103 protein-coding genes and 1 pseudogene (2 of these 104 cut by a window edge) are annotated in these 115,343 nt (G+C 48.9%); 53 read left to right on the top strand and 51 right to left on the bottom strand.

The features are described from left to right. From LVQ76_RS03720 to LVQ76_RS03675, 10 genes are all read left to right on the top strand, one after another. On the top strand, window positions 1-374 hold the 3' portion of the coding sequence (locus LVQ76_RS03720; RefSeq protein ID WP_232863506.1) for a mandelate racemase/muconate lactonizing enzyme family protein. Its footprint begins 781 nt before the window's first position; 374 of the gene's 1,155 nt are visible here — the last part of the coding sequence; its start codon lies off the left edge, out of view; it ends in the stop codon at window positions 372-374. Between the two features lie 16 nt (window positions 375-390). Then, window positions 391-1,341: an aldo/keto reductase gene (locus LVQ76_RS03715; RefSeq protein WP_232863505.1), complete on the top strand. Its 951-nt coding sequence runs from the start codon at window positions 391-393 to the stop codon at window positions 1,339-1,341. Beyond that, window positions 1,338-2,201, top strand: a complete 864-nt coding sequence (locus LVQ76_RS03710) for an amidohydrolase family protein (RefSeq protein WP_232921018.1) — start codon at window positions 1,338-1,340, stop codon at window positions 2,199-2,201. The genes LVQ76_RS03715 and LVQ76_RS03710 overlap by 4 nt, the downstream gene beginning before the upstream one ends. A gap of 72 nt (window positions 2,202-2,273) precedes the next feature. After that, window positions 2,274-3,578, top strand: coding sequence for an MFS transporter (locus LVQ76_RS03705; protein ID WP_232863503.1), 1,305 nt, complete (start codon window positions 2,274-2,276; stop codon window positions 3,576-3,578). Between the two features lie 84 nt (window positions 3,579-3,662). Beyond that, window positions 3,663-4,832, top strand: a complete 1,170-nt coding sequence (gene fucO, locus LVQ76_RS03700) for a lactaldehyde reductase (protein ID WP_232921017.1) — start codon at window positions 3,663-3,665, stop codon at window positions 4,830-4,832. Window positions 4,833-4,848: 16 nt separating this feature from the next. Then, a complete protein-coding gene (locus LVQ76_RS03695) occupies window positions 4,849-5,766 on the top strand; it encodes a dihydrodipicolinate synthase family protein (protein WP_232921016.1) in 918 nt (305 codons plus the stop codon). Between the two features lie 4 nt (window positions 5,767-5,770). Further along, the gene (locus tag LVQ76_RS03690; protein WP_232903407.1) at window positions 5,771-6,103 is read left to right on the top strand and encodes an L-rhamnose mutarotase; all 333 of its coding nucleotides are present in this window, start codon (window positions 5,771-5,773) and stop codon (window positions 6,101-6,103) included. A gap of 106 nt (window positions 6,104-6,209) precedes the next feature. Beyond that, window positions 6,210-7,724, top strand: a complete 1,515-nt coding sequence (locus LVQ76_RS03685) for a carbohydrate porin (RefSeq protein WP_232921165.1) — start codon at window positions 6,210-6,212, stop codon at window positions 7,722-7,724. Window positions 7,725-7,949: 225 nt separating this feature from the next. Then, entirely contained in the window at window positions 7,950-9,080 is a 1,131-nt protein-coding gene (locus tag LVQ76_RS03680; protein ID WP_232921015.1) for a Gfo/Idh/MocA family protein, read from the top strand. Beyond that, a complete protein-coding gene (locus LVQ76_RS03675) occupies window positions 9,077-9,976 on the top strand; it encodes a sugar phosphate isomerase/epimerase family protein (RefSeq protein WP_232921014.1) in 900 nt (299 codons plus the stop codon). The genes LVQ76_RS03680 and LVQ76_RS03675 overlap by 4 nt, the downstream gene beginning before the upstream one ends. 186 nt (window positions 9,977-10,162) lie before the next feature. Here the strand turns inward: LVQ76_RS03675 and LVQ76_RS03670 are convergent, their stop codons facing one another. The 3 genes from LVQ76_RS03670 to LVQ76_RS03660 form a co-directional block, all read right to left on the bottom strand. After that, window positions 10,163-11,251 carry an FUSC family protein gene (locus LVQ76_RS03670; protein ID WP_232921012.1) on the bottom strand — a complete coding sequence of 363 codons (1,089 nt, stop codon included), beginning with the start codon at window positions 11,249-11,251 and terminating at the stop codon, window positions 10,163-10,165. A gap of 159 nt (window positions 11,252-11,410) precedes the next feature. Further along, window positions 11,411-12,322 (bottom strand): LysR family transcriptional regulator, encoded by a 912-nt coding sequence (locus LVQ76_RS03665; protein WP_232921010.1) that lies wholly within the window; start codon window positions 12,320-12,322, stop codon window positions 11,411-11,413. A gap of 92 nt (window positions 12,323-12,414) precedes the next feature. After that, window positions 12,415-12,618: a hypothetical protein gene (locus tag LVQ76_RS03660; protein ID WP_232921009.1), complete on the bottom strand. Its 204-nt coding sequence runs from the start codon at window positions 12,616-12,618 to the stop codon at window positions 12,415-12,417. A gap of 559 nt (window positions 12,619-13,177) precedes the next feature. Here LVQ76_RS03660 and paoA point away from each other — a divergent pair. The 4 genes from paoA to LVQ76_RS03640 all read left to right on the top strand — a co-directional run bounded on the left by paoA (window position 13,178) and on the right by LVQ76_RS03640 (window position 17,411). Then, entirely contained in the window at window positions 13,178-13,801 is a 624-nt protein-coding gene (gene paoA, locus LVQ76_RS03655; protein WP_233337891.1) for an aldehyde dehydrogenase iron-sulfur subunit PaoA, read from the top strand. Further along, window positions 13,798-14,748, top strand: a complete 951-nt coding sequence (locus tag LVQ76_RS03650; RefSeq protein WP_232921008.1) for an FAD binding domain-containing protein — start codon at window positions 13,798-13,800, stop codon at window positions 14,746-14,748. The genes paoA and LVQ76_RS03650 overlap by 4 nt, the downstream gene beginning before the upstream one ends. A gap of 4 nt (window positions 14,749-14,752) precedes the next feature. Beyond that, a complete protein-coding gene (gene paoC / locus LVQ76_RS03645; RefSeq protein ID WP_232921007.1) occupies window positions 14,753-16,951 on the top strand; it encodes an aldehyde oxidoreductase molybdenum-binding subunit PaoC in 2,199 nt (732 codons plus the stop codon). A 211-nt stretch (window positions 16,952-17,162) separates the two neighbouring features. Further along, window positions 17,163-17,411: an ElaB/YgaM/YqjD family protein gene (locus tag LVQ76_RS03640; protein ID WP_064511796.1), complete on the top strand. Its 249-nt coding sequence runs from the start codon at window positions 17,163-17,165 to the stop codon at window positions 17,409-17,411. A gap of 59 nt (window positions 17,412-17,470) precedes the next feature. On the opposite strand, the gene nlpA is transcribed toward LVQ76_RS03640, so the two are convergent. The 8 genes from nlpA to arnB all read right to left on the bottom strand — a co-directional run bounded on the left by nlpA (window position 17,471) and on the right by arnB (window position 25,763). Continuing rightward, complete coding sequence (gene nlpA / locus LVQ76_RS03635; RefSeq protein ID WP_232921006.1) at window positions 17,471-18,286, bottom strand: lipoprotein NlpA; 816 nt, start codon at window positions 18,284-18,286, stop codon at window positions 17,471-17,473. Window positions 18,287-18,400: 114 nt separating this feature from the next. Then, window positions 18,401-18,781, bottom strand: a complete 381-nt coding sequence (gene arnF, locus LVQ76_RS03630) for a 4-amino-4-deoxy-L-arabinose-phosphoundecaprenol flippase subunit ArnF (RefSeq protein WP_232921005.1) — start codon at window positions 18,779-18,781, stop codon at window positions 18,401-18,403. After that, complete coding sequence (gene arnE, locus LVQ76_RS03625; RefSeq protein WP_232903399.1) at window positions 18,781-19,104, bottom strand: 4-amino-4-deoxy-L-arabinose-phosphoundecaprenol flippase subunit ArnE; 324 nt, start codon at window positions 19,102-19,104, stop codon at window positions 18,781-18,783. The genes arnF and arnE overlap by 1 nt, the downstream gene beginning before the upstream one ends. Next, on the bottom strand, window positions 19,101-20,762 hold the full coding sequence (gene arnT / locus LVQ76_RS03620; RefSeq protein ID WP_232921004.1) for a lipid IV(A) 4-amino-4-deoxy-L-arabinosyltransferase: 1,662 nt from the start codon (window positions 20,760-20,762) through the stop codon (window positions 19,101-19,103). The genes arnE and arnT overlap by 4 nt, the downstream gene beginning before the upstream one ends. Window positions 20,763-20,766: 4 nt before the next feature. Beyond that, window positions 20,767-21,663, bottom strand: coding sequence for a 4-deoxy-4-formamido-L-arabinose-phosphoundecaprenol deformylase (arnD, locus tag LVQ76_RS03615; protein WP_232921003.1), 897 nt, complete (start codon window positions 21,661-21,663; stop codon window positions 20,767-20,769). Then, window positions 21,660-23,642 carry a bifunctional UDP-4-amino-4-deoxy-L-arabinose formyltransferase/UDP-glucuronic acid oxidase ArnA gene (gene arnA, locus LVQ76_RS03610; protein WP_232921002.1) on the bottom strand — a complete coding sequence of 661 codons (1,983 nt, stop codon included), beginning with the start codon at window positions 23,640-23,642 and terminating at the stop codon, window positions 21,660-21,662. Before arnA ends, arnD begins: the two co-directional genes overlap by 4 nt. Next, window positions 23,639-24,622 carry an undecaprenyl-phosphate 4-deoxy-4-formamido-L-arabinose transferase gene (gene arnC / locus LVQ76_RS03605; RefSeq protein ID WP_232863486.1) on the bottom strand — a complete coding sequence of 328 codons (984 nt, stop codon included), beginning with the start codon at window positions 24,620-24,622 and terminating at the stop codon, window positions 23,639-23,641. Before arnC ends, arnA begins: the two co-directional genes overlap by 4 nt. Before the next feature lies 1 nt (window position 24,623). Then, window positions 24,624-25,763 carry a UDP-4-amino-4-deoxy-L-arabinose aminotransferase gene (gene arnB / locus LVQ76_RS03600; RefSeq protein ID WP_232921001.1) on the bottom strand — a complete coding sequence of 380 codons (1,140 nt, stop codon included), beginning with the start codon at window positions 25,761-25,763 and terminating at the stop codon, window positions 24,624-24,626. Between the two features lie 441 nt (window positions 25,764-26,204). On the opposite strand from arnB, the gene LVQ76_RS03595 reads away from it, so the two are divergent. Beyond that, window positions 26,205-27,824: a phosphoethanolamine transferase gene (locus LVQ76_RS03595; protein WP_232921000.1), complete on the top strand. Its 1,620-nt coding sequence runs from the start codon at window positions 26,205-26,207 to the stop codon at window positions 27,822-27,824. Between the two features lie 106 nt (window positions 27,825-27,930). Here LVQ76_RS03595 and LVQ76_RS03590 read toward each other — a convergent pair whose 3' ends face one another. From LVQ76_RS03590 to LVQ76_RS03570, 5 genes are all read right to left on the bottom strand, one after another. Then, window positions 27,931-28,968 carry an ABC transporter ATP-binding protein gene (locus LVQ76_RS03590; RefSeq protein ID WP_232920999.1) on the bottom strand — a complete coding sequence of 346 codons (1,038 nt, stop codon included), beginning with the start codon at window positions 28,966-28,968 and terminating at the stop codon, window positions 27,931-27,933. Window position 28,969: 1 nt separating this feature from the next. Next, window positions 28,970-30,472, bottom strand: coding sequence for an ABC transporter permease (locus tag LVQ76_RS03585; protein WP_370640067.1), 1,503 nt, complete (start codon window positions 30,470-30,472; stop codon window positions 28,970-28,972). A 98-nt stretch (window positions 30,473-30,570) separates the two neighbouring features. Then, a complete protein-coding gene (locus LVQ76_RS03580) occupies window positions 30,571-31,587 on the bottom strand; it encodes an iron ABC transporter substrate-binding protein (RefSeq protein WP_232903392.1) in 1,017 nt (338 codons plus the stop codon). Window positions 31,588-31,851: 264 nt separating this feature from the next. Continuing rightward, complete coding sequence (locus LVQ76_RS03575; protein ID WP_154148909.1) at window positions 31,852-32,091, bottom strand: DUF2164 domain-containing protein; 240 nt, start codon at window positions 32,089-32,091, stop codon at window positions 31,852-31,854. Window positions 32,092-32,146: 55 nt separating this feature from the next. Continuing rightward, complete coding sequence (locus LVQ76_RS03570) at window positions 32,147-32,704, bottom strand: helix-turn-helix domain-containing protein (protein ID WP_232920997.1); 558 nt, start codon at window positions 32,702-32,704, stop codon at window positions 32,147-32,149. A gap of 726 nt (window positions 32,705-33,430) precedes the next feature. On the opposite strand from LVQ76_RS03570, the gene LVQ76_RS03565 reads away from it, so the two are divergent. Genes LVQ76_RS03565 through LVQ76_RS03495 form a run of 15 tightly spaced genes read left to right on the top strand, consistent with a single transcriptional unit; the run spans window position 33,431 to window position 49,482 of the window. After that, window positions 33,431-35,881: a beta-glucosidase gene (locus LVQ76_RS03565; RefSeq protein ID WP_232920996.1), complete on the top strand. Its 2,451-nt coding sequence runs from the start codon at window positions 33,431-33,433 to the stop codon at window positions 35,879-35,881. A gap of 53 nt (window positions 35,882-35,934) precedes the next feature. Then, window positions 35,935-36,723 carry a type II secretion system protein GspC gene (gspC, locus tag LVQ76_RS03560; RefSeq protein ID WP_232920995.1) on the top strand — a complete coding sequence of 263 codons (789 nt, stop codon included), beginning with the start codon at window positions 35,935-35,937 and terminating at the stop codon, window positions 36,721-36,723. A gap of 8 nt (window positions 36,724-36,731) precedes the next feature. After that, entirely contained in the window at window positions 36,732-38,693 is a 1,962-nt protein-coding gene (gene gspD, locus LVQ76_RS03555; RefSeq protein ID WP_370640060.1) for a type II secretion system secretin GspD, read from the top strand. Then, entirely contained in the window at window positions 38,686-40,164 is a 1,479-nt protein-coding gene (gspE, locus tag LVQ76_RS03550) for a type II secretion system ATPase GspE (protein ID WP_232920994.1), read from the top strand. Before gspD ends, gspE begins: the two co-directional genes overlap by 8 nt. 2 nt (window positions 40,165-40,166) lie before the next feature. Next, window positions 40,167-41,387, top strand: a complete 1,221-nt coding sequence (gene gspF, locus LVQ76_RS03545) for a type II secretion system inner membrane protein GspF (RefSeq protein ID WP_232920993.1) — start codon at window positions 40,167-40,169, stop codon at window positions 41,385-41,387. Window positions 41,388-41,399: 12 nt separating this feature from the next. After that, the gene (gene gspG, locus LVQ76_RS03540; RefSeq protein WP_154148895.1) at window positions 41,400-41,834 is read left to right on the top strand and encodes a type II secretion system major pseudopilin GspG; all 435 of its coding nucleotides are present in this window, start codon (window positions 41,400-41,402) and stop codon (window positions 41,832-41,834) included. Next, window positions 41,834-42,349 (top strand): type II secretion system minor pseudopilin GspH, encoded by a 516-nt coding sequence (gene gspH, locus LVQ76_RS03535; RefSeq protein WP_232920992.1) that lies wholly within the window; start codon window positions 41,834-41,836, stop codon window positions 42,347-42,349. Before gspG ends, gspH begins: the two co-directional genes overlap by 1 nt. Further along, window positions 42,346-42,708, top strand: a complete 363-nt coding sequence (gene gspI, locus LVQ76_RS03530) for a type II secretion system minor pseudopilin GspI (RefSeq protein WP_232863476.1) — start codon at window positions 42,346-42,348, stop codon at window positions 42,706-42,708. Before gspH ends, gspI begins: the two co-directional genes overlap by 4 nt. After that, complete coding sequence (gene gspJ / locus LVQ76_RS03525) at window positions 42,705-43,316, top strand: type II secretion system minor pseudopilin GspJ (RefSeq protein WP_232920991.1); 612 nt, start codon at window positions 42,705-42,707, stop codon at window positions 43,314-43,316. The genes gspI and gspJ overlap by 4 nt, the downstream gene beginning before the upstream one ends. Then, window positions 43,313-44,290, top strand: coding sequence for a type II secretion system minor pseudopilin GspK (gspK, locus tag LVQ76_RS03520; RefSeq protein ID WP_232920990.1), 978 nt, complete (start codon window positions 43,313-43,315; stop codon window positions 44,288-44,290). Before gspJ ends, gspK begins: the two co-directional genes overlap by 4 nt. After that, window positions 44,287-45,735 (top strand): type II secretion system protein GspL, encoded by a 1,449-nt coding sequence (gene gspL / locus LVQ76_RS03515; protein WP_232920989.1) that lies wholly within the window; start codon window positions 44,287-44,289, stop codon window positions 45,733-45,735. Before gspK ends, gspL begins: the two co-directional genes overlap by 4 nt. Beyond that, complete coding sequence (locus LVQ76_RS03510) at window positions 45,732-46,472, top strand: type II secretion system protein N (protein ID WP_232920988.1); 741 nt, start codon at window positions 45,732-45,734, stop codon at window positions 46,470-46,472. Before gspL ends, LVQ76_RS03510 begins: the two co-directional genes overlap by 4 nt. 24 nt (window positions 46,473-46,496) lie before the next feature. Further along, window positions 46,497-48,074 carry an ExeA family protein gene (locus LVQ76_RS03505; RefSeq protein ID WP_232920987.1) on the top strand — a complete coding sequence of 526 codons (1,578 nt, stop codon included), beginning with the start codon at window positions 46,497-46,499 and terminating at the stop codon, window positions 48,072-48,074. Next, entirely contained in the window at window positions 48,071-48,646 is a 576-nt protein-coding gene (locus LVQ76_RS03500; protein WP_232920986.1) for a general secretion pathway protein GspB, read from the top strand. Before LVQ76_RS03505 ends, LVQ76_RS03500 begins: the two co-directional genes overlap by 4 nt. Window positions 48,647-48,651: 5 nt before the next feature. Next, a complete protein-coding gene (locus LVQ76_RS03495; protein WP_232920985.1) occupies window positions 48,652-49,482 on the top strand; it encodes a prepilin peptidase in 831 nt (276 codons plus the stop codon). A gap of 18 nt (window positions 49,483-49,500) precedes the next feature. On the opposite strand, the gene LVQ76_RS03490 is transcribed toward LVQ76_RS03495, so the two are convergent. The 5 genes from LVQ76_RS03490 to LVQ76_RS03470 all read right to left on the bottom strand — a co-directional run bounded on the left by LVQ76_RS03490 (window position 49,501) and on the right by LVQ76_RS03470 (window position 55,704). Beyond that, window positions 49,501-50,397 (bottom strand): transporter substrate-binding domain-containing protein, encoded by an 897-nt coding sequence (locus LVQ76_RS03490; RefSeq protein ID WP_232920984.1) that lies wholly within the window; start codon window positions 50,395-50,397, stop codon window positions 49,501-49,503. Between the two features lie 270 nt (window positions 50,398-50,667). Further along, window positions 50,668-51,870 carry a cytochrome c gene (locus LVQ76_RS03485; protein WP_232920983.1) on the bottom strand — a complete coding sequence of 401 codons (1,203 nt, stop codon included), beginning with the start codon at window positions 51,868-51,870 and terminating at the stop codon, window positions 50,668-50,670. A gap of 6 nt (window positions 51,871-51,876) precedes the next feature. Continuing rightward, on the bottom strand, window positions 51,877-53,769 hold the full coding sequence (locus LVQ76_RS03480) for an NAD(P)/FAD-dependent oxidoreductase (protein ID WP_232920982.1): 1,893 nt from the start codon (window positions 53,767-53,769) through the stop codon (window positions 51,877-51,879). A 12-nt stretch (window positions 53,770-53,781) separates the two neighbouring features. Then, the gene (locus tag LVQ76_RS03475; RefSeq protein WP_232863465.1) at window positions 53,782-54,258 is read right to left on the bottom strand and encodes an ester cyclase; all 477 of its coding nucleotides are present in this window, start codon (window positions 54,256-54,258) and stop codon (window positions 53,782-53,784) included. A 15-nt stretch (window positions 54,259-54,273) separates the two neighbouring features. Then, entirely contained in the window at window positions 54,274-55,704 is a 1,431-nt protein-coding gene (locus LVQ76_RS03470) for a gamma-aminobutyraldehyde dehydrogenase (RefSeq protein WP_232863464.1), read from the bottom strand. Between the two features lie 279 nt (window positions 55,705-55,983). Here LVQ76_RS03470 and LVQ76_RS03465 point away from each other — a divergent pair, with 279 nt between their 5' ends. Together LVQ76_RS03465 and LVQ76_RS03460 are read left to right on the top strand one after the other, a co-directional pair. Beyond that, window positions 55,984-56,709: a FadR/GntR family transcriptional regulator gene (locus tag LVQ76_RS03465; RefSeq protein ID WP_232920981.1), complete on the top strand. Its 726-nt coding sequence runs from the start codon at window positions 55,984-55,986 to the stop codon at window positions 56,707-56,709. Window positions 56,710-56,733: 24 nt separating this feature from the next. Next, the gene (locus LVQ76_RS03460; protein ID WP_232920980.1) at window positions 56,734-57,429 is read left to right on the top strand and encodes a cache domain-containing protein; all 696 of its coding nucleotides are present in this window, start codon (window positions 56,734-56,736) and stop codon (window positions 57,427-57,429) included. A gap of 51 nt (window positions 57,430-57,480) precedes the next feature. Here LVQ76_RS03460 and LVQ76_RS03455 read toward each other — a convergent pair whose 3' ends face one another. From LVQ76_RS03455 to puuE, 3 genes are all read right to left on the bottom strand, one after another. Beyond that, window positions 57,481-58,959: an APC family permease gene (locus tag LVQ76_RS03455; RefSeq protein ID WP_232920979.1), complete on the bottom strand. Its 1,479-nt coding sequence runs from the start codon at window positions 58,957-58,959 to the stop codon at window positions 57,481-57,483. 230 nt (window positions 58,960-59,189) lie between these two features. Next, complete coding sequence (locus LVQ76_RS03450) at window positions 59,190-60,638, bottom strand: NAD-dependent succinate-semialdehyde dehydrogenase (protein ID WP_232903921.1); 1,449 nt, start codon at window positions 60,636-60,638, stop codon at window positions 59,190-59,192. An 11-nt stretch (window positions 60,639-60,649) separates the two neighbouring features. Then, window positions 60,650-61,915: a 4-aminobutyrate transaminase gene (puuE, locus tag LVQ76_RS03445; RefSeq protein ID WP_232920977.1), complete on the bottom strand. Its 1,266-nt coding sequence runs from the start codon at window positions 61,913-61,915 to the stop codon at window positions 60,650-60,652. Window positions 61,916-62,025: 110 nt separating this feature from the next. Between puuE and pdxR the strand changes: the two genes are divergently transcribed. Further along, a complete protein-coding gene (gene pdxR / locus LVQ76_RS03440; protein WP_232920976.1) occupies window positions 62,026-63,507 on the top strand; it encodes a MocR-like pyridoxine biosynthesis transcription factor PdxR in 1,482 nt (493 codons plus the stop codon). On the opposite strand, the gene LVQ76_RS03435 is transcribed toward pdxR, so the two are convergent. The 5 genes from LVQ76_RS03435 to LVQ76_RS03415 all read right to left on the bottom strand — a co-directional run bounded on the left by LVQ76_RS03435 (window position 63,504) and on the right by LVQ76_RS03415 (window position 69,030). Next, the gene (locus LVQ76_RS03435; RefSeq protein WP_232863458.1) at window positions 63,504-64,604 is read right to left on the bottom strand and encodes a type 1 fimbrial protein; all 1,101 of its coding nucleotides are present in this window, start codon (window positions 64,602-64,604) and stop codon (window positions 63,504-63,506) included. The genes pdxR and LVQ76_RS03435 overlap by 4 nt on opposite strands. 14 nt (window positions 64,605-64,618) lie before the next feature. Beyond that, window positions 64,619-65,161, bottom strand: coding sequence for a fimbrial protein (locus LVQ76_RS03430; protein WP_232920975.1), 543 nt, complete (start codon window positions 65,159-65,161; stop codon window positions 64,619-64,621). Then, window positions 65,145-67,679 carry a fimbria/pilus outer membrane usher protein gene (locus LVQ76_RS03425; RefSeq protein WP_232920974.1) on the bottom strand — a complete coding sequence of 845 codons (2,535 nt, stop codon included), beginning with the start codon at window positions 67,677-67,679 and terminating at the stop codon, window positions 65,145-65,147. The genes LVQ76_RS03430 and LVQ76_RS03425 overlap by 17 nt, the downstream gene beginning before the upstream one ends. Before the next feature lie 49 nt (window positions 67,680-67,728). Continuing rightward, complete coding sequence (locus tag LVQ76_RS03420) at window positions 67,729-68,418, bottom strand: fimbria/pilus periplasmic chaperone (protein WP_232863455.1); 690 nt, start codon at window positions 68,416-68,418, stop codon at window positions 67,729-67,731. A gap of 66 nt (window positions 68,419-68,484) precedes the next feature. Beyond that, on the bottom strand, window positions 68,485-69,030 hold the full coding sequence (locus LVQ76_RS03415; protein ID WP_232863454.1) for a fimbrial protein: 546 nt from the start codon (window positions 69,028-69,030) through the stop codon (window positions 68,485-68,487). A gap of 381 nt (window positions 69,031-69,411) precedes the next feature. Here LVQ76_RS03415 and LVQ76_RS03410 point away from each other — a divergent pair, with 381 nt between their 5' ends. The 4 genes from LVQ76_RS03410 to LVQ76_RS03400 all read left to right on the top strand — a co-directional run bounded on the left by LVQ76_RS03410 (window position 69,412) and on the right by LVQ76_RS03400 (window position 72,822). After that, window positions 69,412-70,053 carry a helix-turn-helix domain-containing protein gene (locus LVQ76_RS03410; protein WP_232863453.1) on the top strand — a complete coding sequence of 214 codons (642 nt, stop codon included), beginning with the start codon at window positions 69,412-69,414 and terminating at the stop codon, window positions 70,051-70,053. 428 nt (window positions 70,054-70,481) lie between these two features. Beyond that, the gene (locus tag LVQ76_RS22370; protein WP_370640059.1) at window positions 70,482-70,733 is read left to right on the top strand and encodes a LuxR C-terminal-related transcriptional regulator; all 252 of its coding nucleotides are present in this window, start codon (window positions 70,482-70,484) and stop codon (window positions 70,731-70,733) included. Window positions 70,734-71,019: 286 nt separating this feature from the next. Beyond that, window positions 71,020-71,667 carry a metal-binding protein ZinT gene (gene zinT, locus LVQ76_RS03405; RefSeq protein ID WP_232920973.1) on the top strand — a complete coding sequence of 216 codons (648 nt, stop codon included), beginning with the start codon at window positions 71,020-71,022 and terminating at the stop codon, window positions 71,665-71,667. 231 nt (window positions 71,668-71,898) lie between these two features. After that, window positions 71,899-72,822 carry a dihydrodipicolinate synthase family protein gene (locus LVQ76_RS03400; protein WP_232920971.1) on the top strand — a complete coding sequence of 308 codons (924 nt, stop codon included), beginning with the start codon at window positions 71,899-71,901 and terminating at the stop codon, window positions 72,820-72,822. Window positions 72,823-72,898: 76 nt separating this feature from the next. On the opposite strand, the gene LVQ76_RS03395 is transcribed toward LVQ76_RS03400, so the two are convergent. Together LVQ76_RS03395 and LVQ76_RS03390 are read right to left on the bottom strand one after the other, a co-directional pair. Continuing rightward, window positions 72,899-73,612: an exonuclease domain-containing protein gene (locus LVQ76_RS03395; RefSeq protein WP_232920970.1), complete on the bottom strand. Its 714-nt coding sequence runs from the start codon at window positions 73,610-73,612 to the stop codon at window positions 72,899-72,901. A 2-nt stretch (window positions 73,613-73,614) separates the two neighbouring features. Then, window positions 73,615-75,480, bottom strand: coding sequence for a putative nucleotidyltransferase substrate binding domain-containing protein (locus tag LVQ76_RS03390; protein ID WP_232863446.1), 1,866 nt, complete (start codon window positions 75,478-75,480; stop codon window positions 73,615-73,617). Window positions 75,481-75,774: 294 nt separating this feature from the next. Here LVQ76_RS03390 and LVQ76_RS03385 point away from each other — a divergent pair, with 294 nt between their 5' ends. The 5 genes from LVQ76_RS03385 to LVQ76_RS03365 all read left to right on the top strand — a co-directional run bounded on the left by LVQ76_RS03385 (window position 75,775) and on the right by LVQ76_RS03365 (window position 83,003). After that, window positions 75,775-76,269 (top strand): SH3 domain-containing protein, encoded by a 495-nt coding sequence (locus LVQ76_RS03385; protein ID WP_151995711.1) that lies wholly within the window; start codon window positions 75,775-75,777, stop codon window positions 76,267-76,269. 59 nt (window positions 76,270-76,328) lie between these two features. Next, window positions 76,329-77,279, top strand: coding sequence for a hypothetical protein (locus tag LVQ76_RS03380; protein ID WP_232903358.1), 951 nt, complete (start codon window positions 76,329-76,331; stop codon window positions 77,277-77,279). Window positions 77,280-77,319: 40 nt separating this feature from the next. After that, on the top strand, window positions 77,320-78,705 hold the full coding sequence (locus LVQ76_RS03375; RefSeq protein ID WP_232920969.1) for a serine/threonine protein kinase: 1,386 nt from the start codon (window positions 77,320-77,322) through the stop codon (window positions 78,703-78,705). Window positions 78,706-78,841: 136 nt separating this feature from the next. Then, window positions 78,842-80,554, top strand: a complete 1,713-nt coding sequence (locus LVQ76_RS03370; RefSeq protein WP_232920968.1) for an alpha,alpha-trehalase — start codon at window positions 78,842-78,844, stop codon at window positions 80,552-80,554. A 271-nt stretch (window positions 80,555-80,825) separates the two neighbouring features. Continuing rightward, entirely contained in the window at window positions 80,826-83,003 is a 2,178-nt protein-coding gene (locus LVQ76_RS03365) for a TonB-dependent siderophore receptor (protein WP_232920967.1), read from the top strand. A gap of 82 nt (window positions 83,004-83,085) precedes the next feature. Here the strand turns inward: LVQ76_RS03365 and LVQ76_RS03360 are convergent, their stop codons facing one another. The 4 genes from LVQ76_RS03360 to ebgR all read right to left on the bottom strand — a co-directional run bounded on the left by LVQ76_RS03360 (window position 83,086) and on the right by ebgR (window position 89,370). After that, window positions 83,086-84,585, bottom strand: a complete 1,500-nt coding sequence (locus LVQ76_RS03360; RefSeq protein ID WP_232903355.1) for an amino acid permease — start codon at window positions 84,583-84,585, stop codon at window positions 83,086-83,088. 92 nt (window positions 84,586-84,677) lie between these two features. Next, window positions 84,678-85,130 carry a beta-galactosidase subunit beta gene (locus tag LVQ76_RS03355; RefSeq protein WP_232863440.1) on the bottom strand — a complete coding sequence of 151 codons (453 nt, stop codon included), beginning with the start codon at window positions 85,128-85,130 and terminating at the stop codon, window positions 84,678-84,680. Between the two features lie 13 nt (window positions 85,131-85,143). Then, on the bottom strand, window positions 85,144-88,215 hold the full coding sequence (ebgA, locus tag LVQ76_RS03350; RefSeq protein ID WP_232920966.1) for a beta-galactosidase subunit alpha: 3,072 nt from the start codon (window positions 88,213-88,215) through the stop codon (window positions 85,144-85,146). Between the two features lie 171 nt (window positions 88,216-88,386). Next, window positions 88,387-89,370, bottom strand: coding sequence for a transcriptional regulator EbgR (ebgR, locus tag LVQ76_RS03345; protein WP_232920965.1), 984 nt, complete (start codon window positions 89,368-89,370; stop codon window positions 88,387-88,389). A gap of 212 nt (window positions 89,371-89,582) precedes the next feature. Here ebgR and ygjJ point away from each other — a divergent pair, with 212 nt between their 5' ends. After that, window positions 89,583-90,623, top strand: coding sequence for a protein YgjJ (ygjJ, locus tag LVQ76_RS03340; RefSeq protein ID WP_370640066.1), 1,041 nt, complete (start codon window positions 89,583-89,585; stop codon window positions 90,621-90,623). 9 nt (window positions 90,624-90,632) lie between these two features. Next, window positions 90,633-93,002 carry an alpha-glucosidase gene (gene ygjK, locus LVQ76_RS03335; RefSeq protein ID WP_255680986.1) on the top strand — a complete coding sequence of 790 codons (2,370 nt, stop codon included), beginning with the start codon at window positions 90,633-90,635 and terminating at the stop codon, window positions 93,000-93,002. A gap of 176 nt (window positions 93,003-93,178) precedes the next feature. On the opposite strand, the gene LVQ76_RS03330 is transcribed toward ygjK, so the two are convergent. Beyond that, a complete protein-coding gene (locus LVQ76_RS03330) occupies window positions 93,179-93,430 on the bottom strand; it encodes a GlsB/YeaQ/YmgE family stress response membrane protein (protein WP_034455252.1) in 252 nt (83 codons plus the stop codon). 233 nt (window positions 93,431-93,663) lie between these two features. Here LVQ76_RS03330 and ycgR point away from each other — a divergent pair, with 233 nt between their 5' ends. Next, window positions 93,664-94,395, top strand: a complete 732-nt coding sequence (gene ycgR, locus LVQ76_RS03325; protein ID WP_232903351.1) for a flagellar brake protein YcgR — start codon at window positions 93,664-93,666, stop codon at window positions 94,393-94,395. A gap of 106 nt (window positions 94,396-94,501) precedes the next feature. Here the strand turns inward: ycgR and emtA are convergent, their stop codons facing one another. Then, on the bottom strand, window positions 94,502-95,110 hold the full coding sequence (gene emtA, locus LVQ76_RS03320; protein ID WP_232920963.1) for a membrane-bound lytic murein transglycosylase EmtA: 609 nt from the start codon (window positions 95,108-95,110) through the stop codon (window positions 94,502-94,504). Between the two features lie 134 nt (window positions 95,111-95,244). On the opposite strand from emtA, the gene ldcA reads away from it, so the two are divergent. Together ldcA and LVQ76_RS03310 are read left to right on the top strand one after the other, a co-directional pair. After that, window positions 95,245-96,156: a muramoyltetrapeptide carboxypeptidase gene (gene ldcA / locus LVQ76_RS03315; RefSeq protein WP_232920961.1), complete on the top strand. Its 912-nt coding sequence runs from the start codon at window positions 95,245-95,247 to the stop codon at window positions 96,154-96,156. 100 nt (window positions 96,157-96,256) lie between these two features. After that, the gene (locus LVQ76_RS03310; RefSeq protein WP_232920959.1) at window positions 96,257-97,987 is read left to right on the top strand and encodes a potassium/proton antiporter; all 1,731 of its coding nucleotides are present in this window, start codon (window positions 96,257-96,259) and stop codon (window positions 97,985-97,987) included. Here LVQ76_RS03310 and LVQ76_RS22435 read toward each other — a convergent pair. From LVQ76_RS22435 to LVQ76_RS03300, 3 genes and pseudogenes are all read right to left on the bottom strand, one after another. Then, window positions 97,922-98,107: pseudogene (locus LVQ76_RS22435) on the bottom strand (hypothetical protein); the annotation flags it as partial. The gene LVQ76_RS03310 and the pseudogene LVQ76_RS22435 sit on opposite strands and share 66 nt — an antisense overlap. Further along, window positions 98,065-99,138: a catabolic alanine racemase DadX gene (gene dadX, locus LVQ76_RS03305; RefSeq protein ID WP_232863432.1), complete on the bottom strand. Its 1,074-nt coding sequence runs from the start codon at window positions 99,136-99,138 to the stop codon at window positions 98,065-98,067. The gene dadX and the pseudogene LVQ76_RS22435, both read right to left, overlap by 43 nt. Before the next feature lie 20 nt (window positions 99,139-99,158). After that, complete coding sequence (locus LVQ76_RS03300; protein ID WP_232920958.1) at window positions 99,159-100,457, bottom strand: D-amino acid dehydrogenase; 1,299 nt, start codon at window positions 100,455-100,457, stop codon at window positions 99,159-99,161. A gap of 326 nt (window positions 100,458-100,783) precedes the next feature. Between LVQ76_RS03300 and LVQ76_RS03295 the strand changes: the two genes are divergently transcribed. Beyond that, a complete protein-coding gene (locus tag LVQ76_RS03295) occupies window positions 100,784-102,319 on the top strand; it encodes a SpoVR family protein (RefSeq protein ID WP_064546553.1) in 1,536 nt (511 codons plus the stop codon). 64 nt (window positions 102,320-102,383) lie between these two features. Here LVQ76_RS03295 and fadR read toward each other — a convergent pair whose 3' ends face one another. Next, the gene (gene fadR, locus LVQ76_RS03290; RefSeq protein WP_232863430.1) at window positions 102,384-103,103 is read right to left on the bottom strand and encodes a fatty acid metabolism transcriptional regulator FadR; all 720 of its coding nucleotides are present in this window, start codon (window positions 103,101-103,103) and stop codon (window positions 102,384-102,386) included. Between the two features lie 298 nt (window positions 103,104-103,401). On the opposite strand from fadR, the gene nhaB reads away from it, so the two are divergent. Both nhaB and dsbB read left to right on the top strand, forming a co-directional pair. Beyond that, window positions 103,402-104,967: a Na(+)/H(+) antiporter NhaB gene (nhaB, locus tag LVQ76_RS03285; RefSeq protein ID WP_232863429.1), complete on the top strand. Its 1,566-nt coding sequence runs from the start codon at window positions 103,402-103,404 to the stop codon at window positions 104,965-104,967. A 144-nt stretch (window positions 104,968-105,111) separates the two neighbouring features. Then, window positions 105,112-105,642 (top strand): disulfide bond formation protein DsbB, encoded by a 531-nt coding sequence (dsbB, locus tag LVQ76_RS03280; RefSeq protein ID WP_232920957.1) that lies wholly within the window; start codon window positions 105,112-105,114, stop codon window positions 105,640-105,642. Between the two features lie 48 nt (window positions 105,643-105,690). On the opposite strand, the gene LVQ76_RS03275 is transcribed toward dsbB, so the two are convergent. From LVQ76_RS03275 to LVQ76_RS03250, 6 genes are all read right to left on the bottom strand, one after another. Continuing rightward, entirely contained in the window at window positions 105,691-105,927 is a 237-nt protein-coding gene (locus tag LVQ76_RS03275; protein ID WP_151994539.1) for a putative hemolysin, read from the bottom strand. 71 nt (window positions 105,928-105,998) lie between these two features. Then, entirely contained in the window at window positions 105,999-106,175 is a 177-nt protein-coding gene (ymcF, locus tag LVQ76_RS22430; protein ID WP_134183199.1) for a cold shock small protein YmcF, read from the bottom strand. A 95-nt stretch (window positions 106,176-106,270) separates the two neighbouring features. Next, entirely contained in the window at window positions 106,271-106,717 is a 447-nt protein-coding gene (gene ycgN, locus LVQ76_RS03265; protein WP_232920956.1) for a cysteine cluster protein YcgN, read from the bottom strand. A 90-nt stretch (window positions 106,718-106,807) separates the two neighbouring features. Beyond that, on the bottom strand, window positions 106,808-107,467 hold the full coding sequence (locus tag LVQ76_RS03260) for a fumarylacetoacetate hydrolase family protein (protein WP_232920955.1): 660 nt from the start codon (window positions 107,465-107,467) through the stop codon (window positions 106,808-106,810). Between the two features lie 78 nt (window positions 107,468-107,545). Then, on the bottom strand, window positions 107,546-108,613 hold the full coding sequence (locus tag LVQ76_RS03255) for a lytic murein transglycosylase (protein WP_232920954.1): 1,068 nt from the start codon (window positions 108,611-108,613) through the stop codon (window positions 107,546-107,548). Between the two features lie 75 nt (window positions 108,614-108,688). Beyond that, on the bottom strand, window positions 108,689-108,964 hold the full coding sequence (locus tag LVQ76_RS03250) for a YcgL domain-containing protein (protein WP_232920953.1): 276 nt from the start codon (window positions 108,962-108,964) through the stop codon (window positions 108,689-108,691). A 126-nt stretch (window positions 108,965-109,090) separates the two neighbouring features. On the opposite strand from LVQ76_RS03250, the gene minC reads away from it, so the two are divergent. From minC to minE, 3 genes are read left to right on the top strand one after another with little or no spacing between them, the layout of a single operon-like run. Beyond that, window positions 109,091-109,798, top strand: coding sequence for a septum site-determining protein MinC (minC, locus tag LVQ76_RS03245; protein WP_232920951.1), 708 nt, complete (start codon window positions 109,091-109,093; stop codon window positions 109,796-109,798). Window positions 109,799-109,822: 24 nt separating this feature from the next. Beyond that, complete coding sequence (gene minD / locus LVQ76_RS03240) at window positions 109,823-110,635, top strand: septum site-determining protein MinD (protein WP_064511844.1); 813 nt, start codon at window positions 109,823-109,825, stop codon at window positions 110,633-110,635. 3 nt (window positions 110,636-110,638) lie between these two features. After that, a complete protein-coding gene (gene minE, locus LVQ76_RS03235; RefSeq protein ID WP_232920950.1) occupies window positions 110,639-110,917 on the top strand; it encodes a cell division topological specificity factor MinE in 279 nt (92 codons plus the stop codon). Between the two features lie 159 nt (window positions 110,918-111,076). On the opposite strand, the gene rnd is transcribed toward minE, so the two are convergent. The 4 genes from rnd to tsaB form a co-directional block, all read right to left on the bottom strand. Beyond that, window positions 111,077-112,186, bottom strand: coding sequence for a ribonuclease D (gene rnd, locus LVQ76_RS03230; RefSeq protein WP_232921162.1), 1,110 nt, complete (start codon window positions 112,184-112,186; stop codon window positions 111,077-111,079). An 83-nt stretch (window positions 112,187-112,269) separates the two neighbouring features. Next, window positions 112,270-113,955 (bottom strand): long-chain-fatty-acid--CoA ligase FadD, encoded by a 1,686-nt coding sequence (fadD, locus tag LVQ76_RS03225; protein WP_154148806.1) that lies wholly within the window; start codon window positions 113,953-113,955, stop codon window positions 112,270-112,272. 203 nt (window positions 113,956-114,158) lie between these two features. Next, complete coding sequence (locus LVQ76_RS03220; RefSeq protein ID WP_232920949.1) at window positions 114,159-114,761, bottom strand: Slp family lipoprotein; 603 nt, start codon at window positions 114,759-114,761, stop codon at window positions 114,159-114,161. A 45-nt stretch (window positions 114,762-114,806) separates the two neighbouring features. After that, window positions 114,807-115,343, bottom strand: partial view of a tRNA (adenosine(37)-N6)-threonylcarbamoyltransferase complex dimerization subunit type 1 TsaB gene (tsaB, locus tag LVQ76_RS03215; RefSeq protein ID WP_232863422.1) — the 3' portion only. It continues 159 nt past the right edge of the window; only the last 537 of its 696 coding nucleotides appear in the window; the start codon falls outside the window, past its right edge; its stop codon occupies window positions 114,807-114,809.

Here is a 115,343-nt window from a genome sequence, read left to right as displayed (position 1 = left end):
TCTTGCAGGCGGGCATGTGTTGGGGAATAAGCCATTTCCTGCGCGTAGCAAACCTTGCTCATGCTTTCAGTTTACCGGTAAGCCCCGTTGGCTATAACGCAAACCCTGTTGCGCACGCTGCAGCGGCTGTTCCCAACCATATGAGCTGTGAAATTCAAGATCTCAGTTTCCCTCTGGGCTTGCACGTCGACCAGCGCATCGAAAATGGCGGGATCATGTTGGGCAACACGCCAGGGCTTGGCATCACGTTTGATGAAACCACGCTTGCACAACAATTGAATGAAGGTAGCTGGACGCTTCCGCAAGGGCCTCATGTTCGTCCAGAACGTGCCGGGCTGCGCTTGTCCCTCAGGGCTGCGCAAAATAATGAATGAAAAAGGAACAGGAAAAATGAAAACAGTAGCTTTAGGGCGCACAGGCATTCAGGTTCCCGTACTGGCAATGGGTGCTGCCTCACTTGGCAGTATTTATCACCCGGTATCACAACAACAAGCTAATGATACGGTAGCCACAGCACTAGAACACGGCGTTAACTATTTCGACGTCGCACCTTATTACGGTTTAACCAAAGCAGAAACCGCATTGGGTGGCGCATTGAAGGGCGTCCCACGCGCAAGTTATACCCTCGCAACCAAAGTAGGTCGCTATGGCGACAGCCAATGGGATTTCTCCCGCGAAGCCACTTTGCGCAGCATTGATGAAAGTCTCGCTCGCCTGGGTGCTGATTACATCGACGTTATTCAGTGTCATGACATCGAATACGGTGATTTGCACCAGTTAGTTGAAGAAGCACTCCCGACGCTTCGTGAACTCCAACAAAGTGGCGTAGTACGGCATGTTGGCATCACTGGCTACGACCTTGCACTGCTTGAAAAACTGGCCGTGGAGCAGAAAGTCGATACCGTCATGGCCTACTGTACCTGGACGTTACAGGACCGCCGGTTAGGCGATGTTGCCAGGCGATTAAACCAGGCCGGGATCGGTGTGTTGAATGCCTCCCCACTTTCGATGGGATTACTCACTCGCGGCGGCGCGCCAGCCTGGCACCCGGCACACGAAGATATACAGAATGCCTGCCGTGCCGTCTCTGCGTTGTGCGATCGTGAAGGCGTGAATATTTCCCAGGTCGCATTGCAGTTTGCACTGACCACGGCGGCTGAACAAGGTATTGCCACTACCGTTATCGGCACCGCCAGCAAAGCAAACATGCTTGATAACGTGCGCTGGTGTGAACAACCGCTGGATGCCGCGTTGCTGCAAAAAATTGATGAGCTGATCGCACCCGTTCTCAATATTGGCTGGGATGTGCTGCCAGGCAATGGGGGAAAGGCCCAAAAATGACGCTAATAGACAGCCACCTGCATCTGTGGGACCCACGTATTCTGCACTACGGCTGGCTTAGTGATGTTCCGGCGCTCAACCATCCACATTTGCCGGAAGATTTAGCCGCAGAAGGTACGGCCCCGAATGCCGCCATTGTGGTACAGGCAGAGTGCACAGCGGATCAGGCGCTGGCTGAGGTGAACTGGATTAACGAACGGGCAGAACATTCGCCTTTTCAAATTGCCGGTATCGTGGCCTGGGCACCGCTAGAAAATGGAGAGGCGGTAATACCGCTGCTACGCCAGTTACGCACCCTGCCGCGCGTAGTCGGTATTCGTCGCTCGCTTCAAAATGAACCTGATGCATTGTTTTACGATGCCCATTACCGCGCAGGTTTGCTGGCAGCCGCTCAGGAAGGTTTTGTTCTCGATTTATGTGTCCGTGCACATCAATTACCGGCGGTGCATCATCTGTTGAGTTGGCTGTCTGCGCACCAACCGAATGCCAGGGTAGTGCTGGACCATATGGGGAAACCAGGGATTATCAACAATGCCTGGCAAGAATGGCAAGACGCGTTCGCGCAACTGGCTGAGTTCCCTTCCCTGTGCTGCAAGATTTCCGGGCTACCTACCGAGGCGGACTGGCAAACATGGGACGATGAACAACTCGCTCCGTGGATCCATCACGCGATTAACAGCTTTGGGGCTCATCGCTGCTTATTTGGGGGGGACTGGCCAGTGGTCAATTTAGCCGGGGGGTATTCTCGCTGGAAACAATGTGTCGAAAAGGCCATCGCCAATCTGCATGCCCGCGACAAACACGCCATTATGGGTGGGAATGCTCGTAATATTTATTTATCAGATTCAGGAGGGGAATGACAAATAAGGAACAAGGTCTGGATGTCGTTTATTTCGCAGTACCCTACTGAAAAAATAATTGAGGAAATAAGCATGTCTGATAATAGTAATGCACTGCACCCTACAAATGCAGGCGGTAAGTTTATAGATAAGGCATCAGAAAATACACTGCACGTAACCGGGAGAAGAAAGCGGATACTTCTTGCTTCATTGTTTACTAACTTCTTCGTATTACTGGCTCTCTATTGCGGTGTTATTTCTGTTTTATTACCTAACCATATAGCGCAGATCGATCCGGCAAATAAAGCCAATAACCTGGCGATTGTCATGACCTCGGCGCTGTTATTTACCATTTTTGCTCAACCAATTGCAGGCGCCTTATCCGACCGTTGCCGTTCAACCTGGGGGCGGCGTGCACCGTGGATTGTCGGAGGAGCTCTAATTGGCGGCCTGGCAATTTTTGGGATTTCAATGACCACCACCGTTGCCGGTATCGCCGTGTTTTGGCTTATGGCAGCCGTTTCGCTTAACTGTATGAACGGGCCCCTCGCCACCGTAGTCGCAGACCGCTTCTTACCGGAAAACCGTGGTATTGCTTCTGGGTTTGTGGGGGCTGGCTCAACAGCTGGCGGTACGGTCGGTATTATTGTCGCCGGTTATCTGGCATATAACCTGCAACTCGGTTACCTGGTGTTTGGTCTTGCGATCATCGCCTGTTGTGTAGCGTTTGTCCTGATAAACCGCGAGCCCTCTACCCGCGCACTTGAAGTTGAACCATTCAAATGGGGCACCTTCTTCAAAAGTTTCTGGGTAAGCCCACGCCAATATCCTGATTTTGGATGGGCGTTCTTAGGCCGCTTCGCCATGTTCCTGGGATATCAAGGGGTTGTAACCTATCAGCTGTATATTCTTCAGGACTACATTGGTTTAAGTGTTAAAGACTCTAACTATGCCATCGGGACTATTTCGGTTATTACCCTGGTGACATTACTGTTCTCCGGTCTGGTGTCGGGCTATCTTTCAGATAAGTATCAGCGCCGTAAAATTTTTGTTTTTGCCTCCAGTATTCTGATGGCAATTGGCCTGATGGTCCCGCTATTCGTGCCGACGCTCAACGGTATGTATTATTATGCGGCTATTCTGGGTCTTGGTTACGGTGCTTATACCTCTATTGATATGGCACTGATGACCCAAGTATTACCCGGTGGTGGAAAACAAGCAGGCAAAGACATGGGTATTTTGACCATTGCCACTGTGTTACCGCAATCTTTCAGTCCAATATTATCCGCATGGTTATTATCAACATTTAATAATGACTATTCGACTCTTTTTATTGCCGCAATCATCTTTGTTTTTGCATCATCATTTTTTGTATTACCGATAAAATCAGTTAAATAAAAAATGTTTTAATTGCAGGCAAGGTCACACTTATTAATAGGTGCGAGCGCCTTCGCCTGCGCTTAACGACAAGGAGCAGTAATAATGTCACAACGAATGATATTAAATGAAACATCCTGGTTCGGGCGTGGAAGTCGCAATCAGCTGATTGCAGAAATTGAGCGTCGTGGATTTAAAAAAGCGTTGGTCGTCACTGATTCAGGGCTGGTGAAATGCGGGATCGTCGGGAAGATCACCGAGTTACTCGATAATGCCGATAAAGCCTGGTCACTTTATGATGGCGTCGTCCCTAACCCGGGAATTAACGTGGTGAAACATGGCGTTGAGGCTTTCCGCCAATGCGATGCCGATTATCTGATTGCCATCGGCGGCGGTTCACCACAAGACACCAGCAAAGCGATTGGCATCATTATTAACAATCCTGAATTTGCAGACGTTCGCAGTCTGGAAGGATTCACACCCACCACCAAACCCTGCGTGCCAATTATCGCCATCCCCACCACGGCGGGCACTGCGGCAGAAGTTACAATCAATTACGTGATAACCGACGAAGAAAAGCAGCGTAAATTTGTCTGTATTGACCCACACGATATTCCCCAGGTTGCCATTGTTGATGCCGACTTAATGGATGCCATGCCCGCGCCGCTAAAAGCCGCAACCGGAATTGATGCACTCACCCACGCAATCGAAGGCTATATCACCCTGGGAGCATGGGCGCTAACAGACGCACTCCATCTAAAAGCGATTGAGCTTATCGCGCAATCGCTGCGTCAATCCGTTGCAGGACAGCCCGAAGCGGTAGAACAAATGGCTCTCGCGCAATACATAGCCGGAATGGGTTTCTCGAATGTTGGGTTAGGACTGGTTCACGGTATGGCTCACCCGCTTGGTGCCTTTTACAACACGCCTCACGGCGTCGCGAATGCGGTTCTGCTGCCCTGGATAATGGAATGGAATGCTGATTTTACCGGTGAAAAATACCGTGATATCGCGCGAGTGATGAGTGTTGAGCACGCCAGTACGTTACCGTTGGCTGAGGTTCGCCAAGCTGCGGTAAATGCCGTCTGGCAGTTAAATAAAGATGTGGATATCCCGGCATCTCTGCGCGAGGTGGGCGTGAAAGAAAAAGATATTTTGACACTCTCACAAGCAGCGCTGGACGATATTTGTACCAGTGGCAACCCACGTGCGGTCACGCTTGAGGCGATAGTCTCGCTTTACCAACAAGCATTCCATGGACCACGTATTCAATAACCTGCTGGAGAAAATCATGAGTCAGCCTCGTTTTAGTGGTGTCATTCCCCCGGTTCCCACTCTGTTTAATGAACAGGGTGAATTTGATAGCGTTGCACAAGCGATACTCATTGAGCATTTGCTGTCATCGCCAGTCGATGGCCTGTTTTTCCTCGGCAGCGCCGGAGAATTCGCCCATATGTCGGAAGCCCAGCGCACGCAAGTTGCTGAGTTTTGCGTACGCCAGGTGGCCGGCAGAAAACCCGTATTGATCGGTATCGCTTACTGTGGCACGCAACAAACGATTGATGCCGGTCTGCATGCCCAGCAAATTGGTGCGAGTGGCGCTGTGGTGGTTAACCCATGGTACAACCCGCTCAGTGAAGCGAACCTGCTAAACCACTACAAAACGATCGCCAATGCACTTGAATTGCCGATTATTCTCTACAACTTCCCTGCGCTGACCGGGCAACCGCTTCCTGTTAACGTGATCCGCGAACTGGCGTTGAGCTGTCCCAACATTGTCGGCCTTAAAGATACCGTCGATACCTTATCGCATATCCGCGAGACGATTCATGCAGTGAAACCGCACCGCCCTGACTTCGCCATTTTCGCCGGTTATGACGAGTACCTGCTAGGCACCTTGATTCTTGGGGGTGACGGTTGTATCCCGGCTAGCGCGAACTTTGCACCCCAACTCACCTGCGGAATTCTTGACGCGTTCCGTAAACAAGATTTCTCGCGAGCAGTTGAATTGCAGCAGTCGCTTTCCTGGATACCGCCTCTTTATAGTATGGATTTGCCATTCTATAACGCAGTGAAATATGCCTTGCAGTTAATTGGGCTAGATATACCTGTGCATTCACTGCCTCCGGCATCCCCATTAACAGAAGAAATGAAAATTGAAATAAAAAATATTCTGCTACGTGCAGGAGTTATTAATAATAAGGAATAGGCCCATGAGTAAATTACGCCGTTTCGGCTGTGTTGTTCAGGTCAGGCCTGAGAAGCTGGAATATTATAAAGCGTTACATGCTAACCCGTGGCCTGAAGTCAATGCCATGATTAAAGAATGTAACTTACGTAACTTCTCTATTTATTATAAAAATGGATTACTGTTCAGTTATCTTGAATATATGGGTGACGATTACGAAGCCGATCAGAAAAAGATGTCTGCACACCTGAAAACTCAAGAGTGGTGGCAAGAAACTGGCCCCTGCCAGAAGCCGCTAGATGGAGAGCCAGAAGGAACTCTATGGGTTGAGATGGAAGAAATATATCACCTCGATTAACTGAAAAATAAAATAAATAAACCCTGCTCTTGCGCCATTTAACTGGCGCAGGGCTTTTCATTACCTTTTTTATATCTGACAAACGATTGACGAGAATAATATGAAAATGACTTCTGCTGCACTTATAGGCTGCGGGCTTATAAATATATTATCGATTCCTCATGTCATTGCCGCCCCTGGATTAACCATTGAAGAACGCCTTAATCAATTAGAATTACGACTGCAAAAGGCAGAATCCCGAGCCACTATTGCCGAGCAAAAGAATGAAAAATTACAGGCTCAAATACAACACAGCGAACAACAAGCTCAACAGGCGCAAAAAACGACGCAGGATTTAGAAAAACGCACCAAACATATTGAGAAAGTCACCCCGGATGACAATGGTTATTTCGAACTTCATGGCTACGCGCGTTCAGGAATGATGACAACACAAAATGCCCGTCACGCCCAGGGTGGCCCTTATTTGACCCCTGCAGGGCAAACGGGTGGCGCGGTCGGGCGTCTTGGTAATGAACCAGATACCTACGTCGAAGTTTATCTGGAGAAAAAACAACGCCTTGATAACGGCGCAACAACACGCTTTATGACGATGATCGCCGATCAGCAAAAGAGTTATAACGACTGGACAGCAGACTCCAGCACTTTAAACGTCAGCCAGGTGTTCGCGGAAATTGCCTCCTTGCCAAGTTTTACCGGTATTTTTAAAGACACTACGTTATGGGCTGGTAAACGAGTGGATCGTGATAATTTTGAAATCCCATGGCTTGATTCAAAATTTATCGCACTAAATGGTACGGGTGGCGGTATTTACGACATCAAGTGGAGTGACGACATCCACAGTAATTTTTCATTTATTGGTCGTAGTTTTGGTGACGTAGACATCGTAAATAATGACGTTCAGAACTATATCCTGACGGCAAATAACTACGTTGGCCCAGTGCAGTTATATGTCAGTGGAATGAAAGCTAAAGATAATGATGAACGACAAATCCCGAACGGAATAAAAGTCTTTAATGCGGCAGACCAGGGTTACACCACATTGCTGGGCTACAAAACCGATAGCTTCTATGGCCTGACTAAAGGTGAATCACGCAGTGCTATTTCCTGGGGGCAAGGACTGGGTGCCGAAGTTAAAAATATCGGTACAGACCCTGCATTACTATCGGATGCGAAAACGCTGCGCCTGGCAAGCTACGGTATCGTGAATCTTGCCAAAGACTGGGATTTTGCCCCTTCTGTACTGGCGCAGCATAGTAGCGATCGTTACGTAAAAAATGATGACTACCGCTGGATCACCCTTAATGGTCGCTTAATGCAAAATATCACCGAAAACTTTGTATTAGGATACGAAGCCTCCTGGCAATATATGGATTTAGACCCGAATGGTTATCTTGATTACCAGAAAGTCCACGGTAACTTTTACAAGCTGACCTTTGCCCCAACCTTCCGCGCTGACAATATTTCGCCATTCTTCAGCCGTCCTGAATTGCGCTTCTTCGCAACCTGGATGAACTGGGATAAATCGCTGGATAATTACAGCCCGCACGATACGCTCGGCGAGAAAGACTTTACTGCCGGTGGCGAGTGGAGTTTCGGGATTCAAATGGAAACCTTCTTTTAACAGTAATCTTGCGGCCTCTGGTAATCAGAGGCTGTTTTATTCCCCCCCGCTAGCCCTTTGCAAAATATTCGCACCATAAACTGGTGTATTTATGAACTGACTCACATAACCATTGCCCTGAGATTTGCATCCATGTTGTGGAGAATTCCACCTATGACACTATTTGGCACTGCAGTCTAAAGTGAATCCATCTCTCTCAACTTCACCGCGATTACTGAGGGTTCTATGGATACTTTATTACGTCAATTAGAGCACGCCACGCGACCCGTTCTTCCAAAACGACCGGATTATAAAATCGGGATTATTGGTGCCGGTTTTATTGTTGAACATTGCCACCTGGTGGCATACCAAAAAGCGGGTTTCACAACATACGCCATTACCTCCAGAGAACAGACACATTGTGATCGGCTCGCTGAGTTGTTTGGTATCGAAAAGGTTTATACCACCTGGCAGGAGATGGTCTGCGATCCGCAAATCGAGATTGTAGATATTGCCGTTCCACCCCATGTGCAACTCGAGATTGTGCGCTTTATTTGTGGGCCAGATTCTCCAGCCAAACACATCAAAGGGATTCTTTGCCAAAAACCTCTCGCAATGTCTTTGGAAGATGGACAAGAGATTGTCCGACTTAGTGAAAAAAGTGGCATCCCTGTCGCGGTAAATTCGAATATGCGCTATGACCCGTCGATACGCGCATTGAAATACATTATTGAGAATCAACTGATTGGTACCCCGGTAATTGCCAGTATTGATATGCGTGCAATTCCTGACTGGCAGATCTTTTTACAGCAATATAAAAAGCTTGAGCTGTATGCCATGGCTATCCACCACATTGATGCTTTCCGGTTTTTATTTGGCGACCCTGTAAAAGTCACCGCAGTATGCCGGACTGACCCACGCACTTCATTTGAACATACCGATGGGATCACCCAATACACCTTCCAGTACGCGAACGGCCTGATTGCAACAAGCCTTGATGATGTGTGGGCGTGGCCAGGTGAGCCATGTGCCAAAAATAATTACATCAACTGGCGCGTTGAAGGAACGGCAGGTCTTACCGAAGGCGATTTTGGCTGGCATCGCCGCGAACCGGAATATTGTGGCAGCACATTGAAACTGGCCTCGCACGATTATCCAGGGCAATGGATATCACCCCAATGGGAAAAGCAATGGTTCCCTGATGCCTTCATCGGCACCATGGCAAATTTAATGTGCGCCATTGAAGATCATGTTCCACCACAAATTAGTGCAAAAGATAATCTCAAGACCCTGGCTTGCATTGAAGCAAGCTATGTCTCTATTCAGGAAGAACGAACTGTCTATCTCAACGAAATATTACCGGAGAATACACAATGATTAACGTTGGCATATTTACAGGTTATTACCCCTACACCCTGAGTGAGACTATCCATAAAATTAAGCAGGCGGGTATGGGCTGTGTGCAATTAGACCTTGAGTTTACTGATGTTGATTTACGGCGCGGGCATATTACTCCGGCAAAAGCACATCAGGTACGCGATGCTTTTCGCCGCGCTTCGCTGCCTATCGTAGCTATTTCGTCCTATACCAACTTAGTCCACCCTGACTTGCAAAAACGTGCAGAAAATATTGCCGCAGTGAAGGAAATCCTCGCCCACGCACGTGACTTTGGCACCCCTTATGTGATCAGTGAAACGGGCACCTACAACACAGACAGCGATTGGCTTTACGATCCAAAAAACAGCACAGAAGAGGCTTATCAGGAATTTAAAGCCATCGCCAAAGAGTTAGCGACTTTTGCTTATGAGCACAACGCTGTGTTCCTGGTCGAAAACTACGTCAATAATATCATCGGCTCTGTTAGCCAGGTCGCCCGGTTAATGCGCGAAGTTGACCATCCAGGTTTAGGCCTGGCGCTGGACCCAACCAACTATTTTGATGATAAAAATATCGACGCTATTGATGAAACCCTCTATAGCATTTTTGATGTGCTGGAAAGCAAAATCAAAATTGCCCATGCCAAAGACTGCATACGTACCGATGCGGTTGCCGAAAAGTTTGGCGGCGGCGCAGCTGAACATAACAGCTTCCGTGGCGCAGGTTCGGTGGAATTGCCAGCCGCCGGATTAGGCTCGCTGAATTACCCACTCTATGTAGAACTGTTAGCGCAAAAATACCCGAATATTCCGCTGATCATCGAACATGTTGATGAGCATGATATTTCCCGAGCTAAAAGCTTTGTGGACGAGGTTTTAATGATGGCAGGTGGCTAAGCTTTTTCCCGGAGGCCTGTTTAAAGGCCTCCTATTTGGAGCAAAAATATTGAGGTATGAAAATAATCTGCACCCTACCTAAATCACTTTCTTGCATATATGAAAACCCCATCCCACAGTGCCAGGTATCAAAACGAGCCTGGTGTCTGAAATGATTCTACTGAGCTTTGGTTCACCCCAGATGTATTAACCTCTCTGCGCTGTTAAAGCATGAGTGATTAAAGTTGATAGTTTTTCAAGCTTGAGAGCAAGTTGAAGGCTCAACCAGACATACCCGTGGATAGCATTTTCAACGACCTCATCCCCCGGATGGGCTACTAACAACTCATGCAATTCTTTCGTTATATCAGTTAAACGCTCACTATTTGCCACCGCGGGTGATGGATTTCCCTCATGCAGAGCCATGGCCAGTGTTTGCAACGTTTTCTGAGTCATCTGCTGCACTTGTGCAAGAGTGCGCGAATTCAGAATAAGAAAGCGGCTGCTGCGCGAGGCCCAATGAGCATTAGACTGTAATACTTGCGTAGCGATCATATCTCGGGCAATGGACTGAATCTCGTTTAGAAGCTCTTTAGATATTCCAGCCTCTCGACTTGCCGGCATAATCAGGTTGCGCATATTCACCACATTCCCGAGTATTCGTGAGTCCAGTTTCGTCAGGTTTGGCCGACTCAGAACATTCCAGGAGAAGCCCGTAGCATTTATTTTCGAAAAATCAGTCAAAAAATTCGCTAACTGGATACGCCAGTGAATAAAGGCCCGTTGCGGGTAGATACTGGTAAAAAGCATTGCCAGAATACAGCCAAGGATAATATTTGTACTACGCCATAATGCAGTTTGAAAATCACCAGCCGGAGCACTACTTACTACCGCCATTGTGATACCAATAAGCAAGGCGGCATATGGACGCTTACTCATTGTTAAATAACCACATATAAATAGTGCACAACCGCACCATGCCATCATTAAAGGCAATGAGTACATTTCAATATGCAAGGCGATGATACCCAATATCGCACCAGTTAACGTACCTGCCATACGTTCAAATGCGCGAGGAATAACATTCCCCCAAAAGCTTATTGGCCCCATAACCACCACGAGTGTAATAAGTGGCCAGGAATGGTCTGGTAAATTCGCCATCCTGATTATCAGGAATGTCAATACGAACGCTACAGCGATGCGGATGCCATGTATTATGCGGTAATTGTGATGAATATATAATTCCCGAGGGCCTATCGGCCTGTCACGATGCACCGAAAAAATAGATTTCTTCATTCACTCTTTACTCTGGATAAACAGTACCATGGCAATAAAAATTGACATGCACACTCGATCACCCTGTGTTTAAGCTATTTCTTTGAATTCCATAGATTGAACGATACCTGTCGAATGCAAGACAGATACCGTTTTATTTATATATACTAAGCGATTTCTTTATTCATCAGACATTATTTCAGCCTGTGCTGCGGCGACATTATTAATAAACTTTTTCACAATTGGCGAGCGCTCATGTACCCGGCTGACTAACGCCAATGGAATATAAGCTCCCTCTTCCGTGATATCATAAAATGCAACACCGGATGATGAGTGACTCATGGCTTTCATTGATGAGGGAACAATCGAGACTCCAACGCCTGCAGAAACCAGATTAATAATGGATGATAATTGTGGTGCAGTTTGCTTCACCGTTGGGACACAACCTGCTTTTTCAAACAACGCAACGATTGTGTCGTGCAGGTGCACACTGTAATCTCGCGGACACAGAATCATCTCTTCATTTGCCAACTGATTCAATGTGATATGACTTTGCGCGATATACGGATGTTGCTCAGGCAACACAATTGCCAAAGGCTCCTGGAGAATTAAATGAAGCTCCAGCAGTTCACTATAAAGATGGTCAGTACGGACAAAAGCCACATCAATAGCGCCATTTTCTACGGCTTTAATGAGATTATCGGTGTGCGCCTCATCTAATTGCAGGCTGACGTTTTTGTAATCGCTTTTAAATTTTTTAATACTACGCGTGACCACGGAATTAAATGACGAAGATGAAGTAAAACCAACTTTAAGCACCCCAAGTTCGCCACGCGAAGCGAGAAGTGCTGATGATTTTGCTTCTTCTACCAAACCCGGCAACACTTTTACCGCATCATAAAATGCGGTTCCCGCGGAGGTTAATTCAACGCCTCGGGCGATGCGATGAAACAATTTGGTACCAATTTCATTTTCCAGATCTCGTATTTGTATACTGAGAGGCGGTTGGCCAATACCCAGCACTTCTGCTGCATAGGTAAAGCTTTTGGCATCGGCAACGGCCAGAAAATAACGAATATGTCTTAACTCCATTCGCATGCCTATTAAATCAATATTAATTAAAGCGGATTAGATTCTTAAAGATTCTATTGCAACCAGATGATGACCGTATATCTGAAACAAAATTATAGATGGCTCGTAGGTATATATTTAACCCAACACTCTTCGTGCTTATCGGTAGTAGGTTCTTTTTTGTAAACACGATAACCAATTGAAAATGCCCATTCTAATGCGGAATTATAATCATCAAATGTCGATAACTGTTTATCTTCTACACGAACGACAATATTTCCTTCACTATTTTTTTCCACGAATGCATTTTTAATCATGAAAATTAACCTCGTTACATCTGCGTAATATAGTTAAAACCGCGTATTTATCACACCGGAAGGCGATGAGCTGAATATATATATCCCCCTATCCTCAAGCAATGATATGGCGCATAGCTTTGGTATATATATTTTATATGGATGGTATGATTTTGATACAGATCATGAATGTTCATTTGTTGTGATTCGGTGAATGTGGTGAGCATTTTATGTTAATCACCTTTCACTTCAGCATTAAGCAATGGCAGCCACACTATATCTGTGTCCGCACAACATGCATGTCATCTCTGGCAGAGTATGCGGTTAGTTATGGATACGCCGCTTGTTACCCCTCTTTGCTGCATTCAGGAATAATCCCAACGCCTGCGCCGTCTATGATTAATAGTTCGTTATAAAAATTTTAGCATCGCAGAGACTTCCATTTTCCTGGTTCAATCTTTCGAACACTGGAGGCGGTATGAGCAACCATGACCATGAAGCGAATAAAAGGCACTTGTATAGTGCAAGCAGCAACAGCAGCGGCAATCACTACCTTAATATTGAATATTATGGCTTTCGCCTGACAAGACGGGAGCTTCTCAAAGTCGGTGTTGTGTCGGCCGCAACCGTGGCGATGACGCCATCTCACGCTTTTGGGTCGAGCGCGAAGTCCACCACTCCCCCGCCTGAATTGGCGCGCGTAACATTAAATGTTAACGGCGAATCCCACCAACTGGACGTTGATACGCGAACCACACTGTTGGACGCGCTGCGCGAAAACCTGCATCTTACCGGGACCAAAAAAGGGTGCGACCACGGCCAGTGTGGCGCATGTACAGTGATCGTCGACGGTCGACGGATAAACGCCTGCCTGACCCTTGCCGTGATGCAGCAGGATGCCGAAATCACCACCATTGAAGGTCTCGGTAAACCGGATAACTTGCACCCTATGCAGGCCGCTTTCATCAAGCATGACGGTTTTCAATGTGGGTACTGCACACCTGGGCAAATTTGCTCCTCCGTTATGGTCCTAAAAGAGCTCGAAATGGGCATTCCAAGCCACGTCACCTCCGATTTGAATTCACCTCCTCAGGCCACCGCCGACGAAATACGTGAACGCATGAGCGGCAACATCTGCCGCTGCGGTGCTTATTCCAACATTCTTGCGGCCATTGAAGATGTGGCAGGGGGGCAAAAATCATGAAAGCTTTTACTTTTGAGCGAGTGAAAACCCCGGCTGAAGCGGCTACGAGCGCCCAACGTAATCCTGGTGCCAAATTTATTGCCGGGGGAACGAATCTTCTTGATTTGATGAAGCTTGAAATAGAGACACCAACCCATCTGATTGACGTGAACGCTCTTATGCTGAACAAAATTGAGTCAACGGACGAGGGTGACCTGCGCATTGGCGCGCTGGTGCGCAATACAGATCTCGCGGCAGATACGCGTATTCGTCGCGACTATGCGGTACTTTCCCGAGCGCTGCTCGCGGGAGCATCAGGCCAGTTGCGCAATCAGGCAACCACTGCTGGTAATTTGCTCCAACGCACGCGTTGCCCCTACTTTTATGATACCAATCAACCTTGTAATAAGCGGCTTCCCGGCAGTGGATGTGCCGCTCTTGAGGGTTTTAGCCGCCAGCATGCGGTGGTCGGGACCAGCCGAGCCTGTATCGCAACCCATCCCAGCGATATGGCCGTCGCCATGCGCCTGCTCGATGCTGCGGTCGAGACGGTCAGTCCCAACGGACAGGTACGCAAAATCCCATTGGCAGATTTCTATCGCGCACCGGGTAACACACCGCATCTGGAAACAGCACTCACTTCAGGTGAACTGATCACTGCCGTTACCTTGCCTCCACCTCTGGGCGGCACACATATCTATCGCAAAGTTCGAGACCGCGCCTCCTACGCCTTTGCTCTGGTTTCGGTTGCCGCCATTGTGCAGCCCGATGGCACCGGACGTGTAGCTCTTGGTGGTGTTGCGCACAAACCGTGGCGGCTTGAAGAAGCTGATCAACTGTTGAGCAATGGTAGCCAAAAGGTTTATGAGCGGCTATTCGCCGATGCGCACCTTACTCCTGAAAACGAGTTCAAACTGATACTGGCGCAGCGCACGCTCGCCTCGGTATTAATGCAAGCACGGGGATAAACCAATGAAATTTGATACTCCGGCAAAAGATAATCCAATCGACCAGCTCAACGTTGTGGGGCAGCCCCATGATCGTATTGATGGCCACCTGAAAACGACCGGCACTGCTCACTATGCCTACGAATGGCATAACGAAGCAGCCAATGTGGCATATGGCTATGTGGTGGGCTCCGCCATTGCTAAAGGGCATATCAACTCAATTGATTTAGAAGCTGCCCGCGCAGCCCCTGGCGTGATTACTATTGTGACTGTGGATAATGCAGGCCCGCTTGGAAAAGGTGAAAAAAACCCGGCAAAGCTACTCGCAGGCCCGACGATTGAACACTATCACCAGGCCATTGCCGTTGTGGTCGCAGAAACCTTCGAGCAAGCTCGTGCGGCGTCAGAACTGATTAAAGTCGATTACCGCCGCGAACAGGGTGTATACAATCTTGCCGAGGAAAAACCCGCCGTCACCACCGCATCTGAAGAAGAGCCGGACAAATCAACCGGTGATTTTGCCAGTGCTTTCGCCGCTTCTGCGGTGCAGTTTGATGCCACCTACACCACCCCAGACCAAAGCCACATGGCGATGGAACCACACGCCTCTATGGCTGCGTGGGATGGAAATAAGCTTACCTTATGGACCTCCAATCAGATGATTGACTGGTGTCGTAGTGACCTGGCTAAAACTCTGAAACTCCCCAAAGAAGATATAAGGGTTTATTCACCCTATATTGGCGGTGGTTTTGGCGGGAAGCTGTTCCTGCGTAGCGATGCGCTGCTGGCAGCACTTGGTGCTCGCGCAGCAAAACGCCCCGTCAAAATTGCTTTGCAAAGACCCTTGATTCCCAATAACACCACTCATCGCCCGGCAACTATTCAGCATATTCAAATCGGTACGGATAAAACCGGGCGGATTAGCGCAATCTCACATGAGAGTTGGTCCGGTAATCTTGCTGGAGGCCCATCGGAAACAGCCGTTCAGCAAAGTGAGTTGTTATACGCAGGTGCCAACCGCCATACCGGGCTGCGTCTGGCCAAACTTGACCTGCCAGAAGGCAATGCCATGCGTGCGCCAGGAGAAGCGCCGGGATTAATGGCGCTGGAAATCGCTATTGATGAGGTGGCCGCCAAAGCGGGGATCGACCCGGTTGAGTTTCGCATTCTCAACGATACCCAGGTTGACCCTGCCAATCCTGAGCGATTTTTTTCGCGCCGCCAGTTGGTTGAATGCCTGCGTACCGGAGCCGACCGCTTTGGCTGGAAGCAGCGCAAAGCTCAGCCTGCGCAAGTCCGCGATGGGCACTGGCTTGTCGGCATGGGTGTTGCGGCAGGCTTTCGTAACAACCTGGTGATGAAATCGGGCGCACGCGTTCATCTTGATGCACAGGGTATCGTCACCGTTGAAACCGATATGACGGATATCGGCACCGGCAGTTACACCATCATTGCCCAGACAGCAGCTGAAATGTTGGGCGTACCGCTAGAAAAAGTCGTGGTGCGGTTGGGGGATTCCGATTTCCCGGTTTCGGCAGGCTCAGGTGGCCAATGGGGTGCCAATAGTTCAACGGCCGGGGTTTATGCCGCCTGTGTGAAGTTGCGCGAGGCCGTGGCAAACAAACTGGGCTTTGACCCGCAACAGGCAGTGTTTGGTAATGAACAAATACGCCAGGGTGACCGCTCAACCCCTCTTAAGGAGGCCGCCGCAACGGGGATAATAACGGTTGAGGATGACATTGAATTTGGTGAGCTCGAAAAGAAATTCCAGCAATCCACTTTTGCAGCACATTTCGTTGAAGTCGGAGTGGATATTGCAACCGGTGAAACGCGCGTTCGCCGAATGTTAGCAGTGTGCGCTGCTGGCCGAATTCTTAACCCTAAAACAGCCCGCAGCCAGGTTATTGGTGCGATGACCATGGGGATCGGGGCCGCGCTAATGGAGGAGTTAGCCGTCGATACCAGGTTAGGCTATTTCGTTAACCACGACCTTGCAGGCTATGAAGTACCGGTACATGCCGATATCCCCGTGCAGGAGGTGATTTTCCTCGACGATACCGATCCTGTCTCCTCACCCATGAAAGCCAAAGGTGTCGGTGAACTGGGGTTGTGTGGCGTGAGCGCTGCCATCGCCAATGCCGTCTATAACGCGACAGGAGTGCGGGTGAGAGATTATCCCGTTACGCTCGATAAGATCCTGAAAGGGCTGCCCGAGTTAATTTGATACGCTTTTTCTGTCTCTGAAAACAGGCAACTGCGAGAAGGAGCAGTTGCCTGTTTTCCTGCCATTTAGACTAATCACCGCTAACGCTATGCCGGGATAAAACGCCCACTTAGCGAGATTTTCTCACATTGTCTGAATTCTCGGTTTAAAACATTTCTCTCCGGTTCTCTCAACTACACTTAGTTGCGCAATTAAATCTAAGGAGCTCAGTATGTTTGACAAAACAACAGACAAACTCAACGAAGCAGCAGGCACTGCCAGGGAGTTATATGGCAGACATACCAATAACCCTGATGATGAATTTAAGGGTGCGGCCAGAAAGTATGCGTCGCAAGCCAGTTACGCAGTAAGAGATGCAACAGATAATGTGCGGGATCAGGTGTCAACCAACCCTATTGCCGGTTTAGCGATTGCCGCGGCGGTTGGTGTGGTATTTGGCTTCTTGCTGGGTCGTAAATAACAAAATGGGCTGTTAGCAACAGCCCATCAATCTACTCGTTTTTGCAATGACTTCAGTGATTACCAGCCAGGAACAGCCCCACCATTAAAGATTTTTTCGGCCGCTTTCGCCACCTCTGGTGACTGATAAGATTGCAGGAACTCTTTCACATTTTCCGCATCTTTGTTGTCTTCACGTGCAACCAGGATGTTCACATATGGCGAGTTTTTATCTTCGATAAAGACGCTATCATGCACCGGCGACAAGCCTGTTTGCTGGATGTAAGTCGTACTAATAATCGCCACATCAACTTTCGCATCGTCCAACACTCGCGGTAACTGTGCTCCTTCAAGCTCCATAATATTCAGATGGCGCGGGTTTTCAGTAATATCCAACGCGGTCGGCAGCAGTCCTTTACCCTCTTTCAGAGTGATAAGCTTTTCTTTTTGCAGCAGCAGAAGAGCACGCCCCAGATTGGTTGGGTCATTCGGGATTGCAACCGTGGCACCGTCTTGTAATTGATCTACCGTCTTAATTTTTTTCGAATAACCGGCCATCGGAAACACGAAGGTATTACCCACCGCCACTAACTTGTAGTTATGTGCTTTGTTGTCTTGCTCGAGGAATGGGCGATGCTGGAAAACGTTAGCATCTAACTCTGCATGGTTGGTGGAGTCATTTGGTAGCAATGAACCGCTAAACCCGACCAACTCCACTTCCAGGCCATACTTCTCTTTAGCGACTTTTTTCGCGACTTCCGCCACATCCTGCTCTGCGCCGTTAATCACACCAACTTTAATATGTTTCGCATTACTGCTTTGTTGGTCACAGCCCGCCAGCATCAAACCTGCCAGCAAGACAGCCCCAATCCGTAAGTGAGGTATTGTCAATCGCATACTTTTTTCCTTAAAAAATAACTGCCAATGTGTAATGAAACGACTATAGCAGGATGCCTGTTGTGGTTTATAAAACCAAAAAGGTATCAGTTAGAAGAAAACAGCATATCGGGATTAACGATTTTTTTCTGGCAGACAAACCAACAACAATCCGATGAAAATCACGCTCACGCCGACAAGTTTGCCCATACTGAAACTCTCGCCCAGCCACGGAACCCAGATGGCCGCAGCCCACACCAGAACATAACTTAGACTCAGTAGCGGGTAAGCTTTACTCAGCGCTATTTGCCGCAATGCAAAAAACCAACAGGCCATTGAAAAGACATAGGCAAGTAACCCGGCGATTAATGCTTGTGCGCCAGGTGTTGCACTCATAAAAGCGGCAAGCAGTTCGTCGTGCTTTTCAACCGATGGCAGTGCCACCATCGCCCATTTCATGATGAGCTGCGCGCAACTGACTAACAGCACGCTCATCAATGCCCAGAAGTAGCCCATCAGGCAGCCCCTCCCAGAATGGAGATCCCGACGATAATCAACAAAATGCCCAACCAATGCCGAAGCGAAACAACCTCATGCCAGATAAAACGCGCGGCAAGGGTGATAAAGATGAAATTCAGGCTTAGCATCGGATAGGCCACGCTGACGGGAATGCGCTGTAATACCAGCAACCACAGCAGCATAGCGCAACCGAGTAACGTAACGCTTAATGCCAGCCAGCCGGATAAGTGGCGACGACCAGGTCGCCAGGTGGCCTGTTTTTGGCAAAGCTGGCCTCCACAACTCAATAGGCTGGCCAGCACAATCAGCAAATAACTCATGGCGTTTGTTCGTAGAAGAAGAGAACGAAGCGCCCTTTGCGATAGAGTTGGTCTGGCGCTGGTACATCATTATCTTCTGGCACTTTATTTTTCGACAGCAACATAACCAAAGAAACATTCCCGTCTTTACGGTGAGTTGCCAGCCAGTGGGCAAAGTCTTCGCGAGAGACAAAGTTATCTTTGGCATCAGCGAAGTTTGTCAGGCCGTAGTTCAGCTCACCTGGTTTTGCATACATCGTAATGTCATCACGCTTTAGCTCCCAGGCAATACCGGCACCCACGCCAACACTATCGGCAAGAATATAGCGGCTGCTCTCCAGTTCCGGGCGTACCACATCGATAAAGGGCTGCGGAAGTTTAGAATCGATAACTTTGTCTGGAACAACCCCGCCAACCAGCAGTGCCAGGCCAAGCGGACACAGCGCGGCCCACTGCCAGAGTTTCGCGTGGTTGCGCGTGGTGAAATACCCTACCAGCGTCCAAACCAGAAAAGCGATGCTGGCCTGGATTACTTTGAGTACTTCATTGCTGGCATAGACCGGATGTTTCGCAAGCCCCCATGGTGCCAGCACCAGCAGGATAACCAACGTACAAATCCCACCAAAAACAGTGTTGATCCAACCATTCACTTTTAAAGTTTTTGATGACGCAGCCAGTTGTGTCGCATGGCGTGCCAGCAAGATGGCCAGCGGTGCGAAGCACGGCAGAATATAGGTGGGCAGCTTGCCTTTCGCGATACTGAAAAACAGCAGCGGCATGACCACCCAACCCAGGACATAAAGCGTTCCGCTCTCTATTTTGCGCTCTTGCCAGCCACGCTTTAGCGCGCCAGGCAACAAAGCAACCCACGGCAAACATCCGGCAATCAGGAACGGGATGTAATACCAGAATGGCGCTTTATGCTGCGCATCTTTCTCAGCAAAGCGTTGGATATGCTCAACCCAGAAGAAATAGTGCCAGAAAGTTGGCTCCGCTTTAGCGGTAGCCAGTGCCCATGGCAAGGTAATGGCAATCGCGCTCAATACTGCAAGTGGCCCAAACAACAGCACCTCTTTCCAGCGTTTTTGTGCAATCACCCACGGCAACACACCTAATACTGGGACCGCCAGCGCCAGAAAACCTTTTGTCATGACTCCCATGCCGCAAACGAGGCCAAGGAACAAATAGCCCCCTGCTTTTGCCACCGTCGTTTGCGCATTTGCCGCCCACCAGAAACTGCACATAGCAGCCACCAGCCAGAGTGTGATCATCGGGTCGAGGACGGCGTAAGTGCCGACACCATAAACCAGCAGACAGGTGAGGAAAATCACGCCGGACATAACCGCCGTGGTTTTATCGCGCCATAAACGAAATGCCAGCCAGGTGACTAACAATGCGCTAATCGTGATAGAAAACACCGAGCCAAAACGTACCGCAAAGTTGTTATGGCCGAAGATCAGTTGGCTGAGGTTATTGATCCAGTATCCAGCAACAGGTTTTTCAAAATAACGCACATCCAGAAAATGCGGGACAATCCAGTTCCCCGCTGCCAGCATTTCACGGCTGATTTCAGCATAGCGGGTTTCATCCGGTTGCCAGAGCGCGCGAAACTCAATGGGAAGCAGGTAAAGCAGAGCAAAACCCAGTAACAGAACTAGCGAATACTTTGCTGATTTCATCTGTTTAACGCTCGATTAATTGTTGGCTTCCTAACCAGCCTTCTCGGCCAGCAATAACACCACGCACCACTTTGCCCGACGGCAGCGTGGACAAATCCTCCGGCAACAGTTCGCTTAATGGGCAGAACTGAATCCCTTCAAGGGCGGCCATGGTGAGCAATTCGCTAAAGTCTTTACGCATCACAATACCTTCCACTTCGGCGTGGATGGTGTACACCGGCGTGCCAGCGTCTTGTTTGATGCGGTCGAGAATAAAACCGTTGTAGCCTTCACGGCTGACGCCATCACCAATCACTTCATCCCAGGTTGGGAGCGTCACCGGGATTTGCACTGTCCCAAAGCTGCCGTCGGGTAAAAGTGGCCGAAATGGCGTGGTGCCGCGACAGTCGCTGTTGTAGCTAAAACCAAACCGCTCTTTTGCCCGCACCACGAGCTGATCGGCGCGCCAGCCCGCGACAGCGGAACACGTCACTGGCTGCTGGATAATCTGACTCAACGCATCCAACCCAAGCTGAATTTGCTTCTCGAGTTGCGCGGTATCCCAGACACCCGCCCAGGTTTGCCAGGCAAAGTGATCCCAGGCGTGCAGGCCGACTTCATGGTGATCGGCTGCCGCCGCAATAATATCTGCATTACCTGCGCCGATTTTACGACCCGGCCACGCCGTACCCGCCAGCAGAATATCCCAACCGTAGAGCGATGCTGCTTTTGAGCGCAGCATCTTCCACAGAAATTGCGGTTTCACCAGCCGCCATAAATGGCGGCCCATGTTATCCGGGCCAACGCTGAAGAAAAATGTGGCCTGAATACCGTGCAAACTTAAGATCTCAAGAAGATGCGCAACCCCCTGTTGGGTGCCTCGCCATGTATCTACATCAATGCGCAGGCCAACTTTTCTCATGCCTGAGGTTCCGTCAGTTCAACTGTTTTAAGGAAGAAATCCAGGGTCTCATCAATGGTTTGTTCCATCTCAACCGTTGGTTTCCAGTTTATTAAGCGATGAGCATTGCGGATGCTCGGCTTGCGATGCTCCACATCCTGATAACCTTTACCGTAATAAGTGCTGCTTTCCACTTCGCGGAAACCGGCAAACGGCGGGAAATGGCTACGTAATGGGTGTTTTTCAAAGCTTTCCAGCAGCATTTTCGCCAGTTCTTTAATGCTCGCTTCGTTATCCGGGTTGCCGATGTTGATGATTTGCCCATCACAGTTGCTGTTTTTGTTCTCGATAATGCGGAACAACGCTTCGATGCCGTCGCTGATATCAGTAAAGCAGCGTTTTTGTTTACCACCATCAATCAGCTTAATCGGCGAACCTTCTACCAGGTTAAGAATCAATTGAGTAATTGCGCGCGAGCTACCGATACGTGCGGCATTAAGGTTATCCAGGCGCGGCCCCATCCAGTTAAACGGACGGAATAACGTGAAGCGCAAGCCCTCTTTTTCTCCATATGCCCAGATAACGCGGTCAAGAAGTTGTTTTGAAACCGAGTAAATCCAGCGCTGTTTATTGATAGGCCCAACAATCAGGTTCGAGTTATCTTCATCGAACACTTTATCGGTGCTCATACCATAAACTTCGGACGTAGATGGGAAGATAATGCGCTTCTGGTATTTCACACAGTCGCGGATGATTTTCAGGTTTTCTTCAAAATCCAACTCGAACACGCGCAGTGGGTTACGGGTGTATTCAATGGGTGTAGCGATGGCAACCAGCGGCAGCACGACATCACATTTCTTAATGTGATATTCAATCCATTCGGAGTGAATGCTGATATCACCTTCTACAAAGTGGAAACGCTCATTACCGATGAAGCGGCTGATAGCGTCGGAGCCGATATCCAGGCCGTAAACTTCGAAGTTATCGTCCTGCAACAGGCGTTCGGTCAGGTGGTTGCCGATAAAACCATTCACCCCGAGGATCAGCACGCGAGTGCGACGTTTTATTGCTGATACCGGTTGGTTACTGAGCAATGCACCCGCCACCAGGCCAAGGGTTTGCGCCAGTTGTGAACCCTGCATGTAGACGCCGTTTTCGGTTTGACCGGTAACGATTTCCAGTGCACCGCCACCGGTGGCAATGATAAGCGGGCTTACGGATAGCACTGTTCCCGCTTTCGCCGGCTGAAGCCCTTCGAGCACGCGCCCTTTCCAGACAACAAATTTAGCGCCACCCACATAGCTAAATGCACCTGGCCACGGGTCGGTCACCGCGCGAATCAGATTATCAATCTCATGAGCCGGGGAATGCCAGTTGATGCAGCCATCCTGCGGCGTGCGGCGGCCAAAAACTGTCGCTTTGCTGTGATCTTGCTCGACCTGCGGGAAATACCCGGTTTTGATCACCGGAAGAATACCTTCCAGCAGGTGAGACGCCGCTTTAGTCAATTTATGATACAGCGTTAATGCCGTTTCTTCCGGGGCAATAGCCACTCGATGTTGCGCCACAATAGCACCGGCATCTGCACGGCTAACCATACGATGCAGCGTGACGCCCGTTTCAGTTTCACCTTTCACCAGCACCCAGTTTAGCGGTGCACGGCCACGGTAATGCGGCAACAGCGAACCATGCAGGTTAAAAGCCCCTACCGTCGCGCTATTGAGAATTTCATCGCACAGCAAATTACGATAGTAAAACGAGAAAATCACATCAGGCTGAGCGGATTTAATACGGTCAACCCACAAAGGGTGATTCACATCATCCGGGGCATAAACCGGAATGCCATGTTCTGCGGCGGTGCGAGCCACTGACCCAAAAAAATGATTTTCAGAAGGTGAATCAGGGTGGGTGTAAATAGCCGTAATGTCATAACCGGCAGCTACCAGTGCATTAACGCCTGCACACCCAATGTCGTGATAAGCAAATACAACAGCTTTCATTGATGATTTTCCTTTGAAGTTGAGACTGAGTCGCGGCTAACTACGCGCTGAATAAAATAACGAGGGCGGGCGCGGACATCGGTATAAATTCGGCCGATGTATTCACCCAGCAGTCCCATGCCCACGAATTGCGCGCCGATGAACATAAACAGCACCGCAAACAGCATGAACACCCCTTCCGCCGCCCATTGCGGCCCGAAGGCAAGACGTAAAACAACCAGCAGAACTGAAAGCGTGAAGCCCAGCACCGCAATAATGCTGCCGAAAACACTCAGCATGCGCAGCGGCGTGGTGGTCAGGCAGGTCACCAGGTCGTACATAAGGTTAATTAAACGCATAAAGCTGTATTTGGAATCACCAAACTCGCGCTCGGCGTGATGCACCGGAATCTCGGTCGCTTTACGGGCAAAGGTGTTTGCCAGAATAGGAATAAAAGTGCTGCGTTCATGGCAATTAAGCATCGCGTCAATGATATGGCGGCGATAGGCGCGCAACATGCAGCCGTAATCCCCCATCGCTTTGCCAGTCGTGCTTTGAATCAGGCGATTAATCAGGCGTGAAGCTCGCTTACGGAACCAGGTATCCTGGCGGTTCTGGCGTACTGTCCCCACCACGTCGTAGCCTTCATCAGCTTTTGCCACCAGGCGCGGGATCTCTTCCGGCGGGTTTTGCAGATCAGCGTCGAGGGTAACAATCAAATCCCCGGTGACGTGGCTAAACCCGGCCATTATCGCGTTGTGTTGGCCGTAATTACGGTTGAGCAACACCGCAACAATATGGCTGCCGGGCAACTGGGCAGCATCAGTCAACATGGAGGCGGATTCATCGCTGCTGCCATCATCGACCAGCAAAATTTCGTAATCCTTACCCAAGGTTTCGCACGCGGCCGTAGTGCGCCTGATAAGCTCGGGTATGCTTTCTTGTTCGTTATAAACCGGGATAACCACAGAGACTTTGTGGATCGGTAAAGGGGTCATCATATTATTTTCCTGCAACTTCACGTAATGCATTGATTACGCGCGAGACGTCGTCATCGGACATCGTTGGAAATAACGGAATGGAGCAAATACGGTCGCTGTTCCATTCGGTATCAGGCAAAGAGAGTGTTGGGTAGCGTTCGCGGTAGTATTTCTGTGTATGAGCGGCCCGGAAATGCAGCCCAGTGCCAATTCCCTTCTCTTTTAAAGCCCCCATAAATTCATTGCGGGTAATTCCGCAACGAGATTCATCAATACGTAAAATAAAAAGATGCCAGGCGTGTTTATGTGCCCATTGAGGATGGACAAGCGGTAAATAAGGCGTATTGACCAACTCAGCTAAATAACGTTCAGCTATTTCAGTACGCCGCGCGTTATTTTGTTCAAGCTTGTTTAACTGCACTAGGGCAATTGCTGCATTAATATCGGCGAGATTGTATTTGTACCCTGGAGTGATCACTTCTGCCTGTGGAGCACGCCCTAATGTCTGGCGGTCAAAAGCATCAACACCGAGCCCGTGAAACTTCAGACTACGCATCCGGTTTGCAAGCTGCTCGTCGTCAGTGACAATCAATCCGCCTTCAGCACACGTCATGTTTTTAATGGCATGGAAGGAGAAAATTGCCGTCCCACGGTCGCCAATATGCTTGCCTTTATAGTGGGTTCCAGCGGCATGTGCTGCATCTTCAATTACAGGGATTCCGTGACGCTCACCTATCGCGCGGATAGCGTCGATATCTGCTGGAGCCCCGGCGTAGTGCACAGGAATAATGGCGCGCGTGCGTGGCGTAATCGCCCCTTCAATGCTTTGAGGCGTTACCATCAGGGTATCGCGGTCAACATCGATCATCACCGGTTCGGCACCTAACAACACAATCATGTTGAGAGTGGAAACCCAGGTCAAAGAAGGGGTAATCACTTCATCACCAGCCTGGATGCCCAATGCCATCAACGCCACATGCATGCCTGCCGTCGCGGAGCTGACTGCGATAGCGTGTTTATTGCCTGTTAACTCGCAAAATGCCTGTTCGAGCGCCTGATTTTTGGGGCCTGTTGTTATCCAACCAGACTGCAAAACTTCACTTACAGCGGCGAGTTCTTCTTGTCCCATAGCGGGCCGTGAGAAGGGCAGAAATTCACTCATTGGATATCCCTGTAATTAAGTAGAAACTTTATTAATCATGAAGCAGGTTAATTAAATAAAAGCACAACATGATTGATTCACAATGCTGCTATCTAAACCACTGTTAAATTAAAACCAACTTAGCAGAGATTTCTTAGGTCAATATTAAGATGTAAATAATTTGAATAAATAAACCGAGATAAACACCAGGCAATTAAGTTCACGGAATTGTCACAAAAACCAGAAAACCAAAAAGTTCCCCTCTCCTTTCTTTTATATGCATTCATTTAATAGCCGTTTAATTTTTATCTCATGGAATACATTAAGGTTAAATTAAGGTTGGTCATTAATAATCACACTCACACATACACCTCTGGTGGTCTATGGCAGAAATTCCGATGGCAAACCCATCCTGCTCGCCTGTGTATCAATAGTATAAAAATGAACCTGTTGGAGATGTTAATGCCCGTACTTTTCAGGATGAAGGTCATCCCGCTGATTTTACTGTTGGCGGTCGTCTTTGCCTTCTTACTCAACTGGCCCGTGTTACTGCATTTTTACGATATCTTGACCCATCTTGAGCATGTAAAAATCGGTTTCGTTATCTCCATACCTTTCGTGTTAGTTGCGGCTCTCAATTTTGTCTTCATGCCCTTCTCTATTCGTTTTCTATTGAAGCCATTTTTTGCCTTGCTGCTAATTACTGGCTCAATGGTCAGTTATTCGACGCTGAAATATAAAGTGATGTTTGATCAATCGATGATTGAAAACATCATTGAAACGAACCCGCAAGAAGCGCATTCCTATCTGAATGGCTCGATTATTTTATGGATTCTTTTGACCGGCGTACTGCCTGCTATCTTGTTGTTTTTAATTAAAATTGAATATCCAGCAAAATGGTACAAAGGCATCGCATATCGCCTCCTGTCGATGGTGGCATCGCTGGCGCTTATTGCAGGTGTTGCAGCGCTTTACTACCAGGATTACGCCTCGGTTGGGCGTAACAACTCCACGCTCAACAAAGAAATTATCCCGGCTAACTACGTCTACAGTACCGTTCGCTATCTGAAGGATACGTACTTTACGACCAAAGAACCCTTCCAGTCACTGGGCGATGACGCCAAACGTGTTGCCAATAAAGAAAAACCAACGCTGATGTTCCTGGTGATTGGTGAAACGGCCCGTAGCCAGAATTTCTCGATGAACGGTTATTCGCGAGATACCAACGCCTTTACCAGCAAGTCCGGTGGGGTTATCTCATTTAAAGATGTTCACTCCTGCGGTACCGCCACCGCTGTTTCCGTACCGTGCATGTTCTCGAATATGAACCGCACTGACTACGACGGTAAGAAAGCGTACAACAGCGACAACCTCCTCGACATCGTGCAGAAAACGGGGGTTTCACTGTTGTGGAAAGAGAACGATGGAGGCTGTAAAGGTGTGTGTAGCCGCATTCCGACTATCGAAATCAAGCCAACCGATAACCCGAAACTGTGTGACGGCGAGACCTGCTATGACGATGTGATGCTGGAAAATCTTGATGCTGAAGTGGCTAAAATGGCCGGAGACAAACTGGTCGCCTTCCATATGATTGGCAGCCATGGGCCGACTTATTACCAGCGTTACCCAGCAGAGCATCGCCACTTCATGCCGGAATGTTCACGCAGTGATATTGAAAACTGTACCCAGGAGCAGTTGGTCAATACCTACGACAACACCATTCGCCACACCGACTATGTGTTAGCGCAAATGATTGAGAAACTGAAAAAATACAGTGATCAGTACAACACCGTGCTGCTGTACGTTTCCGATCACGGTGAGTCATTAGGAGAAAGTGGCCTGTATCTGCATGGTACGCCTTACAAACTGGCCCCGGATCAACAAACGCATATCCCGATGCAGGTGTGGATGTCACCGGGCTTTATCGCCGAGAAACACATCAACATCTCTTGTTTACAAGATAATGCGGCGAAAAAACCGTACTCCCATGACAACCTGTTCTCGTCGGTTCTCGGGATTTGGGACATCAGCACCAGTGTCTACCAGCCGGGCAGCGATTTATTCCGCGAATGCCGGGGTTAACTCACAGCGGGTAGAGGCATAACGCTTTGCGGGCACCGTTCAATTAATGAAATGGTGCGCGCAAGCCCTGGTGGGTGGCGGCGGTTTTACACAGTAATAGCCAACCTTACCCCGCCAGCACGCAAGCATGGCCGTTGACCGTAAGTTTCACCGCCATCCCAACTTGCCAGTTTTGCTGGCTGATGGTTTTCACCTGCAAAGGTGTCGGCCAACCCGGTGATGCCAGCGTCAGCGTCGAAAGATAACCGGTAAAATCCACATCCATGATCGTCACAACAGGCTGAGGTTCTGAATCGGCCTTGAGTGGCGAAATAACCACTTGTTCCGGGCGCAGCATAATACGCCTCTCGCCGCTATATTGAGGGTTATCCGCTGGGATATTGCCCAGCTCACAGCGTGCAAATCCCCCACTCAGCTGCGCGTTGAATATCAACGCATCGCCAAGAAACAGCGCGGTGGCCTCATCGACAGGCTGCGAATAGACCTCGACGGGTGAGCCAACCTGTGTAAAGCGCCCATCACGAATCACCGCAATCTGGCTGGCAAAAGAGAGGGCTTCATGTTGATCGTGCGTGACCAGAATAGAGGCGACACCTGCATGGGTCAGTAATTCAGCCGTGGCTTTGCGGGTTGCAGCTCGCAGCCCGGTATCGAGTGCCGAAAAAGGCTCATCCAAGAGCATTAATACCGGCTCTTGTGCCAGTGCCCGAGCCAGCGCCACACGCTGCTGCTGCCCGCCAGAAATCTCATGCGGCCAGTGATGTTGCAGGCGACTGTCGAGCGATACCAGCTCCATCAACTCCGCCACGCGTCGGCGGTTTTCATGTTTTGAGCCATTCAAGCCGTAGGCAATGTTATCGCCCACTTTCATATGCGGGAAAAGCGCACCTTCCTGCGGCACAAACCCAATACCGCGCTGGTGTGCGGGAATAAAGGTGTTCTCGTCAAAAAGCGTTTTCCCGGATAGCGTGATTCGCCCGCTATCCGGCGTTTCAAAACCGGCGAGAATGCGCAGTAACGTGGTTTTCCCCGAACCTGATGGCCCAACAATTACCGTACGGCTCGCAGGCAGTACCGATAGGCTGAGATTTTCCAGTACCGATGTCTGACCAAATTTTTTAGAAATATTCGCAAGTTCAATCATCTTACAGACCCGCTAGTTTTTGAGACTGCACATAAAGAATTCCGGTAAGCGGCAGCGAGATAAGGATCATCAGCAACGCATAAGGGGCGGCGGCAACATAATCTATTTCGCTGGTGAGAGCCCAAAAGCCCGTCGAGAGCGTGCGGGTGCCCAATGGCGACAGTAATAGTGTTGCGGTGAGCTCATTGGTTATACCAAGAAAGACCAGCGCCGCCCCAGCGGCAGCACCTGGTGCTGCAAGCCGCAAAGTGATACTGCAAATGGCCTGAGCCTGAGTTTTACCTAAACTGCGAGCCACGTTTTCCAGCTCTACAGGGGCTTGAGCAATACCTGCGCGCAGGTTGATTAACGCTCTTGGCGTAAACATCAGCAAATAAGCAAGAAACAACGTAATTTCAGTCTGATAGATAGGACGCATGTAATTAATGGTTACCGTGACTAACGCCAGTGCGACCACAATCCCCGGCAACGAGCTAGTAAAGTAATTACACGCTTCAAGCACACGAAACAGCGGGCGCGGATGGCGCACGGACAGCCAGGCTATCGGGACCCCGGCAAGAATAATCAGCAACGCACCGCCTGATGCCAGCAGCAAGGTCTGCCGTAGTGAAAGCCAGAGATCGGCATGATTCCAGTTTTCGATACCGCCCAGCCACAGCCAACGGCACAACACCGCGAGCGGGACAACTAACGCCAGAAGTATCACGGTAAGGGAAAATAGCTGGCCCAAAACACTCAACGGCACATTCAAATGCAGACGATTTTGTTCGCGTGGGGATCCGGCTCCCACTCGCGCGTAACGCGCCTTGCCCCGGGTGACACCTTCAAGTGCCAGAAATACCAGGCAACATAGCGCCAGTACGCCTGCCAACATGTTGGCCGCAGGTCCACTGAATGTCGACTGGAATTGGTCATAGATGGCCGTGGTGAAAGTATCAAAACGGATCATCGCATACAGTCCATATTCCGCCAGCAAATGCAGCGTAATCAGCAATGCTCCGCCCCAGATCGCGAGCTTTAGTTGCGGCAGAACAATACGGAAAAAGACCGCCCATGGCGGTGTACCCAACGAGGCGGCAACGTCTTCCAGCGTCGGGTCGAGACGGCGTAAAACAGCCGCAACAGGAAGATAAATAAAGGGGTAATACGCCAATACAGACAAAAATACGCCTGCCGATAAGCCATGTATTGATGGCACCGCGCTGACCCAGGCATAACTTTGTACAAAGGCGGGAATCGCAAGCGGTGCTACGGCAAGCATCGACCAGATGTGCCTGCCCGCAAGCGTGGTTCGTTCAGTAAGCCAGGCAAGTAATGTGCCCACCGCCACAGACAGTGGCACAGCAATAGCCACCAGCAGCAACGTGTTGCTGAGCAGCTCACCAACACGCGGACGAAAGATGAGTGCCTTAACCGTTTCCCAGCCAGTATCAAAACCGATGACCACAACAAAAGCGGGCGGTATCAGGGCGAGCATTGAGAAGACAATCGCCAACAGCACCATCACAAACGCGGGCCGGCGTTGCACTGTACGGCTGTTAATATTGAGGCTATCGGTAATATTGACCACGGACATCAGACACTCATCGCTATATTAAGGAATCAAAGAAGACCAGCTTCAGTCATTAGATCAATGACTTTTTTGCTATTGAGCGAGGATGCTTCAACTTTTGGCGCATCCAGGTCTTTCAGCGGAACCAGTTTCGGGTTAGAGGCAGCATTCACGCCTACCGCATATTCAAACGCATCATTGGTACGCAATGTGTCCTGGCCAGATTTACCCGTAATCCACTTCATGAATGCCTGAGCCTGCTGCTGGTGTTTGCTTGAGGCCAGCACGCCGCCACCAGAGATACTGACAAACGCGCCTGGGTCCTGATGTTTGAAGTAGTGGAGTTCCGTGTTTTTGCTGTTTTCGCCCGTTTTGGCCTGGTCAACGAAACGGTAATAGTGGTAGATGACCCCGCCGTCGATCTGCCCGGCGTTGACCGCTTTCATCACGGTGCTGTTGCCTTTATAAGCCACGAAGTTGGTTTTCATTGCTTTGAGCCACTCAAGCGTTGCCTTTTCGCCTTTTAATGCCAGAACAGCACTGACAATAGCCTGGAAATCCGCCCCTGACGGAGAAGCGGCCCAGCGCCCTTTCCACTCGGGTTTCGCCAGATCCATTAACGATTTCGGTAATTGCGCTTCGCTCAGTTTTGCCGGGTTATAGACGAACACGGTGCTACGTGCGGCAATACCAATCCAGCGGCCATGTTCAGGGCGATAGGCTGGTGCAACCTGTTCCAGAGTGCTTTTATCCAGAGGTGCGAACAATTTAGCGTTATCGACCAGCACCATCGCCGGGGAGTTTTCAGTCAGAAATACGTCCGCCGGAGACTTGCTGCCTTCCTGAACCAGTTGATTACCCAGCTCGCTGTCGCCGCCATTACGCAATGTAACTTTAATGCCGGTTTCTTTTGTGAAACCGTCAACCCACGACTGAACCAGGTTTTCATGCTGTGCGTTATAAACCACGATTCCTTCGTTGTTATCGGCCGCACCGGCGAACGGAGTCAGCAAAACAGAGGAAGTCACCATTGCGATTGAACACAGGGACGATACGCCAAATTTCATAAGTTAATCCTTCATAATAATGAGTACATAACACCAGAATGCATAGCGAGGCGGATTAAACCACAGCAAAATGGGAATGCTAATGAAAATTGTTATCATTTTTAAACAAAGGTGAGAAATGTGGCAGAACTAAACTTTACTAAGATAAAAATCCTGATTGGCCACTGAGAGGGTTGTGAAGATTAAAAAAACCTTAAGAACAAACTGCTAAATCGGGTGTATTTGAACGTGAGCCTCCGTGCTCCATACGTTAATAAGGGTCTTTTACAGGATTTTCTTCAGGTCCATCTCTTCCTGTATGCGTTCACAATAAGTTGCATGTGTTTTGATAGCTTCTTCAACACCCGCGTTATAGAGCGCAGGCCCTAGCTCCTCAATAACGAAATCCGTGAAAAAATCAGCATCAAACTGCTCCAGTCTCAAATCGAAATTCGCCTCGCAGTAATCCACCAGCTTTTGCCGAATGTCCTCTTTCTCGCCTGCATTTAGTTTAATTTCAGCCATTACAATTCCATATTCAGAGGGGGTTAACGCAATTTACCTCCCTCAAGTGCTGGCATCAACAACCGCTCTCACAGCCCCGACCTTTATCCCGAAACTGCAAAGGAGATAGCTGGACATGATTCTTAAAGAATCGTGAGTAAACGGAATGCGAAGAGAACCCCAGGCAGTCGCTGATTTCCTGAATCGAGAGCGTCGATTCACGCAGCATACGCATCGACAGTAGCAACTGCTGCTGGTTTAGAAGCTGAGTGAACGTCGCTGACTCGAGTTGCAGGCGGCGGTTGAGCGTCCAGCGGCTAATCCGTAGCTCCTGGCATACCTTTTCCAGTATTGAGTTTGCTGAAGTTTCCTGCCCTGACAAATAACACTGTTCAATAATTGCATTCACCGCCGTGGTCAGCGGTGGCTCTTTGAAAATTTGTTTTTTGAGTGCGCTTACATGGCTCTTTTGTAAGCGATTTAGCAGCGGGTTAAATGAGGCGTTTTCACAATCCAGGTAGCGGTTTTCCAGAATAATGGCATCGTGCTCCTGGCGCAGCAAACAGGTTTTGTTAAACAGATCGTTCACCAGCGTCTGATGGTGAACCGCTGAGTCCGTAAGCTCTATTTGCATACTCATACCTGGGGAATAACTTTTCAATATACTGCCAAGCAACACCAGATTAAAGATGGCTGAAGGGTTATTAACAGAGTGTGGCGCACGGTTTTTATATCTTATGCGAGTATGTGACTGCCCTTTTTCTATAAAAAGATCATCACAATTGCCAATCAAAAACCGGTTATCCGAAAAACTCCATAATGCTGATTCCAGTGTTTTTTCATTCAGGCACAGACCTATTAACTCTGGAAAAATAGCATGGGAATGTTCAACACTATTAATGTAAATAGTTTCCGGAATAGCACTCCCATAGAGCGTTTTATTAAGCCCACTAATTTTTGCCATCAATTGATAATGGTTATGTTCAGTAATACGCCCGTAGGGTTTGTCTATTTCATGAGTTGACAAACCCAGGCCCCCTAACAAGTTATTTGTGTCAATTCCTTTTTGACGTAAATTATTAAGACTTGTCCTATATATTGAATTAGATACGCTTCTGGTAAGCATGTGGACCTTGCACAAAGTTGAACGTTAATATTGTTTTTGTAATGTTAATGTATTGTAGCACCCTGCATTATTTTGAGATACCACTCACAAAAAAACGCCCTGCTCCCAGGAGCACAGAATTAGCTTTCCATTGCAAAGTCGCCCGCCATTTATCTGGTTATTATTCCGCTGCTGTTGATGTACTTACCTTTGCGAAACCTGGATATATACCCTACATAAATAAGGCCAATAACAATGGAATCCTTAAGCGTTAAATCAAAATTGAATACCCTGACAATCTGTCTCACCCTGGCATTAGCCGGGATGGTTTCTGGTTGTAATGACGACGATGATGACGACAACCAGGAAGAACCGCCTGTCTCGCAAGTAAAAGACGCCGCGTATTACCAAAAAATGGCCAAAGAAGCCGCCGGTAAAATGAGCGTTGAAGAAAAGCTTAATATGGTGGTCGGGCCAGGAATGGATCTTGGCAATGGCGAATATCCGGCAACCAATAATAAAAATGATGTATCCGGTGTTGCTGGTTATATCAATGGCGTAAAAAGCGACAAGCTGGATATTCCTGCGGCAAAATTAGCCGATGGTCCCGCTGGATTGCGTATTAATAGTACTCGAAACGGTAGTTCTGAAACTTTCTATGCCACTGCCTGGCCAATTGGTTCTTTGCTGGCTTCATCCTGGGACACAAAATTAGTGGCTCAAGTGGGTAAAGCGATGGGCGAAGAAATTAAAGAATATGGCGTCGACTTTATTCTCGCACCAGGTATGAATATTCAACGTAACCCGCTGAACGGGCGTAATTTTGAATATTACTCTGAAGACCCATTGCTGAGCGGGAAAATTGCCGCCGCTATGGTTGACGGTGTGGAGTCAAATGAAGTCGGCACCACCATTAAGCACTTTGTTGCCAACAACTCAGAAACCAACCGTAACTCCATCGATACCATCGTTTCGCCGCGCGCAATGCGTGAGATTTATCTGCGCGGTTTCCAGATAGCCGTAGAAGAAGCGCAGCCGTGGGCGGTGATGTCGTCATATAACAAACTGAACGGTACTTACACCAACGAACGCCGCGACCTGCTGACCGATATTTTGCGTAATGAGTGGGATTTTAAAGGGCTGGTAATGTCCGACTGGCTCGCCGGGACTCCAGAACTGACCGGCTGGAAACAGCTAAAAGCGGGTAATGACCTGATTGAACCTGGTGGATTTACCGACCCGGTAACCGGTGCTTTCAACAATACTGGTGTGCTGGCCGCACTGAAAGACTCTTATAAAAAGGGGGATATTAGCGAAGCAGATGTCACGGTTAACGTGGAACATATTCTCTCGCAAGTCTTCCAGTCCCCTTCTTATAACAACTACGCCGCGTCCAATAAACCTGACCTCGAACAGCACCGAGTACTGGCACGCCAGGCTGCGGCAGAGAGCATGGTGTTGTTAAAAAATGACAACCAGGCGCTGCCATTAACACCGCGTTTGAAGCTCGCAAGCTTTGGGGTTAGCCAGATTGAAACTATCAAAGGTGGCACAGGTAGCGGCCAGGTTAACAATGAAGCGACCATTATGCTTTCCGAAGGCCTGCAACAGCAGTACACCGTTGATGAGTCGCTAACCTCATTCTATCGCGATTACTACGCGCAAAATAAAGTTGAGCACCCGGGCTTTGTGGCCTCGATCGGCACCTACTTTACCTGTGACGACCCGGCAATTGACCCGGCAGTGGTTGAAAGTGCTGCGCAGAACAATGATGCAGCACTGATCACTATCGGGCGAATCGCGGGTGAAGGTGTGGACCGCACCAATACACGTGGCGACTACCTGCTGACCGAAAATGAACTCAATTTGATTCAGAATACGTCTGATGCATTCCATGCTGCAGGCAAGAAAGTGGTTGTCGTGCTGGATGTCTCTGCCATCGTCGATACCAGCGAGTGGGCCGATAAAGTCGATGCCATTTTGCTGTCGTATCTGCCAGGCCAGGAAGCGGGCTTTGCCATCACCGACGTGCTCTCAGGCGTCGTCAACCCTGGTGGCAAACTGGCACAAACCATTCCGCAGTCTTATGCCGATGTCCCTTCCGCAACCACCTTCCCGGGCAAAGACACCAACGGCGACGGCACACCAGATGAAATCTCTTATAACGATGACATCTACGTGGGCTACCGCTACTACAGCACCTTCAGCAAACCGGTTGCCTGGCCGTTCGGCTACGGCCTTTCTTACACCACCTTTGGTTATGACGGCGCGGCAGTCGAGTCGAACACCCTGAGTAATGGCGCAAAAGGTGGCATCACGTTCAGCGTTTCGGTGACCAACACCGGCAACGTAGCCGGGAAAGAAGCAGCCCAGGTCTATATCAACGCACCAGAAGTTAAGCTGAAAAAACCGGCTCTTGAGCTTAAATCTTTCAGCAAAACAGACAGCCTGCAACCCGGTGCCAGCCAGAAGCTGACCTTCACTATCCCTGCCAAAACGCTGGCAAGCTTTGACCCGCAAAAGAACCAGTGGATTGTTGAGCCTGGCACCTACAAGGCCTGGGTGTCTCCTTCCTCCGATGTAACGGGTCGTGAACCTGTGACCTTCAACGTTAGCGAGGAAATTGTAGTCAGCAACACCACTCCGGGTGCGCTTGCACTACCGGCGGGTGTGAACGCCGCTGATTTTGTCACCGTAAGTCAGTAAGTCAATCCAGGGCGAGTTCGTTCTCGCCCTGGTTAATAAGGCAATCAGTGTTAATGAGTAAACCGGTGTTCAGGCTGAGTATTTCTCGGCCATTTTTAGCGCAGATGGTGACAGTGGTATTGCTCTGTGGTCTTGGCTATCAGTTGGCTGTCGCTACATGGCGTATTGGTGAAATGCTTTATCCGCAAACACCAATTCCGGCTCAGGCACACAACGCTAACCCGCAGGCCACACCTGCTGAAATCAGGTTCAAGACGCTATTCCCAGGCGGGGATAAAGAGATCGCACAAGTGGCAACACTCTCCTCGCTAAAAGTACGACTGACCGGGGTGATAGTCAGTAGCTCATCAGAAAGTTCACTGGTGATTATTGAGCAAGGTGGACATCAAAATAGTTACGGTATTCATGATGTTATCAACGGAACACAGGCGAGTGTTGTCGCGATTAAAGATGACCATGTTGAACTGCTTAACGGGGGGCAGCATGAAATCCTACGGTTGTATGACGACGCAGCCGCAAGCGTACCTGACACACTTGCGACTACCCGGAATCAGTTACTGAAAGAGCCGAAAAAATTGCTGGAGATGGTGGCAATCACACCGGTGAACAAAGACGGCGTGATGCAGGGATATCGCCTCAATCCAGGCAAAGAGGCCACGCTTTTTCAGCAAAGTGGATTACAGCCCAACGATTTGGCAGTCGCCATCAATGGCTTTGACCTACGCGAGCCGCAAGAAGCCGCAAAGTTTATGGGCCAACTCAGCACATTGACGCAGCTTGATATCACTATTATGCGCGATGATGCCGAGAAGAACATTTTTGTAGATTTATCAATAAAGTAAGGTTGGGTATGTCATTACAAATAACAAGAATTGCCCAGAGCCTCACTCTGCTGATGGCTCTCTTGCCTGCTGCCTGGGGAGCCAATTACAGCGCCAGTTTCAAAAGTACCGATATTCAGGAATTTATTAATATCGTCAGTAAAAACCTGCATAAAACCATCATTATCGATCCCGCCGTGCGCGGTGTCGTCAACGTTCGTAGCTATGACTCGCTCAATGATGAGCAGTACTACCAGTTCTTCCTGAGTGTGCTGGATGTGTACGGTTTCGCCGTAGTGCCAGGAGCCAGTGGCGTGCTGAAGGTGGTGAAAGCCGCCAATGCCAAAACCGCAGCTATCCCGCTGGCCGATGATTACCATGCGGGAACCGGAGACGAAGTGGTGACGCGCGTTATTCCAGTTTCAAACGTCGATGTGAAAGAGCTCGCCCCACTTTTGCGCCAGCTTAACGATAACGCCGGGGCCGGAAATGTGGTGCATTACGAATCCGCCAATGTGCTGCTGGTGACCGGACGTGCGGCGGTTGTGAATCGTCTGGCAGAAATTGTGCGCCGCGTAGATTCAGCCGGTAATCAGCGATCGGACATCATTAAATTAAAGTACGCCTCTGCACGTGAGATGGGTTTAATCCTTAATGGCTTGAACAAAAACGACCGTAAAGGCAGCGGTCTGGCACCGAACGTGGTGGCTGATGAACGTACCAATAGCGTGGTGATTTCCGGCAGCGCGCAGGGACGCCAGCACTTAATCACTATCGCCCGTCAGCTTGACCGTGAAGAGCAAAACCAGGGGAACACTCGCGTTTTTTATCTTAAATACGCCCAAGCGAAAAACCTGGTTGCGGTCCTGAGCGGTGCAAATTCATCGCCATCCCAACCAGCCAAAGGTGAAACCGCGCCTGCCAGCACGGGTGCCGGTGCCAGCAGCAGTACATTTAACGGCAAAGAGGTCAGCATTGTTGCCGATGAACAAACCAACTCACTGGTTATTACCACGCAGCCTGATGCCATGCAGGCGCTGGAACAAATCATCAATCGTCTCGATATCCGCCGCGCCCAGGTGTTGATTGAGGCAGTCATTGTAGAAATGCAGGATGGCGACGCGCTCAATTTCGGCGTGCAGTGGTTTAACGAAAATGGTGGCGCAACCCAATTTACCAGCACCGGGCTGCCGATAAGCGCCGTGGTCGCCGCCGAAAACCGGAAAAACGGCTCGTCTGGCAGTGCTGCCTTACTCAGTAGTTTTAACGGTATCGCCGCCGGTTTTTATAACGGTAATTGGGGCGGGCTGGTTACAGCACTTGCCAACAACTCACGCAGCAATATTCTCGCCACGCCAAGCATCGTTACGCTCGATAACAAAGAAGCGGCCATAAACGTTGGCCAGGAAGTCCCGGTCATTACCGGCAGCCAGGCCAGTACAACCGGCAGCGTGTACAACACTGTCGAGCGCAAAACGGTGGGCACTAAGCTCAAGGTTATCCCGCAGATTAATGACGGTGAAAGCGTGCTGCTTAATATTGAGCAGGAGGTTTCAAGCGTGGCCTCCGCCAGTTCCGTTGATTCATCTTCGGCCGGGAGCGATCTGGGTGCCACGTTTAACACCCGCACCATCAACAATGCGGTAATGGTCAGAAGCGGCGAAACCGTGGTGCTCGGCGGCTTGCTGAACAACCAAACCACCGAGAGCGTCAGCAAAGTACCGATCCTCGGTGATATTCCGCTGCTCGGTTATCTGTTCCGCTACAACAGCACCAGCACCAGCAAACAAAACCTGATGGTGTTCATTCATCCGGTCATCCTGCGCGATGGCGCCAGTTATAACGGCGTCTCCAATGAAAAATATCGCCAGTTCCGTGATGAACAAAAATCCGATCGTCTCAATCGTGATCCTCTCGCCCTCCCCACCCCTGACCTGACTCTGCCTGCAACACCGGGTGCCCGACCGCGCGGAGGCTTCTTCAATGAGTGAGGAGCGAAAATGGGTAAAGCTCCCCTTTAGCTTTGCCCGCGATCACGGCGTGCTGGTGCAGTGGCAAAATGAGACGCCAGTGCTGATACATCATGGCGAACTCAGGCCACAAATCCTGCTGGAAATACGTCGTGTCATGCGCCAGTCATTTTCGGTTAACGCCGTCGCCGCAGCGCAATTTGAGCAACTCTTGATCAAAGAGTATCAACGCGATGGTAGCGAAGCGCGCCAGTTAATGGAGGATTTGGGTAACGATGTGAGTTTTAGCGACCTCGCCGGGCAGCTGCCTGGTACGCAGGACCTGCTCGATATGGAGGATGACGCGCCGATAATTCGCCTGATTAACGCCATGCTGGGCGAGGCGATAAAACTTGGTGCCTCCGATATTCATATTGAAACCTACGAGTCCCGGCTTGCGATTCGCTTTCGTGTCGATGGCGTTTTACGTGAGGTTATCCAGCCCCAGCGCCAGCTGGCGGCGGTATTTATCTCACGCATCAAAATCATGGCACGTCTCGATATTGCCGAGAAACGTGTTCCGCAGGATGGACGTATTAGCCTGCGCATCGGTGGGCGGGCCGTCGATGTCCGTGTCTCAACGCTGCCTTCCAGCCACGGGGAAAGGGTCGTGCTGCGCCTGCTGGATAAAAACACCGTCCATCTGGCGCTCTCTCATTTGGGTATGTCAGCGGGTTTACAGCAGACCATGTACACACTGGTACGTAAGCCATATGGCATTATTCTGGTCACTGGCCCAACGGGTTCGGGTAAGTCCACCACTCTTTATGCCGCGCTATCTGAAATTAATAACCACGAGCGCAATATTTTGACGGTGGAAGACCCCATCGAATACGACCTCGATGGCATCGGCCAGACGCAGGTCAATAACAAAGTCGATATGACTTTTGCCAGGGGGTTGCGCGCAATTCTACGTCAGGACCCGGATGTGGTGATGATCGGCGAAATCCGTGATACCGAAACCGCGAAGATTGCCGTTCAGGCCTCATTGACCGGGCATTTAGTCTTCTCGACGCTGCATACCAACAGTGCCATTGGTGCCATTGCTCGCTTGCGAGATATGGGCGTGGAGCCGTTTTTGCTCGCCTCTTCACTTACGGCAGTGCTTGCCCAACGCCTGGTGCGCACACTCTGCCTGCACTGCAAAACCCCGCAATTGTTGGATGAACAACAACGCCTGCGTTACGGCTTTGGCAGCGATGTTACCCACATATGGCAACCGGTCGGCGGTGAATGCTGCAACCACACCGGCTATCGCGGGCGCACCGCCCTACACGAATTGGTTGTTATCGATGAATCCGTTCGCAAAGCGCTTAACCACGATGCTACGGAGGATGAGCTGGAAGCGCTTATTCGCATCAGTACACCGGCCTTGCGCGATGACGGTCTGGAAAAGGTGCGGCAAGGCGTGACGTCGCTCGAAGAAGTGCTCCGCGTGAGCCGGGAGGAATAATCATGGCTGATTTCCGCTGGCAGGCGCTGGACAGTAAAGGCAAGTCAAAACAAGGTTCGCTCGAGGCAGACTCCGTCCGTCACGCTCGTCAACAACTGCGCGAAAGGCAATTACTGCCTGTCTCAATTAGCGAAGTGGGCGCATCAACAAGCGCCTCCCGTCATTTTTATTTCCGCCGCGCGCCGGGAATGCGCAAAAGTGAATTAACCCTGTTTACTCGCCAGCTTGCCACGCTTCTGGGATCGGCAATTCCGCTGGAGGAAGCCCTGAATGTGGTCTCGCGCCAGACGGAAAAAGCCCGCATCCAGAGTGTGATTAACGGCGTGCGTGGTCGTGTCCTTGAAGGGCAAACGCTGGCAAAAAGCATGGCTGCGAGCCCTGCCGCCTTCGATGACCTTTACTGCGCCATGGTGGCGGCTGGTGAAAAGTCTTCCCACCTCGATGATGTATTAATGCGGCTGGCAAATTACACCGAGCAGCGTCAGCAGATGCAAAACAAGCTGCGCCAGGCGATGGTTTACCCCTGTGTTCTTACCGTGGTGGCTGTAGGTGTCATCGCCATCTTACTGGTGACGGTCGTCCCTAATGTGGTGGAGCAGTTTGTCCACATGAAACAGGAACTGCCGCTCAGTACCCGCCTGCTGATGGGATGCAGCGAAATGCTGCAACGTTTTGGCGTGCTTTTTCTGGTTGCCATAACCGGTGCGGCACTTTACTGGCGTCGCTGGTTAAAAACCCCGGCAAATCGCCTGCATTATCACAATTTAGTGCTGCGTTTACCGATAGCCGGGAGGCTTAGCCGGGCCACCAATACCGCCCGTTTTGCCAGCACACTCAGCATTCTCAATGCCAGCACCGTGCCGCTACTGGATGCCATGCAGATCAGTGGTGAAGTGCTGCAAAACGCTGAAGCGCGTCTACGCATCAATCTTGCCCAACAACGAGTACGCGAAGGCAGCACCTTGCGCGGAGCCTTAGAACAGACGCGCCTGTTCCCACCGATGATGCTGCATATGATTGCCTCCGGCGAACGAAGCGGCACCCTGGATAGCATGTTGTCTCGTGCAGCTGACAACCAGGATAACGCGTTACAGCAAGAGATGACCCTCGCACTGAGCCTGTTCGAACCACTGCTGGTGGTCAGTATGGCAAGCGTAGTGCTGTTTATCGTGCTGGCAATTCTCGAACCTATTTTGCAACTAAATAACATGATCAGTCATTGAAAAGGAGTCGTTATGCATAAGCCTCAGCAGCAAGGTTTTACCTTGCTGGAAATTATGGTGGTGATCGTCATCCTCGGGATTCTTGCCAGCATTGTGGTACCGAATCTGATGGGTAATAAAAATCAGGCCGACCGACAAAAAGCGGTCACCGATATCGTGGCACTCGAAAATGCGCTGGATATGTACACCCTCGACAATGGGCGCTACCCCACCACCGAACAGGGTTTAGATGCGCTACTCAACAAACCGGAAGCCGCACCGGTGCCGAAAAACTACAAACAGAATGGCTATATAAAACGCCTTCCGGAAGATCCATGGCAAAACGCTTATCAACTGGTCAGCCCCGGCGAGCATGGCTCGGTTGATATCTTTTCCGCAGGCCCTGATGGGCAAGCGGGCAACGATGACGATATTGGCAACTGGGATATGAGCGGAGCCAAAAGCTAATGAGCAGGGCTACGAGCAACCGGGGATTTACGCTCATCGAAATGATGCTGGTCGTGGCAATCATCGCTACGGCATCAAGCCTGGTTGTGATGGCGCTACCGGCAAACTCCCCCCAAAAACAGGGGCGCGAAATGCTGGCCCGGCTTGCCGATGCCATTCCAGTGCAACGCATGGAAGCGATGGCTCAGGGTTCATTATTGGGCCTGAGCATCAAGGCTCACGGCTATCAATTTATGGTGCAGGATCTCAGCAGTTCTCACGGCTGGCGGGTGATATTAGCCGTGGAGCAACCTGATGGCGAAACCATCACATTACAGCTGACGCAACAGGATCTGCTGCTTGACGAATCACCAACAGATGAACGGGACGATAAGCCGCAGTTGCTGCTGTTTCCCGGTGGTGAAGTCACCCCTTTTGAGCTGCGCGCCTTCGCGCAAAAAAAGGCCATCGCGACATTAATCGTCAGCGAAGCCGGTGAAGTGCAGCTGGTTTATGCTACGGACACCACACCATGAAGCAACGCGGAATGACATTACTGGAAGTGATGGTGGCAATGGTCATTTTTGCCGGCGCCAGCCTTGCATTAATGAACAGCCTCAGTAGCCAAATGATGGCACTGCAATCTATGGAAGAAAGCTTGTTTGGCAGTTGGGTAGCGGAAAATCAGATGGTCGATCTGCGCCTGGCTGGAGGTTGGCCAGCACTGGAAAAGGTTTCCGGAAAAGAGCCGTTCGCAGGGCGTAACTGGTACTGGCAACGCCTGGGAGAGACAACAAGAGATCCATTATTACGCGCCGTTGAAATCCAGGTGCGTAGCACGCCGAACGACGATCCGCGCATTCAACTGCGTAGCTATTTTTTCCGTCAGCCATGAACAGCAATCAGCGGGGTTTTACGCTTTTGGAAGTGCTGGTCGCATTGGTGATTTTCGCCCTACTAACCCTCACGGCTCAGGCGGTATTTCAGGGTGTATTACGTAACAACGCCGTGACCCAGGCGAAGATCTCACGGCTGACCGAGCTCAGTTTTGCCATGCAGCAACTGGAAAATGACTTTATCCAGAGCTTCCCACGCACCGTGCGTGAGGCGGGCGCTCCGGGGAACACGGTGTTTAGCGCAGCCAATGGCCTGCTGCAAAGCAAAGGTGATGGCGTGATGTTTACCCGCAGCGGTTGGTTTAATCCCGATGCCCGCCTGCGCCGTAGCGAACTGCAAAAGTTGGGCTGGCGTTTACAGGATTCACAACTTGAACGAGTGACATGGCGTTACCCGGATAACCTACCGGGCACCGAGCCTAACCAAACTGTGGTGCTGAAGTCGGTGCGGCAATTCCGCCTGCGTTATTACCGCGACGGCCGCTGGTTAACACAATGGACGGCGGTGCGCGAACTGCCACAAGCGGTAGAAGTCACGCTGGACTTACCCGATTACGGTCTCATTACGCGGCGCTTTCTGCTGGCCGCAAGTGAGAATGCCCAATGAAATATCAAAGAGGTATGGCTTTGCTTGTCGTCTTACTTTTGCTTTCTGTTATGGCTCTTCTGGCTTCGCAAATGACGGCCCGTTACCGGCAGATGTGGCAGCGCAGCCATACGCTACTGAGCCAATTACAAATGCATGAGTATCTTCTGGGAGGTGAAGCATTCGTCGCCCGAGTGTTATATCAGGACATGATGGATAGCCCACAAAAAACCTCCCGAGCGCAGTATTGGGCCACACAGCAAGAGGTCTGGCCGATTAACGAGGTTGCACTGCGTGCTGAGATCCGTGATGAGCAAGCCTGCTTTAATCTCAACAGCCTACAAAACCATGACGAGAATAACCCGGACAATCTGGCCCAGTATCACGAACAGGTATTTGTCTCGCTTTTACAGGGGATTGAGGTAGACAACCTGCGCGCCCGGAAGCTCGCGGCGACCGTCGAGGATTGGTTGGATGCTAACAGTGACCCACAACTATTAGGAGCAGAAGACCATGACTACATGGCGCTTAATCCGCCCTATTTGCCCGCTAACCAACCGATGAGACACCTGAGCGAATTACGTGCCGTCAAAGGTATAAGTGGAGAGTTATATCGGACACTCAAGCCACTGGTTTGCGCGCTTCCCGAGCGATCTCTTGCGGTGAATATCAACACGCTTGAGGAGCCACAGGCGCCGCTGTTGTCTGCACTGTTTCTGAATATCCTGTCCGTTCAGTCAGCCCGTGAGCTGATTAAACGCCGCCCGACGGAAGGTTGGAAAAGTGTCGATGAGTTTTTAGCCCTTATTCCTGGCGGCGATGAGCGTATCGCCGGCCCCGAAATTTCTCGATCTCTTACGGTGAACAGTGACTATTTTGTTTCGTCACTCACCATCGAAAACCAACAACAACACAGCCGAATGATCAGCCATTTTTATCGCGCCAGCGACCGCAAGGTTATTGTTCGCAGTCGTGAGACGGGAGTTTGGCCATGAGTGAAACTTTATTAATCCGTCTCGCAAGCCATGCACATCAACCCATGTTCTGGTGGCTATTCTCCGCAGACGATCGGCTGTTGTTTTCCGGCGAGGTGCCCGATGCAGCAATGCTCGCAAGCTTGCAGGAATATGCCAATGGCAACCAGGTAATTGCGCTGGTGCCAGCTTGCGATTTGGTGCTGCGCTCCGTCAACTTGCCAGGAAGACTGACGCATAAAACGCGCAACGCGCTGCCTTTTCTACTCGAAGATGAAGTAGTTGAAGACCCGGCCCGATTGCATGTGGCGGTGCTTGCCCACGAATCACCATCAGTTCATCTGGCCGCGGTAGAACACACCTTAATGCAGGAGTGGTTGCGTTGGCTGGATGAGGCCGGTTTGCAAGCCAGCCGGATGCTGCCTGATGTTTTAGCGCTGCCGCAAACTGTAGGTGGGTATCGCTGGTCACTTGATAAACAGCATCTGATTCGTGAATCGCGCTGGCAAGGCATGGTGCTTGAAGATGAATTGATAACCTGTTTACCCGCAACGCAAGTCTCCGGGTGGCAAACCACAACACAAACCATGCCGCTGCGCGCGGTCCATCTTCCGCCCGTCTCCTTGCTGCAAGGCACATATCGCCCACAGAGGAATAAATCCGGCAGCTTTGGTGTGTGGCGCACGCCAGTGTATTTGCTGGTCGCAAGCCTGGTTATGGTACTTGCAGCCCGTGGGTTGGAGAGTCTCAGCCTGAGCCACCAGCAATCTGCGCTTCAGGAGCAGATGACAGCTGTCTACCGCCACGCCTTCCCGGGTAGCAAACCGGTGAGTGACCCGTGGTTTGCATTTAAAAAGAAGATGGAGGAGCGAAACAGCCAATTCCTGCCTTTAGCCCGAACACTTGATAGCATGCTTCCCTCTACTGTTCGCGTGCAAACATTGCAATTTGATGCTGCGCAAACGGAGCTGCAAGCGCAACTCTCAGGCACATCGGCCATCGCATTACAGGCTATCGAACAGCGAATTCCCGCCGGATTCTCACTGCGCATCGCTGAAGAAAACACCAGATCGGGCACGATTACGGTTTATCTCAACCAGACACCAAAACGCCATAAAGAGAATCACCCGGCAATGTCGCGTCTTGAGCAAATGAAGGCACAGCTGGCCCAGATGCAAAGTGAGATCGGGCAAAAAACGGCGATTTCGCTGCCAGTCACCAATATGGCCGATGTAATGACCCGCACCAGCACCGATGCACATCTGCCTGCCCCGCCAGTGACGCAAAACGACAATGCGCTGGAGATCAGATACGCCACGCCACTGCCTTTTATTTCGCTGGCAAACTGGCTACAAACCCTTGAACTTCAATATGGCATCGTCCCACAGCAGGTTGAACTGACCGATAAAGGCCAGGGCAATGTGCAGGTGGAGCGTTTAGTGCTATCCGGGCGTAGCCGCTCATGAAAAGACGATATTTGCTACTGCCATTATTACTGGGTTACCTGCTGGGGCTGATGTTGATGATACCCGCCCGCCTGGTCATCGCCTGGTTACCTTTGTCCGCGGGAGTCTCATTACTGGGCGCCAGCGGCACGCTCTGGCAAGGTCAGGTGCAGTCCTTAGTGCTGGGCAAGCAACAAGTTGGCCCACTTAGCTGGAACTGGCGTAGCGCGGGATTGTTCGAGGGAAAGATCGCGGCAGATTTTGAACTGGCGGATCCTCGCATGATTAACGGTCGCGGGATCGTTGGCTGGAACGGCGAATGGAGCATTCAGGAGGCTACGCTGCGTTTCCCGGCGGCGGTTTTGGGCAATGCCATGCGACTTTCAGCCGAACTCAGTGGCGACATAAACGCTCATCTGACACAGCTTCGTTTTACCCCTCGCAACTGTATTGAGGCGGTAGCCGACGTGCGCTGGAGTAATGGGAACCTGGTGGATATCGCCGCGACTGTGAATACCGGCGATACCCGCCTGCGCATCAAGTGCGTGAACCAGCAATGGCTTGCCGACATCACGCAAACCTCCGAACAACTTCACAGCAAAGGGCAGCTCTTGTTACAGGGAGCACAACAGTATCGTTTGCAAGGTGAGGTCACGCCCGGCCCTACGTTCCCGACTGCGTTATTGATGCTACTGGCGCAAAGTGCCGGTCATGAATCACAAGGCCGTTATACCTTCGAAACATCAGGGCGTTGGTAAGCGCCTGTAAGAGGAACATGAACCATGTACCAGGATTTTTTCGCGCTGAATGCGGCACCCTTTACGCTCTCGCCCGACCCCGATTATCTCTATCTTAGCCCGGCGCATCGGGAAGCCCTGAACCTGCTGCATCGCACCATTGCATCAGGTGGTTTTATGACCCTGATAGGTTCACCCGGCACCGGTAAAACCACCCTGACTCGCCATATTTGCCTGCATGCGGGAGTCGAAACCGAAACGGCATATTTGATTGCCCCGTTAAACTCCCCCATAGCGCTAATGACGCAAATTTGCCGTGCGTTTCATCTGCCCGAAGAAACCGATCTGGAGACCTTTTTACGTCATAACCACAGGGGGCGAAAACAGGCGGTATTGCTAATCGATGAAGCGCAGCATCTCTCCCTGGCCCAGCTTGAAGCACTGTGCGCCCTGACCAATATTGAAACTGACGACAGAAAATTGTTGTCGATTGTGCTTATCGGCCAACCAGAACTTGAAGATAACCTCGACCACTCCAGCCTGGTTCAGGTTAAGCAACGCGTGACAGCACGCTATTTCCTCACACCGCTGTCGGCCGAAGATGTAGACGCGGCAGTGCGGTTTCGCCTGCAAAAAGCGGGCTGTTTGCACCCTATCTTTTCGCGTGGTGCTGTCAGTGTCATTACGCGCACCAGCAAAGGTATTCCGCGCATTATCAATCGGCTTTGCGAGCAAATGTTGGTGGATGCAGCTTTGGAAAGGCGCTGGCGCATAACCTCATCACATGCCGCGCAAGCTGCTCACAAGGTCACGGGGCGGGTCGATATTGGCGGAATGCCCGGAGCCATGACCCTCGTCGTGACCTGCATGCTTGTGTTTGTTGTCGGTGGGTTTAGCTGGAAACAGTGGGGATGGTTGCCGCAACCGCAAGTACGCACCGTCAAAGTTCCGGTGAGTATTGCACCCGACCCTAAAGCTCAGGCGTCGTTTGCGGCGGCTGTAAATAAGGCCCGCAATCAGAGTGATGCCTTTTCGTTACTGAGCGCAACCTGGGGTTATGAGAGTACGGATGACATATCGCCATGCGAGACAATATCCCCCGCTGGGCTGCGCTGCTTTCGCACTTTTGGCGAGTTAAGTGAGTTAGTTTCCCTGAATTATCCCGCTGTCGTGCATCTCAAAGATAAGACTTTTGGCCACTGGTTTGCGGTGCTCAGCCACGTCAACGATGGCAAGGCATCACTTCTTTTCGCCAACCAGGAATGGGAGGTTTCCCTCGACTGGCTTAATCAGCGCTTTCAAAAAGATGCCACGTTAATCTGGCAAATGCCTGCCAGCGGCGTGACTCACGTCACCAATCATAGCCCGACAGAAGATATTCAATGGGTGGCTCAACGACTCACGACAGCATTAAAAACGCCGGTGAGTGAAAAGAGTGCAAAAATTCAGGCGGGAATCCTCGCATATCAAAAACTGCAGCACCTGCCTGCTGATGGGATTGCAGGAGAGCAAACATTACTGCGCCTGAGCAATCAGCCCGGACTGGATATTCCCACTCTTGATGGCACGATTCCTGCCCGCGACCAGGCGACCAACAACACGACGCAGCAGGAGAAACCATGAACCTGTCACTTACTCTCAAACCACACTCGAGATTGTCAGCTAAAGGGTTTCTGATTTTAACCTGGTGTTCGTGCTTAACCTTTGCGGCACTCTCAGGGGCTGCTGCCTGCTACGGCTGGTACAGCCTGCATAATCCGCCGACTATCAAAAGAGTTGAAGTACCACACCAGGCAACTCAACCCTGGCGCATTATCAACAACACGCTGACGTTTAACACACAGCCTTTGCCTGCCGAACCAGAAGCAGAATCGGAAGCCGTTCCAGAGGAGGAGTCACCAGAGGTCGAAGAATCAGGCAGCGTCGTGTCGGATGAAAAAATGGCGAATGAAGATACCTATCCAGGCCTTGAGCAGTTATCCGAAGACGCTCGGCGGCGAATGCCTTCCATCAAATACAATGCTCACGTGTACTCCAGTGAAACGGGCAAAAGCGTTATCAATCTTAACGGCAATGATTACCACGAGGGAGCCGCAGTCGGTGCCGGAGTAAAGCTTATGAAAATTGAACCTGATGACAGTATTTTCTCGTTTGAAGGGCAAACGTTCCGCGTAACGGCACTGTCGGACTGGTGATGGTGATGATGTTAATTGAACTAGCTTCTTTCTACCCCATCACCTGGGGCGCAATGCTGGGTGTTCTGGGGTTACTGATCGGTAGTTTTTTAAATGTTGTCGCCTGGCGTTTACCCAAAATGCTCGCCGACCAGTGGCAGGATGAGGCTTTGCTTACGCTGAATATCCCAGCCCCTTCCCGGCCTACCTATAATTTGTGCTGGCCACTCTCAACCTGCTGTTCTTGCCAGCATCCGATATTACGCCGTGATTTGCTACCGATCGTGAGTTGGTGCCTGTTACGCGGGAGAAGCCGTTGCTGCCAGCAACCCATTCCCGTGCGCTACCCGCTGGTCGAATTAACCTGTGCTACGTTATTTGTCTTTGCAGGAGTGTTATGGCCACCTGGAATACAGCTCGCGGCGAGTTTGTTTTTTATATCTGTGTTATTAACGCTTGCTGTTATAGATGCGCGGACGATGTTATTACCCGATGCCCTCACCCTACCCTTAATTTGGTGTGGTTTGCTGGTGAACTTTAACGGTTGCTTTGTCACCCTACAGGATGCAGTGGTCGGTGCTATGTGCGGCTATCTGGCGTTTGCGTTGCTGTCAGTCATTTTCACAAAATTGACCGGGAGAGCCGCACTTGGCGGTGGCGATGCTAAATTATTGGCGGCTATTGGTGCCTGGTTAGGCTGGGAAGTTTTGCCACAATTAGTCATGATTGCGGCTATGGGTGGCTTATTGGCGGCGGTAATTATGCATTTATTGAAACGCCAAAAGCTAAACCAGCCAGTAGCCTTTGGCCCCTGGCTTATTCTTTCTGCTGGTTATTTTTTGTACCTTACAGCTTAACATTTTGACAACCCGCAGTTATTCAGGTGACGACGCACGGTATGTCGCGCCTGGCGCACTTGCTTTCACATAATGCTGTAATACTTTACTCATTGGCATATGCAAATTTTGCTGTAATGGCGGGACGGGCGACATAAACCATTTGTTATACAGTTCGACGTATTTTCCACTGTTGATAACTTCGCCTAAAGATTGATTAACCAGACCGGTTAATTCAACGGAATCTTTTGCCATCATTAAGCCATAAGCATCCATATCGCCGAAGTCGACATAACTGATGACATAATTCTCGGGGTCACCAGCTTTAAATGCGGCGAGTAAGACCTCGTCGTTAGCTAACATTTTGACGTTTTCAGACTTGAGGAGTGTTAAAGCCGAAGCAAAATCTTGGGTCGTTACCATCAGAAGCGAATAATCCAGTTTACGGTTCAGTTTGTTAACACGCTCAATGGCGGAACCACCAGAAACGGCTGCAATTGTTTTACCCCGCAATTGACTTGCTTCCTGAACAGATTCCTTTTTCTTAGAAAGTAACACTGTCGTGGTAATAAAATAGGGGTTAGAGAAATTATAACTTTTAAGGCGTGAATCTGTACGGGTAATTGCCGAACATGTCATATCAACAGTATGTTCCTTTACTTTTAGTAAAGTTACGTTCTGTTTTTCCCCAACCCAATTAATCTCAATATGAGGGATGTTTAGCTCTTTTTCTAGCTGTTCAACAACATCACGACATATATCAATCGCCATACCTACTGGCTTGTCATTATCAACATATGAGAAAGGGAAATCATTATACGAATAGCTCAATGTTATTTTGTGATTTTTCTTTATATTCACAAGGCTATCATTTGCATGAGTATAAAACGCTGGAAATGCACACATAACAAATAAAAGAGATAAATACTTTTTCATAAAAATGCCAATATAGAATATATACACCCAATACCTTGAACGTTGCCATCATCGATGATGAGCCACACAACCTTATGCGCGCTGAAGATGACACACAAGCCAGCGACATTAAAGAATTATCCATAAATAAAAATTTAGCTGATGTAGATGTCAATATCCTTCTTGATATTGGTTAATACGAGGAGGGCGATTCGTTAACAGTTGGTTGCCATAGTGATCTGTTTACCTGAGTGGATAAGCCATTACACCGTCCACTCAGGCAATAAATAATTATTTCTGCACTTCTTTAATTTTCACAACATCATCCTTACTGATATGTGTTGCACCACTCCCCCAATTCCCTCTCACATAATTAACCACATTAGCCATTTCATCAACTGACATCGAATCTTTATATGCTGGCATTCTGAAGGAAATATTACCCTTGGTTTGCGGCGTTTGCGCACCTTGATAAATAACCGAAATCAGTGATGCTGGATCTTTCGCCGTGACTATTGAGTTATTCACTAAAGAAGGCACCGTAAAATCTTTGCCTTTACCGTCATCACCATGGCAGGTCGAACAATACATCGAATAGAGTGTTTTCCCATCCGTCGGTGAATAAGTTATTGAGCCATCTTTTGCAACGGGCGTTGAGTTTTTGTGATTGAAGTTCAGCAAATAAAAGGAAATAGCATCTAAATCACCATCGGTAAGATATTGCGTACTTTGCGTAACGACTTCACTCATTGGCCCCGATATTGCCCCATGCTGGCTTCTTCCCTCACGCAGAAGATCTTTTAATTCCTCAGCTGACATCGAGATATTTCGTAGTGATGGCGCATACCAGCCATCAATTGTTGCGCCACTAAGGTAAATATCGCTGGTTCCATCATAGGCTTTTTCCTGCATTGATGCGCCTCTTGGCGTATGACAGGCACCGCAATGGCCTGGACCTTCAACCAAATAAGCACCACGGGTCAGTAATTCTTTATCCTGCTCCGTAGTTTTTAGCGCTGCATTATCGGGATGAGCATCCTCAACATATAACCAATTCCAGATGTGCAGTGGCCACCTGGCGGAGAGCAGCCATGGAATATCATTCTCTTTATTTTTCACGTCAGCGGCGGGTACCTCTTTCATGAAATAGTCATAGAGATCGCGAATGTCCTTATCGGACATCCTGGCATACGAGGGATAAGGCATTGCGGGATAGAGTGGATGACCATCTTTCGCAATCCCCTGCCTTACTGCCTTCTCAAAATCTTCATACGAATACTGACCAATACCGGAGGTTTTATCTGGCGTAATGTTGGTGGCGTAAATATTCCCAAGCGGCGTGGAAAATGCTTTCCCTCCCGCCATCGGTTGGCCACCTTCGGCGGTATGGCAAGCCACACAGTCCGAAACCTTTGCCATGTATTCACCCGCGGAGATGGCCGCTGCATGACCGGTATATAAAATGCATCCGATAGCTAATAAAGTCTGTTTCATGTCAGCTCATCCCATCGCCTTGAGTTCATTGACCGCGCGCCACGCCTGGTCAATCGCGGTATGCGCATAGGCATCCCAGTCTGAATCGGAGTTCGCAATCGCAATTCGCCCGATAGGCTTACGCGCCCGCTTAATAATTTCCGGCATCTTATCCATATCATCGAACAACGCGCTGGCGTAATAAGCGTAGCCATGAGCCCAGCGGTTCACGGTTATAGCGGTGATATCCCGTTCATGATCAAATCCGGTTTGCCCCAGCATTTCCTGAAGCTGTTCGCGGATCATCTTTTCATGAGCATCAAAAGTGGTGCCGAGCAAATATGCTCGCCCCTGGCGGAACTGTTCGCGGGCACTCATTTTACTGCCCGGGTATGTGGGTACATAAACCATATGCAGGCACATAGGTTCATCCGGGTTTTGCGGGTGGTGATAACTTCCCATGCTCACCGGATAGTCGAGCTTCACGCGGCTGTAAGGGGCCGCAGGAGAATAGAATTCGTGGATACCGAGTTTGGTGAAAGCATGCCAGTTCTTGACCACCACATTGGTGTATACCAGTGGCGCTTTGACGTTCAGGCGCAAGTCAGCCTTTTGCTCTTCCGGGGTTTCAGGCACCAGATACGGGATCATCATGTTGTAGCCCGCCATGATGGCCTTACGCCCTTTGACGCGATGCGCTTTGCCGTCATTAACGTATGTCACCACCACGCCATCATCGGTATTGGCCGCATTAATTACAATGCTGCTCAGGCGAATGCGGGTGCTGTTCTCTTTATTGTCGAGTTTTTGATAATTCAGCCTGGAGGTGATGGAGTCTTCCATCGTGTTGCCAGGTAGCGCTTCAGGCACCAGGTGCCTGACGATCAAACGAGCCAGGCCGGCATTACCATCCGGTAAATGGTAGACATAAGGCTCTTCCAAATCGGCAAGGGATTCTTCATCGAGAGGAGGCAAGCCCATCTTGTCCATTCCCGGCAATGCGCAAGTGCGCGCATCACCACAACTCACGCCTTCAATACCGATAGCAAAGAAGTCATTGGTGCGTTGCTGGAAATACATGATGGCCATTTTGCTCAGGCCCACTTTTTCCACCAGGAAATCCCGGTAGCTGTGGGTGTCCATCCATTCGGTTTTCTCGTCTACCGACATCCCTTCCAGGTAATCCTGCGGATTAACATACAAATCCAGAATGGCTTTGCGATCGCTCTCACTTAACGGGAAATCATTGATGAATGCCTCAAGGCTACGGCCATTGAGTCTGTCTGGCGGGATATCATCGGCGACTGCGCGCCCAGGATCGCCGCCAACAATTTTGGTTTCACCGAAGTTCTTTTTGTCGAAGAAAACCCCGCGGCTCAGATTTAAGTCCGGGTAAAAATTGACCTCAAAGCTCTGCTTCATGCGCGCTACGCTAACGCCAACCTTAGACATCAGGCCATTTACCACCGGGCTAAAGTTACGCGTTGGCGACTGAAAGGCTTCGCTACCGCCATAACCAATGATTTTTTTGCCGCCGGCGTTAAATTCATTGCGCTTCGCGTGGCCGCCAAAATCATCATGGTTATCAAGCACCAGCACTTTGCTCTCTTTACCCATCAGGTCGTGCCAGAAACTGGCTGCCGCAAGGCCGCTTAACCCGCCGCCGACAATAACCAGATCGTACTCTTCTTCAATTGGAAGATGGTCAGTACTGAATTTTTCATGGTCACGGCCAATGGCGTGCGCCATCTCGAATGAGCCGGGATGGTTGCCGCGTAACCCGGTAAGTTGGGGTGGATAGTAATCCTCCCCGATAACCGCGCGGGCATTACCGGCAGCTTTGGCAAGGTCAAGAGGTGTTAACCCTGCTGCAATAGTGATGGCAACTCCGTTGAGAAAATCACGTCTGGTTATGGACATAAAAGACCTTACTTATTTAGCCTGTGGTTTTAATTCTTCATCCAGCTTCTTAGAGTCGTAGTAATCGCCTTGCCATGTAATCTTGCCATTATTGACGGTGATATAGCTGACGCCTTCAAATTTAATCGGGTTATTGGTTGCCGGGCTGCCAGCCCACTCACCGCTATTTTTGCCGCTAAACTCCCAGCGGAAGGCGATGGTGTCGTGGTCATAGACTGGCTTGCTGGTCATTTTCCATGTCAGGTCCGGTACGGCTTTAATAAAAGCACCTATGACATCTTTTTCCGCGTTTGCCTTGCCGTTAACCGGCGTGCCATTTGCTGCATCGTAATAAACCACGTCTGAGGCTAAATATTGTGCAGCTTTTGCCGAATCATGGGCGTTCCATGCGGACATATAATCTTTAACCACCGTCAACGGGGAAACATCCGCCAACGCCAGATTTGAGAATAGAGCAAAGGAGAGTACGGCAACTTTTATTGCTTTCATTTCATCACCTTAATATTAGGAGTCAGAGGTATCGCACATAATGTGTTTCACACGGGTGTACTCATCGAGCGAGTAGGAAGACAAGTCCTTCCCATAACCGGATTTCTTGAAGCCGCCGTGGGGCATTTCAGCGCACAGCGGTATATGGTTGTTAATCCACACCGTGCCAAAATCGAGACGCATGCTGAAGCGTTGGGCGCGGCCGTGATTACTGGTCCAGACACTGGATGCCAGGCCATATTCCACGTCATTCGCCTTATCCAGCGCCTCTTCTTCTGAGGAGAATTTCTGCACGGTCATCACTGGGCCAAAGACTTCGTGCTGAATCGCCTCGTCGCATTGTTCAAGCCCGGAAATAATCGTCGGTTCGAAATAAAAACCAGGGCCAGCGCCAGGCTTACCGCCGGTTTCGATTTTGGCGTGCGCCGGCAGTCGGCTAATAAAACCTTTAACCTGCTCTAACTGATTGCGGCTGTTCAGTGCGCCGTACAACGCATCCTTATCTTCCGGCACGCCGAATTTGATTTCGCGGGTTTTGCTTACCAGCTTTTCGAGGAATGATTCATAAATGGAATCTTCAATCAGAATGCGCGTCGCCGATGTGCAATCCTGGCCTGCGTTGAAGAAGCCCGCGGTGGTGATAATGTCTACCGCTTTATTAATGTCGGCATCGGCAAAAACGATAACCGGTGCTTTGCCGCCAAGTTCGAGGTGAGCTTTGGTGAGGTTTGCAGCAGCAGATGCCGCTACCTGTAAACCCGCACGTACCGAGCCGGTGATTGAAACCAACGACGCTTCTGTGCTCGATACCACCAGGGAGCCAGTTTCAGCTTTGCCAAGCAGCACGTTAAACGCGCCCTGTGGGAAAATTGGCGCGGCAAGTTCTGCCAGAATTAAGGTGCTGATAGGCGTGGTATCGCTAGGTTTAAGCACCACGGTGTTCCCTGCCGCCAATGCTGGGGCAATTTTCCACACCGCCATCATAAACGGGTAGTTCCACGGCGTGACCTGGCCAACAATCCCTAACGGCTCGCGGCGAATAGTTGAAGTTAAACCGGGGGTATATTCATATGAGGCTTTGCCTTCAAGACATCGCGCCGCACCGGCAAAGAAACGCAGCGCATCGCAGGATGCTGCGATCTCTTCCTTTTCGATAAAGTGGCGTAACTGCCCTGTTTCCTGACTTTGCGCTTGCGCGAGTCGGTCCACATTGTGTTCAATCGCGTCGGCCAGTTTTAACAGTGCCAGCTGTCTTTGGGACGGGGTGGAATGTTTCCAGACGGCAAACGCGCTTTTCGCTGCGCTATAGGCCTGATCTACCTCGCTACGGCCTGCACCTGGCGACAGCGCGTAGGTCTCTCCGTTGACCGGGCTTACCAGCTCAAAGAGGTTATCCTCCGAACCTGCTACATATTGCCCATTGATAAAATGCTTCAGGATGTTCATTACGCTCTCCGCTCGTTAAAACATAAACTATATTATGTAATATGTTTTATGCGACGCGAATTCAATAACATTCTTCTAACAACATGATATACATCCCATTCCGACGTGATATTTTAATGTGCAATTGCGCAGCGTTCATAAAGCGCGATGGAAAGGTTCCAAACGAGCGACATATGTTGCATGTGGACCAGCATCAACACTTAAGCCTTCCTTCATTAACAAGGGGTTGTATGCTATGTTCAGTGAACTATTTAAAGGATTATCTCACCAGGGAAAATTATGATTACTCATGCGGTGATATTCGCGCCAATAGGCCAGGCCAGCCGTTCCGATCAGATAGTTCAGCGTCTTTCAAATGCCATTATTACCGGCTTGCTTGAGGCAAATGAGCAATTACCGAATGAAGCCGACCTCGCAAAAATGATGGGGGTTTCGCACATCACCATCCGTGAAGCGTTAAATACGCTGCGTGCCAACAAATTAATTCACACTGTGCGTGGGCGTAATGGCGGTAGTTTTGTTTGCGAGCAAGTCTGGGAATTCAGTAATACCCTTAATCCATTTAAGACCCTAAGTACCGATTATTTGTCGGATTTAGGTGAAATGCATTGCGCTATTATTAGCCACAGCACACGTCTGGCATCGCGTCGTATGACGAACGCAGATATCACTCGCCTACGTGAATTTGTTGAAGTGCTCAATTTAGCGACATCACCTGAAGCACGCACTCAGGCTGATATGCGTTGTTTGTTAGCCATAGCCGCCTGTTCTCAGTCAGCGCGTCTCGCTAACCAGGAGCTTATTTTGCAGTCCGAATGGTCGTCGCTGGTGGCTATTTTGTTCCGTTCAGAAAATATCCATTGTGAGATTGTTGAGCTATACACCACGTTAATTAATACTCTGTCTTCACACAATGAATCCGAGTCAGTTAACATCGCCAAAAAGCTAATCGATACGTTTACTTTCTATCTGATAGAAAATAAATTGAAATACAGTGCAACCTGACAAACTATAAAAATAGGCATAAATATGCTATTAACAACATCACTCCATGCCCTTACCGAAAAAATTGATAGCATCATTAACTCCACCATTGAATCCACCGGTTTGCTTGCCCGTGACATTGAAACGTCACTGGCAGAAATTGAGGATGTTAATCTGGAGCATTTGCTTGAGCCTTCCGTCAGAAAAACTATTCAGGATCACATAAAAGCGACCTTAAACAGTAATGTTTACTGCTCCGGTGCGGGCTTTGCCAGCCATATCGAAGGCTCAGGAAGTAATAAAGAATTTTGGCTGCTCGAGTGGTGGTATAAGAAAGCTGATGGTGTAAAACAGGTGAATCTTGATTTAGACCAGGCCACGCAACAGCGTCTGGATTTCAGAACCTTTGAGTGGTTTAAGCAAGCTCCCGCTGTCGGTAACGCATTTATTCATGGCCCCTACGTCGACTATATCTGTAATACGTCTTACACCATCACTAGCGCTGTACCGGTTTATTTTAATCAGCAATTCTTAGGTGTAGCTGCAATAGATTTATTGGTCAGCCGCGTTGAGGATGAGTTATTACCTTACGCTGCCGATAATAAAGTCATTCTGACCAACAAAGATAGCAGGATTGTTTTTTCAACGCATCCTCGTTTCCGGGTGGGCGATTTGCTGGATATCAGTGTGGCGAAGATTGTCTTTGAGAATGATTACTTTAATTTGTATCAGGCTAAATAATATAGGGAGGATTAGCGTTTAGCGCTAATCCTCCCTATAAATACGCATGTATTAGTTCTGTTCAGTGCTTAACTTTCGCGCATACTCAATCGCATCATTTTCTGGTGCGTTCGAACGGCCAAACGGCTTAGTGATGAACATGTAAAGCAGTCCTGAGATAATTACAATGGCAAGCCCTACCAATACCGTCCAACGGTCAATAAAGCTTTCACCTGCGGCCGGTTGCGCCAGTAACCAAATACCGCACAGGCCATAGGCTAACGCCAGAACGTTTACGATTAACCCCCATGATCCCACCGTCCACTCACCTGCTGGTTTCCAGCCTTTCAGCCGTTGACGAAGCGCAGCCAGTACGACCATCTGGAATGAAATATAGATTCCAATAACCGCAAAGGCCGTGATACGAGCCAGACTATCCGGCTGGAAGTAGACCCAGACGCAGATAATCACCGGCAATAAACAACTCACAATCATGGCGTTATCCGGCACGCTATGTTTAGAGATTTTGGACATCCACTCGCTACCCGGCAACATCTTATCGCGAGAGAAGGAGAATATCAGACGGCTTAATGCAGCCTGCAGTGACAGAATACAAGAGAGCATGGCGATAATAGCGACCACAATAAAGATGGTTGCACCTGTTTCACCCAGCGCCTGGTTCAGAATTGTTGGGATTGGGTCAGCAATTTTACCGTTCACAATGTTAATCAAGTCCGGGGACGACAGCAGATAACCCAGAATCGAAATCACCGCGGAAATTGCGCCAAAGACAATACTCAGAATCATGGCGATTGGAATCTTCTTACCTGGGTTTTTAACCTCTTCAGCCACGTTACCGCATGCTTCAAAGCCAAAGAACATAAACAAACCCATCAGTGATGCAGACATAAATGCAGTGGTGTAATTACCATCGGATGCCAGAACACCCATCGAGTCAAATACCACCGAGAATGGCTGTGAACGGTGGAATATTAACAGATAGATACCTAACGCAATGACGCTGACTATTTCACACCAGAAGCCAATTTTGGCGACACGGGCTAAATTCTTCGTCCCGGACATATTCACGCCCATCATTATCAGCAGCAGCACGACAGATGTGAGCATCATGTTGCCTGCGCTGGTTGCGTAGTGAAATAAGGACGCAACAAAGGTGGAGGTGTATTCAGCGATAGAAGTAATGGTGACGACTAAAGCCCACAGGTAAATCCAGGCTGCAATCCAAGCATATTTTTTCCCCCATAACCTTCTTGCCCATGGGTACAAACCACCAGTAATTGGATATTGGGATGCAACTTCACCGAATACCAGCGCCACCAGCAGCTGGCCACAGGCAACGATAAGAATCCACCAGATTGCCGGTGGCCCGGCAAGCGTTACCGCCAGCGCAAACAGTGAGTAAACCGCTGTCAGTGGTGATAGGTAGGTAAATCCCAGCGCGAAGTTAGACATCAGCCCTATCGAGCGGTTGAATTGCTCGCCTTTAACTGGCTGATGTTGCAGATTTTCTTTGTCTGTCGTCTGATCCATATCTTTTCTCTTTATGTGGCATAAGGGCAGGCAGTGTTCATATTTTATAAAACATAATATGTTATATGTATACGTCTAATGTCACATAATTGTTAAGATCGTGAGCATGATTGCAACATTCGCAGATGGGCAGTTTTTTGGGGCTATCTGGGGTGAACAGCTCAGAGAAAAAGTCGGATGTCGCTTGCGCTAATCCGACCTACGGTGCTGCGGAGCGAGGTATGAAGGGTTTAGAGTTTCACGCAGACATATTTCATTTCTAAGTACTCATCAATACCAAAGCGGGAACCCTCACGGCCGAGACCCGATTGTTTAATCCCGCCAAATGGCGCCACTTCATTGGAAATCAACCCGGTATTCACTCCCACCATGCCATATTCCAGTGCTTCCGGAATTTGCCACTGGCGTTTCGCATCACGGGTAAAGATATAAGCAGCCAGGCCAAATTCCGTGTCATTGGCGTAATTCACTGCTTCATCATCAGTTTCAAATTTAAATAGCGGAGCAACCGGGCCGAATGTCTCTTCTCTGGCAAAACGCATCTCTTGCGTGACATTGGCCACGACCGTTGGCGAGAAGAAATTCCCACCTGATGTATGTTTTTGCCCGCCCGTTAACACCGTGGCCCCTTTATCCAGAGCATCGCGAATATGAAGCTCAACCTTCTCAATCGCTTTAGCATTAATCAGTGGCCCCTGAGTGACCCCGTCATCCATGCCGTTACCGACTTTCAGAGCCTCAACCGCTTTGACTAGCTCAACACTCAGCGCCTGATAAATTCCGCTCTGAACGTAGATGCGGTTAGCGCAAACACAGGTCTGGCCGCTATTGCGGAACTTGGACGCCATGATGCCTTTAACGGCAAGATCGATATCAGCATCATCGAAAATGATAACCGGCGCGTTCCCACCCAGTTCCAGCGACAATTTCTTAATCGTTGGTGCACATTGCGCCATCAATAAGCGCCCTGTCTCGGTTGAGCCCGTGAAGCTGAGTTTACGAACCGTAGCATTGCGACAAAGCTCGCCACCAATCTCTTTTGCATCACCAGTGATGACCTGCAACAACCCCGCAGGAAGCCCTGCTGTTTCAGCCAGTTTTGCCAGTGCCAGTGCGGTTAACGGTGTTTGCTCGGCCGGTTTGACGATAATGGCACAACCCGCAGCTAATGCCGGAGCTACTTTGCGGGTAATCATCGCCGCCGGGAAGTTCCATGGCGTAATGGCTGCACAAACGCCAATCGGCTGTTTGGAGACGATAAAACGCTGATCGGCACTGGTAGGTTGCAACAAGACGCCATCCACCCTTTTCGCTTCTTCAGCAAACCAGGTAATAAACGAAGCCGCATAGTTAATTTCACCCCGCGCTTCAGCAAGCGGTTTGCCACCTTCGAGGGTAATCAATCGGGCTAGATCTTCGCTATTTTCGTGAATCAGGCTCACCCAACTGTGCAGGATTTTGGCCCGACTTGCCGCAGTCTGTTTTTTCCACTCTTTTTGCGCGACTTCAGCCGCAGTAATTGCCTGTACTGTCTCGGCCTGCCCCATAAAAGGAACCTCAGCGATTTTCTCGCCTGTCGCAGCATTCAAAACTGGGGCTGTTTTACCAGACAGTGCATTACTCCACTCACCATCAAGCGGACAGGTAGTTAGCAGCAAGTCTGCATTGTTTAATTCAATCATCTGTAGTCTCACAATTGCGTCGCGTTCTTAATAATATTTAATGCCTGGTCAAACTGAGCATCCGGAATAGTCAGCGGATAGAGGAAACGAATTACGTTGCCATTTTGGCCGCAGGTCAGTAGCAATAACCCCTGCTCTAATGCTCGTTGTTGAATCTGCTGGGCAATAGCGGCAGATGGCTCACCTGTTGATGGGTCATAAAACTCAGCGGCGATCATCGAACCCAACCCGCGAATTTCAGCTAATGCTGGGCAACTCTCTTTAATATCAAGCAGCGTTTTTGTCAGCCGCTCACCTAATGTGTCTGCACGTTGGCACAGTTTTTCTTCCTCAATCACATCCAGCACCGCATGAGCCGAAGCAACCGCAAGAGGGTTACCTGCGTAAGTTCCCCCCAGACCACCAGGTGCTGGTGCATCCATGATTTCCGCTCTACCCACCACACCTGATAGTGGCATGCCACCTGCCAGACTTTTCGCCATGGTCATGAGATCGGCTTGATGCGCGTAATGGTCCATGGCAAACATTTTACCGGTACGGGCAAATCCGCTTTGCACTTCATCGGCAATCATCACGATGCCGTGGGTATTACAAATCTGGCGAATCGCAGCCACAAATTCAGGCGGTGCTACATTAAAACCACCTTCGCCCTGTACTGGCTCAAAGATAATCGCGGCTACCTGCGTAGCTTCGATATCGGACTTGAACAGTCGCTCAATGGCCTTCACCGCATCATCAGTTGAAGTACCGTTCAGCTGCGACGGATACGGCACGTGATAAATGGAGCCAGGGAATGGCCCGAAGCCGATTTTATAGGGAGCCACTTTGCCGGTTAACGCCATTGTCATATAAGTACGACCGTGGAACCCACCGCTAAAGGCTATCACGCCTGGGCGGCCAGTATGGGCACGGGCGATTTTTACGGCGTTCTCAACAGCTTCAGCGCCGGTGGTGAAAAATGTCGTTTTCTTAGGCCCAAAAATCGGAGCCACTTTGTTAATTTTTTCCGCCAGTGACACATAACTTTCGTATGGGACAATCTGATAAGCGGTATGTGTAAATGAATGGAGTTGCTGCTCAATAGCCTGTACCAGGCGTGGGTGACGATGGCCGGTGTTCAACACGGCGATGCCCGCAGCAAAATCGATATATTGTTTCCCTTCTACATCCGTGATGGTGCTATTTTCTGCCGTCTGGGCAAAGAAATTACACATCACACCTACCCCACGCGGAGTAGCAGCCAGACGACGTTGATGGAGTTCGTTATTGCTCATTTTTTTATCCCTCGCACACAAAACAGATTTACAGGTTGAATTACGAGATCCATTTAGACAGTATCTGGTACCTGAATCGAGTGCCAAATCGTTTTATTATTAGGATCCAAATGCGTTCACTTGCCGTAGATGTGATTAAGCAGGCATTTAGCCAGACACCTGCCGAGAAACTTCATAAGAAACTTTATGTTGCGATATGTAATTGCATTCTCGAGGGGAGTCTACGCCCGGCCACACGGATGCCTCCTTCGCGCGATTTGGCCAGCGAATTGGTGCTGTCGCGTAATACGGTTTTGCGGGTCTACGAGCAGTTGCAGGCTGAAGGCTATATCTCGACGCGCACCAGCAGCGGCACGTTTGTCACCGAAAGTGTGCTTGATAACCTCAACACACAAGTTGCGAAAACACTCCAGACCTCCCAGCCTGAAGACCGCTCGAGCCTGTCGCTACGCGGCCTTGAACTGCTTGAGAACGCCAGTGCCAGCCCTGCACAATGGGGGGACTTTATTCCCGGCGTGCCTGATGTAAACAGCTTCCCGCATCGGACTTTTAAGAAGATTTATGATCGTATTTCCCGGCGCTTAAACCCCGAATATCTCACTTATGATGCGGTAGGTGGGCTGGAGGATTTAAAGGCTGCGCTATCAGATTATCTACGTACCGCGCGCGGTGTGAAATGCTCAACCGATCAAATATTGATAACCGAAGGTATTCATCAGGCGCTGGATTTAGTCACTCGTACGTTGTGTAACCCTGGTGACCATGCCTGGATTGAAGAACCCGGTTATTGGGGAATTAAAAATATCTTACGCATGAACGCCGTGAGTATTTCAGCACTTGAAGTCGATGACCAGGGGCTGGTTCCGCAAGCATTGCCGGTTGAAAAGCCGAAATTGATTTTCGTAACCCCTTCGCATCAATATCCGCTGGGTTCAGTAATGAGTTTACCGCGCCGTCAGTTATTACTTTCCCAGGCTCGGGAGTTCCACAGCTGGATTGTAGAAGATGATTATGACAGCGAGTTTCGTTTCTCAGGCCAGCCCATTCCTTCACTTCAGGGGCTTGAAGAAGATAGCCCGGTTATTTACATCGGCACCTTCAGTAAAACGCTGTATCCCGCGCTACGACTGGGTTACGTGGTGCTTCCTAAACCCTTAGCCGCCCCGTTGAAAAAGGTGCATAACGAGCTATACCGTAGTGGCCATCAGGTCATTCAGGCAGCCCTTGCTGAATTTATCAAAGAAGGATATTACGCCGCGCACATTCGCAAAATGCGCCAGTTATATAGCAAACGTCGTAACCAACTGGTTGAGTTAATTAAGCAGCATCTAGGTGAAGAGTATCTGGGCTATTTCAACAGCAATGCCGGGCTGCATCTGATTATTCAACTTCCGCCTGACGCAGATGATATGCAGATTGCAAAACAGGCGAATGCAGAAGGCATTTTAGTCAGGCCGTTATCGCGTTATTACTTTAATCAACAGAAATCCAAAGGGTTATTAGTTGGATTTGCCAGTATCAAAGATAGCGATATGCTCCCGTCATTTGTACACCTCGCGAACATTATCAAGCAAAAAATTATAATAGATTAGTTATAGGTTAAGGTTAGTGTCGCTGTAGCATTCGCTTTACCAGGTTTTACCACCGCTGCGGTTTTGTAATATACCGCGCTAAAGGTTAATTTTTCCTGCGCAGTAGCTCCACCGGCGGTAACCTTTCCACTACTTCGAGTTGATGTGATGAGTGAGATGGGGGTGTTCAACTGTAAACCATTAGAGCCACTATTGTACTGGCTGGTTTTTAAACCCAACTGCACTCCAACACCGCTGGCAACACCTTCATCCCCAGCCCCGGTAAGCGCTATCACCGTATGATTTACATCATCTTCTTTAGATTCAGCCGCTGTGACAGATAAAGACACATTCGTTCCCGGTTCACAACTCAGATTGACATCCTGTGTGGGTACCGAACCTACCTTAGTTTGCCCATCAAATTGACCCAAGTCGACTTTGCCAAAAGGAAAGCTTATTGCGGAGACATCTGCTGAACATCCCACAGCTTTAATAATCACATCTGCATTGGAAAGGGCCAAGTCTGAAGCAACGACACCAGCAGCACTGCGAGAAGCACTTTCCCGAAATTCAACTTGTGCAACAGGACTCCCAAAAGTTAACGTTCCGGCAGAAATCGGGGCTCCTGTTGCGACAAGCCAGATCATATAGGAGGACCCTCTTAACGTATGGTCACCTCTAGATCCAGATCCATCACGCCAACTGTTATCTACTGTCATCTGTCCATCATAAGGACCCGCCTGGTTATATACCAGGACCTGGACACCTATCCCTTCGATATTTGTTGGCATAACATCGCTATATGTCGCCCCTTCAACCTGGGGGGAATTATTGTAAAAAAAGCCAACTTTATAACCGCTACCACAGTTAGCTATAGTTAGTTGTGGATTGTTACCTTCATGTACGCCGGAAGTATAAAGGACCTCACCAGATACATATTGCCGACTTTCAATAACTATCTCCTCAGGGAGACTAACCATTGATCTTGAAATACTATTGTCAGCAAAAAGACCTCCATTACGTGTACATGTTGCATAGCAATTATGAGAAACAAATGTTCCGCACATTAAAAAAATAACCGCTGTGGTTTTTAGTATTTTATTAAACACATTTTTCATAGGGGATGCCGAAATTATTGATAAGTAAAACCTAGGGTTACTGTTGATTTAAAATCACCCGCGGTAGGTGTACCATGAGGTGAATATAAACGCGATGCAAATTTGAATGTGCCAGTACCCGTCTCAGTATTTATGGGAAAGTTATAGTTGACTCCACTTGCCAGATTAGTAATGGGTTTTCCATCTAAGTTAAATAGTTGAAGACCTATATCCTGGCTACCATCAACAATATCATTTGCATAAATAACACTCGAGAAACTTGGGTCTGCTGAATAAGGTGTCCCAGAAAATGTAACCGTCGCTAATGATGCCTGATCTGAACAACCACTAAGGTTAATGTCAACAGTAATTAACCCACTGCTCGCTCCGGGACTTGATAGATCAGAGCGTGAAAATTGGCCTAGCTCTACAGTATCAGCCACGGCTACATTACAAGACGGTGCAACAATCTCACCTGTTATATCAATATTTATTTGATCAGAGCTCTTTAATGCAGAAGCATTAGAGGCGACAAATAATAAAATGCATGCGCAGAGTATATTAATTACATTGTTCATGAAGAATTTCCACACCTGATTCGCTTTTCTTTTCTGGCAAATGATAATTCACAGTACATTGTTCATCATTGCCCTCCCCCCAAACAACTAGTAATTTTCCTGCTTCATCAAGTCCGGTAAAGTAAACTTTTTGTTCATCACCAACGATACTACTATGGCGTTTTTCAATGTCAGCAACACTATTCGTCACCGTTGCACCAAATGGTATAGGCTTCCCTTGAGAGCGAGATAATGTTATTAATGCACGATAACCAAGGTTAGCATTATATTTTGCAACAACAACAGCCCCGCGTGTAGGAATAACATTTTTGCTAGTTTCCTCCAATTCCAGATTATTGTCTTCAAGGTTGTCAGTGGAAAGTGAGATGCTATTCTTTCTATAAGGACTTGCATATGGTACAACCGCAAAGCCTTTATTATCAGTTTTAATACCAGCCTGGTTACTTAGTGGTATACCTTCAGCGCCCGATGTATTAACCAAAACGACAGTATCATTATAAGGTTGAGATAAGGTTATTCCTTCAGAATGAATTAATATCCCACCCTGCACACCATAATTGAGACGATTAACATTTGCATCGTAGGCATAGCCGCCAGTAAGTTGGGCATTTTGCCCCTTATAATTAGCACTTACCCCGCCATTGGTTTTTTTATTAGTCTCTGAATAACCTTCCTGAACATTCCAGTTAAGTGTACGATCATCAAATGCTGTACCATTCATGCCAATATTATGAGTGGCAGGCCCATTTTTACTGGTATTCAGACTATAAGTAGCTGTAGCCGATGGCAGGAATTTATCTAGCGGCACGCTGATATTAAATGAAAATTGTTGATCGTTTTCATCATGCTCACCTTCGCTGTTTTCAGCGCTAATATTATAAGAATAATTCAAACCATAACTAATCCCATTACCACTATTGTTATAGCTTAAGCTAACAGAGGATTCTTTTTTATTATTCCAATAAGATTCATGGACCAAATTGGCAGATAATGAACCATAAATAATATCTTGCGCAATGGAGAGTTCCGTTCTGTTTTTACGCCTTTTGTTGTCATCAGAATCATCATAATTATAACTCTGCAACGTATCCTGCAATGAATAGTAGCCGGAAGTAGAGTATCTATAACCGGCAATGGTGACATTGGTTCCTGTCTTAAGCATATTTTTGCTATAGCGTAAACGTAGAGACTGACCACTCTCTTTCTGAGTCGTTTCATTCTTTTGGTTTCCACTATTTATCGTCGACCATGCTTGAGTGACGTCAGTAGATATAGCACCAAAGTCACCTAAGTTTACACCCAGCCCCAGAGAAGCAGAGTGAAAATCAATATCTGTGGCCTCAATTCCGCTATAAACAGTAAAACCCTGCGGCAAGCCATAAATGGCCGTTAATTCAGCAAAACTTGCATCTTTACTACCACCTGTTCGCGTATTACCCATCGTCGTTGAATATTTGAAGTGACCTTCACGCTGCAGAATGGGCAATGATGCGTAGGCGACAGTGAAATGTTGCTCACTACCATCGGATTCCTTAATGGTGACAGACATGTCCCCAGCCCCACCCGTTGGAAACATATCGTTGATTTCAAAAGGCCCTGGAGCGACTGAAGTTTTATAAATACTGTACCCGTTCTGGTAAACAGTCACTTCAGCGTTAGTTCTGGCGATTCCGCGGATGACAGGGGCATATCCCTTCAGGCTGTCAGGTGTCATATCTTCATCTGAAGATAGCTGTGCCCCCATAAATGCCATACTGTCAAAAATATCACCAGATGTGCTACTGTCACCCGCCGTAAATTGTGCACGCAACGGTTTAATGTCTCTCGATATATAACTATTTACAGAATCCCATTCGTTTTCACCATTAGTGTCATGGCTCCATGTTGAATAGTTCCTGAAGCGCCAAGGACCAATATTAACCCCGGGATGAAAATTACCATATTGGCTATTAACCGTATCGTGGCTACCTTGTCGATTTTTCGTAGTCATTCCATTTAGACTATAATTGAACAACAAGGCATTAATCCCTTCATCCCATTTCTCAGGTGAAATATAACCGCGCCCCATTGATTCCAGTGCAACCTGAGGGATGCTGACATTTAATCTTTGCTTATTAAAATCCAGTATAGAAGTTGCTTGAGGAATTGCCGAAAAATCAGCGCAATGATCTGAGTTAACGCTAATTTTTGGATATTCCTCAATCTTCACCCCCCATGATTTTAACTGCTGAGAGGTAAAACATGCTTGTAACATAGTTGATCCTCTAGCATCCTTGCTAGAGATAAATGTAATGTCTTGCGTATCAACTTGCTCATTATTAATAAAAACATCAAGTCGATAAGTACCCGGTGCTTGCTCGCCTTTCTCAAACGCTGAAAGATCCACGGAAGATATTTTAGACTCTGTCATTTCAAGTAACGCAGGGTTGAATCGTTCTTCAGCAATTACATGACCAACAGGTAATAAGGCTGATGCCAATACACAAGATACAACGGAATAATTATATTTATAACTCATAGCATTCCATTAGACCTCATATTGCTTTGCAAAAAATATACTGCACTTATCAAATATTGGATTTATGCTCAGGGCCAGCCATACCAAAATCGTTGTAGATTCTCCAGGTAATCCCTCCTGAATTTACTCCTTTTGGTACTGTATAACTGGCTGTTTCCCCGGGCGCAACAAAAGTCGTTGAAGATATACTTTTGCCATTTATTTTCACTTCTGCAAAGTTCATATAATATTTAGTTGGGTTGCGGACAGAAAGAATATCCCCTGTTAATTTCCAACTAAGCTGTCCCGTAACGTTTTCAGGTGAAGTCCCCTTTAACACTCTAGGGCGATAAATAAGTTTAATACGATTATTAACTGCTATTTGCACACTATTATTTGGTTGTTCTCCCGTGGTCGCCGGAATACCTTTTACATTTAACCAATACATACTTTCTTTATCTTCTGGCAATGCCAATCCTGAGCGTACAATACGCAGAACATTTTTTTCACCAACATTAAGACGAAATAGTGGCGGCGTGATAATAATTGCATCCGTTGATGGGCCATTTTTATCTATTGGACTAATCCAAGACTGAACCAAATTTGCAACATTATCTTTATTCGTAATAGAAAGTGAAGTCTCTTTTTTACTGCCATCATAAACTACTCGTGTCCCACCAACCGTAACACTGGCTTGCACACCACCGGTGAAAATAGCTAATAGAAGAAAATAAAATGAGATGCGTTCTTTAAAATTCATACTTATTACTCATTAAATTTACCAGGTGCTGTATTAAAATATTTCAGAACCTGGTAGGGAATATATTTATTCGTAGCTCACATTATAGGTCACAGCTGTAGAAACATTACCCTTGGTTGCCCCAAGTGCCGTGGCAACTAAGCTGGCAACATAATTATAAGTTTGATCTCCACCTGCTGGGTTAATATTGATTACAGTATTGCCATCATTATTAATAATTGCAGTTCCTGCTGGATCTTTTATCAAGATGCCAACATTGTCTGCTGCCGCAGCATCTGTCAGGTCATTTTTAAAATAAGTATTATCTCCCTCTGTCGTGCCACTAAATTTGATGTATGCCTTAGTTGGCACTCCTGCAGCAGCAGCAGGGCAAGCTGTTAAAGCAATAGGAAATGTTTTTGGTGCACCTGTTTGTCCGGCAACTGCAAGATCGGTAACGGGTGTTTCACCTAAATCAAGCGTAGCTGTACCATCATTAACTACTACTGTACAAGCTGTATCAATTACTTTTCCTGTAAAAGTAATTTTATTATCCGCGCACGCAATGTTTGCTGTAAGCAAAGCGATGCTAAATACACTTAAGTTCAGAATATTTAAAGATTTATTGTTCATACACACTCCGAAATTTTGATAAAAGCACTGGGTTAAATGAATATTAAAAGAGATTTCAGCAATTCCTTTGCAATAAGGGCAAAATCCGAAAATGGAATTCGTCTACCTGGCAATATGGACTTGAATTATATATTGCTTCGGGGAACTTTTTTTCGCAATTGAGTGAAATCTCAACACGCATCTTACAAGGATGCTTCCGGTACACAACTGGGGTGCACGCCTCTTATTGGATTTTAAATCCAATATCGGACTAAAAATCCAACTTAGCACTTCAGAAATTTTTTCTTACGCTGTAAAATCACTATATATATTAAATTAACTATACGTTATATTTATCGATGCGCAGATCACTGCTGAGACAACTAACTTAGTGAGAATTTTATGGACAAAATGGTTGATAATCTACTGGATGTAGAAACGCAATATACCGCTGCTGTAGAAAAAATTTTTACCGCCATGAACGATATTGGCAAGAAGCATACTTACAAAAAGAATGAAATTTTTTTCGATTTTAAATGTGACGAGCAAAATATATTACTAATAGAATCAGGAACCTTTGCATTTTATCGCCAGCCTGATCGCCTCCTAATCCAAGAGACTTCGGCCCCAGCAATATTTGGCCTGGTAATGGTTCCGCATAAACCTGATATTATAATTTCCGCACATAGTAAGTTAAGTGTAAGGAGTGTTCCAAGAGAGTCAGCGTTGAGAATTATTGAACAGGAAGGAATGTGGTATGAAGTAGCGATTGTACTTGGGAGGATAATCAAAGTTTATGTTGAGCGTGATATTAACCTAATAGCCCGAGATGCATATCACATTGTAAAACATCACTTAAATTTATTAAAATTATTACCGGTTGAAGAGCGTTACTCCACTACGGCAGTGAAATTTATTACAAGCCGCAGTATGCTTTCTCGCAGTAGGGTAATGGATATTCTTAAGAAACTCAATGACGGTGAATACATTATAATTAAAAATGGAATACTGAATAAGATAAACTTCCTACCAGATAAATTTTAGAAACACTTAATTAAAACAATTAGTTATGGCATCATTTAAAAATTAAAATAGAACCCCTATCTCCAATTTGACCGATACTTTTAGGTCTGAATTTTTAAACCATCAATTTATAAGTAATTATGTCACTTATGATAAGTATTCCTATAATATATTTTCACCCACCAACATTTAAAAGAGAAATGCAACGAATTTTATCACATGGAGCAATGACAATTTTTTGATACAGTTGTACGTAATATTTTTTACTCGATAGTCAGTAAATTCATTGACAACCTAAAACAATTGACTTTAATTACTTATCAAGAATAAACCCCCATTTTAACTTCGGTCAGATAAGCGACATTATTTTTATGACAAACAACCTGGAAGTTAAAAAACATTTTTGACAAAAAAAATGAATACGTTATCTCTCTACTTTTTTTCAATTCATGTGTGGAAGCGAAATACAACGTGTGTATAACACACAAATAGCCTTAATTAATATAATAAAGGTAAAAGTAATCGAGCGAATTATTCAACTTTTTAAAAGACTGCTATTAACACCGATGGAGAGTTACGTTTTTAGCTTATTACTCCAGGAAAAAGACTTATGTTATATCGCGGAGATGTCGACGCTATCTGTGAAAACCATTAATGCCCATAAACGTCCCATAATGAAAAAAGTACACGTTAAAAAATAGTTAAACTCGTTGAAAAGATAGTTTTCAAACCTAAGCCAGACAATCTACTGCTTGAGTTATCGCGCGAAAAGCTGGATTTAGTACGCAGTAATGACACCAGAAATGCAGAGGTTAAGCCGATGTTTGATTCTGTTTATGATACAGATTCCAGAAGAAAACCTGATAAAACAGGCCGATTTTTACTGACGCTTCTACAGATATCCCGGGTTATTCAACCTCTCTATTGCACCTCAACATTAAAATGTTATAACATAACAATACATTTGTGCTTACAATCGGTATTTTTATGAAATCATCTCTCCCCGCTATGCTTCTCAGCCTGGGCATTCTACTCAGTAGTGGTAACACACTCGCGCATGGTCATTCGCATGGAACGTCTTTAACCGAGACGGAAAAGAAAGCCAGCGAAGGCGTGTTTGAAAATACACAGGTGAAGGATCGCGCACTAAGCGATTGGGATGGGGTATGGCAATCAGTCAATCCTTATCTGTTAAACGGCGACTTAGATGTGGTGATGGAGAAAAAAGCGCGCAACAATAGCAGCAAAACTGCGGCGCAATATAAAGAGTATTATAAGAAAGGCTATGCCACTGATATTGATATGATTGGCATCGAGAATAACGTCATAGAATTCCATCGCGGTGACACGGTAAATTCCTGCCAGTACACTTACGCCGGTTATAAAATACTGACTTACACTTCAGGGAAAAAAGGCGTGCGCTATCTGTTTGAATGCCAAGACAGTCAATCAAAAGCACCTAAATACGTGCAGTTTAGCGACCATATTATCTCCCCACGTAAATCCGAACATTTCCATATATTCATGGGGAATGATTCACAGCAATCCTTACTCAATGAGATGGATAACTGGCCGACGTTTTACCAATACAATTTGTCTAAAGAGCAAGTTGTCCATGAGATGCTTGAGCACTGATTGCTTGTCAATTTCACACCACCACGCATATTGATTTACCTGCGGCCATCATCCCCAGATGGTCGCAAACCCTTTCCCCGAACGATTAATGTACGTAATTAAAACAACAGTTCAGTAATGCGACATAATCGGCTTTCACAATCTCTCGTTCCGCTACAATTAATACCATTCACAGATTCAGCAATGAGCTTTTCACGGACAATAAACTCAAAAAACCTGCAGGAGTAGCTAATGAAGCAACCTCGTTTTAGTGGTGTTATCCCCCCGGTTCCTACATTGTTTGATGCGCATGGTGAATTCGATGGTGTCGCACAGGCAATGTTAATTGAACACCTGGTCTCATCACCTGTTAATGGCTTGTTCTTTCTCGGCAGCGCCGGAGAATTTGCCCATATGTCTGAAGCACAGCGGGCGCAGGTTGCAGAGTTTTGTATAAAGAAGGTTGCAGGTAGAAAGCCCGTTTTGATAGGGATTGCCCACTGTGGGACACAACAGACCATTGATGCCGGGCTTCATGCCCAAAAACTGGGTGCCAGTGGCGTGGTAGTGGTCAACCCGTGGTACAACCCGTTAAGTAATGCAAATCTGCTGAGTCATTACAAAGCCATCGCCAGCGCACTTGAGTTGCCGATTCTTCTGTATAACTTCCCCGCCATGACAGGCCAGGCTATCCCGGTGCCAGTTATTCGTGAGCTGGCGCTAAGCTGCCCGAATATTGTCGGGCTGAAAGATACCGTGGATACCTTGTCCCATATTCGTGAAAACATCCACGCGGTGAAACCGGACAGACCCGATTTTGCGATCTTCGCCGGTTATGATGAATACCTGCTGGGAACATTGATCCTCGGTGGTGATGGCTGCATCCCCGCCAGCGCGAACTTCGCCCCGCAACTGACCTGTGGGATCCTTGATGCATGGCGCAAACAAGATCTTTCACGGGCCATTGAATTACAACAATCGCTGTCCTGGATACCGCCGCTTTATAGTATGGACTTGCCGTTTTACAACGCAGTGAAATATGCCCTACGCCTGGTAGGCCTGAATATCCCGGTGTATTCATTGCCACCGGCCACGCCGTTAACGGAAGAGATGAAGGTTGAGATAGAAAATATTCTTAATCGTGCGGGAGTCATTAAAACTCAGGAAAATCGCTGAAGTAGCACTTATAGAATCGAGTCATCACGATACCAATTGCAAGCCAGGTAAAGCCTGGCTTCAGCTCAGATTTACTTTAATCGCATAGAAACGCATTCAACGGCAAGTCGTGGGCGTGCGAGCGCGCACGGATCTGGGCCAGTAGTACTTCTGCTGTCGCCACTGCGTCGCACAATGCATGATGCGCCGGATAATCAGGAAGATGGTAATCACGGCGAATACTCGATAGCCGCAAGTCGTTCTGCATGCGTCTTGCCGCTTGCTGATGACGTCGCTCAAGCTCCAGCGTATCAATCCACAGTAAGGGCAGCTCTTCCCGCCCGTAACGCGTAAACAGCCAGGCGTTAATAAACGCCCTCTCAACCATTCGGCCATGAACCACGGCCACTCGCCCCATCAGGCTCGCAAACAAAGCCTCCATGGCATCATCCAGGGCAACGCCGTCGCGCAGCATTTCCGGAGTGATGTGATTGATAATCGCGCTACGCGCATTCACCGGATTACCGGTGGAAATATAGTGGTGCTGCGCGCTCGCAAGCCCGATTTGCCCGTTTTCGGCAACCACACTACCAATCGATAAAATACAATCCGTAAAGGCATCAAGGCCGCTGGTTTCAAAATCAAACACCAACCAGGGAACATGAGTTACGGCCGCGTTGAAATCTGGTAGTGGGGCTTCTAATAGCTTTTTTAATGCATGACTCAGACCAGGCTCACGCAGCCACTGCTCGCGCTCGGTCTGCAAACGAGTTTCTCGTGAAGGCGGAAAAATACGCGATAGAAAACTCATTATTACCCCTTCACAAACAGCATGCGGGCCAGCTCTTGTTGGCGGGAAATAATCCGAAAGGCATCTTTCAGATGCTTGCGCTCAAAGCTGCCAAACTCACGCGGGTCAATCTGGTTATCGGGGGTAATTCCTTTACGCAGCTGCGACAACTGGTGGTTAAAACGCAGCCGGGTTAAAAAATGAAAAGCATCAATGATGTCTGTACACCCACCGGGTGACATCAATCCTTTATCGCGTGCGGCACGGAAACGCGCTTCGGTGCTGGTTTCACTGCACCCTGCTGCCAGCGCGTAAATCCGCGACAAGTCGATGATAAGCGTTAGCGCAAAGCGTTTGATGTTAAGTGTCTTACTGTCGTTGCCACTTTTTTCCAGCACCAGATTGTTAAAGATACCAAGCGGTGGCGAAGTATTGGCCGAATCACGGGTGAGTGAACGTAAGAAGCCAGGATGAGCGGCTATATCGTTCAGCAGCGATTGTTGAAATGCATCATGCAGCCAGGTGTTGCCGTAAAATGCGCGCGTTTCCAGAAATACGGTCGCATTCAATAGCTGCGTATATTCCGGATTAATGACCCATTTGCGAATACAGGCTTGCCATACCGATAGCGGCTGGCACCAACGGCTCTCCGAAGCCATAAAATGGCCAGTGCATAATGGATAGCCACACTCATCAAGCCCCAGGCAAACAAATCGGGCAAAGCGTAAAAACCACATTTGCTCTTCAATACCTGCACTGTCGGGCAAAATAATCGCGCTATCCTGGTCGGAATGGACATGAACTTCATTTCGGGCATGCGAGCCTGCAACTATCCATGCGAATTCACAAGGTGGCTCGCCAAACTCGCTAAGGGCAAGTTCAATTAACCTGCGCGTGAAGGCATCCATCAGCATCGACATCACCATTTCAACCACACCACTGCGTAAATTCCCCTCCACTAAAGCTTCGAATATTGCCTGGCGTTCAACTTTAAGAACGGCTAACTCAGCGACAGATTGGCAATGGTTAATGCGCTCGATCAGGAAAATGGCCTGCACGCGATGATGTTGCACCAGATCCGAAGCCGTCAGTAGGCCGACTGGTTTTTGGCAATCAACGACCGGCAAGCTACTGACACCGTGGCGCATCATCAGCGCCACCGCATGCATCACCAGATCACCCGATGACACAGTTATCGGTGCTGCAGTCATCACTTCTCTAACCGGGCGCGAGATATCAAAGCCTTCCGCCACTACGCGTCGCGTCATATCCCGGTCACTGATAATGCCAATAATTTCATCAGCATCCATTACCACTGCCGTTGAGCAGCGATCGACCCAGCGCATCTGCCTGGCCGTTTCTTGTATGGACGTTGTTGATTCAACAACAGAAATCGTGCTGCTCGCCAAGTCGCCAACCTTACGCACAAACATGCCTTTGTCTTCATCGCTCCAGACAATGTCCATCGCGCCATTCAGGCGTTCATGAGCGTTAATCGAAAAGTGTGTCGCGTATTGGGGATATTTTTGCAGCATCGATTTCAGCACGCTATGCGGGATTTGGTATAGCAGCGTGTTTTCGATAGCAGTGACGTTGTAACAATCTTCAGGATTACCCGGAATCCCTTCAAGGAAGGTGAAACCAAACAAGTCTTCTGGTCCCAGACGGGCACGTAGCACCCCATCACTCCAGCGTTGCTCAAGCGAACCGGTACGTACGATGTAGAGATAGCGCTCAACAGCCGCAATATCGAAAGGCAGCGTCTCGCCAACCGCCAGATAGCTAATGCTGATGGAGCGCGCGATTTCATTTTGCGCCTCCACCGGGAGCGTGTTAAGTGGCGAAACATGTGCAATAAAATCGCAGATATTAGGCAATAACGGTTCCATCGTCATACTCCGTCCTAAAATTAAAATGATGTTTTATAATATATGCTACTGCTAACCTGTAAGGATATAACATTCAACCCGTGAATCATCACTCTTGCCCCTGTTCTTGACCCACTTAACACTTAATGATGTCAATCAGTTACATCGCCATTGAATTGTGAATCAAGCGATGTAAAATTAAAGTTACTATGTATAAGCAGTGTGAATAATCCTTCAGATTCCTGGATTTCTTCTTCGCCATTTTTACCTCCTCCCGGCGACCAGGTTTGAATCATATTTTCAGGGAAAGTTACGATGAAATTGCGAAGCCTGTTGATCATTGCTGTTGTTGCCACTGTAGTAGGTTGTAAAGCACCGCCGCCAAAAATGACGGACGATACTATCGTGACTAGTGAAATCAATGGCGTCACCCTCACACACCGTTACGCTGTAGCCGCGCCACAAGAGTTCACCCCAGTTAACGCCAGTTATCGGGCTCTCTACCCGGGCTCTATTTTGAGCAAGCCGGATTTTGGTGGGAAAGTGATAAGTACCCTTGAAAACGGACAAAGTTATACCGTGCTTGGCGAGGTCGAGAACAAATGGCTCGCGATTGCAGAGCAAGATAAACAAGAAATGTTGGGCTATGTTCCTGCACGCGCTCTGGTCAAAAGTGAACTTTACGCCCAGACGCTAAAAAAAGATCGCCCACGTCCGCGTAAGGCTTCTAAGAAAACGACTTGTGTTGCCGTCGATGACGCCAGCAAAGCCTGTCAGAACGCTAATAGCGGCACCTGGATTATTGATTAATCAAAGGCGTTTTGTTTCACGGCCTTTTATTTAATATTGCTCGGTTAACAAGGATTTCTATGAAACTCTGGCTTTCGGGTCTGGCGCTGTTGCTGGCATCTACAACCGTATGGGCTGGGAACTATCGTATCGTTCAGTCTCCTTCGCAAAAGCTGGATGTCTGGATAGATGATGTGCAAAACAACACGCCACAGAGCTGGTGTGCTGCTGAACTCCCCTTACGAATCGTAGCCAATGGCGATAAAAATCCATCTGTGCTTAACGTTTTTATGCCGCGTCTTGGCACCTTGCTGGAAAGCCAGTGTAGTTCTGTTCAACTGGTGAGCTGGAAACTGGAAGATCCACAAGGCCAGACGCTTGCCGTCGGCACCGCGACCAAAAACAGTGATTGGGCAGTCATTGTTGCGCCAGTAGTTTCAGGTGAACCAAATGCACTACCCCATTCCGATGAGAACTCGCCGTTAGCTGACCGCACCCCATGGCAAGAGTTTACGTTGCAGGATGGCTGCCATTTGCGCACCTTCTGGCAAGGAGACGCCAACGCTTCGGCAATGTTTATCCCCAACGGGAAATGTGAAAACGGCGGTTGGCTAAATGGGCGTAGTGAAATCATTCAAAGCGGTATTCACGGCGAAAAACGCAATGAGATGACCTTCGTACATGGTTTCCCGGTCAGTGGACTGAGCGCCGATGCGGGTTCGGACAGCCTGCTTATCACAAGCTTGAACAATGAACGCATGGTCGTCAGTAATGAACACGCGCCACAGAGCTGGATGATTTTGCCCTATAACTCCGAGCTAAATGGCTGGCAAGCCACCGGAACCGTGGCTGTTGAAGTTCCACGTGAAATGACGGTTGATGAGGCAGGAATTCAGGCGCGTTTAAACCAAGTACGCAAAGTATGGTCGGCATGGCTTGCGCCAGATACACCTATTACCTTGCTGTTGATTGACTCCCTGCGTCCGCAATTGCGTGATCCGGCGGTGGGCGCATGGCGCGCCCAGAAATAACCTGTGAACATTCGTCGATTTCGTGCAGAGAAAGGCCATCATGACTGATAAAGATTACGAACAAGAACTTCCCGAAGCTCTGCCACCAGGTTTCCGTTTCGACGAGTTTGAAATTCAGCAAGTGACTGAGTCCACCAATACCAACGTGGTTTATAAAGCGTGGGATCATCAACTCGAACGACCGGTAACTATCAATGAGTTTATGCCACGTGCGCTGACCATTCGTAGCGATAATATGCAGCTGGTTTTGCGCAGTAAACAAGATAGCCAGGCGTTCAGCTCGGGCATGAATCGTTTTGTGCAGTCGGCTCGTCAGCTTGCGCAATTCAATCACCCTAACCTGCTTCAGGTTTTAAGCTTCTGGACGCAAAACGAAACCGCCTATGCGGCAACACGTTACTCCAGCGGCATGACGCTTGCCGAGCTGCATCAGCAACATCCCGAAATCATCAACGATGCCTGGTTACGCAGCATATTACCGATGCTGTGCGGGGCGCTGGCCACATTGCACGACGAAGGATTTATTCATCGTGATTTGTCCCTGCGTAGTATTCAGATTCAGGACAACGGAGCGCCGCTGCTACTTAATGCAGGTGCTCCACTGCGCGCCAATGCAGAAAACAGCGACGAGATTAAAACGCCGCTTAATCCTGGTTTTGCCCCGTTGGAACAGTACGCTGACGATCTCGAAAACCAACTAGGGCCGTGGACTGATATCTACGCACTCGGCGCCATTCTTTATACTTTGATAACAGGCACCTGCCCCCCAGCCAGTGTTACCCGCACAATTCAGGACCCTTGCGTTAAGCTCGCGAAGAATCGCCCTGAAGGCTATTCCCACAGTTTGTTGCAGGCCGTCGATCACGCCCTGGCGCTAAAACCTGAAGACCGCCCGCAATCTATTGCTGAATTTGCGGCCCTTGCCGAGATTCCGATGAGCGGCATCAATGGCCTCACATCGCTAAAACAACCAGGCACCATGTTGGTTGCTCTGGAAGATGCCGAGATTACCCCGCTGTCTCCGTTACGCAAACGCTACAAATTGCCACTACAGATAGCGGCCAGTTTGTTGGTCGGCGTGGCTGTAGGTGCGGTAATTTTTGGTGGCCATTTCTCGACAACGCCGACTTCCGAGACAGCGAAACTTGAGACACCCGCGGAACAAAAAGTCCAACCGGTGGCAACTCCAACTGCTCTACCCGCCACTGACGGCATGCTGGCGCGCGTTTATGTCCGCATGAATGAAGGTGAAGAGTTGGATGTGAATGGCAAAACAGAAAAAATCACACCTGGCGCTAATGGTTATGGTTTCCTGCAACTGCCTGCCGGGAAATACCAGATTACCCTGCGTGATAATAACCAGACGCGAAACATGACGTTGTCTGTGGAAAAAGCAGGAACATGGTTGATTAATCCGCAAGGGTAAGCGCCAGTGCCAGCGGTAAATTATCTGCTTTCCTTTAATATGCGACATGGCACCTGGTACTGCCCGCAAATTCGTCTAAGGTTTTCATAGGGTTGATCGCTAAAACTTCACGCGATCATGAAAAGGAGAACAATAGATGATAAATCCTGCTTTGCGCCGTCCTCGTAGTTTATTGCTTGCGATTCAAATAGCTATCGGTTGTGCGTTCGTCGCTTTTACCTTGCCCGCTTCGGCGGCTGACGAACAACAACCGCAGCCCCAGCCACCAGATGTGCTCCTTGGCCCGTTATTTACCGATGTCCAGACTGCAAAATTATTCCCTGACCAAAAGACATTTGCAGATGCGGTTCCTAATAACGATCCGTTAATGATCCTTGCGGACTACCGAATGCAGCGCAATCAATCTGGCTTCGATTTACGTCATTTTGTGAATGTGAACTTCACTTTGCCGCGCGAGGGTGAAAAATATGTTCCACCTGAAGGACAGACACTGCGTGAACATATCGATAGCCTGTGGCCGGTGCTAACGCGCACCACAGACAGCGTTGATAAATGGGACTCGTTGCTGCCGTTACCTAAGCCGTATGTCGTACCCGGCGGGCGTTTTCGCGAAGTCTATTATTGGGACAGCTATTTCACCATGCTCGGGCTTGCGGAAAGCGGTCACTGGGACAAAGTGCAGGATATGGTGGATAACTTTGCCCATGAAATTGATGCCTGGGGGCATATTCCCAATGGCAACCGCAGTTATTATCTGAGTCGTTCGCAACCACCGTTCTTTGCTTTTATGGTCAAACTGCTGGCCAGCCACAACGGTGATGAAACCTACACCACTTACCTGCCGCAATTGAAAAAAGAGTACGCCTACTGGATGCAGGGCAGCGATACGCTGCAACCGGGCTCTGAAAACCTGCGTGTGGTGAAACTTAAAGATGGTTCAGTCCTGAACCGCTATTGGGATGACAGAGATACGCCACGTACTGAATCTTATCTGGATGATGTGACTACAGCGAAAAACAACCCGAATCGCCCGGCAACAGAAATCTATCGTGATTTGCGTGCCGCTGCCGCCTCAGGTTGGGATTTCAGCTCTCGTTGGATGGATAACCCAGAACAACTTGGTTCGGTTCGCACCACCTCAATCGTGCCGGTGGATTTAAACGCCCTGTTATTCCAGATGGAAAAAACGCTGGCGCACGCCAGCACTGTGGCGAAAGACACCAGCGCAGCAGCGCAATACCAGCAACTGGCAGATGCTCGCCAGAAAGCTATGGAAGCGCATTTGTGGAATAGCAAACAGGGCTGGTATGCCGATTACGATCTCAAAACTAATGCTGTTCGTTCTCAGTTGACCGCCGCCGCACTGTTCCCGCTTTATGTACATGCTGCCTCGAAAGAGCATGCGGACAAAATGGCAACCATCACCCGTGCGCAACTGCTTAAAGCCGGTGGGCTTGCGACAACCAATCTGAAAACGGGCCAGCAGTGGGATGCACCAAATGGCTGGGCTCCGCTGCAATGGGTGGCCACCGAAGGGCTGCAGAACTATGGGCATAAAGATTTAGCCATGGAAGTCACCTGGCGCTTCCTCACCAATGTGCAGCATACCTACAACCGCGAGCAGAAACTGGTTGAAAAGTATGATGTATCCAGCACGGGCACAGGCGGTGGTGGCGGAGAATATCCTCTCCAGGATGGTTTTGGCTGGACCAACGGTGTGACGCTGAAAATGCTCGATTTGTTATGCGGTACAGAGAAGCCCTGCGATTCCACACCGGATAAATTGCCTTCAGCAACACCGGGTCCTGTGACTGAAACTATAAAACCTACGGCGGCCTCAACCCAGTAACGTCGTTCCAACGGCCTCATCCCCTCCTTCTCCTTCTCTCAAGGAGAAGGAGTAAAAACTCTCCCACTACCGTCTGCCTCCTGTAAAAACACCAATATTTTCATGGGTTTTAATTCTACACCTGCCAATATTTGCACTTGCTTACAATAACAATAACGATAATAATTCGCATTCCTATTCGTTATAAGATCGCCTGAATTTATACCAACCTCTCCGACACAGATCGGCTCTTCAGGTGATAACAAAAAGACCTTCTCGGGAAAATAACTAAATGAAACTGGCATTTACCGTAAAGCGCTCCGCTTTACTCTGCGCGCTTGCTCTTGCTGCTCCAACCTTCGCGATGGCGGAAGATACCGTTATTGTGACCGACACACTGACAGAAACCTCCACTAGCCCAACTCAGGGTTACAGCGCGACGGTCAGCCGTGGTGCCACCAAAACTGATGAGCCGTTAATCACTACTGGTCAGTCGGTGTCTGTCGTGACTCGTCAACAAATTGATGATCAGGGCGCATTATCTGTAAACAGCGCACTCAACTATACACCGGGCGCTTTCACTGGTTTTGCTGGTGGTGCAACGCGTTATGACACCGTCGCACTGCGCGGTTTCCACGGCGGTGATGTGAATAACATCTTCCTTGACGGCCTGCGCCTGATGAGTGACGGCGGCAGCTACAACGTGGTGCAGGTTGATCCATGGTTCCTTGAGCGTATTGACGTTATCAAAGGGCCTTCTTCAGCTCTTTACGGGCAAACCATTCCTGGCGGACTGGTGATGGAGACCTCAAAGCGCCCACAGTTCATTGAGGAAGGCCACGTCCGTGCCATGTACGGTAACAACAATACCACCGGCACTGCATTCGACTATACCAATGCGATTAACGATCAATGGGCCTGGCGCCTCATCGGTATGACAAAAAATACTGATACCCAGTATGAGAAAACGCGTGAAGAACGCTATGCCATCTCCCCGTCTGTGTTGTGGCAACCGAGCGAAAATACCTCATTGGTGATGCGTGCATACCTGGAAAAAGATCCCTCCGGTGGCTTCCACGGATCGGTTCCGGCTGATGGTAGTCTCTATTCGTCTACTGGCCGTAAACTCAGCACCGGTTTCTCTGATGTAGAACCGGGTAATGACGAATTCAAACGCCACCAGCAGATTTACAGTTACGAGTTCGCTCATAACTTTAATGACACTTGGGCATTCCGCTCCAACGCCAGCTATACCCACTCAAACGTGGGCCTCAAGCAGGCATACCAGATTGGTTGGGCAGATGCCGCGCACGACGAATTGACGCGTTATTACAGCGGTGAAACTTCATCACTCGACGCTTACGCCATCGATAACCAACTGGAAGCAGATTTCGCAACCGGCGAACTGGACCACAAAGTGGTGCTTGGTGGGGAATTCCATAAATACACCAATAACCTGTCTGACGATTCTGCTTATACCACCAACTTAAACCCATGGACTGGCGAGTCCGGTGGACCTGGCGGTTTCTACTATTACGATCCGCGTGACCCGACTTACTCCACTATCAACCAGGGTCTGTTGACCAAAGCAGGTAAGCGTCAGTACGAACAAACAGGCGTCTATTTACAAGATGATATGAAGTGGAATCAGTGGCATATGACGCTGTCTGGTCGTTACGACCATATGGTGACCAAAAGCCATATCGTGGCTGAAGCCATTGACAGTGATGTGACAGATAACCGCACCGATGATCATTTCAGCGGACGTGCCTCCCTGCTGTATGCGTTTAACAACGGGATTTCTCCTTACGTCAGTTACAGCCAGGCAATTACACCGCAGGTTCTGCCTGATGCTGAAGGCAAATTGCTGAAGCCGACCACTGCCGAGCAGTACGAAGCGGGTGTGAAATATCAGCCGGTTGGCACAGTAGATATGTATACCGTTGCGCTGTACGACCTGACGCAAAAAGATGTCGGTAATCGTGTGGTTCAGGGCAGCTACTTTGAGCCAGCAGGTAAAGTTCACTCGCAGGGCGTTGAGCTGGAAGCGCGTTCACAGTGGAATCAGCGTTTCTCAACCATCGCTGGATACACATACAACAAAGTACGCTTTAAGGATGCAATCGACGGTAACGACGGTAACACGCCGTATGTGACGCCTGACCAAATGGCAAGCTTGTGGGGAATGTTCAAAGCCGACTTAGGTATCAGTCTGGGCGCGGGCGTACGCTACATTGGCAAGCAATGGGCGGATAACGAAAATACCCTGCGTGTACCTTCTGTCACTCTGCTTGATGCGATGGTGCGTGCCGACATGGGCGCGTGGACGCCATCTTTGAAAGGGGCTTTCGTGCAAGTTAACGCCACTAACCTGACAGGCCGTGATTATGTTGCGGGCTGTTACGGTACCGGCTATTGCTACTGGGGTGCAGAGCGTTCTGTTATTGCAACCGTGGGATATGATTTTTAAGTTTTGTTAACGCCAGTGTCGGATGTCGCTTCGCTAATCCGACCTGTGAAACATAGATACGGCCCCGTTTGGGGCCGTTTTTCTATGGTTGGCGAGTTATCGCTACCTCACCTGCGAGCGGTGAAGCTGGCTTTCCCTGCTGTTGTTCCAGCGCAATTTGTGCAAGCGGTGTATCCGCTTCGTACCGCGCTCTGGCATCCAGCCCTTTCTCATATTTGTTGTATTTCCACCAGGCGTAGCCCAGGAAGATAACCAACCCACCGACGTTATAAAACACGATTGTCATAATGCTGGCGCCAGTCGGGAATGTGGAGGCGATAAACCCGACGGTGAAAATGACGATCAACACGCTCACAATGGTGATCCCCTGCATGCGTGTGCCCATACGGAAATCACGATTGACCTCATCGTATTTCATACGCAGGTTCAGATAGGCAAGCATGATAAACAGCGGCGGTAACATTGAAGCAGCAGCGGTCATGTTAATAAGCGTGTTCATCAACTCCTGTACGCTACCCGAACCCACGGTTGGGATAAGCATCAATGGGATAACAATCAGGAACTGAATCCACGCTGCACGAGTCGGTACACCATGCTGGTTAAGACGCACGGTTTTCTCACCAAAAATACCTTTTGGAATTTCGGTGAAGAAGATTTTCACCGGAGCAGCAGTCCACATCAGCAGTGAGCCAAACATCGCAGTAAAGGAGACAATCCCGACAAAGCGGTTCATCAGCGACGTTGGCAAGCCAAAGTGATTCGCCAGCCCTTCAAATACCTGCACCGTACCGCCGGTGTAGTGCAAATCGGCTTTATGAACAAAGACGTTAATCAGCAGTGAGGAGACGGTATACAGGCCACCGATGAATAAACCAGACAAAATGATCACTTTAACAAAGGCTTTGCTGCCGCCTTTTACGTCATTGACGTATACCGCAACCGACTCAGCACCACCCGCGGCCTGGAAAATCCACGCGATAATCCCGAGGAATGCCCAGCTAAACTGCGGTGTAATCGCCTGCACGTTGATTGGGTCAGCCGGTTCGACGCCGCCAATCACGGCAGCCCCTGCAAGAATGATGTAGGAGAAGGTAAGTAATAGCATCAGTGTGGAGGTGACTGAGGTCATCGGCCCCAACAGTTTTGCCCCGTGGTTTGAAATCCATGTGGAGAAAGCAAACAGGCAAATGCTGATTATTGCCGTCGTTAACGGCGTGAAAATGTAGTCATAGCCAAGGAACGCATACGAGGCGTAGGCAATAACTCGCGGTAGTAACGAGGTAAAGAAAAACAGGTTAACAAACCAGTAGGTGTAGGCGGTGATAAATGCCCAGCGGCCACCTAACGCACTCTTCACCCAGGCATAAACTCCCGCTTCGGAATTACGGTTCAGCGAGACGAATTCCGCGATGATTAAACAGAATGGAATAAAATAAATTAGTGTCGCCACCAGGAAAACCGGTGCCGATGCGATACCTAACTGAATATTGTTATTAATGACGTTATTGAAGCTAAACACCGCCGCAAATGTCATCGCTAATAACCCGAACTTGCCAATAGTATTTCTGTTTGTTGAAGCCATACGAACTCCACACTGTAGGGTAAATTTTAATGATTTTTTTCGTAGGTCGGATGGCGCTTTAGCCATCCGACACCAGTCAGGCGTTTAACACCCTATTTATTTAGAAAATACGTTTCTTCAATGGTGACTTTTAAAATCACTTTTTTGACGTCTTTCCCCTGCGAGAACCGGTGTGCTTCGTGGTTTTCGCAGATGATGACGTTTCCGGCTTTAAGTTGATGTTTAACACCCTGCCCGCGCAAAAACTCACGGTCAGTTTCATCGCTGTAAGCAATTTCTGGGGTTAACTCGTTTTTCGCTGCAACCTCAACGGTTTCTTGTCCCGCAAGGTAATAATGAACATCGAAATAACGGCGATTCCCTTCAAATAAATCCATGTTATTTATTGGGCCTTCTGCAAGGCGATAAACCAGGGAATCACCAATTGAATAAAAAATATTAGGCTGAATATTTTCGAGGTTATTAATAGCTTCGATACAACGCTGCCATTTTTTCCCCGCACGATAAATCTGCTTAAAATCTTCTAAGGTATTTAAAATAATCATTACGTTTGCCCTATCAAGAAAGTGCGCGGTTGGTTTGCGGTTGGAAATCGTATTTCGCGAGATCAACCGTCTCCTCCTGCGCTTTACTGAACGGCACCATAGTGAAACCGTAGTGGAATGGTTTGAGGTAAACGCGGAATGAATCCAGCACTTCGGAACCCCATGAGTTGGAGCCAAGTCCGAGGATTTGATCATCGAGGTTTAATGTCAGGTAATCGCCCTTTTCCAGCTCATTAATGTGCTGCGCCTGTTGCAACATTTCTGCGCTATATGGCCATAGGCTGAAGTTAATCGGCTTAGAGGGCTGGATGAAAATACCGTTACCCTTTTCATCTTCAACGCTCAACCAACGCACATCCTGGCGGTTGCCGTTATCCTGTGGGAACGGGTAGTTTTCAAACAGGCTTTCTACCGGCTGGCGGTAATGGCCAATCAGATTGCTTTGGCAGCTGTCAGCGTAGCTTTCACCTGGCCCACGGCCATAATATTCCACCTGTTTAAAGCGAGTGCTGATGCCGAAATCGAGGCCGATTTTTGGAACAATGGCCTGATAATTTCCATATGGAGTACCTGATAAATCCAGGCTGACATGGCCTGCGGGAGTTATGCGCCACTGATAAGTACAGCGCATCCCGAAATCAAACACTGGTGGTGCAATCGTACTGGTAATCTCAACGACAATATCTTCACCTTGCGACAAATGACGCATGGTGCGGAAATTATGCTGCATCAGGTGCACGTGATACGGCTGCCACAAACCTTCAAATTCCTGTTTGTGGTTATCGATAGTCGGTTTAAAGAAGGTCAGATGCGGCGCACGCCCAACAATCTCTTCACCGTCTACCAACCATGAAACCAGCTCACCACTCAGGCGACAGAAAGTCAGAGCAAATTGATTACCGCTGATAACCAGGCTGTTTTGCTGCGTTTCACAGCGTAATGCGCTGTGCTGATTGAGTGGCAATAGCTCGCGAGAAACCGCCTGCTGGCGCAAGATCTGGAACTGACCAAGCGAGTGCATCGCATCACTCCAGCTTGTCGTACTGCGCTTAACAATTTCAACATTGATAAACACTTCACCTGCTGGCAACTCAGGTGCAGTCAGTTGCAGCTCTTCGGCTTCACCTGGCAGCAAATGCGGCAGTGACAATGTTTGCTGTGCGATGGTTTTACCATCAACCTGATATGCGACCTTGAACTCGATGTCACCAAGTGTGCTGAACCAGTAACGGTTCTCCACCAGCAACACATCATCCTGCTGCGTCTGGCGAATATTGACCGGGCAAAGCACCTGCTTGTACTCACGCAAGCCTGGGCCTGGACGTTGATCCGGATAGATAAGCCCATCCATGCAGAAGTTATAGTTGTTTGGGTAGTCGCCGTAATCACCGCCGTACTGATAGCGCTCACGCCCCTGCTCGTCATGCACCAGCAGCCCATGGTCGCACCACTCCCAGACGTAATGCCCTTGCAAACTGTTATGCTGATTAAATACAGCCTGGTATTGCGCTAACCCGCCTGGCCCGTTGCCCATTGCGTGGGCGTATTCGCAGATAATGCGTGGTTTCGGATGAGGGTATTCACCAAAGGCATTCATCATTGAGACGCGGGAATACATTGTGCTAATCACGTCCACGACTTCGGCGTCACGATCTTCTTCGTAATGCACCAGACGAGTGGGATCAAGTTGCTTACAGCGTGCAGCCATCGCACGTATATTGCAGCCGTAGCCTGACTCGTTACCCAGGGACCAGATGATGATAGAAGGATGGTTTTTCTGTGCCAGAACGTGGCGTTCTATACGCTCGACGTAGGCTTGTTCCCACGTTGGATCGTCGGTAATGCGGCTAATATTGCCAACGTTTGCAAAACCGTGACTCTCGACATCAGTTTCTGCCATCACAAACAGGCCATACTGGTCGCACAATGCATAGAAACGCGGGTCGTTCGGGTAATGGGCTGTGCGTACTGAGTTGATGTTGTGTTGTTTCATCAGGATGATGTCACGCTCAACTCGCGCCATATCGACTGCACGACCTTTCAGGCAATCGTGATCGTGGCGGTTCACACCATGCAATTTCAGGTAGCGACCATTAACGTAAAATAGGCCGTCGCGCACTTTGATGTCGCGGAACCCGACTTGCTGCGGCACCACTTCGATGATTTCGCCGTGGTTATTGCGCAGCGTCAGCAGCAGTAAATAAAGATTGGGGTGCTCAGCATTCCACTGCTTCGGTTGTTTTACCGGTATCAGGAACTGACAGGTGGCACTGTCCTGTACGCTAAGTGCATCAAGGCTTTGTTCAGCGATACATTTTTCACCATCAAACAATTGTGCATGCAGCTGTAAACCCGTGAGAGGTGTGGCCGATATATTGTTTACATCGCACGATACCTGGAGCTCAGCATCACAGTAATTTTCATCAAATTCCGTCACCACGGTTAAGTCATGGACGTGAACTTGCGGCTGACCAATAAGATAAACATCACGGAAAATACCGGCCATCCACCACATATCCTGATCTTCGATATAGGTGGAGTCAGCCCATTGCATCACCCGCACGCTCAGCAAGTTTTCCCCGGCCTTCACATACGGGCTGAGATCAAACTCGGCGCTCAGACGGCTGCCTTTGCTAAAACCTACATAGTGGCCATTTACATAAACTTCAAAGTAGGTTTCTACGCCGTCGAATTTAATAATGACCTGGCGTTGTAACCAGTCTGACGGTAGCGAAAACTGGCGCTGATAGGCTCCGGTTGGGTTGTTGGTGGGAACAAAAGGCACATCGATAGGGAATGGGTAACCTTCATCGGTATATTGCAGTTTACCGTGGCCTTCCATTTGCCACATTCCCGGAACAGTAATTTCACCCCATTCAGCCATAGGCTGGTGGTAAAACTCAGTTGGTACTTTTTGCGGATGGTCGAAATAGTTAAACGCCCATTTCCCGCTTAGCAACAAAAAGCCCAGGCTTTGCTCGCGGTTTAGCTCTTTTGCCTTTTCAACACTGTCATAACCGTGGAACCAGGCGCGCGGTGGCAGTCGGTTCTCAGATTGTTTTTCTATGTTTTCCCAATTGTTCACGCCAACATCCTCATTACGTGGGTATGGGCAAACAATAGTAAATATTTAGTAAAACTAAAAATTAAAGTTTACTAAATGCCGTGGCGATCACAATAAATCAACACGCGGTATAAAACAAAAAGCCCTGCTGGTGTAAGAAACCAGCAGGGCTTATGAGATTAATTATTGATTTTACTCAGATGTTGTCGTGTCACGCAATTGCAAAGAGCTGGGGACAAATACCGACAGCGGGATGGTACGATCATCACGCAGGCGTTCCATCAGCAGGTTAACGCCCTGCGCACCGATGGTTTCGGAATGAATCCTGACCGTTGAAAGTGCCGGGTAAACAAAGCGCGCGGTAGGTATATCGTTGACGCTTATCAGAGCCAGTTGCTCTGGCACTTTGATACCATGTTCGTGCAGAGCGCGTAGAACACCAATCGCAATAGAGTCGGTCGCCACAAACAAGGCTGGTGGGTAATCGCTTGAGGATCCAAGCATTTTCATCGCGCATTGGTATCCGGCCTGGCTACTAAAGTCCCCATAGTAAACATCCTGCGGCTGAACAACCTTTTTACTACGCCCATAATCAACAAACGCCTGTTCGCGTTGATCGGCATATTCCGGGTCATCCCGGCCACCGATAAAACCGATACGCAGGTATCCACGTGAAATAAAGAAGTCGATCACCTTCTGGCTGATTTTCGCTAAATCAACGCTTACGCAGTCAAACCGTGGATCGTTAGTTACCCCATCGAGATACACCAACGGCAAATCCTGCTGCTCAAGCGCCACCTGTGTTGCAGGCTGGGGTTTACCAATTACCAGTAAACCGTCGGCTGCCACCAATGGGCGATCGCCTTTGTAGTCGTAACAGGAAACTAGCGTAATACCGAGTTTTTCGCATTGAGTTTCAATGCCATAGCGCATAGCCAGGTAATAGGGATCGTTGATTTCCAGCTCTTGCCCATGAGTATAAAGAGCTGCAAAGGTAAGACGTTGACCGGCCTGGCGTTTGGCGCTGGGGACTTTGTATTCCAGCCGCTCTGCCGCTTCGAGGATTTTCTGACGTGTCTGACTCTTCACGCTCAGTGTGGGATCGTCATTCAGGACCCGTGAAACCGTAGCCACCGATACCTGAGCCGCATGAGCGATTTCCTTCAATGTAGCCATAAGATCCCAATAATCAAGAGGTGAAAACAATAGCTTAATGGCATTGCGACTACGTGTATAGCCCTACTCGCATTGTGATCCACTTATCGCTTTACCGATTTAAGTATATATTTTAGTAAATATTTAACTAGTATGAATGGCATTCCACGGATTGATAACCGCAATAACAACAAGGAATGGATTACATGGTTAAGATTTTCTCTATGGCGCCGCTGCTATTACTGTTCACGCCTGCAGGGGCATTGCTGGCAGCGGAAAGCGTTGTTCCGGCAGAACGCCAGACTCCACAACCACCTTCGCTTACAGCAGATACAAGTAACACCGCCTTTCGTTTTTATGGCGAGATGGGCCTGGGTGGCAGCGTTTACCTAAATGGCGACGACAAGCATAAATACAGCGACGGGACTTATATCGAAGGTGGTCTTGAGGTCAAACACGGTAACTGGTTTGGTCTGCTATATGGAGAAGGCTGGACGGTTCAGGCAGACAATAATGGTAATGCCTGGGTGCCGGATCACAGTTGGGGCGGTTTCGAAGGTGGAATTAACCGTTTTTATGGTGGCTATCGTACCGATAAAGGCACCGAGTTTATTTTAAGTGCCCGTAACGATTCATCGCTGGATGATTTGCAATGGTGGGGAGATTTCACACCGGAGTATGGTTATGTCATCCCCAACACGCGTGATTTAACCTACGCCGCTAAGATACAAAACCTGACTGGGAAGCTACGTTACAGTGTCACAGCGGCTCCAGAGAGCCGTGTCGACGAGAGCAAAGCGTGGTTGCACTTCGGTAAATATGACCGCTATTCAGATAAATATACCTATCAGGCGATGATCAACGGCTACCTCCAGTACGACATTCTTGATGATTTAACCATGCTGAGCGGGTTGGAAATGACCGACGGTACCGGGCAGATGTATCTACTGGGTTTGCAGGGTAAACACCTCGCAGGACGAGTCTGGCACCATACCGGCAAAGGCGATGGTTATAACCCTGGTAGTGAGAGCGGGATGATGGTCAGCGGCATGATTGAGCCTGCCAAAGGTTTTTATCTTTCTACCGCATACAGTTACGCAAAACATGAACTGGATAATGAGGAGGATCAAACAACCTCTTATGCACAGTTTGGTATCTGGTATGAGTATTTTGGCGGGAAGTTCGCCACCGCGTTGGACAGCCGTTTTTATCTTGATAACGACACCACCGAGGCCAGCAATTCGGTCTTCGTGATGCAATATTTCTACTGGTAAGGATACTTCATGAAAACAATTTTCCGTCTTGCCCCGATTGCGATGCTGCTTGTGCTCGCGGGTTGCCATTCAACAAAGCACGACACCTCCACATTAAAGGCCAATGATTTCCAGAACGTTATCGATCGCACCGGCGCGCCACAGGCGATGCTTGATTACGATTTCGACGAACATCAACGATTTAATCCGCTTTTTGATGATGGTGCCTGGCACGGGCACTTGCTGCCAGCAAGTAGTGAAGGGATGGGTGGCTTCCCAGGCCCAGCTTTGCTGACCGAAGAGTACATCAACTTTATGGCGAATAATTTCGACCGTCTGAGTGTGTACCAGAACGGCAAGAAAATCGCATTTACAATGAAGGCATACAGCATTCCAGGGGCGTTGATACAGACACTCAACTCCGCTGGTGTCACAGTGAAAATGACGCTGCGCTTTGTAACATCACGCACTTCCTTGCTGGAAACAGAAATCACTACCGATGCGCCGCTGGAACTGGTTTGGGATGGCGAGTTACTGGAGAAGTATCATCTTCAAGAGCAAAAACCTCAGTCTGATGAAACCATTGAGCAGGCGTTTCCGGGCTACACCCGCACGCTGCATGCCACACCAGATGGTCTGAACGTCACTTTTGGCAAAGTGCGTGCCGACTCAAACCTGATGACATCTGGTCAATCACAGTACCAAATCCATAAAACGCTGCCGATGCGCACCCAAATTGACGGTCACCGCTTTATTGCAAAAGCCAACATTGAAGGCTCGACCACCCTCTACACCACATATTCTCATTTGTTGACGGCTGCTGAAGTACAAAAAGAACAACGTAAAATCGCCGATATTCTCAAGCATCCTCAAACCTACCAGACGGCAACCGAGCAGCGCTGGGAAGGTTATTTGAAATCAGGGCTAAAAAACCCTGCCGCGACGGCGGCACAAACCCGTGTGGCAGTAAAAGCTATCGAAACGCTGAATGGAAACTGGCGTGGCGTGGCAGGTGCGATGAAATTTGACTCCGTAACACCCTCTGTAACTGGACGCTGGTTTTCCGGTAACCAAACCTGGCCGTGGGATACCTGGAAGCAGGCTTACGCTATGGCACATTTCAATCCTGACGTGGCAAAAGATAACATCCGCGCAGTCTTCGCCTGGCAGATTCCAACCGATGACCCGTTACGCCCATGGGATGCAGGCTTTGTTCCTGATTTGATTGCCTATAACACCAGCCCTGAGCGTGGCGGTGATGGCAGCAACTGGAATGAACGCAATACCAAGCCAAGCCTTGCCGCATGGTCTGTGATGGAAGTCTACAAAGCCACGGGGGATAAAACCTGGCTTGAGGAAATGTATCCGCATCTGGTGGCTTATCATGACTGGTGGTTACGTAACCGTGACCACAACAGAAATGGTGTTCCTGAGTATGGCGCCACTCGTGACAAAGCCCATAACACCGAAAAGGGTGAAATGATCTTTACCGTCAAACGCGGCAATAAAGAACAGAAGATGGTGGGGCTTGAGAACTACAACCGGGTTTTGCGTAGCGGGAAATATGACAGCATTGATATTCCGGCTCAGGTTGCTGCTTCGTGGGAGTCCGGGCGTGATGATGCAGCCGTATTTGGCTTTATCGACCCTGACCAGCTGCAACGTTATCTTGATAAAGGCGGCAAACGCGAAGACTGGCAGGTGCTGTTTGCTGAAAACCGCGACTCAAATGGGCGCCTTGTCGGTTTTTCACTTTTGCAGGAGTCAGTTGACCAGGCCAGTTACATGTACAGCGACAGCAGCTACCTGGCTGAGATGGCGAAAATTCTCGGCAAACCGCAAGATGAACAACGCTTTAGCCAGCACGCTAAGAAACTGGCCAGCTATATCAACACCTGTATGTTTGACGATGCCACCGGCTTCTATTACGACATTCGGATTGAAGATAAACCTTTAGCCAATGGCTGTGCCGGCAAACCAATCGTGGCGCGGGGCAAGGGACCGGAAGGATGGTCACCGTTATTTAATGGTGCCGCCACTCAATCCCATGCTGATGCCGTCGTGAAGGTCATGAAAGATCCAAAAGAGTTTAATACTTACGTGCCATTAGGGACTGCAGCACTGACGAATCCGGCATTTGGTGCTGATATTTACTGGCGTGGACGAGTGTGGGTGGATCAATTCTACTTCGGGTTAAAAGGAATGGAGCGGTACGGTTATCGTGCCGATGCCGTGGAGATGGCTAATCGTTTCTTTGCCCACGCCAATGGCCTGATGAGCGATGGTCCAATTCGCGAGAACTATAATCCGCTCAATGGCGCGCAACAGGGGGCACCGAATTTCTCCTGGAGCGCCGCGCATCTCTACATGTTGTACAACGATTTCTTCACGCAAAAGTAGTAAACGTAAAACGGCCCCAAATGGGGCCGTTACAAAATAGGTAAAGACCTATGCTCTAAATAATTGGAGTTGCATCAAGGCGGCAAACTCACTCACCCCAGTCACTTACTCGAGTAAGTGACTGGGGTGAGTGAGTGCAGCCAACGCCGAGGCGACTTCAAGTATGACGAGGATAGTTACCGGCGAACCATGCGATAAATAACCAAAACAATAATCGCACCTGCTACTGCGACAAGGAAACTTGGCAAGTTAAAGCCCGTGACACTGCCGCCGATATGAAGAAATGTTGCAATCCATCCACCAACGACAGCACCAATAATCCCTAAAATACAGGTCACGATAAAACCGCCGCCGTCTTTACCAGGCATAATTAGTTTTGCGATAACACCAGCTATCAAACCGAAAATAATCCAGGCCAGAATACCCATGTTGAACATCCTCTTCATTATTGTGTGTGGTAACAAGCCAGAACCCACATCAGTTTCGCCGCGGGTTTTGTCTGTCGGTACGCTAAGTATAATCAAATGTTAGGAAAATGTGACTGGCATCACTAAGTTATTGAATTTATCCGCATAGCGCCTTGAGATTTATCTTAAGTTTTTTACATTATTGCCGATAAGATTGCTTACCGCTTTCAAAAAACCACAACATGGACCTGGCCTTGAGTAACTATAACGAGCAGTTTCTGAAACAAAGTCCTCTGGCAGTATTAGGCGTGTTACGTGATCTCCATAAAAACCAAGTACCGGTTCGTCTGAGTTGGCCATCGGGGCAATTTATCAGCAAAATCCTTGAGGTTACGGCGACTGGTTTGATAGTGGATTTTGGAAGCCAGGGGCATGAAAATCAGGCGGCGCAAAAAGCGACCAACATACAGTTCATCGCTGAGACGGAAGGAGCAAAGGTAGAATTTATAATGCCTAAGATGCAGGTGATAAGTTACCTGAACTTACCGGCATTCCATGCCCCGCTACCTCCCGCTTTGTGGTTCGTACAACGTCGGGAATACTTTCGTATCAGTGCCCCACTTCAGCCCTATTACCTCTGCAATACCACGCTCTCTAATGGCTCACCTTTCCAGTTCAGGCTATGTGATTTGTCATTAGGGGGAATGGGCGCACTGCTTGACGGGCCTCTGCCAGAAGGGTTGAGCGCAGGAATGCGTTTCTCACAGGTGGAAATAGATTTAGTGCAGTGGGGTAAGTTTCACTTTGATATGCAGTTGATAACGCTTTCGGAGCGAAAAGTCATCGACGGTAAAAATCAGACTATCAGCACACCTCGCCTGAGTTTCCGCTTCCTGAATGTAAACCCGGCCGTTGAGCGCGAACTACAGCGCATTATCTTCTCGCTGGAACGATCGGCGCGTGAAAAAGCAGAACGAGTGAAGTAAACAGTTTAAGACAGGCACTAAAGAATGCGATTTGCATAAAGGCGACAAGGCCGCAAACCCCAGACGCATAGAAAACGATGCGACTGGGACGTGCGGCTGGGCTCTGTTACATAGCGTTTAAAGCACGCGACACCTTATACAGATAGCGCGGTGCCTGAGGTGCCGGGTGATTCTTCGCGATATAATCGTAAAACTCGTCAGGGCTCAGGTCGTTAATCTCGTTAATGGCCTTTTTGCGATCCGATGAGAAGGTTCTGAGCAGAGCTCCTGCACCGTTGGCATAAGAAGCCAGCAACGCATATTGCATAGTTTGCGGATCTTCAATACCAGCCAGAGTGCCATGTTCCAGGATACTTAAATAAGCCGTGCCAATCGAAATATTACGCGCCGGATCTTTGAGCTCGCTGGTTGACGGCTCGCCGCCCCATCCCAGATGGCGATACACATCACGTCCAGCTGTTGAGGCTTTAATCTGCATCAAACCAACCGCGTTGGACTTGCTGACAAGCGTAGGATTACCGCCTGATTCCACAGCAATAATCGCCGTAATCACACGCGGGCTAACGCCCCACTCTTTTGCCGCCTGATCGGTTATTGGCATCCAGGTTAATGCACGTTGCACCGGTTTTGTAGGGTCCCACTCGGGCTGTTTGGTGGTATGGCTTGAACAGCCTGCTAAAAACAAAACCAATACAATGAGCCATCTGATATTCACGCATCTATCCTTATAAAATTACCCGGAATATTGAAATTTGTGGGGTAAACAACATTGATTCATCGCCGTCTGGCGGATGACAACCACCTTTGATAACGGCATGATAACCAATTCACTTTCAGCAAGGAAATGCCATGTCCACGATTCGTTTGATTGCCCCTTCAGGTTTCTGTGTTAATCAGGCTGCTGCCGCGCGCGGTATCGAACGCCTGAAAGCCGCGGGCCATCGAGTGGAAAACCAATCCGTCGTGACCCGGCGCTTTCAGCGTTTCGCCGGAACTGACGACCAACGACTTGCTGACATTCAGGATTTATCCGCACTCCCGAAGGAATGCGATATCGTTCTGGCGGTGCGCGGTGGTTATGGTGCATCTCGTTTGCTTGAAAATATTGACTATTCGAGCCTTGGGCACGCGTTCCACGAACGTACACCGATTATTTGCGGACATAGCGATTTTACCGCAATCCAGTTAGCCCTCTTATCCCAGACAGGTGCCATTACCTTCAGCGGGCCGATGCTTGCAGGTAATTTTGGTGCCGATGAGTTAAACAGCTTTACCTGGCAGCATTTCTGGCAGGCGATTACTGATCCGCAATTTACCCTCACCTGGCAAAGCCCAACGCCTGCATGTTCGGTAAGTGGGACGCTGTGGGGTGGCAACCTCGCGATGCTGGTTTCAATGCTGGGGTCGCCGTGGCTCAACGTGATTGATGGTGGCATTTTAGTGGTCGAGGATATTAACGAGCATCCTTTCCGCGTGGAGCGCCTGTTATTGCAACTCCACCACGCCGGAATTTTAGCGCGTCAGAAGGCCCTGATTCTCGGTAGTTTCAACGGGGCAACGTTAAGTGACTACGACGGCGGTTATGATTTCGATGAAATGTGTCGCATGTTAGAGCAGCGGTTATCCATTCCCGTGCTGCGCGGTTTATCGTTTGGTCATGAACCAGAAACCGTCACTCTGCCATTGGGAGCTTTTGGTGAACTACAGCATGACGGGCAAACCGCCAGCCTCACCGTAAGTGGCCATCCGGTAATCAGGTAAAAAAAGTCATTTCAGCCCCTCAGATAGCACGATGAATCAATAGTTTCCGTGTTAATATTTTCCACACGAATAGATACAGGCGCAAAGGAGAAAGATAATTTTGGACGCAGGGGCAATAGTCAGTCTGTTTATTTTAGGTTCCGTACTGGTAACTTGTAGCATCTTATTAAGTTCATTTTCCTCTCGTCTTGGTATCCCCATTCTGGTTATCTTCCTCGCTATTGGTATGTTGGCGGGGATCGATGGTATTGGCGGCATTCCGTTTGATAATTATCCTTTCGCTTATTTAATCAGTAACCTGGCGCTGGCGGTGATTCTGCTTGATGGCGGCATGCGCACCCAGGCGAGCTCCTTTCGCGTAGCCCTTGGCCCCGCACTATCACTTGCCACAGTTGGTGTTCTCATCACCTCAGGCTTGACTGGCATGGCTGCAGCCTGGCTGTTTAATCTCAATTTAATTGAAGGCTTGTTGATTGGTGCCATCGTCGGCTCAACAGATGCGGCAGCCGTGTTCTCGCTGCTCGGCGGCAAAGGGCTGAACGAACGTGTCGGCGCAACGCTCGAAATTGAGTCCGGCAGTAACGACCCAATGGCGGTGTTTTTAACCATCACGCTTATCGAGATGATTCAGCATGGGCAAACCGGCCTGAGCTGGATGTTCCTGGTGGATATTATTCAGCAGTTTGGTCTGGGCATTGTGCTTGGCCTTGGCGGCGGATATTTGCTGTTGCAAATGATCAACCGTATTACCCTGCCGCAGGGGTTGTATCCACTGCTGGCATTAAGCGGTGGGATTATGGTATTTGGCATCACCACCGCATTAAACGGCAGCGGTATTCTGGCGGTCTATTTGTGCGGTTTCGTGCTTGGCAACCGCCCTATTCGCAGTCGTTTTGGCATCTTGCAAAACTTTGATGGACTGGCGTGGTTTGCGCAAATTGGCATGTTCCTGGTGCTGGGCTTGCTGGTCAATCCAACCGATCTGTTGCCGATTGCCATTCCGGCACTGCTGCTGTCTGTCTGGATGATTTTCTTTGCTCGTCCATTGTCTGTGTTCCTCGGCTTGTTGCCGTTCCATGGATTTAACCTGCGCGAGCGTGTGTTTATCAGTTGGGTCGGCCTGCGTGGCGCGGTGCCCATCATCCTTGCTGTATTCCCGATGATGGCGGGCCTTGAAAATGCGCGCCTGTTCTTTAATGTCGCCTTCTTTGTGGTCCTGGTGTCGCTGTTATTACAAGGCACGTCACTCGGTTGGGCGGCGAAAAAAGCCAAAGTTGTGGTTCCGCCTGTCGGCTGGCCTGTATCCCGTGTTGGCCTGGATATTCATCCGGAAAACCCTTGGGAGCAGTTCGTTTATCAGCTTAGCGAAGACAAATGGTGCATCGGTGCCTCTTTGCGGGATCTGAAAATGCCGAAAGACACACGAATTGCCGCCCTGTTCCGTGACAATGTTCTGATGCAACCAGGCGACCGCACGCGTTTGCAAGTGGGTGATGTGCTCTGCGTCATTGGTCGTGAGCGCGACTTACCGGCTCTGGGTAAGATGTTTAGCCAGTCGCCACCAGTGGCACTCGACCAACGCTTCTTCGGTGATTTTATTCTCGAAGCCAGCGCCCAGTTTGGCGATGTCGCGACCATTTACGGCCTTGAACTTGATGATAACGTCAATACTCGACAAACATTGGGTGAGTTTGTGGTGGGCATGTTAGGCGGCGCGCCGGTGGTGGGTGACCAGGTGGAGTTCGCGGGCATGATATGGACTGTGGCCGAGAAAGAAGATAACCAGGTGCGTAAGATTGGTGTGCGCGTCGAGAGTGAAGAGACTGAGTAATAAAACAATATGGTGGGTAATGTAACTTACCCGCCATATCAATACCGATGTGCAAAAGAGCGTTAATGCAACAATAATCAGGATGTTGTAACTACAGGCACGCGTGGTGCCAGAGCGCACATTAATTCGTACCCCACCGTTCCCGCGGCATGAGCCACATCATCAATTTTCACCGTGTTGCCCCACAGTTCGACCGGACTACCAATCCCGGCATTCGGGCAAGGCGTGAGATCTACGGTCAACATATCCATGGAAATGGCACCGACAGTGTGAGTCAGCACGCCGTCAACGCGCACTGGCGTGCCCGTCGGCGCGATACGCGGATAACCATCGGCATAACCACAGGCCACTACACCAATGCGCTGTTCTCCGCTTGCCCGATAACGGCTGCCATAACCCACTGTATCGCCCGGTTTAAGGTTCTGAACGCCAATAATTTCACTTTGTAGACTCATGACCGGTTGCAGGCCGCTGGTGGCAACATCGCACCACTGCCCGCTCGGTGATGCGCCATACAAGATGATCCCTGGACGCACCCAGTCGAAATGCGCTTCCGGGTGCCACAGCGTTGCCGCCGAATTAGAGAGCGAGCGCGGGCAATCTAAACCTTCAGCCGCCTGCACTACCCGCTTCATTGGTTCAACAATGCCATCAGGTTGTTCTGCATCAGCAAAGTGCGCCATCAACGTAAGTTGACCGACGTTAGGGATAACACGCAGTTGCTGCCAGATAGAATGCACGCGGTCCGGGCTGAACCCTAGTCGGTTCATTCCGCTATTCATCTTCAGGTAAACATCCAGCGGTGCATTGAGTTTGGCATTAGCTAAAGCTTTTACCTGCCAGTTACTGTGCAGGCTGGTGGTCAAACGATACTGGTCAAATAGCGGCAATTCGTCGGCATGGAAGAACCCTTCCAGCATCAAAATCGGTCCTTTCCAACCTAGCTCACGCAGCAGGATTGCCTCTTCAACATTAAGCATCGCGAAACCATCGGTTTCCCTTAACGACGACCAGATACGCTCAATTCCATGACCGTACGCATTCGCTTTAACCACCGACCAGACACGCGAATGAGGAGCTGCCTGGCGAACAACATTTAAATTGTTACGTAGCGCGCTGAGATTCAGCGTCGCAACAACAGGACGGGGCATTGTCCTCTCCTTGTTTAAATTTAATTATGAGCGTTATGCAAACGCTGCGAGCCCGTCGGGCTAAAACCTGGGGAGTAACGCGCAACCGCGAGATCGTCAAAGGGAATGGCGGGCGTTGTTCCTGAAATTAAGTCGCTGAGCATCTGGCCCGAGCCACAGGCCATCGTCCAGCCTAACGTCCCGTGCCCGGTGTTAAGCCAAAGATTTTTGAACGGTGTACGCCCAACAATTGGCGTACCGTCTGGCGTCATTGGGCGCAGGCCCGTCCAGAATGTGGCTTGCTCAACATGCCCTCCACGCGGGTACAAATCACGAACCACCATTTCCAGGGTTTCGCGGCGTGGTTGTAGCAATTCCGTATTGAAGCCGACAATTTCTGCCATTCCGCCAACGCGAATACGCTTGTCAAAACGCGTGATAGCAATTTTGTATGTCTCATCGAGAATAGTCGAAACAGGTGCGCCTTGCTCATCAGCAATGGGGATAGTCAGCGAATAACCTTTGAGTGGATAGACAGGAATATCAACGATATTTTTCAATAGGCCGGTGGAGTATGACCCGAAAGCAACGACGTAAGCATCGGCCTTCACGACCTCTTTGCCGCACTGCACGCCGTAAATACTTTGGCCTTCGTACAACAGACGATCAACCGAAGTATTGAAACGGAACTCAACACCGGCCTCTGCCGCCATCTGAGCCAGGTTTTGCGTAAATAGCTGGCAGTCGCCAGTTTCATCATTTGGTAAGCGCAAGCCGCCTGTGAGCTTATGAGCTACATCAGCTAGCGCGGGTTCAACTTCGGCTAAACGGCTTGCCTCAAGCAATTGATATGGCACGCCAGCATCTTCGAGTACTGCAATATCTTTGGCAGCATTTTCATACTGCTGAGCGGTACGGAACAGTTGCAGCGTGCCGCCCTGCCGTCCTTCGTATTGAATATTGGTGGTATGTCGCAACTCTTTCAGACAATCACGGCTGTATTCCGCGAGGCGCACCATACGGTCTTTGTTTTCCATGTAATGACGCATGTCGCAGTTGCGCAGCATTTGCAGCATCCACTTGAGCTGGAATTGCGTACCGTCGAGGCTTATCGCCAGCGGCGCATGGCGTTGGAACATCCATTTAATCGCTTTAAGTGGCACACCTGGGGCCGCCCACGGAGCGGCATAGCCCGGTGAAATTTGCCCGGCATTCGCCGCACTGGTTTCCATTGCCGGCCCCGCTTCCCTGTCGATAACCGTGACATCATGCCCAGCCTGGCGTAAATACCAGGCACTGCTGACTCCGACTACGCCACTTCCCAGCACCACAACTCGCATACCGATTCCACCATTTAGCTAAAAGAATAATCTTCTGATTACAAATTGATAACTCAGTTGAAAATGTTATTCAACATATGGCTTTGTTATAGTGACTTTCCTCACATCCTGCCCCGTTATCGCCGCATATCGATAATTAGAATCTCCTGCCTGGTAAAATATTTTCTACAAAATATTATGCTGCTTATTGAGTTAAACACGGGGCATTGAAATACGTTAATCGCGTCGAAAAAATTTTGCTTGCCGCTGCTAAGTTTCAGGAGTTGTCTATTCTTGAAAGTGAGGCTTTCCATCCAGAGAGAGCCGCCAACAATGAGGGCGCGCTGATGGCTATTGTTACTGATTCCGCCACAAAGGATTCTAAACGTCTAAGTGATGGACCTGACTGGACGTTCGAGCTGCTTGATGTCTACCTCGCCGAGATAGATCGTGTTGCCAAACTCTATCGGCTGGAGACTTATCCTCATCAAATTGAAGTGATTACCTCCGAACAAATGATGGATGCCTATTCGAGCGTTGGGATGCCGATTAACTATCCGCACTGGTCGTTTGGTAAGAAATTCATTGAAACGGAGCGGCTATACAAACATGGGCAACAGGGGTTGGCCTACGAGATAGTGATCAACTCCAACCCGTGCATCGCCTATCTGATGGAAGAAAACACAATTACGATGCAGGCGCTGGTGATCGCCCATGCCTGTTATGGGCATAACTCATTCTTCAAAAACAACTATCTGTTCCGCAGTTGGACCGATGCCAGCTCGATTATCGATTACCTGATCTTCGCCCGTAAATACATTACCGAATGCGAAGAGCGTTATGGCGTGGACGAAGTGGAGCGCCTGCTCGACTCCTGCCATGCGCTGATGAACTATGGCGTTGACCGTTATAAACGCCCACAAAAAATTTCGTTGCAGGAAGAGACTGCGCGGCAGAAAAGCCGTGAGGAGTACTTGCAAAGCCAGGTGAACACATTGTGGCGTACCCTACCACGCCGTGAAGAAGAAAAAACGGTTGCCGAAGCGCGTCGTTACCCTTCAGAGCCACAAGAAAACCTGCTCTATTTTATGGAAAAGAATGCGCCGTTGTTGGAGTCCTGGCAGCGTGAGATTTTGCGCATTGTGCGTAAGGTTAGCCAGTACTTCTATCCACAAAAACAGACCCAGGTAATGAACGAAGGCTGGGCGACGTTCTGGCACTACACCATCCTTAACCATCTGTACGATGAAGGAAAAGTGACTGACCGCTTTATGCTTGAGTTCCTGCATAGCCATACCAATGTGGTATTCCAGCCACCGTACAATAGCCCTTGGTACAGCGGCATCAACCCATATGCACTGGGTTTTGCCATGTTCCAGGACATCAAACGTATTTGCCAGTCGCCGACCGAAGAAGACCGCTACTGGTTCCCGGATATTGCGGGCAAAGACTGGCTGGAAACGCTGCATTTCGCGATGCGTGATTTCAAAGATGAAAGTTTTATCAGCCAATTCCTGTCGCCAAAACTGATGCGTGATTTTCGCCTGTTTACGGTGCTGGATGACGACCGCAATAACTATCTGGAAATTGCGGCGATTCACAATGAGGAGGGTTATCGCAAGATTCGTGCTGAGCTTTCTGCACAGTACAATCTCAGTAACCTTGAACCTAATATTCAGGTCTGGAACGTTGATTTACGCGGCGACCGCTCGCTGACGCTGCGCTATATCCCGCATAACCGTGCTCCGCTAGATAAAGGGCGTCGTGAGGTTCTCAAACATGTACATCGTTTGTGGGGCTTTGACGTAACGCTTGAACAGCAAAACGAAGATGGCAGCGTTGAGTTACTCGAACGTTGCCCACCGCGACTCAATAGTTTGTAAGCATAAAAAAACGCTTCCCGAAGGAAGCGTTTTTCATTTTACAGATGGTGATGACATGGCCAGATTAACGGGTGTGCATTGCCAAATCACCCGGTAGGTTTTTCTGCATCCGATGCCAGATTTCACCACTTTCACGCCCGTAGGTACGAACAGTATCAAATACCTGATCGTGCAAACCTTGTTGGCAAATTTCCGCCAGACGATGGTAGAAACCTAACGCCAGACTGCGCGCTTCAGGACTTGAGAAGTAGTGACGCCCGATGCGGGTATACAACCCTTTCATTCCATTGAGGATCAGCCCGTAAATCGGGTTGCCAGAAGCAAAAGCCAGACCACGGAAAATGTTGTAATCAAGCTTAGCGAACGCATCAGCGTGATCTTCAACGCTGTTTGCGGTAGCCAACACTTCTTGCGCTTTATCCGGATGCTGGCGAACAGCAGTACGAATAAAGATGGTCGCAATGTTAGTTCGCACTGACAGCAGGTTATCAATCAACTGCGGCACGCTGTCATGATCGAGACGCGCCAGAGTTTCCAGAATGTTTAAACCGGAGGTTTCCCAGAAGTTATTCACTTTGGTCGGCTTGCCATGCTGAATCGTTAACCAGCCATCACGCGCCAGGCGCTGAAGCACCTCGCGCAATGTGGTACGGGTCACACCGATTAGCTCAGATAACTCACGCTCAGCAGGAAGAATTGTTCCCGGGGCAAAGCGGTTATTCCAGATACTTTCGATGATGTATTCTTCCGCGAAACCCGCCGGGCTCTGCGCCTTAATGACCATAGTATGCTTTCCATTACACAGGTTTTGCTAAAGAGACTCATCATACCAGATGCCATGCGGCGCAGGTAGCAGCGAGGGGCGCCAAATTTGGAATCATGGTTTAATTTTGCAGAGCATCGCACAACCAAAGAATATTCCTATACCTTGATTGATATCTTATGCGCAGGTAACCTGAAACAACTCAATTGACGCAACTTTATCTTTATCCGAAATATTTCTGTTTTAAGTTTTGGGGAGAAAGTATCACTTCGCCTGCACTTTGAGATATTACGGATAACTGGAGCATGAAAATTCTACGATGGAAATGTCTACGGGGCGTGCGCTTTTTCGCAACTTTTTAGGTCAGTCACCTAATTGGTATAAGCTGACTTTACTGACTTTCTTAGTCATAAATCCTTTAATATTCTGGTTCGTAAGTCCATTCGTTGCAGGCTGGATGTTGGTTGCCGAGTTTATATTCACTCTGGCAATGGCTCTGAAATGTTATCCGCTACTACCTGGCGGGTTGCTGGCTATTGAAGCCGTGTTCATTGGAATGACAACGCCAGACCATGTACGCGCAGAAATTGCATCAAATCTTGAAGTGTTGCTGCTACTGATATTTATGGTTGCGGGCATCTATTTCATGAAACAGCTCCTGCTGCTGGTGTTTACCAAACTCCTGCTCGGCATTCGCTCAAAGATTCTGCTCTCCCTCGCATTTTGTATCGCAGCCGCATTTTTATCGGCCTTCCTCGATGCTCTTACCGTCGTCGCTGTAGTCATCAGCGTGGCGGTTGGCTTCTATGACATCTACCACCGCGTCGCGTCGACTGGCGAACTTGAAGATGGTCTTCAGGATGACACCCAACTTGATTCCGACACTCGCAGCACACTCGAGCAATTCCGCGCTTTTCTACGTAGCCTGATGATGCATGCCGGTGTGGGCACCGCGCTGGGTGGTGTGATGACGATGGTCGGCGAGCCGCAAAACCTGATTATTGCGAAAAATGCTGGCTGGCACTTTGGCGATTTCTTCCTGCGTATGGCTCCGGTGACCATTCCGGTTCTTATCTGCGGCTTACTCACCTGTGTATTGCTGGAGTCCACTAAAATACTCGGTTACGGTGAGAAACTGCCAGAAAAGGTACGTGGGATTTTGCAAGACTACGACACTAAAAGTGCGCAAAAACGCACCCGTCAGGATCGTGTAAAATTGATCGTTCAGGCACTGATTGGTATCTGGCTGGTGATTGCTCTGGCACTCCATTTAGCCGAAGTAGGGTTAATTGGCCTCTCAGTGATTATTTTTGCCACCTCATTATGTGGTGTGACTGATGAGCACCAGATAGGCAAAGCCTTTACCGAAGCGCTGCCGTTTACCGCCCTGCTGACCGTGTTCTTTGCGGTAGTCGCCGTGATAATTGACCAGCATCTGTTTACACCTGTTATTCAGTTTGTATTGCAGGCCGAACCACATTCGCAACTGGCGCTGTTCTATTTATTTAACGGCATCCTTTCATCGATTTCCGATAACGTGTTTGTCGGCACCGTCTATATCAACGAAGCGAAAACTGCACTAACCAGCGGCATTATTGACCTCAAGCAGTTTGAGTTACTGGCAGTGGCGATTAACACCGGTACTAACTTGCCGTCAGTTGCTACACCAAATGGCCAGGCAGCCTTCTTATTCCTGCTCACATCCGCGCTGGCTCCGCTGATTCGTCTTTCTTATGGCCGTATGGTGCTGATGGCTCTACCGTATACGCTGGTATTGACCATCGTTGGATTGTTAGGTGTTGAATTTAGCCTCGTACCCGCAACCGAATGGATGCTGCATGCCGGCTGGATTTCATCACCGTTGATGAACGCCATACCGCATTAAGTTATTCTAACGGGCGGTATAGCGCCCGTTTACCTTATTTGTCTGAATAACATTCAATTAGCGTGTTATTTTGATGTGTGTACTGGCGCAGAAATCGAATTCGTTTACACTGCCGACTCAACGCATGCTGCAGGGATACTGATTATGTTGCGATATTTAAACCAATGCTCCCGTGGGCGCGGTGCCTGGCTTCTACTGGCATTAACAGCCTTTGCCCTGGAAATGGTGGCATTGTGGTTCCAGCACGTAATGATGCTGAAACCTTGTGTTATGTGTATTTACGAGCGTTGCGCACTGTTTGGCATTATGGGTGCAGGGATTGTCGGTGCCATTGCGCCAAAAACACCGCTGCGTTATGCCGGAATTGCGCTTTGGATCTACAGTGCAGGGAAAGGTCTGCAATTAGCGTGGGAACACACCATGCTTCAGCTTCACCCTTCCCCGTTTGTGACTTGTGACTTTGCCGCGCGTTTCCCAACCTGGTTGCCGCTTGATAAGTGGTTACCGTCAGTGTTTGTGGCAACAGGTGACTGTTCAGTGCGCCAGTGGGAATTCCTCACGCTGGATATGGTGCAGTGGTTGGTGGGAATTTTTGCTATTTTCCTGGTAATTGCCGTGCTGGTATTGATTGCTCAGCCTTTCAAACCTAAACGCCGTGATCTGTTCGGTCGCTAATCTCATCTTGCAGAAATAAAAAAACCGCCTCGGCGGTTTTTTTTATTATTAGTGGTCGCGACGATAAAGTGTCCACTGATCTATTCGCTCGCCACTTGGCAATATGCAATCGCCACGCTCACCCAGATCGGTTTTCACCGTTCTCAATTCACCGCCTTTGTCTTTGCAGTAAACTGACGCCGGGTTCGGCATGCCGATAACCTGCGGCGGTTTAGGTGCCACGGGCTCAGGCGATGAACAGCCGCTGAGGATTATTGCCCCAATTAGTAATGTTATTTTTTTCATTATTCCTCCGTTATGGAGGCTGAATGTTAACAGTGCAGAAGTGGGGAAAGCAAAACCAGCGCAATTCGCTCTTAGCGAGCAGCTACACTATATTGATGAATCGCACTCATCGGACGATGAAGAAGGTGCATCCCTGATTTACAGAAGATACAAACAGCGCCATGGGGATTTGTTTCTCGGACATCGTAAGGGGAGGTGCGATACTGTGAACCGCCACATGACGGACACTTAAATGTTAAATACTGGATAAAAACCTACTTTTATTTGTTATTGAAAGGACACCGTATCATAAATATTTCGTTTTGTACGATTTATTTTTGTGTTCTTTCTCGAAGCTAGTGGTTTAGTCTGCCCACTCGGGTTTGTTGAGGATATGATTTTGCCAGTCAGTTACTTCAGACTCTTTCACGGCAATATGGCGCACAGAAATGCGTTCACCATGCATGGCGGCTTTTGAGCCTGTCAACAAGGGATGCCATACCGGTAAGTCCTTGCCTTCAGCCAATAGGCGGTACGCGCATGAGTGCGGTAACCACTCAAAGGTTGGCAAGTTATCACGAGTCAACTTGATGCAGTCGGGCTCATACTCAAAGCGGCGTTCGTAGTTTTTACACTGACAAGTTTTGATGTTTAATTGCTTACAGGCGACGTTGGTGAAGTAAATTTCATCCGAGTCTTCATCCATCAATTTATGCAGACAGCACTGGCCGCAGCCATCACAAAGTGATTCCCACTCAGTGTCACTCATTTCGTCAAGAGTTTTGCGCTGCCAGAACGGTGCGGTAGTCATGATGTTTGTCCGGTAATAAAAAAACAAGCGCACCTTATAAACAGTCTGGGCCACAGATGCAAGTTTTGCCGCCCTATGGCGGCAAATTGATTATAGAACGCGGGTGGTTAAGTTGCGGTCTGCGAAGCTGACTTCGAGTTCGTCGCCACTCACAAGCGGCCCCACACCCTCCGGTGTTCCGGTGAGGATCACATCACCGGCTCGTAAGGTGAAAAAGCGACTCATATAAGCAATCAAAGGCACGATCTTATGGATCATGTCTGAAGTATTACCCTGCTGGCGAACTTCGCCATTGATCTTTAATGCAATAGGCGTATTTTGCGCATCGCAGTTAAACTCGCTGGCTGGAATAAACCCAGAAATCGGACAGGAATTGTCAAACCCCTTCGCTTTTTCCCAGGGTTGGCCCGCTTTTTTTAATTTCCCCTGCAAGTCACGAAGTGTCAGATCAAGCGCTATGCCATATCCCGCAATGGCCTTGGTAACATGCTCATCTGTAGCCTGTCTAAGCGTAGATCCAATCAGAATCGCGAGCTCAACTTCATGATGCACCGACCCCAAACCTTGGGGTAGAACCAGCGGCTGGCGAATATCACACAACGCGCTTTCGGGCTTAATAAACAACACCGGCTCTTCCGGCGTTGCACTGCCCATCTCTTTGATATGTTTTGCGTAGTTACTGCCTACACACACTACTTTGCTGACCGGAAAATCCAGCAGCGCACCCTGCCAGTTATGATGCTGATACATGCCTTTCCTCTGCGTCGTTGTGTTAATTACCTTTGATACTAGAGAAAAAAATTGCGGCTGAATACCGACGTGTAAGAGTTATTGTGCAATCGCATCTGCCATGGTACCGATGCTTATCGCAAAGTAGTAAGAGCGGTTCCAGTGCATGATGGTACGAAAGTTATTGTAGACAAGGAACGAGCGCCCCAGGTTGTCATCAGGCGTGATAATCCAGGCTTTTCGAGTAGGTGCAGGTGGCGTGGTTGCGTCTTTTAACGTGATACCTAATTTTTGCCATTGGCTGACTGTTTTACTCTGATCTGTTTTGGTTCCGGCAAGCGACCTATCAAAACCTTCGGGAAGCGTGACTTCTCTGCCCCATTCTCCACCCGCCTTCCATCCTTCAGTCTCCAGATAATTAGCGGTTGAAGCAAAAACGTCACTGATGTTAGTCCAGATATCAACTTTCCCATCACCATCACCATCCGCGCCATAGCGCAAATAGGAACTTGGCATAAATTGGCTTTGCCCCATTGCCCCCGCCCATGAACCTTTAAGCTCTTGCACGGTGATATGGCCCTGGTCGAGAATTTTTAATGCAGCCATCAACTCTTTGGTAAAGAACGCTTCACGCCGCCCTTCAAATGCCAGCGTTGCCAGCGCAGAAACAATGTCCTCTTTACCCTGAATTTCGCCAAAATGGCTTTCCATCGCCCACAGAGCAACGATGTACTGACTTTGTACACCAGTACGATTGCTGATGGCTTCTAATTCATTTCGGTGCTGCTGATATTGTGCGCGCGCTTGTTCAATCTTTTGTGGCGTAATGACCCGAGACAGATATTCATCCAGCATGATTTTCTTTTCAAGCTGGCTCTGGTCGGATTTGATGACCCGATCAACGAAATGAATGCTGGCGAATGCCTTGTTGATGGTGCTATCGCTAATTCCCTGGAGGCGGGCTTGTTCTTTTAGTGTCTCAACAAAGGCCGGAAATTCCGCGGGGTTTCGCCCTTGCTGCGCAAGCGTTGTAGGTGCAGGCGTAGTCTCTGGCTGCGTCGCAACTGAGGGATTAACAATGGATTGCGCCTGCTTGTCAGAAGATAGAGCGCTAAAACTGGTCAACATAAAGGTGATGACGGTTAAACAAATTGCTGGAGTGTTCATCTTTTTCCCCGCGGTTATTTGTTCTAAATATCATCTACCTTTATGTTCAGGAAAGATTTGGCAGTAGTCCTAAACTTATTTTTTCGGACTGTTTTCGAGATGCATTTTTAACAAACTTTCAGGCGGTGGCGGCAATTGTAAATAATAGCCAACATCTTTGAGAGCTTGTCTTACTTTATCAAAATCAGCATTAGCCAGTTTTTTACTCCCATCAAGCGGTAATACCATTGCCAATTGTGGGGTACCAAAACCTTTCATCAATTCTTCAGGTACGCGTGAGAAATCGTCTTTTTTTTCGACATAAAGATAAGTTTGGTCACGTTTGCTACTTCTGTAGATCACACAAAACATTTTTTTTACTCTATTTTCGCCAGATGGTGGCTTGCCTGAATATATCTGTGACTATAACATGCCAGATGTACTTCGGAATATCGTCCCACACAGGTGGGGATTAAAACTGAATTGAGTAAGGCCAGGATGTCAAACACGCCAATCGAGTTAAAAGGCAGCAGTTTTACCTTATCAGTGCTTCATTTACATGATGCACAACCCGAAGTCATTCTCCAGGCCCTTCAGGACAAAGTATCCCAGGCTCCGGCCTTTCTGAAAAATGCACCCGTGGTGGTGAATGTTGCCAGCCTCGATGGTTCAGTTAACTGGAAGAAAGTCCAGCAAGCGGTAGTTTCTTCCGGTTTGCGAGTAGTCGGTATAAGTGGTTGTAAAGACGAAGCGTTGAAGAGAGAAATCGAACTCGCTGGCTTGCCACTACTGACTGAAGGGAAAGAAAAGAATTCGCGTTCCAGGGCCACTCCCGCTGAGGTTGCGGTATCAGTAGAACCAATTGTTAGCCCGATCACAAAAACGCGTTTGATTGATGCCCCGGTTCGTTCCGGTCAGCGCATTTATGCGCCAAACTGTGATTTGATTATCACCAATCACGTCAGTGCCGGTGCAGAACTTATAGCAGATGGTAATATTCATGTTTACGGCATGATGCGTGGCCGTGCTCTGGCGGGTGCCAGTGGCGATCGTGATGCACAAATATTCTGTACTAATCTTGCTGCTGAGCTGGTCTCAATAGCGGGAGAATACTGGCTAAGTGAACAAATACCAGCCAATTATTATGGGAAAGCGGCGCGCCTGAGTTTGGCGAGCGGTGCTCTCTCCGTTCAATCTTTGAATTAAGCCCTTTTAACAAGGAATTCCTTTATGGCACGCATTATTGTTGTTACGTCGGGTAAAGGGGGCGTCGGTAAGACCACGTCCAGCGCGGCCATCGCTACGGGTTTGGCCCAAAAGGGAAGAAAAACCGTCGTTATCGATTTTGATATTGGCCTGCGTAACCTGGATTTAATCATGGGTTGTGAGCGCCGCGTGGTATACGACTTCGTTAACGTTATTCAAGGCGATGCCACGTTAAATCAGGCGTTGATCCGAGATAAGCGCACCGAGCAACTCTACATTCTTCCAGCATCGCAGACCCGCGATAAAGATGCCCTTACACGTGAAGGTGTGGCGAAAGTACTCGAAGATCTGAAAAATATGGACTTTGAGTTTATCGTTTGCGATTCACCCGCGGGTATCGAAACAGGCGCATTAATGGCGCTCTATTTTGCTGATGAAGCAATTATCACGACGAACCCTGAAGTTTCATCAGTGCGCGATTCAGACCGCATTCTCGGCATTCTTTCTTCAAAATCTCGCCGTGCCGAAAACGGTGAATCGCCAATTAAAGAACACCTGCTGTTAACTCGCTACAACCCGGGCCGTGTAAACCGCGGCGACATGCTAAGCATGGAGGATGTGCTGGAAATTCTGCGCATTCCATTGGTCGGGGTTATTCCTGAAGATCAATCTGTGCTGCGTGCTTCAAACCAGGGTGAGCCGGTCATTCTTGACCAGGAGGCTGACGCTGGTAAGGCTTATGCAGATACTGTTGAGCGTCTGCTTGGCGAAGATCGCCCTTTCCGCTTCATTGAAGAAGAGAAGAAAGGCTTCCTCAAACGCCTGTTCGGAGGATAAGTTATGGCATTACTAGACTTTTTTCTCTCACGGAAAAAGAACACCGCCAACATTGCAAAAGAACGTCTGCAAATTATCGTTGCAGAACGTCGCCGTGGTGATAGTGAACCTCATTATTTGCCGCAGCTAAAACGCGATATTCTGGAAGTCATTTGCAAATATGTAAAAATCGATCCTGAGATGTTAACAGTCGTTCTCGATCAAAAGGATGACGATATTTCTGTTCTGGAGCTTAACGTCACATTGCCAGAAACTCAGGAACCAACAACCAAATCCGCGTAATACACTTTACGTAATAAGCCTCCTGGAATTATCCCGGAGGCTTATTTATTTTTACGCAATGACAATTTTTAATGCAGACTATTCTTAAAGGTTAGTGGGTATATTCAATTATCACCTGGTAAAAACCCTGTAATTATTCCCAGTAACCTTCAACAAATATTAAAAATCAGCCAGCAACGTTTTTAAAGCTTCACCCATTACACGTCCACGCCAGCCACTGATTAATTCCGGCTGTGTAGTCTGGGTTTTTAATTGCCAATGCCAATTCAGCAACTGGTTAATTTGTCGGCGTGAAGCAAGTAACTCTGCACTTAAACCACAAGTTTCACTCACCTGCTGAACCAACGCCTTGATAGCTTTAAATACGCGGCGATAACCCGGCATATCGACCAGATTACTCAGCGGTTCAGGTAGTTCATCATCAGATAACGCCTGGGCTTCAACAACCAACGCCAACAGCGTTTTACCATGAAAACGAATTTCACTGCCGCTCAGGCCAAGATGTTCAAGTTCACCTAACGATCCCGGCATATAGCGTGCAACCTGCCAGAGGTGTTCTTCGCGTACGACGAAGTTAACCGCCATATCACGCTCACGCGCTTTACGCAGACGCCACGATGCCAGTTTTTTCAGGCAAGCTAACTGGCGCGTTCTTAACTGCCATGCGTTACCAATTTCACGCCAGGCTTCTTCAGGATCGAGAACATCCTGGCGACGGGAGGCCATCAGGTTGCATTCATCCAGCGCCGCTTCCATCCAACCCGCTGCTTGTGTCTCTTCCATCAACTTGTGCGCAATAGGCAGCAGATAGAGCACATCAGCGGCAGCATAATCACACTGACGTTCAGTCAGAGGACGTGCCAGCCAGTCGGTGCGGGATTCACTTTTATCCAGCGCAATCCCGGTAAACGACTCAACAATGGTGGCAAAACCACAAGAGAGTGGACGCCCGCTAAAGGCCGCCAGAATCTGTGTATCAATAAACGGGTCAGGCAATATGCCGAACGCGTTGAGGAACACTTCAAGGTCTTCGCTGCCAGCGTGCAGGAACTTAATCACCGCAGTGTCTTGCAACAACGTTTTGAATGATGACCAATCAGAAATCGTCAGCGGGTCGATAAGCGAAGCGGTTTCCCCGTCGTACAGCTGGATCAAACCCAGTTGCGGGTAGTATGTCCGTGTACGAACAAATTCAGTATCCAGCGCAATAGCCGGAAATTGACGTGCAGCCTCACAAACGGTAGCCAGGCCTTCGTCGGTAGTAATCATTTGGTAAGTCAAATTCAGTTCTCTTAGGTATGCGCCCATAAAAAACGCCGGCTGAACCGGCGTTAGGGCGACTGACTCGGAGCTCAGGCGTTATTGTTGCCTTTACTGACCGATTCGTCACGTAGTTCTCGTCGTAATATTTTGCCAACGTTCGATTTTGGCAGCTCTTCGCGGAACTCCACCAGCTTAGGCACTTTGTAGCCAGTAAGATGGCGGCGGCAAAAAACAATCAGCGCTTCTTCGGTGAGCGATGCATCTTTTTTCACGACGAAGATTTTTACCGCCTCACCAGAAGCACCGCTAGGAACACCAACGGCTGCAACTTCGAGCACACCACTATGTTGCATAACGACATCTTCAATTTCGTTCGGATAGACGTTAAAGCCTGAGACCAGAATCATATCTTTTTTGCGATCGACGATGCGCATAAAGCCCTCGTCATCCATCACCGCAATATCACCGGTACGCAACCAGCCGTCTTGCAGAATTTCATCCGTTGCATCCGGACGTTGCCAGTAACCCAACATCACCTGTGGACCTTTGACGCACAGCTCCCCTGGTTCACCTGGCGGAACTTCTTCACCTTCATCGTCGATGAGTTTTACTTCGGTGGAAGGTACTGGCAAACCGATACTGCCGCTGTGGTAATCCATATCGTGGGGATTGGCGCTCACTAATGGGGCACACTCGGTCAGACCGTAACCTTCAAGCAGGAAGCGCCCTGTTAGTTTTTCCCAACGTTCGGCTACCACTTGCTGCACAGGCATACCGCCACCCGCGGAAAGATGCAGGCTTGAAAAATCGAGCTGCTGGAATTCTTTGTTGTTCAGCAGCGCATTAAACAGCGTGTTTACACCAGTCATTGCGGTAAATGGATATTTAGCCAACTCTTTCACCAGCCCCGGAATGTCACGTGGGTTGGTGATCAGCAAATTCTGTCCGCCAAGTTCAATAAATAGCAGGCAGTTCATGGTCAGAGCGAAGATGTGGTAGAGCGGCAATGCGGTAACAACCAGCTCTTTACGTTCAAATAGAAGCGGGCTGTAGGCCGCTCTAACTTGTTCAAGATTCGCCAACATATTGCGGTGCGTCAGCATCGCCCCTTTGGCAACGCCTGTCGTCCCGCCGGTATACTGCAAGAAGGCGAGGTCATCGTTGATTATTTCAGGCTTGATGTACTGAAGACGGTATCCGTGTTGCAAAGCACTACGGAATGAAATGGCATCAGGAAGATGGTATTTCGGTACCAGACGTTTGATGTACTTAACAACAAAGTTAACCAACGTACCTTTTGCCGCAGAGAGCTGATCGCCCATACGCGTCAAAATAACGTGTTTAACCTGGGTCTTTTCGACCACTTTTTCGAGGGTGTGAGCGAAGTTCGAGACAATCACAATCGCACTGGCACCGCTGTCATTAAGCTGATGCTCAAGCTCACGCGGTGTGTACAGTGGGTTAACATTCACCACCACCATACCCGCGCGCAGAATACCAAACAGCGCGACCGGATACTGCAACAGGTTCGGCATCATTAACGCAACACGGTCGCCCTTTTGCAGGCCCAGACCCTGTTGTAAATACGCAGCAAACGCACGGCTCCGCTCTTCCAATTTACGGAACGTCATCACTTCACCCATGTTCATGAATGCAGGCTGATCGGCATAACGTGCCGTTGCTTGCTCAAACATATCAACCAGGGACTGATAACGGTCAGGATTTATCTCAGCCGCAACATCGGCTGGGTAGCGGTTAAGCCAAACCTTCTTCAAGGATCCACCTCTGAATTTAATATTCGTCGTCATCACAACCCCAATATATAAACACGCTGTTAACATAATATTAACTCAGCGTACCAGTTTATTAATTAGACTGATTTAAGGTTGCGAAGCGCATCACTAATTATTTTTATTCCATGATAAAACGAAGAGACAGCGAACATGCCGCTGCCTCTTCATTTCAGTAAAGCAATTTGTTACTCAGTTACGATGGTCTGTACCTGTGCAGGGCCTGGATTATACCATCCGCCACCCCACATACCGCCATAGCCGTAACGACCACGATAAGGATACGGCCCGCCCCAGAACCACGGGTCTATCGGTTGCGGTGGCATTACCACTTGTTGAGTGACACGCCAGCGTTTATAGCCATTCACCTGCATCACCATAAATTTGTACGCACTCTCACCCACTTTACCTTCAACTACGCCAGTAATTGGGCCAACCACGGTTATCAACTGACCACGGAAGTCTACAGGGTCGAGGAAACCGTTCACATCCGCGTAGATACGCCCTTTGGAAGGCTCACCTAACTCTGGACGCGCACCTTCATCGAGATTAACGGTGGCAATTTCCAGCCGTGTTCTGCCCTGCTTGTTATCAATATTCACCACTCGCCCACCGAAGCGTGCTTCTTGCCCGATATAGAGCTGTGGTGCATTCATCACCCGGACTAAATCTTGTTGAGGCATGGCGCTGGTGCCTTTTATGGCATCAGGTATGCTGACGCAACCGCTAAGCGCAATGACAGCCACGATGGCTAAAACCCGGGTAACAATCCTGACATGTAAACCAGCCATATCCTTTCTCCTTAACGCAATTTCGCTTCACGAAAACGTCGGGAACTACTCTCTGCCAGGCAGTTTCTTCCAGGTCACTTCATTACGCAGATAAACCGGTTCGGCATGTTCAACCGCAACTGTCTGTCCGGCATTTAATGCCTGAATCGCCAAAGGCAACATATCTTCCGCCGCAGGCAAGGTGACTTCTCCATCACGGATGACCAGTTCACTGCCCTGAGCCATATCCGGCCAGGCCTGCCAACCCGTTCCAACAGTAGCCCACTCACCCTGTAGTTGTTTCAACCGCTCAGCAACCGCTTCAGGTTTTAACACTGCTTCAGTTTCTTCACCGCGCCAGACACCATTTTCATCACGCTGATATTCAGCCCAATAAACCTCCCCCATACGCGCGTCAATTGCGGCCAGCACACGGGTAGCACCCGTCACACGCCATGCGCCTTGCGCCATGGTGGCAAGTGTAGATATGCCAATCATTGGCAATTCAGCGCCCAAGGCCAGCCCTTGCGCAATACCAATGCCTATGCGCACGCCGGTAAAACTACCAGGACCACGGCCATAAGCAAGGGCGTTCAATGCGGT

The sequence above is a fragment of the Buttiauxella cochleicola genome (genome assembly GCF_021283185.1).
Classification (GTDB): Bacteria; Pseudomonadota; Gammaproteobacteria; order Enterobacterales; family Enterobacteriaceae; genus Buttiauxella; species Buttiauxella massiliensis.
The sequence above is the reverse complement of the archived record's forward strand: the minus strand, read 5'-3'. Positions and strand labels throughout refer to the sequence as shown.

Excerpts from the sequence above, each read along its gene's own strand:
- ebgR (WP_232920965.1), bottom strand. The coding sequence starts at position 89,370 with ATGGCTACATTGAAGGAAATCGCTCATGCGGCTCAGGTATCGGTGGCT.
- LVQ76_RS03570 (WP_232920997.1), bottom strand. The coding sequence starts at position 32,704 with ATGCAAATAGAGCTTACGGACTCAGCGGTTCACCATCAGACGCTGGTG.
- LVQ76_RS03475 (WP_232863465.1), bottom strand. The coding sequence starts at position 54,258 with ATGAAAGCAATAAAAGTTGCCGTACTCTCCTTTGCTCTATTCTCAAAT.
- ldcA (WP_232920961.1), top strand. The coding sequence starts at position 95,245 with ATGTCCACGATTCGTTTGATTGCCCCTTCAGGTTTCTGTGTTAATCAG.
- LVQ76_RS03250 (WP_232920953.1), bottom strand. The coding sequence starts at position 108,964 with ATGTTTTGTGTGATCTACAGAAGTAGCAAACGTGACCAAACTTATCTT.
- LVQ76_RS03220 (WP_232920949.1), bottom strand. The coding sequence starts at position 114,761 with ATGGCTGGTTTACATGTCAGGATTGTTACCCGGGTTTTAGCCATCGTG.
- LVQ76_RS03260 (WP_232920955.1), bottom strand. The coding sequence starts at position 107,467 with ATGTATCAGCATCATAACTGGCAGGGTGCGCTGCTGGATTTTCCGGTC.
- fadR (WP_232863430.1), bottom strand. The coding sequence starts at position 103,103 with ATGGTCATTAAGGCGCAGAGCCCGGCGGGTTTCGCGGAAGAATACATC.
- arnE (WP_232903399.1), bottom strand. The coding sequence starts at position 19,104 with ATGAGTTATTTGCTGATTGTGCTGGCCAGCCTATTGAGTTGTGGAGGC.
- LVQ76_RS22370 (WP_370640059.1), top strand. The coding sequence starts at position 70,482 with ATGTGTGGAAGCGAAATACAACGTGTGTATAACACACAAATAGCCTTA.
- LVQ76_RS03410 (WP_232863453.1), top strand. The coding sequence starts at position 69,412 with ATGGACAAAATGGTTGATAATCTACTGGATGTAGAAACGCAATATACC.
- LVQ76_RS03675 (WP_232921014.1), top strand. The coding sequence starts at position 9,077 with ATGATTAACGTTGGCATATTTACAGGTTATTACCCCTACACCCTGAGT.
- LVQ76_RS03470 (WP_232863464.1), bottom strand. The coding sequence starts at position 55,704 with ATGAACATCCTGAAGCATTTTATCAATGGGCAATATGTAGCAGGTTCG.
- LVQ76_RS03355 (WP_232863440.1), bottom strand. The coding sequence starts at position 85,130 with ATGATTATTTTAAATACCTTAGAAGATTTTAAGCAGATTTATCGTGCG.
- LVQ76_RS03490 (WP_232920984.1), bottom strand. The coding sequence starts at position 50,397 with ATGAAAAAGTATTTATCTCTTTTATTTGTTATGTGTGCATTTCCAGCG.
- LVQ76_RS03385 (WP_151995711.1), top strand. The coding sequence starts at position 75,775 with ATGAAATTGCGAAGCCTGTTGATCATTGCTGTTGTTGCCACTGTAGTA.
- LVQ76_RS03255 (WP_232920954.1), bottom strand. The coding sequence starts at position 108,613 with ATGAACACTCCAGCAATTTGTTTAACCGTCATCACCTTTATGTTGACC.
- LVQ76_RS03650 (WP_232921008.1), top strand. The coding sequence starts at position 13,798 with ATGAAAGCTTTTACTTTTGAGCGAGTGAAAACCCCGGCTGAAGCGGCT.
- gspF (WP_232920993.1), top strand. The coding sequence starts at position 40,167 with ATGGCTGATTTCCGCTGGCAGGCGCTGGACAGTAAAGGCAAGTCAAAA.
- zinT (WP_232920973.1), top strand. The coding sequence starts at position 71,020 with ATGAAATCATCTCTCCCCGCTATGCTTCTCAGCCTGGGCATTCTACTC.
- LVQ76_RS03660 (WP_232921009.1), bottom strand. The coding sequence starts at position 12,618 with ATGATTAAAAATGCATTCGTGGAAAAAAATAGTGAAGGAAATATTGTC.
- LVQ76_RS03500 (WP_232920986.1), top strand. The coding sequence starts at position 48,071 with ATGAACCTGTCACTTACTCTCAAACCACACTCGAGATTGTCAGCTAAA.
- LVQ76_RS03465 (WP_232920981.1), top strand. The coding sequence starts at position 55,984 with ATGATTACTCATGCGGTGATATTCGCGCCAATAGGCCAGGCCAGCCGT.
- LVQ76_RS03460 (WP_232920980.1), top strand. The coding sequence starts at position 56,734 with ATGCTATTAACAACATCACTCCATGCCCTTACCGAAAAAATTGATAGC.
- LVQ76_RS03370 (WP_232920968.1), top strand. The coding sequence starts at position 78,842 with ATGATAAATCCTGCTTTGCGCCGTCCTCGTAGTTTATTGCTTGCGATT.
- gspH (WP_232920992.1), top strand. The coding sequence starts at position 41,834 with ATGAGCAGGGCTACGAGCAACCGGGGATTTACGCTCATCGAAATGATG.
- LVQ76_RS03275 (WP_151994539.1), bottom strand. The coding sequence starts at position 105,927 with ATGAAAAAAATAACATTACTAATTGGGGCAATAATCCTCAGCGGCTGT.
- paoC (WP_232921007.1), top strand. The coding sequence starts at position 14,753 with ATGAAATTTGATACTCCGGCAAAAGATAATCCAATCGACCAGCTCAAC.
- LVQ76_RS03590 (WP_232920999.1), bottom strand. The coding sequence starts at position 28,968 with ATGATTGAACTTGCGAATATTTCTAAAAAATTTGGTCAGACATCGGTA.
- ycgN (WP_232920956.1), bottom strand. The coding sequence starts at position 106,717 with ATGACTACCGCACCGTTCTGGCAGCGCAAAACTCTTGACGAAATGAGT.
- LVQ76_RS03365 (WP_232920967.1), top strand. The coding sequence starts at position 80,826 with ATGAAACTGGCATTTACCGTAAAGCGCTCCGCTTTACTCTGCGCGCTT.
- LVQ76_RS03300 (WP_232920958.1), bottom strand. The coding sequence starts at position 100,457 with ATGCGAGTTGTGGTGCTGGGAAGTGGCGTAGTCGGAGTCAGCAGTGCC.
- LVQ76_RS03585 (WP_370640067.1), bottom strand. The coding sequence starts at position 30,472 with ATGGTGCTGTTGGCGATTGTCTTCTCAATGCTCGCCCTGATACCGCCC.
- minC (WP_232920951.1), top strand. The coding sequence starts at position 109,091 with ATGTCAAACACGCCAATCGAGTTAAAAGGCAGCAGTTTTACCTTATCA.
- LVQ76_RS03395 (WP_232920970.1), bottom strand. The coding sequence starts at position 73,612 with ATGAGTTTTCTATCGCGTATTTTTCCGCCTTCACGAGAAACTCGTTTG.
- gspK (WP_232920990.1), top strand. The coding sequence starts at position 43,313 with ATGAAATATCAAAGAGGTATGGCTTTGCTTGTCGTCTTACTTTTGCTT.
- LVQ76_RS03360 (WP_232903355.1), bottom strand. The coding sequence starts at position 84,585 with ATGGCTTCAACAAACAGAAATACTATTGGCAAGTTCGGGTTATTAGCG.
- LVQ76_RS03690 (WP_232903407.1), top strand. The coding sequence starts at position 5,771 with ATGAGTAAATTACGCCGTTTCGGCTGTGTTGTTCAGGTCAGGCCTGAG.
- arnC (WP_232863486.1), bottom strand. The coding sequence starts at position 24,622 with ATGATGACCCCTTTACCGATCCACAAAGTCTCTGTGGTTATCCCGGTT.
- LVQ76_RS03580 (WP_232903392.1), bottom strand. The coding sequence starts at position 31,587 with ATGAAATTTGGCGTATCGTCCCTGTGTTCAATCGCAATGGTGACTTCC.
- LVQ76_RS03715 (WP_232863505.1), top strand. The coding sequence starts at position 391 with ATGAAAACAGTAGCTTTAGGGCGCACAGGCATTCAGGTTCCCGTACTG.
- LVQ76_RS03565 (WP_232920996.1), top strand. The coding sequence starts at position 33,431 with ATGGAATCCTTAAGCGTTAAATCAAAATTGAATACCCTGACAATCTGT.
- LVQ76_RS03295 (WP_064546553.1), top strand. The coding sequence starts at position 100,784 with ATGGCTATTGTTACTGATTCCGCCACAAAGGATTCTAAACGTCTAAGT.
- gspD (WP_370640060.1), top strand. The coding sequence starts at position 36,732 with ATGTCATTACAAATAACAAGAATTGCCCAGAGCCTCACTCTGCTGATG.
- nhaB (WP_232863429.1), top strand. The coding sequence starts at position 103,402 with ATGGAAATGTCTACGGGGCGTGCGCTTTTTCGCAACTTTTTAGGTCAG.
- gspJ (WP_232920991.1), top strand. The coding sequence starts at position 42,705 with ATGAACAGCAATCAGCGGGGTTTTACGCTTTTGGAAGTGCTGGTCGCA.
- LVQ76_RS03375 (WP_232920969.1), top strand. The coding sequence starts at position 77,320 with ATGACTGATAAAGATTACGAACAAGAACTTCCCGAAGCTCTGCCACCA.
- LVQ76_RS03430 (WP_232920975.1), bottom strand. The coding sequence starts at position 65,161 with ATGAACAATGTAATTAATATACTCTGCGCATGCATTTTATTATTTGTC.
- rnd (WP_232921162.1), bottom strand. The coding sequence starts at position 112,186 with ATGATTACTACCGACGAAGGCCTGGCTACCGTTTGTGAGGCTGCACGT.
- arnT (WP_232921004.1), bottom strand. The coding sequence starts at position 20,762 with ATGAAATCAGCAAAGTATTCGCTAGTTCTGTTACTGGGTTTTGCTCTG.
- LVQ76_RS03640 (WP_064511796.1), top strand. The coding sequence starts at position 17,163 with ATGTTTGACAAAACAACAGACAAACTCAACGAAGCAGCAGGCACTGCC.
- LVQ76_RS03415 (WP_232863454.1), bottom strand. The coding sequence starts at position 69,030 with ATGAACAATAAATCTTTAAATATTCTGAACTTAAGTGTATTTAGCATC.
- LVQ76_RS03685 (WP_232921165.1), top strand. The coding sequence starts at position 6,210 with ATGACTTCTGCTGCACTTATAGGCTGCGGGCTTATAAATATATTATCG.
- LVQ76_RS03695 (WP_232921016.1), top strand. The coding sequence starts at position 4,849 with ATGAGTCAGCCTCGTTTTAGTGGTGTCATTCCCCCGGTTCCCACTCTG.
- LVQ76_RS03495 (WP_232920985.1), top strand. The coding sequence starts at position 48,652 with ATGATGTTAATTGAACTAGCTTCTTTCTACCCCATCACCTGGGGCGCA.
- gspG (WP_154148895.1), top strand. The coding sequence starts at position 41,400 with ATGCATAAGCCTCAGCAGCAAGGTTTTACCTTGCTGGAAATTATGGTG.
- LVQ76_RS03425 (WP_232920974.1), bottom strand. The coding sequence starts at position 67,679 with ATGAGTTATAAATATAATTATTCCGTTGTATCTTGTGTATTGGCATCA.
- gspC (WP_232920995.1), top strand. The coding sequence starts at position 35,935 with ATGAGTAAACCGGTGTTCAGGCTGAGTATTTCTCGGCCATTTTTAGCG.
- ygjK (WP_255680986.1), top strand. The coding sequence starts at position 90,633 with ATGAAAACAATTTTCCGTCTTGCCCCGATTGCGATGCTGCTTGTGCTC.
- LVQ76_RS03435 (WP_232863458.1), bottom strand. The coding sequence starts at position 64,604 with ATGAAAAATGTGTTTAATAAAATACTAAAAACCACAGCGGTTATTTTT.
- LVQ76_RS03455 (WP_232920979.1), bottom strand. The coding sequence starts at position 58,959 with ATGGATCAGACGACAGACAAAGAAAATCTGCAACATCAGCCAGTTAAA.
- pdxR (WP_232920976.1), top strand. The coding sequence starts at position 62,026 with ATGCGTTCACTTGCCGTAGATGTGATTAAGCAGGCATTTAGCCAGACA.
- LVQ76_RS03505 (WP_232920987.1), top strand. The coding sequence starts at position 46,497 with ATGTACCAGGATTTTTTCGCGCTGAATGCGGCACCCTTTACGCTCTCG.
- LVQ76_RS03480 (WP_232920982.1), bottom strand. The coding sequence starts at position 53,769 with ATGTCCATAACCAGACGTGATTTTCTCAACGGAGTTGCCATCACTATT.
- dsbB (WP_232920957.1), top strand. The coding sequence starts at position 105,112 with ATGTTGCGATATTTAAACCAATGCTCCCGTGGGCGCGGTGCCTGGCTT.
- nlpA (WP_232921006.1), bottom strand. The coding sequence starts at position 18,286 with ATGCGATTGACAATACCTCACTTACGGATTGGGGCTGTCTTGCTGGCA.
- LVQ76_RS03665 (WP_232921010.1), bottom strand. The coding sequence starts at position 12,322 with ATGGAGTTAAGACATATTCGTTATTTTCTGGCCGTTGCCGATGCCAAA.
- LVQ76_RS03420 (WP_232863455.1), bottom strand. The coding sequence starts at position 68,418 with ATGAATTTTAAAGAACGCATCTCATTTTATTTTCTTCTATTAGCTATT.
- LVQ76_RS03705 (WP_232863503.1), top strand. The coding sequence starts at position 2,274 with ATGTCTGATAATAGTAATGCACTGCACCCTACAAATGCAGGCGGTAAG.
- LVQ76_RS03670 (WP_232921012.1), bottom strand. The coding sequence starts at position 11,251 with ATGAAGAAATCTATTTTTTCGGTGCATCGTGACAGGCCGATAGGCCCT.
- fucO (WP_232921017.1), top strand. The coding sequence starts at position 3,663 with ATGTCACAACGAATGATATTAAATGAAACATCCTGGTTCGGGCGTGGA.
- LVQ76_RS03595 (WP_232921000.1), top strand. The coding sequence starts at position 26,205 with ATGCCCGTACTTTTCAGGATGAAGGTCATCCCGCTGATTTTACTGTTG.
- LVQ76_RS03485 (WP_232920983.1), bottom strand. The coding sequence starts at position 51,870 with ATGAAACAGACTTTATTAGCTATCGGATGCATTTTATATACCGGTCAT.
- arnB (WP_232921001.1), bottom strand. The coding sequence starts at position 25,763 with ATGAGTGAATTTCTGCCCTTCTCACGGCCCGCTATGGGACAAGAAGAA.
- LVQ76_RS03400 (WP_232920971.1), top strand. The coding sequence starts at position 71,899 with ATGAAGCAACCTCGTTTTAGTGGTGTTATCCCCCCGGTTCCTACATTG.
- LVQ76_RS03710 (WP_232921018.1), top strand. The coding sequence starts at position 1,338 with ATGACGCTAATAGACAGCCACCTGCATCTGTGGGACCCACGTATTCTG.
- arnA (WP_232921002.1), bottom strand. The coding sequence starts at position 23,642 with ATGAAAGCTGTTGTATTTGCTTATCACGACATTGGGTGTGCAGGCGTT.
- arnF (WP_232921005.1), bottom strand. The coding sequence starts at position 18,781 with ATGGGCTACTTCTGGGCATTGATGAGCGTGCTGTTAGTCAGTTGCGCG.
- LVQ76_RS03330 (WP_034455252.1), bottom strand. The coding sequence starts at position 93,430 with ATGGGTATTCTGGCCTGGATTATTTTCGGTTTGATAGCTGGTGTTATC.
- LVQ76_RS03380 (WP_232903358.1), top strand. The coding sequence starts at position 76,329 with ATGAAACTCTGGCTTTCGGGTCTGGCGCTGTTGCTGGCATCTACAACC.
- gspE (WP_232920994.1), top strand. The coding sequence starts at position 38,686 with ATGAGTGAGGAGCGAAAATGGGTAAAGCTCCCCTTTAGCTTTGCCCGC.
- LVQ76_RS03510 (WP_232920988.1), top strand. The coding sequence starts at position 45,732 with ATGAAAAGACGATATTTGCTACTGCCATTATTACTGGGTTACCTGCTG.
- minD (WP_064511844.1), top strand. The coding sequence starts at position 109,823 with ATGGCACGCATTATTGTTGTTACGTCGGGTAAAGGGGGCGTCGGTAAG.
- dadX (WP_232863432.1), bottom strand. The coding sequence starts at position 99,138 with ATGCCCCGTCCTGTTGTTGCGACGCTGAATCTCAGCGCGCTACGTAAC.
- minE (WP_232920950.1), top strand. The coding sequence starts at position 110,639 with ATGGCATTACTAGACTTTTTTCTCTCACGGAAAAAGAACACCGCCAAC.
- gspI (WP_232863476.1), top strand. The coding sequence starts at position 42,346 with ATGAAGCAACGCGGAATGACATTACTGGAAGTGATGGTGGCAATGGTC.
- LVQ76_RS03575 (WP_154148909.1), bottom strand. The coding sequence starts at position 32,091 with ATGGCTGAAATTAAACTAAATGCAGGCGAGAAAGAGGACATTCGGCAA.
- puuE (WP_232920977.1), bottom strand. The coding sequence starts at position 61,915 with ATGAGCAATAACGAACTCCATCAACGTCGTCTGGCTGCTACTCCGCGT.
- LVQ76_RS03680 (WP_232921015.1), top strand. The coding sequence starts at position 7,950 with ATGGATACTTTATTACGTCAATTAGAGCACGCCACGCGACCCGTTCTT.
- arnD (WP_232921003.1), bottom strand. The coding sequence starts at position 21,663 with ATGAGAAAAGTTGGCCTGCGCATTGATGTAGATACATGGCGAGGCACC.
- gspL (WP_232920989.1), top strand. The coding sequence starts at position 44,287 with ATGAGTGAAACTTTATTAATCCGTCTCGCAAGCCATGCACATCAACCC.
- LVQ76_RS03390 (WP_232863446.1), bottom strand. The coding sequence starts at position 75,480 with ATGGAACCGTTATTGCCTAATATCTGCGATTTTATTGCACATGTTTCG.